The organism is Burkholderia diffusa, from assembly GCF_001718315.1.
In the GTDB taxonomy this organism is placed as follows: Bacteria; Pseudomonadota; Gammaproteobacteria; order Burkholderiales; family Burkholderiaceae; genus Burkholderia; species Burkholderia diffusa_B.
Map to the genome: position 1 here is coordinate 1 of NZ_CP013363.1, position 110,978 is coordinate 110,978.

General features: G+C 65.6%; 112 protein-coding genes and 3 pseudogenes (1 of these 115 running past the window's edge). 41 read left to right on the plus strand and 74 right to left on the minus strand.

Going from position 1 to position 110,978, the window contains the following annotated elements:
• Positions 1 to 1,365 (minus strand): replication initiation protein, encoded by a 1,365-nt coding sequence (locus tag WI26_RS15370; RefSeq protein WP_069226433.1) that lies wholly within the window; start codon positions 1,363 to 1,365, stop codon positions 1 to 3.
• Positions 1,366 to 3,185: 1,820 nt separating this feature from the next.
• Between WI26_RS15370 and WI26_RS15375 the strand changes: the two genes are divergently transcribed.
• A complete protein-coding gene (locus WI26_RS15375; protein ID WP_069226434.1) occupies positions 3,186 to 4,367 on the plus strand; it encodes a DNA-binding protein in 1,182 nt (393 codons plus the stop codon).
• 139 nt (positions 4,368 to 4,506) lie between these two features.
• Here WI26_RS15375 and WI26_RS15380 read toward each other — a convergent pair whose 3' ends face one another.
• The 3 genes from WI26_RS15380 to WI26_RS15390 all read right to left on the minus strand — a co-directional run bounded on the left by WI26_RS15380 (position 4,507) and on the right by WI26_RS15390 (position 6,742).
• Entirely contained in the window at positions 4,507 to 5,520 is a 1,014-nt protein-coding gene (locus WI26_RS15380; RefSeq protein WP_069226435.1) for a tyrosine-type recombinase/integrase, read from the minus strand.
• Positions 5,521 to 5,622: 102 nt separating this feature from the next.
• Positions 5,623 to 6,000, minus strand: a complete 378-nt coding sequence (locus tag WI26_RS15385) for a DUF2471 family protein (RefSeq protein ID WP_069227732.1) — start codon at positions 5,998 to 6,000, stop codon at positions 5,623 to 5,625.
• Positions 6,001 to 6,130: 130 nt separating this feature from the next.
• Entirely contained in the window at positions 6,131 to 6,742 is a 612-nt protein-coding gene (locus tag WI26_RS15390) for a helix-turn-helix domain-containing protein (RefSeq protein ID WP_069226436.1), read from the minus strand.
• 161 nt (positions 6,743 to 6,903) lie between these two features.
• Here WI26_RS15390 and WI26_RS15395 point away from each other — a divergent pair, with 161 nt between their 5' ends.
• A complete protein-coding gene (locus tag WI26_RS15395) occupies positions 6,904 to 8,103 on the plus strand; it encodes a glycine C-acetyltransferase (RefSeq protein WP_059467398.1) in 1,200 nt (399 codons plus the stop codon).
• 13 nt (positions 8,104 to 8,116) lie between these two features.
• Positions 8,117 to 9,145, plus strand: coding sequence for an L-threonine 3-dehydrogenase (gene tdh / locus WI26_RS15400; protein WP_059467399.1), 1,029 nt, complete (start codon positions 8,117 to 8,119; stop codon positions 9,143 to 9,145).
• 522 nt (positions 9,146 to 9,667) lie between these two features.
• Here tdh and WI26_RS15405 read toward each other — a convergent pair.
• The gene (locus WI26_RS15405) at positions 9,668 to 9,985 is read right to left on the minus strand and encodes a hypothetical protein (RefSeq protein WP_236849338.1); all 318 of its coding nucleotides are present in this window, start codon (positions 9,983 to 9,985) and stop codon (positions 9,668 to 9,670) included.
• Positions 9,986 to 10,118: 133 nt separating this feature from the next.
• Between WI26_RS15405 and WI26_RS15410 the strand changes: the two genes are divergently transcribed.
• From WI26_RS15410 to WI26_RS32225, 3 genes are all read left to right on the plus strand, one after another.
• Positions 10,119 to 10,733 (plus strand): TetR/AcrR family transcriptional regulator, encoded by a 615-nt coding sequence (locus WI26_RS15410; protein ID WP_069226438.1) that lies wholly within the window; start codon positions 10,119 to 10,121, stop codon positions 10,731 to 10,733.
• Between the two features lie 55 nt (positions 10,734 to 10,788).
• Positions 10,789 to 11,268 (plus strand): DUF1348 family protein, encoded by a 480-nt coding sequence (locus WI26_RS15415; protein WP_012365039.1) that lies wholly within the window; start codon positions 10,789 to 10,791, stop codon positions 11,266 to 11,268.
• A 326-nt stretch (positions 11,269 to 11,594) separates the two neighbouring features.
• The gene (locus WI26_RS32225) at positions 11,595 to 11,825 is read left to right on the plus strand and encodes a hypothetical protein (RefSeq protein ID WP_155768778.1); all 231 of its coding nucleotides are present in this window, start codon (positions 11,595 to 11,597) and stop codon (positions 11,823 to 11,825) included.
• Positions 11,826 to 11,875: 50 nt separating this feature from the next.
• Here the strand turns inward: WI26_RS32225 and WI26_RS15420 are convergent, their stop codons facing one another.
• Complete coding sequence (locus tag WI26_RS15420) at positions 11,876 to 12,961, minus strand: tartrate dehydrogenase (protein ID WP_069226439.1); 1,086 nt, start codon at positions 12,959 to 12,961, stop codon at positions 11,876 to 11,878.
• A gap of 117 nt (positions 12,962 to 13,078) precedes the next feature.
• On the opposite strand from WI26_RS15420, the gene WI26_RS15425 reads away from it, so the two are divergent.
• A complete protein-coding gene (locus WI26_RS15425; protein ID WP_059467403.1) occupies positions 13,079 to 14,002 on the plus strand; it encodes a LysR substrate-binding domain-containing protein in 924 nt (307 codons plus the stop codon).
• A gap of 152 nt (positions 14,003 to 14,154) precedes the next feature.
• Here WI26_RS15425 and argC read toward each other — a convergent pair whose 3' ends face one another.
• The gene (argC, locus tag WI26_RS15430) at positions 14,155 to 15,156 is read right to left on the minus strand and encodes an N-acetyl-gamma-glutamyl-phosphate reductase (RefSeq protein ID WP_069226440.1); all 1,002 of its coding nucleotides are present in this window, start codon (positions 15,154 to 15,156) and stop codon (positions 14,155 to 14,157) included.
• Positions 15,157 to 15,274: 118 nt separating this feature from the next.
• Here argC and WI26_RS15435 point away from each other — a divergent pair, with 118 nt between their 5' ends.
• Entirely contained in the window at positions 15,275 to 16,159 is an 885-nt protein-coding gene (locus WI26_RS15435) for a LysR family transcriptional regulator (protein ID WP_059467404.1), read from the plus strand.
• 75 nt (positions 16,160 to 16,234) lie between these two features.
• On the opposite strand, the gene WI26_RS15440 is transcribed toward WI26_RS15435, so the two are convergent.
• The 4 genes from WI26_RS15440 to WI26_RS15455 form a co-directional block, all read right to left on the minus strand.
• Positions 16,235 to 16,699: a hypothetical protein gene (locus WI26_RS15440; RefSeq protein ID WP_059536341.1), complete on the minus strand. Its 465-nt coding sequence runs from the start codon at positions 16,697 to 16,699 to the stop codon at positions 16,235 to 16,237.
• A 60-nt stretch (positions 16,700 to 16,759) separates the two neighbouring features.
• Positions 16,760 to 17,977: a patatin-like phospholipase family protein gene (locus WI26_RS15445; RefSeq protein ID WP_059467406.1), complete on the minus strand. Its 1,218-nt coding sequence runs from the start codon at positions 17,975 to 17,977 to the stop codon at positions 16,760 to 16,762.
• Between the two features lie 129 nt (positions 17,978 to 18,106).
• Positions 18,107 to 18,892 (minus strand): 3-hydroxybutyrate dehydrogenase, encoded by a 786-nt coding sequence (locus tag WI26_RS15450; protein ID WP_063550917.1) that lies wholly within the window; start codon positions 18,890 to 18,892, stop codon positions 18,107 to 18,109.
• A gap of 52 nt (positions 18,893 to 18,944) precedes the next feature.
• Positions 18,945 to 19,685 (minus strand): acetoacetate decarboxylase, encoded by a 741-nt coding sequence (locus WI26_RS15455; RefSeq protein WP_069226441.1) that lies wholly within the window; start codon positions 19,683 to 19,685, stop codon positions 18,945 to 18,947.
• Between the two features lie 455 nt (positions 19,686 to 20,140).
• Between WI26_RS15455 and WI26_RS15460 the strand changes: the two genes are divergently transcribed.
• The gene (locus WI26_RS15460) at positions 20,141 to 20,722 is read left to right on the plus strand and encodes an undecaprenyl-diphosphatase (RefSeq protein WP_069226442.1); all 582 of its coding nucleotides are present in this window, start codon (positions 20,141 to 20,143) and stop codon (positions 20,720 to 20,722) included.
• Between the two features lie 38 nt (positions 20,723 to 20,760).
• On the opposite strand, the gene WI26_RS15465 is transcribed toward WI26_RS15460, so the two are convergent.
• The 3 genes from WI26_RS15465 to WI26_RS15475 form a co-directional block, all read right to left on the minus strand.
• Complete coding sequence (locus tag WI26_RS15465; protein WP_069227733.1) at positions 20,761 to 20,985, minus strand: hypothetical protein; 225 nt, start codon at positions 20,983 to 20,985, stop codon at positions 20,761 to 20,763.
• A 119-nt stretch (positions 20,986 to 21,104) separates the two neighbouring features.
• Positions 21,105 to 21,926, minus strand: a complete 822-nt coding sequence (locus WI26_RS15470; protein ID WP_069226443.1) for a siderophore-interacting protein — start codon at positions 21,924 to 21,926, stop codon at positions 21,105 to 21,107.
• Between the two features lie 37 nt (positions 21,927 to 21,963).
• Positions 21,964 to 22,674 (minus strand): PadR family transcriptional regulator, encoded by a 711-nt coding sequence (locus WI26_RS15475; protein ID WP_069226444.1) that lies wholly within the window; start codon positions 22,672 to 22,674, stop codon positions 21,964 to 21,966.
• A gap of 442 nt (positions 22,675 to 23,116) precedes the next feature.
• Here WI26_RS15475 and WI26_RS32990 point away from each other — a divergent pair.
• Positions 23,117 to 23,188 (plus strand): annotated as a pseudogene (locus tag WI26_RS32990) (hypothetical protein); the annotation flags it as partial.
• A gap of 132 nt (positions 23,189 to 23,320) precedes the next feature.
• On the opposite strand, the gene WI26_RS15480 reads toward WI26_RS32990, so the two are convergent.
• From WI26_RS15480 to WI26_RS15500, 5 genes are all read right to left on the minus strand, one after another.
• Complete coding sequence (locus WI26_RS15480; RefSeq protein WP_069226445.1) at positions 23,321 to 24,412, minus strand: porin; 1,092 nt, start codon at positions 24,410 to 24,412, stop codon at positions 23,321 to 23,323.
• A gap of 112 nt (positions 24,413 to 24,524) precedes the next feature.
• The gene (locus WI26_RS15485; protein ID WP_069226446.1) at positions 24,525 to 25,247 is read right to left on the minus strand and encodes an SDR family NAD(P)-dependent oxidoreductase; all 723 of its coding nucleotides are present in this window, start codon (positions 25,245 to 25,247) and stop codon (positions 24,525 to 24,527) included.
• Positions 25,225 to 26,346, minus strand: a complete 1,122-nt coding sequence (locus WI26_RS15490) for a 2,3-butanediol dehydrogenase (RefSeq protein ID WP_069226447.1) — start codon at positions 26,344 to 26,346, stop codon at positions 25,225 to 25,227. Before WI26_RS15490 ends, WI26_RS15485 begins: the two co-directional genes overlap by 23 nt.
• 1 nt (position 26,347) lies before the next feature.
• On the minus strand, positions 26,348 to 27,640 hold the full coding sequence (locus WI26_RS15495; RefSeq protein WP_069226448.1) for an MFS transporter: 1,293 nt from the start codon (positions 27,638 to 27,640) through the stop codon (positions 26,348 to 26,350).
• An 18-nt stretch (positions 27,641 to 27,658) separates the two neighbouring features.
• Positions 27,659 to 28,192: a 2,4'-dihydroxyacetophenone dioxygenase family protein gene (locus WI26_RS15500; RefSeq protein ID WP_069226449.1), complete on the minus strand. Its 534-nt coding sequence runs from the start codon at positions 28,190 to 28,192 to the stop codon at positions 27,659 to 27,661.
• A 191-nt stretch (positions 28,193 to 28,383) separates the two neighbouring features.
• Between WI26_RS15500 and WI26_RS15505 the strand changes: the two genes are divergently transcribed.
• Complete coding sequence (locus WI26_RS15505) at positions 28,384 to 29,337, plus strand: helix-turn-helix domain-containing protein (protein WP_069226450.1); 954 nt, start codon at positions 28,384 to 28,386, stop codon at positions 29,335 to 29,337.
• An 87-nt stretch (positions 29,338 to 29,424) separates the two neighbouring features.
• Here the strand turns inward: WI26_RS15505 and WI26_RS15510 are convergent, their stop codons facing one another.
• The 3 genes from WI26_RS15510 to WI26_RS15520 all read right to left on the minus strand — a co-directional run bounded on the left by WI26_RS15510 (position 29,425) and on the right by WI26_RS15520 (position 33,224).
• Positions 29,425 to 30,990 (minus strand): GMC family oxidoreductase, encoded by a 1,566-nt coding sequence (locus WI26_RS15510; RefSeq protein WP_069226451.1) that lies wholly within the window; start codon positions 30,988 to 30,990, stop codon positions 29,425 to 29,427.
• A 170-nt stretch (positions 30,991 to 31,160) separates the two neighbouring features.
• Positions 31,161 to 32,129 (minus strand): helix-turn-helix domain-containing protein, encoded by a 969-nt coding sequence (locus tag WI26_RS15515; protein ID WP_069226452.1) that lies wholly within the window; start codon positions 32,127 to 32,129, stop codon positions 31,161 to 31,163.
• Between the two features lie 474 nt (positions 32,130 to 32,603).
• Positions 32,604 to 33,224, minus strand: coding sequence for a LysE/ArgO family amino acid transporter (locus tag WI26_RS15520; protein WP_059536325.1), 621 nt, complete (start codon positions 33,222 to 33,224; stop codon positions 32,604 to 32,606).
• A 106-nt stretch (positions 33,225 to 33,330) separates the two neighbouring features.
• On the opposite strand from WI26_RS15520, the gene WI26_RS15525 reads away from it, so the two are divergent.
• Entirely contained in the window at positions 33,331 to 34,224 is an 894-nt protein-coding gene (locus tag WI26_RS15525) for a LysR family transcriptional regulator ArgP (RefSeq protein WP_069226453.1), read from the plus strand.
• Between the two features lie 60 nt (positions 34,225 to 34,284).
• Here the strand turns inward: WI26_RS15525 and fnr are convergent, their stop codons facing one another.
• From fnr to WI26_RS15540, 3 genes are all read right to left on the minus strand, one after another.
• Entirely contained in the window at positions 34,285 to 35,031 is a 747-nt protein-coding gene (fnr, locus tag WI26_RS15530; protein ID WP_059464835.1) for a fumarate/nitrate reduction transcriptional regulator Fnr, read from the minus strand.
• A 187-nt stretch (positions 35,032 to 35,218) separates the two neighbouring features.
• Entirely contained in the window at positions 35,219 to 35,686 is a 468-nt protein-coding gene (locus tag WI26_RS15535) for a universal stress protein (protein WP_059464837.1), read from the minus strand.
• A 340-nt stretch (positions 35,687 to 36,026) separates the two neighbouring features.
• Positions 36,027 to 36,437 (minus strand): DUF3005 domain-containing protein, encoded by a 411-nt coding sequence (locus WI26_RS15540; RefSeq protein ID WP_059464838.1) that lies wholly within the window; start codon positions 36,435 to 36,437, stop codon positions 36,027 to 36,029.
• A 278-nt stretch (positions 36,438 to 36,715) separates the two neighbouring features.
• Between WI26_RS15540 and WI26_RS15545 the strand changes: the two genes are divergently transcribed.
• Together WI26_RS15545 and epsC are read left to right on the plus strand one after the other, a co-directional pair.
• A complete protein-coding gene (locus WI26_RS15545; RefSeq protein WP_011659947.1) occupies positions 36,716 to 36,949 on the plus strand; it encodes a hypothetical protein in 234 nt (77 codons plus the stop codon).
• A gap of 134 nt (positions 36,950 to 37,083) precedes the next feature.
• A complete protein-coding gene (gene epsC / locus WI26_RS15550) occupies positions 37,084 to 38,004 on the plus strand; it encodes a serine O-acetyltransferase EpsC (RefSeq protein ID WP_059464839.1) in 921 nt (306 codons plus the stop codon).
• 114 nt (positions 38,005 to 38,118) lie between these two features.
• Here epsC and WI26_RS15555 read toward each other — a convergent pair whose 3' ends face one another.
• The 3 genes from WI26_RS15555 to WI26_RS15565 all read right to left on the minus strand — a co-directional run bounded on the left by WI26_RS15555 (position 38,119) and on the right by WI26_RS15565 (position 40,579).
• Positions 38,119 to 38,922, minus strand: coding sequence for an SDR family oxidoreductase (locus tag WI26_RS15555; protein WP_069226454.1), 804 nt, complete (start codon positions 38,920 to 38,922; stop codon positions 38,119 to 38,121).
• A complete protein-coding gene (gene folE, locus WI26_RS15560; protein ID WP_048250599.1) occupies positions 38,922 to 39,551 on the minus strand; it encodes a GTP cyclohydrolase I FolE in 630 nt (209 codons plus the stop codon). The genes WI26_RS15555 and folE overlap by 1 nt, the downstream gene beginning before the upstream one ends.
• A 101-nt stretch (positions 39,552 to 39,652) precedes the next feature.
• On the minus strand, positions 39,653 to 40,579 hold the full coding sequence (locus WI26_RS15565) for a LysR family transcriptional regulator (RefSeq protein WP_060321103.1): 927 nt from the start codon (positions 40,577 to 40,579) through the stop codon (positions 39,653 to 39,655).
• Between the two features lie 116 nt (positions 40,580 to 40,695).
• Between WI26_RS15565 and pobA the strand changes: the two genes are divergently transcribed.
• From pobA to WI26_RS15600, 7 genes are all read left to right on the plus strand, one after another.
• Positions 40,696 to 41,928, plus strand: a complete 1,233-nt coding sequence (pobA, locus tag WI26_RS15570) for a 4-hydroxybenzoate 3-monooxygenase (protein WP_069226455.1) — start codon at positions 40,696 to 40,698, stop codon at positions 41,926 to 41,928.
• A 144-nt stretch (positions 41,929 to 42,072) separates the two neighbouring features.
• Positions 42,073 to 42,786, plus strand: a complete 714-nt coding sequence (locus tag WI26_RS15575; protein ID WP_014900666.1) for a 3-oxoacid CoA-transferase subunit A — start codon at positions 42,073 to 42,075, stop codon at positions 42,784 to 42,786.
• Positions 42,787 to 42,854: 68 nt separating this feature from the next.
• The gene (locus WI26_RS15580) at positions 42,855 to 43,511 is read left to right on the plus strand and encodes a CoA transferase subunit B (protein ID WP_012365076.1); all 657 of its coding nucleotides are present in this window, start codon (positions 42,855 to 42,857) and stop codon (positions 43,509 to 43,511) included.
• 88 nt (positions 43,512 to 43,599) lie between these two features.
• Positions 43,600 to 44,973 carry a 3-carboxy-cis,cis-muconate cycloisomerase gene (locus WI26_RS15585; RefSeq protein ID WP_069226456.1) on the plus strand — a complete coding sequence of 458 codons (1,374 nt, stop codon included), beginning with the start codon at positions 43,600 to 43,602 and terminating at the stop codon, positions 44,971 to 44,973.
• A complete protein-coding gene (pcaD, locus tag WI26_RS15590; RefSeq protein WP_069226457.1) occupies positions 44,973 to 45,758 on the plus strand; it encodes a 3-oxoadipate enol-lactonase in 786 nt (261 codons plus the stop codon). Before WI26_RS15585 ends, pcaD begins: the two co-directional genes overlap by 1 nt.
• Before the next feature lie 10 nt (positions 45,759 to 45,768).
• Positions 45,769 to 46,155: a 4-carboxymuconolactone decarboxylase gene (gene pcaC, locus WI26_RS15595; protein ID WP_059464845.1), complete on the plus strand. Its 387-nt coding sequence runs from the start codon at positions 45,769 to 45,771 to the stop codon at positions 46,153 to 46,155.
• Positions 46,156 to 46,318: 163 nt separating this feature from the next.
• Positions 46,319 to 47,677 (plus strand): MFS transporter, encoded by a 1,359-nt coding sequence (locus WI26_RS15600; protein WP_069226458.1) that lies wholly within the window; start codon positions 46,319 to 46,321, stop codon positions 47,675 to 47,677.
• 117 nt (positions 47,678 to 47,794) lie between these two features.
• Here WI26_RS15600 and WI26_RS15605 read toward each other — a convergent pair whose 3' ends face one another.
• Together WI26_RS15605 and WI26_RS15610 are read right to left on the minus strand one after the other, a co-directional pair.
• Entirely contained in the window at positions 47,795 to 48,043 is a 249-nt protein-coding gene (locus tag WI26_RS15605; protein ID WP_059464847.1) for a hypothetical protein, read from the minus strand.
• Positions 48,044 to 48,153: 110 nt separating this feature from the next.
• Complete coding sequence (locus tag WI26_RS15610) at positions 48,154 to 48,771, minus strand: LysE family translocator (protein WP_059536307.1); 618 nt, start codon at positions 48,769 to 48,771, stop codon at positions 48,154 to 48,156.
• 464 nt (positions 48,772 to 49,235) lie between these two features.
• Here WI26_RS15610 and WI26_RS32995 point away from each other — a divergent pair, with 464 nt between their 5' ends.
• Both WI26_RS32995 and WI26_RS33000 read left to right on the plus strand, forming a co-directional pair.
• Complete coding sequence (locus tag WI26_RS32995; protein WP_236849339.1) at positions 49,236 to 50,015, plus strand: MFS transporter; 780 nt, start codon at positions 49,236 to 49,238, stop codon at positions 50,013 to 50,015.
• Entirely contained in the window at positions 50,012 to 50,437 is a 426-nt protein-coding gene (locus WI26_RS33000) for a hypothetical protein (RefSeq protein ID WP_236849340.1), read from the plus strand. Before WI26_RS32995 ends, WI26_RS33000 begins: the two co-directional genes overlap by 4 nt.
• Positions 50,438 to 50,473: 36 nt before the next feature.
• Here WI26_RS33000 and WI26_RS15620 read toward each other — a convergent pair whose 3' ends face one another.
• The 9 genes from WI26_RS15620 to WI26_RS15655 all read right to left on the minus strand — a co-directional run bounded on the left by WI26_RS15620 (position 50,474) and on the right by WI26_RS15655 (position 57,253).
• The gene (locus tag WI26_RS15620; protein ID WP_069226459.1) at positions 50,474 to 51,349 is read right to left on the minus strand and encodes a LysR family transcriptional regulator; all 876 of its coding nucleotides are present in this window, start codon (positions 51,347 to 51,349) and stop codon (positions 50,474 to 50,476) included.
• Positions 51,350 to 51,592: 243 nt separating this feature from the next.
• Positions 51,593 to 52,102, minus strand: coding sequence for a DUF2059 domain-containing protein (locus WI26_RS15625; RefSeq protein ID WP_069226460.1), 510 nt, complete (start codon positions 52,100 to 52,102; stop codon positions 51,593 to 51,595).
• 178 nt (positions 52,103 to 52,280) lie between these two features.
• A complete protein-coding gene (locus WI26_RS32720; RefSeq protein ID WP_167359248.1) occupies positions 52,281 to 52,442 on the minus strand; it encodes a DUF6726 family protein in 162 nt (53 codons plus the stop codon).
• Between the two features lie 90 nt (positions 52,443 to 52,532).
• Positions 52,533 to 53,147, minus strand: a complete 615-nt coding sequence (locus WI26_RS15630; protein WP_069226461.1) for a PqiC family protein — start codon at positions 53,145 to 53,147, stop codon at positions 52,533 to 52,535.
• Positions 53,144 to 54,769: an intermembrane transport protein PqiB gene (locus WI26_RS15635; protein ID WP_069226462.1), complete on the minus strand. Its 1,626-nt coding sequence runs from the start codon at positions 54,767 to 54,769 to the stop codon at positions 53,144 to 53,146. The genes WI26_RS15630 and WI26_RS15635 overlap by 4 nt, the downstream gene beginning before the upstream one ends.
• Positions 54,762 to 55,481 (minus strand): paraquat-inducible protein A, encoded by a 720-nt coding sequence (locus WI26_RS15640; protein ID WP_081334286.1) that lies wholly within the window; start codon positions 55,479 to 55,481, stop codon positions 54,762 to 54,764. Before WI26_RS15640 ends, WI26_RS15635 begins: the two co-directional genes overlap by 8 nt.
• The gene (locus tag WI26_RS15645) at positions 55,478 to 56,134 is read right to left on the minus strand and encodes a paraquat-inducible protein A (RefSeq protein ID WP_069226463.1); all 657 of its coding nucleotides are present in this window, start codon (positions 56,132 to 56,134) and stop codon (positions 55,478 to 55,480) included. The genes WI26_RS15640 and WI26_RS15645 overlap by 4 nt, the downstream gene beginning before the upstream one ends.
• A gap of 123 nt (positions 56,135 to 56,257) precedes the next feature.
• A complete protein-coding gene (locus WI26_RS15650) occupies positions 56,258 to 56,464 on the minus strand; it encodes a hypothetical protein (RefSeq protein WP_059464861.1) in 207 nt (68 codons plus the stop codon).
• Between the two features lie 126 nt (positions 56,465 to 56,590).
• A complete protein-coding gene (locus tag WI26_RS15655; protein ID WP_069226464.1) occupies positions 56,591 to 57,253 on the minus strand; it encodes a DUF3313 domain-containing protein in 663 nt (220 codons plus the stop codon).
• Positions 57,254 to 57,525: 272 nt separating this feature from the next.
• On the opposite strand from WI26_RS15655, the gene WI26_RS15660 reads away from it, so the two are divergent.
• Positions 57,526 to 58,122: a TetR/AcrR family transcriptional regulator gene (locus tag WI26_RS15660; protein WP_059464863.1), complete on the plus strand. Its 597-nt coding sequence runs from the start codon at positions 57,526 to 57,528 to the stop codon at positions 58,120 to 58,122.
• A gap of 150 nt (positions 58,123 to 58,272) precedes the next feature.
• Here the strand turns inward: WI26_RS15660 and WI26_RS33415 are convergent.
• The 8 genes and pseudogenes from WI26_RS33415 to WI26_RS15685 all read right to left on the minus strand — a co-directional run.
• A pseudogene (locus WI26_RS33415) lies at positions 58,273 to 58,480 on the minus strand (transposase); the annotation flags it as partial.
• 19 nt (positions 58,481 to 58,499) lie between these two features.
• Positions 58,500 to 58,661 (minus strand): annotated as a pseudogene (locus WI26_RS33005) (DoxX family protein); the annotation flags it as partial.
• A 401-nt stretch (positions 58,662 to 59,062) separates the two neighbouring features.
• Positions 59,063 to 60,118 carry a YncE family protein gene (locus WI26_RS15665; protein WP_069226465.1) on the minus strand — a complete coding sequence of 352 codons (1,056 nt, stop codon included), beginning with the start codon at positions 60,116 to 60,118 and terminating at the stop codon, positions 59,063 to 59,065.
• Positions 60,119 to 60,182: 64 nt separating this feature from the next.
• Positions 60,183 to 61,106 (minus strand): DUF1259 domain-containing protein, encoded by a 924-nt coding sequence (locus tag WI26_RS15670; RefSeq protein ID WP_069227735.1) that lies wholly within the window; start codon positions 61,104 to 61,106, stop codon positions 60,183 to 60,185.
• Positions 61,107 to 61,212: 106 nt separating this feature from the next.
• Positions 61,213 to 62,373: an MFS transporter gene (locus WI26_RS15675; protein WP_236849367.1), complete on the minus strand. Its 1,161-nt coding sequence runs from the start codon at positions 62,371 to 62,373 to the stop codon at positions 61,213 to 61,215.
• Between the two features lie 85 nt (positions 62,374 to 62,458).
• Positions 62,459 to 62,575 (minus strand): chromate resistance protein ChrB domain-containing protein, encoded by a 117-nt coding sequence (locus WI26_RS33420; protein WP_155768779.1) that lies wholly within the window; start codon positions 62,573 to 62,575, stop codon positions 62,459 to 62,461.
• Between the two features lie 66 nt (positions 62,576 to 62,641).
• Entirely contained in the window at positions 62,642 to 63,820 is a 1,179-nt protein-coding gene (locus tag WI26_RS15680) for a chromate transporter (RefSeq protein WP_069226466.1), read from the minus strand.
• On the minus strand, positions 63,817 to 64,794 hold the full coding sequence (locus WI26_RS15685; RefSeq protein ID WP_069226467.1) for a chromate resistance protein ChrB domain-containing protein: 978 nt from the start codon (positions 64,792 to 64,794) through the stop codon (positions 63,817 to 63,819). Before WI26_RS15685 ends, WI26_RS15680 begins: the two co-directional genes overlap by 4 nt.
• A gap of 162 nt (positions 64,795 to 64,956) precedes the next feature.
• Here WI26_RS15685 and WI26_RS15690 point away from each other — a divergent pair, with 162 nt between their 5' ends.
• From WI26_RS15690 to WI26_RS15715, 6 genes are all read left to right on the plus strand, one after another.
• Positions 64,957 to 65,229 (plus strand): metal/formaldehyde-sensitive transcriptional repressor, encoded by a 273-nt coding sequence (locus WI26_RS15690; RefSeq protein ID WP_059447469.1) that lies wholly within the window; start codon positions 64,957 to 64,959, stop codon positions 65,227 to 65,229.
• Between the two features lie 11 nt (positions 65,230 to 65,240).
• Positions 65,241 to 66,542, plus strand: coding sequence for a CDF family Co(II)/Ni(II) efflux transporter DmeF (dmeF, locus tag WI26_RS15695; protein WP_069226468.1), 1,302 nt, complete (start codon positions 65,241 to 65,243; stop codon positions 66,540 to 66,542).
• 2 nt (positions 66,543 to 66,544) lie between these two features.
• Complete coding sequence (locus WI26_RS15700; RefSeq protein ID WP_059508013.1) at positions 66,545 to 66,730, plus strand: DUF1289 domain-containing protein; 186 nt, start codon at positions 66,545 to 66,547, stop codon at positions 66,728 to 66,730.
• Positions 66,731 to 66,737: 7 nt separating this feature from the next.
• Entirely contained in the window at positions 66,738 to 67,943 is a 1,206-nt protein-coding gene (locus WI26_RS15705; protein ID WP_069226469.1) for an MFS transporter, read from the plus strand.
• 392 nt (positions 67,944 to 68,335) lie between these two features.
• Entirely contained in the window at positions 68,336 to 70,270 is a 1,935-nt protein-coding gene (locus tag WI26_RS15710) for an SMP-30/gluconolactonase/LRE family protein (RefSeq protein ID WP_069226470.1), read from the plus strand.
• 268 nt (positions 70,271 to 70,538) lie between these two features.
• On the plus strand, positions 70,539 to 73,424 hold the full coding sequence (locus WI26_RS15715; protein WP_081334287.1) for a bifunctional YncE family protein/alkaline phosphatase family protein: 2,886 nt from the start codon (positions 70,539 to 70,541) through the stop codon (positions 73,422 to 73,424).
• A gap of 127 nt (positions 73,425 to 73,551) precedes the next feature.
• On the opposite strand, the gene WI26_RS15720 is transcribed toward WI26_RS15715, so the two are convergent.
• The 7 genes from WI26_RS15720 to WI26_RS15750 all read right to left on the minus strand — a co-directional run bounded on the left by WI26_RS15720 (position 73,552) and on the right by WI26_RS15750 (position 80,578).
• A complete protein-coding gene (locus WI26_RS15720; RefSeq protein WP_069226471.1) occupies positions 73,552 to 73,995 on the minus strand; it encodes a GNAT family N-acetyltransferase in 444 nt (147 codons plus the stop codon).
• A 59-nt stretch (positions 73,996 to 74,054) separates the two neighbouring features.
• Positions 74,055 to 75,011 (minus strand): amidohydrolase family protein, encoded by a 957-nt coding sequence (locus tag WI26_RS15725; RefSeq protein ID WP_059541166.1) that lies wholly within the window; start codon positions 75,009 to 75,011, stop codon positions 74,055 to 74,057.
• Entirely contained in the window at positions 74,989 to 75,936 is a 948-nt protein-coding gene (locus tag WI26_RS15730) for a hypothetical protein (protein ID WP_069226472.1), read from the minus strand. The genes WI26_RS15725 and WI26_RS15730 overlap by 23 nt, the downstream gene beginning before the upstream one ends.
• A gap of 52 nt (positions 75,937 to 75,988) precedes the next feature.
• On the minus strand, positions 75,989 to 77,281 hold the full coding sequence (locus tag WI26_RS15735; protein WP_059464884.1) for an MFS transporter: 1,293 nt from the start codon (positions 77,279 to 77,281) through the stop codon (positions 75,989 to 75,991).
• A gap of 101 nt (positions 77,282 to 77,382) precedes the next feature.
• Positions 77,383 to 78,300 carry a dihydrodipicolinate synthase family protein gene (locus WI26_RS15740; RefSeq protein WP_069226473.1) on the minus strand — a complete coding sequence of 306 codons (918 nt, stop codon included), beginning with the start codon at positions 78,298 to 78,300 and terminating at the stop codon, positions 77,383 to 77,385.
• Positions 78,301 to 78,308: 8 nt separating this feature from the next.
• Complete coding sequence (locus tag WI26_RS15745) at positions 78,309 to 79,481, minus strand: L-rhamnonate dehydratase (protein WP_059509871.1); 1,173 nt, start codon at positions 79,479 to 79,481, stop codon at positions 78,309 to 78,311.
• Between the two features lie 50 nt (positions 79,482 to 79,531).
• A complete protein-coding gene (locus WI26_RS15750) occupies positions 79,532 to 80,578 on the minus strand; it encodes a 4-hydroxythreonine-4-phosphate dehydrogenase PdxA (RefSeq protein WP_069226474.1) in 1,047 nt (348 codons plus the stop codon).
• Between the two features lie 155 nt (positions 80,579 to 80,733).
• Between WI26_RS15750 and WI26_RS15755 the strand changes: the two genes are divergently transcribed.
• Complete coding sequence (locus tag WI26_RS15755) at positions 80,734 to 81,678, plus strand: LysR family transcriptional regulator (RefSeq protein WP_059464888.1); 945 nt, start codon at positions 80,734 to 80,736, stop codon at positions 81,676 to 81,678.
• A gap of 183 nt (positions 81,679 to 81,861) precedes the next feature.
• Here the strand turns inward: WI26_RS15755 and WI26_RS15760 are convergent, their stop codons facing one another.
• Both WI26_RS15760 and WI26_RS15765 read right to left on the minus strand, forming a co-directional pair.
• A complete protein-coding gene (locus WI26_RS15760) occupies positions 81,862 to 83,157 on the minus strand; it encodes an MFS transporter (protein ID WP_059464889.1) in 1,296 nt (431 codons plus the stop codon).
• A gap of 397 nt (positions 83,158 to 83,554) precedes the next feature.
• Positions 83,555 to 83,710: a DUF3309 family protein gene (locus WI26_RS15765; RefSeq protein WP_069226475.1), complete on the minus strand. Its 156-nt coding sequence runs from the start codon at positions 83,708 to 83,710 to the stop codon at positions 83,555 to 83,557.
• A 206-nt stretch (positions 83,711 to 83,916) separates the two neighbouring features.
• Between WI26_RS15765 and WI26_RS15770 the strand changes: the two genes are divergently transcribed.
• The 6 genes from WI26_RS15770 (at position 83,917) to WI26_RS15795 (ending at position 89,491) form a co-directional block, all read left to right on the plus strand.
• Positions 83,917 to 84,591, plus strand: coding sequence for a histidine phosphatase family protein (locus WI26_RS15770; protein ID WP_069226476.1), 675 nt, complete (start codon positions 83,917 to 83,919; stop codon positions 84,589 to 84,591).
• A gap of 20 nt (positions 84,592 to 84,611) precedes the next feature.
• Positions 84,612 to 85,643 (plus strand): phosphotransferase, encoded by a 1,032-nt coding sequence (locus WI26_RS15775; RefSeq protein WP_069226477.1) that lies wholly within the window; start codon positions 84,612 to 84,614, stop codon positions 85,641 to 85,643.
• A gap of 49 nt (positions 85,644 to 85,692) precedes the next feature.
• Positions 85,693 to 86,457 (plus strand): SDR family oxidoreductase, encoded by a 765-nt coding sequence (locus WI26_RS15780; protein WP_059593675.1) that lies wholly within the window; start codon positions 85,693 to 85,695, stop codon positions 86,455 to 86,457.
• 7 nt (positions 86,458 to 86,464) lie between these two features.
• Positions 86,465 to 87,223, plus strand: a complete 759-nt coding sequence (locus WI26_RS15785; protein ID WP_059509875.1) for an SDR family NAD(P)-dependent oxidoreductase — start codon at positions 86,465 to 86,467, stop codon at positions 87,221 to 87,223.
• 38 nt (positions 87,224 to 87,261) lie between these two features.
• A complete protein-coding gene (locus tag WI26_RS15790) occupies positions 87,262 to 88,506 on the plus strand; it encodes an acyl-CoA dehydrogenase family protein (protein WP_069226478.1) in 1,245 nt (414 codons plus the stop codon).
• Between the two features lie 79 nt (positions 88,507 to 88,585).
• On the plus strand, positions 88,586 to 89,491 hold the full coding sequence (locus tag WI26_RS15795; protein ID WP_059464894.1) for a LysR family transcriptional regulator: 906 nt from the start codon (positions 88,586 to 88,588) through the stop codon (positions 89,489 to 89,491).
• A 43-nt stretch (positions 89,492 to 89,534) separates the two neighbouring features.
• Here WI26_RS15795 and WI26_RS15800 read toward each other — a convergent pair whose 3' ends face one another.
• The 14 genes from WI26_RS15800 to WI26_RS15870 all read right to left on the minus strand — a co-directional run bounded on the left by WI26_RS15800 (position 89,535) and on the right by WI26_RS15870 (position 104,450).
• Positions 89,535 to 90,644, minus strand: a complete 1,110-nt coding sequence (locus WI26_RS15800; protein WP_069226479.1) for a molecular chaperone DnaJ — start codon at positions 90,642 to 90,644, stop codon at positions 89,535 to 89,537.
• Between the two features lie 95 nt (positions 90,645 to 90,739).
• On the minus strand, positions 90,740 to 91,009 hold the full coding sequence (locus WI26_RS33010) for a hypothetical protein (RefSeq protein WP_069226480.1): 270 nt from the start codon (positions 91,007 to 91,009) through the stop codon (positions 90,740 to 90,742).
• A 1-nt stretch (position 91,010) separates the two neighbouring features.
• Positions 91,011 to 91,328 carry a DUF4148 domain-containing protein gene (locus WI26_RS15810; RefSeq protein ID WP_069227738.1) on the minus strand — a complete coding sequence of 106 codons (318 nt, stop codon included), beginning with the start codon at positions 91,326 to 91,328 and terminating at the stop codon, positions 91,011 to 91,013.
• A 153-nt stretch (positions 91,329 to 91,481) separates the two neighbouring features.
• Positions 91,482 to 92,471 (minus strand): LysR family transcriptional regulator, encoded by a 990-nt coding sequence (locus WI26_RS15815; RefSeq protein ID WP_081334364.1) that lies wholly within the window; start codon positions 92,469 to 92,471, stop codon positions 91,482 to 91,484.
• A 58-nt stretch (positions 92,472 to 92,529) separates the two neighbouring features.
• Positions 92,530 to 92,835: a hypothetical protein gene (locus WI26_RS15820; RefSeq protein ID WP_069226482.1), complete on the minus strand. Its 306-nt coding sequence runs from the start codon at positions 92,833 to 92,835 to the stop codon at positions 92,530 to 92,532.
• Positions 92,836 to 93,289: 454 nt separating this feature from the next.
• Positions 93,290 to 94,237 (minus strand): transcriptional regulator CynR, encoded by a 948-nt coding sequence (gene cynR, locus WI26_RS15830; protein ID WP_208604142.1) that lies wholly within the window; start codon positions 94,235 to 94,237, stop codon positions 93,290 to 93,292.
• A 230-nt stretch (positions 94,238 to 94,467) separates the two neighbouring features.
• The gene (locus WI26_RS15835; RefSeq protein ID WP_069226484.1) at positions 94,468 to 95,880 is read right to left on the minus strand and encodes an efflux transporter outer membrane subunit; all 1,413 of its coding nucleotides are present in this window, start codon (positions 95,878 to 95,880) and stop codon (positions 94,468 to 94,470) included.
• Positions 95,874 to 96,773: an efflux RND transporter periplasmic adaptor subunit gene (locus WI26_RS15840; protein WP_069226485.1), complete on the minus strand. Its 900-nt coding sequence runs from the start codon at positions 96,771 to 96,773 to the stop codon at positions 95,874 to 95,876. The genes WI26_RS15835 and WI26_RS15840 overlap by 7 nt, the downstream gene beginning before the upstream one ends.
• 2 nt (positions 96,774 to 96,775) lie before the next feature.
• Positions 96,776 to 97,000 carry a DUF1656 domain-containing protein gene (locus WI26_RS15845; protein WP_059593634.1) on the minus strand — a complete coding sequence of 75 codons (225 nt, stop codon included), beginning with the start codon at positions 96,998 to 97,000 and terminating at the stop codon, positions 96,776 to 96,778.
• Positions 96,997 to 99,063: an FUSC family protein gene (locus tag WI26_RS15850; protein ID WP_069227740.1), complete on the minus strand. Its 2,067-nt coding sequence runs from the start codon at positions 99,061 to 99,063 to the stop codon at positions 96,997 to 96,999. The genes WI26_RS15845 and WI26_RS15850 overlap by 4 nt, the downstream gene beginning before the upstream one ends.
• A gap of 493 nt (positions 99,064 to 99,556) precedes the next feature.
• On the minus strand, positions 99,557 to 101,929 hold the full coding sequence (locus WI26_RS15855) for a DNA polymerase II (protein WP_069226486.1): 2,373 nt from the start codon (positions 101,927 to 101,929) through the stop codon (positions 99,557 to 99,559).
• Complete coding sequence (locus tag WI26_RS15860; protein ID WP_069226487.1) at positions 101,926 to 102,174, minus strand: hypothetical protein; 249 nt, start codon at positions 102,172 to 102,174, stop codon at positions 101,926 to 101,928. Before WI26_RS15860 ends, WI26_RS15855 begins: the two co-directional genes overlap by 4 nt.
• Complete coding sequence (locus WI26_RS15865; RefSeq protein WP_059509878.1) at positions 102,147 to 103,793, minus strand: EAL domain-containing protein; 1,647 nt, start codon at positions 103,791 to 103,793, stop codon at positions 102,147 to 102,149. Before WI26_RS15865 ends, WI26_RS15860 begins: the two co-directional genes overlap by 28 nt.
• 345 nt (positions 103,794 to 104,138) lie before the next feature.
• Positions 104,139 to 104,450 carry a hypothetical protein gene (locus WI26_RS15870; protein WP_059465015.1) on the minus strand — a complete coding sequence of 104 codons (312 nt, stop codon included), beginning with the start codon at positions 104,448 to 104,450 and terminating at the stop codon, positions 104,139 to 104,141.
• Positions 104,451 to 104,559: 109 nt separating this feature from the next.
• On the opposite strand from WI26_RS15870, the gene WI26_RS33015 reads away from it, so the two are divergent.
• Both WI26_RS33015 and WI26_RS15880 read left to right on the plus strand, forming a co-directional pair.
• On the plus strand, positions 104,560 to 105,102 hold the full coding sequence (locus WI26_RS33015; protein ID WP_236849342.1) for a transcriptional regulator: 543 nt from the start codon (positions 104,560 to 104,562) through the stop codon (positions 105,100 to 105,102).
• A gap of 81 nt (positions 105,103 to 105,183) precedes the next feature.
• Positions 105,184 to 105,435 carry an energy transducer TonB family protein gene (locus WI26_RS15880; RefSeq protein WP_059593637.1) on the plus strand — a complete coding sequence of 84 codons (252 nt, stop codon included), beginning with the start codon at positions 105,184 to 105,186 and terminating at the stop codon, positions 105,433 to 105,435.
• Positions 105,436 to 105,442: 7 nt separating this feature from the next.
• Here WI26_RS15880 and WI26_RS15885 read toward each other — a convergent pair whose 3' ends face one another.
• The 3 genes from WI26_RS15885 to WI26_RS15895 all read right to left on the minus strand — a co-directional run bounded on the left by WI26_RS15885 (position 105,443) and on the right by WI26_RS15895 (position 109,359).
• Positions 105,443 to 107,053 (minus strand): histidine-type phosphatase, encoded by a 1,611-nt coding sequence (locus WI26_RS15885; protein ID WP_069227741.1) that lies wholly within the window; start codon positions 107,051 to 107,053, stop codon positions 105,443 to 105,445.
• A gap of 185 nt (positions 107,054 to 107,238) precedes the next feature.
• The gene (locus WI26_RS15890) at positions 107,239 to 107,673 is read right to left on the minus strand and encodes a hypothetical protein (protein WP_059447488.1); all 435 of its coding nucleotides are present in this window, start codon (positions 107,671 to 107,673) and stop codon (positions 107,239 to 107,241) included.
• 327 nt (positions 107,674 to 108,000) lie between these two features.
• Positions 108,001 to 109,359: an NAD(P)/FAD-dependent oxidoreductase gene (locus WI26_RS15895; protein ID WP_059509881.1), complete on the minus strand. Its 1,359-nt coding sequence runs from the start codon at positions 109,357 to 109,359 to the stop codon at positions 108,001 to 108,003.
• 100 nt (positions 109,360 to 109,459) lie between these two features.
• Between WI26_RS15895 and WI26_RS15900 the strand changes: the two genes are divergently transcribed.
• Complete coding sequence (locus tag WI26_RS15900) at positions 109,460 to 110,413, plus strand: LysR family transcriptional regulator (protein ID WP_059464909.1); 954 nt, start codon at positions 109,460 to 109,462, stop codon at positions 110,411 to 110,413.
• A gap of 51 nt (positions 110,414 to 110,464) precedes the next feature.
• Here WI26_RS15900 and WI26_RS15905 read toward each other — a convergent pair whose 3' ends face one another.
• Positions 110,465 to 110,662 (minus strand): hypothetical protein, encoded by a 198-nt coding sequence (locus WI26_RS15905; protein WP_069226489.1) that lies wholly within the window; start codon positions 110,660 to 110,662, stop codon positions 110,465 to 110,467.
• A gap of 191 nt (positions 110,663 to 110,853) precedes the next feature.
• On the opposite strand from WI26_RS15905, the gene WI26_RS15910 reads away from it, so the two are divergent.
• On the plus strand, positions 110,854 to 110,978 hold the 5' end (the start) of the coding sequence (locus WI26_RS15910) for an AraC family transcriptional regulator (RefSeq protein ID WP_069226490.1). Its footprint extends 799 nt past the window's final position; the window shows 125 of its 924 coding nt (coding positions 1–125); it begins with the start codon at positions 110,854 to 110,856; the stop codon falls past the right edge of the window.

Below are 110,978 nucleotides of genomic sequence, written 5' to 3' on the forward strand. Positions count from 1 at the left end.
TCAGGCGGCCCGAGACTGGTTCAGGGTAAATGACAGCAGGTCGCCGTCGGTCGGCTCGCCCCAGGTCTTCTGGGCGAGCCAGTCGAAAAACGCCGTCTCGGCCAGCTTCGAATCGAGACCGCGCTTGCGCCAGTCGTCGCGCAGGTGCGAGCCCATCGTCGGCAACACCTCCGACTCGAACGACTCACGCGCCACTTCGCGTTCCGCGTCGCCCTGCTCCTCGTACAACACCTTCGCTTCCTTGCGGCGGAACGCCGCGAATTCGCTCAACAGACGCGCCTTCAAATCGTCCGGCTGCGCCGAGACGGCCTTCGCGGCAGGCGTGCCGGAAGGCAGCGTGTCGACGGACTCGACCGGCGGCGCATAACCCTTCTTCAGCGCATCCTTGAACAACGCGGGCGCACTGCGCACCGGTGGCAGCGTCGTGCTGCGCATCCGCTGCTCGGTCATCTGCAGCGCGGCGCGAATCCGGTTTTCCTCGCTGTCCGCGTAGAGCGTCTGCGCTTCCTTGAGCGGAATCCCGAGCTTCACCATCCGGTCGACCAGCGTGCTGTCGAACACGTTCGGATGCTCGTCGAGCGCGAGCATCGGCTGTTTGCGCTCGGTCACGCGGAACTGGATCTCCGCGACCCGCCGCCCTTCGCGATGCTCGATCAGCTCGACGAAGATGTTGGTGACCGCATTGACCTCGGCGATCGCCGGACGCAGGTAGTCGCGCTTGAAGTACTTGTACTCGCGCTTCGCCTCGTCGCCGGCCTCCGTATCCGGCGTGCCCGACAGGATCGGCCGCCACCATTCCCACGGCTCGCGCATCGTCAGGTGGCTCGGGTTCGTCAGATAACGCACGCAGATTTCGTAGAGCGCAAGACCAGCGCTGCTGCGCAGCTGGCTTTGGAACTGAAGGCTCAGACGCGCGTACTGGACCGGGTCGAGCAGCTTCTTCTTGATCTTCGGTGCAAATGAGAATTCGACCCACACGCGGCGGGTGGCCGGATCCTCGAGAATTTCGGCATCGGCGATCAGTGTCGAGATCCCCCACTTGCGGCCCGGCTTCTGGCTCGACGTCCCCGTACTCCATTCGACCTGGACCGACACCATACGGCGCAGGTGTTCCTTCACCAGAGCAGTGTCGTTCGAATCGAAGGCGGAGTTGGCGACGATGTCCGACAGCAGCGCGCGATAGGTATCGCCCGAGTCGTCGGCCTGCTGCGCGACGGCGAGCAGAACGTTGAACAGCTTGCGGGTCAGGAGCGTGATCTTGCCGCTCTTCGGCTGAATTGCGATCGCCTCGACGGCCTTACGCAATTCGGCTGAACTGGCACTCACCACATCCACATCGGTTTTCTTGGCGCGCTTCGTGGCCATGCGTCAGGTCGGAGGAGAAGTTTCACGGAAGGATAGCGCCTGTGGTGATGTGCGTCCAGAACGACATGCTCACCATAGCCGGTGAAGTGCACACGCAAAACGGCACTCACCCCAACGCTCTCCCGAAAACCCTCACCGGTCCGGATTTAAAGCGTTTCGGACTCATCCAGACGTGTCGCGGGATGCGCGGATTCACAGATTTTTGCCTGTGCTCGATACGTGCGACACTTGCTCCCGTATCGGCTCACCTTTCCTTTTGTCGTAATTTTACGACTGCGCTCCCGCGTCCTCGTCACAGGCCCGCCACTGGCTGTCGCGGCATCGGGCGGTAGGCCCGAAACGCCCTGTATGCATGTACAGGCGCGACTGACGGGGCAATCTCGACCGCCTCCGGTATCGAAAACCGGCATCGAAGAGAGATCCCGTGACGTCAATCGAAGCCGTTTCACAAGCCCGGGCGCGCATTGTACAGCGCACAGAAACCGGTCGGTCCCGAAAATTCTCACCTTATCCGCTCGAAATTCTGTGACCCGGATATCGACAAATCCCCGACACACGCGGGATCGGCAAGCAGGGCCTCCCGAAAAACCTCACCTTAGTGATAAAACCGGCGTTCTGGCAGATGTGGAAGTTGCTCCCGAAAAATCTCACCGTAACCGGCGCAGTATCAAAAATGTCAATGACATCCGATACTTATGTGCACCGGATGTTCCGCTGTGCCTGATGGCCATCCCCCGAAAAACCTCACCTTTACGGCACTCGGGTAGATGTGGCAGCCGTATGCCGACTCCCGAAAAATCTCACCTGTGCCAAAAAATGGCACAGCGAAAATCAGATTTCCGCCAGTCCTGGTGGGCTTTCCAGCGAATTCGCCCCTCATGGGATCCCGAAAAGCCTCACCTTTGAGCAATTTTCGAGCAAATGCTGCTCCTGAAAAAACTCACCTATGAGGCATCCGAAGGCCTGTGATCGATGCCCCGAAAAAGCTCACCTTATCGGGATCCTGGCAGGAAAACCCGGATTTCGCTCCCGAAAAGCCTCACCTTTCGGTTCCCACAGTCTTCCCCGGGCACTTTTGCGGTGCAAAATGGCCGTCGTTTCCCGTAAATCCTCACAGCAAACTCCTGTGAACTCCCGTGAAACCTCACCTTTCCCGAAAACTGCCCAAAAGATAGGCAGAATAGGGGCAGGAAGAGGGTCCCGCAAATTCTCACCTATATCTGCACAGGCAGAAAACTGTGCGTGTAGGCGCAGCATGGGTTCTGTGGCTGTGTGGCCCCGAAAAATCTCACCTTTGACGAATCTGGTGTTTCACTGTGATCCCGAATCCGCTCACGATCCTTCCTGCATCGGCTCACGCAGATCCCCGAACCCCATCACTTCAGCTCCCGCAGAAGATCACCTTGGCTCCCGTAAAACTTCACCTTGTCGGCCGGAGAGCCTTGATACATAAGGCTGAGCCGTGGCGTTAACGTTTTTAACTAAGGGTTCAAGGGTGTTTACTTCTAATACTCTCAAGACATCGGTACCCGAGTTTTCCACAGAGACCCAACCCCGGAACACCAACTTGCTGCGATGAAGTCCGTCATGTGAAACAAATGCACTTTTTCGGGGCCTTCTCAAAAACACTTGTAGAACAAGGAGTTGTCTTCTTTTCTTCGCTTTGTTTCACGGAATTGAAGTGCTGGCTCGTCCGGATCGGCTCACAGACCCGATTTCTGCGCAGAGCGACGTAAATTCACCACGCTCCACAAAAACAAGTATCAAAAAACACGTATTTCGTTATGATCGCAACATATCAATGCCTGTGAGTCCTCCCCATGACGCTGGATGAAATGCGTGAAGTCATCCGTGAAGAACTGGAATCGCTCCGCGCGAGCGGCGCCCGCCGCCAGGAGCTGTCGCTGCATGCGTGCAAGCGGTTGTTCTTCGATCTCGGTATCCGACCGTCGGCTGCCAACGTTCGCGACCTGACCCAGACCGGCAGCGCCAGCGACATTCCAAAGGACATCGACCATTTCTGGGAACGGATCCGTTCCGCATCGAAAATTCGGCTCGACGGTGCGGCGATCCCGAAAGTGGTCGAAGAAAAGGCAGGCGCATTGCTCGGCGCGCTATATGAAGAGGCGTTGAAAGCAGCCAGGGAAAGCCTCGACGTCGATCGCGAACAGGTTCGCGCAGGTCTGACCGACGCGGAACAGCGGCTGCGCGACGCCATGGTTCGCCAGGAAACCCTCGAGGCCGCACTAACGCGCAGCGAAACCCGCAACGAGCAGCTGCAGGCGCGCGTGACCGAACTCGAAGTGCTGCTGGCGTCGCAATCGACACACGGTTCGGCAAACGAGGCGACGCTGCTCACCACGGTGGCCCGACTTGAAAAGGAACTGGCCGCCATGGCCGGCCGCGTCGACACCGAGCAAGCGCAGAACGCTACGCTGCGCGACCGCATCGACGCGCTGCAAGCCGAATTGCAGCAGCGCACCGAACACTATGCGCAGCAGATCAAGGATGCGGTAGCCGAAGCCGAACGCCGCGTCAAACCGATGCTGGTCGAGCTGGACTCGCTGCGCAGCATGGCGTCGACCTACCAGAGCGGTTTGCGCGACGTACAGCGCAAGGAATTTGATTTTCTTCAACAACTGAGTTCGGCCAAGGCCCGCGCGGACCGGCTCGAAGAACAGCTACGCACCCAGAGCGACGAACTGGACCGTGCGACGCGCGATGTGAATACGCTGCGCGCGAGCCGCGGGATGCACCCGGAGATTTCCGCGCTGATTCGGCGCCTGGCCGATGCGGGTCAGCTCGATGCGGAAGCGTTTTCCGCGATCGGGACGTCACTGGACCATGAGATTCCGGTGCCGACTCAGTGTCCGCGTTGCGACGGCGAACCGGAGTTGTCGCACGGTGACGACGGGTTCGAAGTGTCGTGCCCCGAATGCGAACATGCGTCGGGGCCCTGGCCGTCCCGATTCGAAGCGATCGCGCGCTTTGCGCGCGACTGACGTGTCGCCTGGCACAGTGATTCCACAGGTGAGGCGATTCGGGATGCGTAAGGTGAGGTTCTTCGGGAGCTGCGAAACGGTGAGGCTACGCCGCAGAAGGCTGCTCACGGATCATGTCGCGTGAGCAGCCGGCTCGGCATCAGTGAGTTTCGTCCTGCTCGAACGCGTCACCATTCGCGAGATCATCGCGCCAGTTTTTCCATGCGCGGTGAAGACGGTTCGACGAGATCGGCCGCATGAAACCGAGCCATTTGCCGACCCGCTCGGGTGGCACGTCGTGTTCGAACAGTTCGGCTGCGTAAGTGTTGCGCAGCGTTTGCGGGCTCGCGCGCGCGGTGCGTGACGACGTGAGCCCCGCAGATTCGACGATCGCATCGATCGCGCGCAGCATCGTCGCCTTGTGCATTGGCCGCCCGGCGTGCGATGCCGGGAACACGAGCTCGCCTGGAATCTCCTGGCGCTTGCGCTCTAGAAGCCATGCTTCGAGCAACGCGATTGCGAATGAGGCCAGATGGGTTTCGCGCGCGAAATCGGGATGCGTCGACGGGATCTGCAGCGATGTACCGCTCGCATTGATGCAACTAATCGTGAGCACGCGTGCTTCGCCGGTTTTCACGCCGGCACCGAGAAATGCGGCGACGAGCGCGCGGTCGCGTCGCTCCTTCCAGTATGCGGAGCCGGATACGCCAATCGGTGAAAACAGGTAGGCCAGCAACTTCGCACGTTCGTTTGGTGTCAGGAAGCCGGTCGGCTCGTTGTCGCGGGCCTGGCGCCAGTTCGCTTCGCCATCCTGAGCAATGAAGCGCGCCGGGTTGGTGGACGCGAGCTCGGTGCGCCGGATGTGGTCGAGAACGCGTTCGATCAGCCGCAAATAACGCATTCGCTGCGTCTTCCGGATGGGAAGCTCGCTGACGAAATTCGCGATCGTTGCGGTATCGACCGTGGCCAGGTTTTTCTGATGTATGCGCAGCCATGCGAGAAAGGCGCCCCATTGTGCACGGTAGACGTCGGCCGACGAACGGCGGTAGTCCTGCATGGCAAGCCAGGCGTCGAACGCGGCTTCGGGCGCGACGATCCAGTCGGCTGCACCGCGGTCGAACAAATCCTTTTCTTCCGGGCGAACGGGCGTGTCGGGGGACGGTGGAAGGGACATGTTATTTATTCCGTTAGTTGCGTATATGGTAACCCTATCCGCAACGTCGCGACCGGCAGGATGCGCGAGCCGGCCGCCGTGTCGATCAGCCGGGGCCTGTCGTCAGTCGCCCCACGCCTTGGAAGGGCGATGGGCACGCTCGCGGGCGGCTGTCTCCTGCGACCTGGCCGCAGCTTCATACGCGAGGACCGCGAACGAGAAGACAGCGGGCAGCGCATTCGATCGTCCGAAGTCGATCGGATCGTCCGTTTCCGGAAAGGTCATGTCAGGTGGCCGTTCGAACAACTGGCGCATGCCGGCTTCGTGCCGGCTGGCAAAGCCGAGATCGGCGAGCGCCTCGGCTTCGATGGCGTGCAGCAGGCGCCACGACAGCGGGACGCGCTGATGAATGTAGCGTCCGGCTATGTGGCGAACAATCAACTCCAGGTCGTGCGCGGCAGCCTTGAAGCTGAGCGCGGCCAAATCTTGTTCTTCTGTCATCGCAGGCTCCTGTCGACCGGAGCCCGCGCCTCGGTGCGCCGACCCCGGCCAATGCATGGCGGAATGTCCGTATACTGTACAAACATACAGTATTTTCCGCAACTGGCCTTTCGGCCAGCTATCCGCATCGTCAGCGATGGATCACGATCAGTAGTGCGCGCGCTTCGGCCTTGCCAGGATTGCGGATCGCGTGCGGCGCGTCGGCCGGGTAGCGTGCGGTGTCGCCCGCTTTCAGGCGTCGGCTCGCCGCCGCAGCTTCGATTTCCATCGCGCCCTGCAGTACGGTGAGGTGCTCGCGCGTTCCGGGTTCGTGCGCGTTCGACACGAGCGCGCCGCCCCCCGGCAGCGTCAGTTCGTACCACTCGAACTTGCCGGCCAGGTCGATCGGGCCCCATACGCGCAATTGATAGCGGCCGTCGTGGCCGGCGAGCGTCGGGATGTCGTGCGGGCCGTCCACGCGAATCGTCTCCGGCGCCTTCGGCTGAGAGAACAGCTCGTCGAGCGTGATCCCGAGCGCATTCGTGAGCCGCCATGCAACCGCGATCGTCGGATTGGCCTTGTCGCGCTCGATCTCGGAGAGCATCGACTTCGATACGCCGGCTGCGCGCGACAGGTCGTCGAGGGTCAGCCGGCGCTCGTTGCGCAGGCGCTGGATTTGCTCGCCGACGCGCGGCGGCGTCACGCCCGGCGGCTGCGGTGCGGCGCCGGAAGGCGTGCGCCGCGACGCGGAGGAACTTGCCATTTGGTTTCCGTTCGCTTAGAGTTGTTCGGTATTTCGAATACTAGTTCGGAATATCGGATAAATGCGGTCAACCGAACGACCGACTATAACAGTAGCAGGCCGTTGGGCTGCCGCCACGAGCGGCGCGCGGCGGATTGCGAATCCCTGTCAGGAGCTTTGCGATGCGTGATGCCTTTCTCGCCCAGGTGCGCGGGACGCTCGACCAGATCCGCGCGGACGGTTTTTACAAGACCGAGCGCGAGATCGCGAGTCCCCAGGCGGCGGCCGTGCGGCTCGCCAGCGGTGCCGGCGTGCTGAATTTCTGCGCGAACAACTATCTGGGTCTGGCGAATGACCCGCGCCTGATCGCCGCGGCGCAGGCCGGTCTCGACCAGGACGGCTTCGGCATGGCGTCGGTGCGCTTCATCTGCGGCACGCAAACCGTGCACAAGCAGCTCGAAAGCGCGCTGGCGTCGTTTCTCGGCACGGAAGACAGCATCCTCTATTCGAGCTGCTTCGATGCGAATGGCGGCCTGTTCGAGACGCTGCTCGACGAGAACGACGCGGTGATCAGCGACGAGCTGAACCACGCGAGCATCATCGACGGCATCCGCCTCTGCAAGGCGAAGCGCTTCCGCTACAAGAACAACGACCTGTCCGACCTCGAGGCGAAGCTGAAGGAGGCCGACGCAGCGGGCGCGCGCCACAAGTTGATCGCGACCGACGGCGTGTTTTCGATGGACGGCATCATCGCCGACCTGAAAGGCATCTGTGACCTCGCCGATCGTTACGGCGCACTCGTCATGGTGGACGATTCGCACGCGGTCGGCTTCATCGGCGCGCATGGTCGCGGTACGCCCGAGCACTGCGGTGTCGACGGTCGCGTCGATATCATCACCGGCACGCTCGGCAAGGCGCTGGGCGGTGCATCGGGCGGCTATGTCGCGGCCCGCCGCGAGATCGTCGAATTGCTGCGCCAGCGTTCGCGCCCGTACCTGTTCTCGAACACGCTGACGCCGAGCATCGCCGCGGCGTCACTGAAGGTGCTGGAACTGCTCGGCAGCGACGAAGGCGCGAAGTTGCGCGAACGCGTGCGCGAGAACGGTGCACGTTTCCGCGAGCAGATGACTGCCGCGGGTTTCACGCTCGTGCCGGGTGCGCATCCGATCATCCCGGTGATGCTCGGTGACGCGCAGCTTGCAACCAGGATGGCTGACAAGTTGCTCGAAGAAGGTGTCTACGTGATCGGCTTCTCGTTCCCGGTCGTGCCGCGCGGTCGCGCACGCATCCGCACGCAGATGAGCGCCGCGCATACGCCCGAACAGATCGATCGGACGGTCGCCGCGTTCGTGCGCGTCGGCAAGTCTCTCGGCATCGTCTGACGGAGGCGCGAACATGAAAGCACTGGCAAAGCTCGAGCGCGGCCCGGGTCTCACGCTCACGCGCGTGAAGCGCCCCGAAGTCGGACACAACGACGTGCTGATCAAGATTCGCCGCACGGCGATCTGCGGCACCGACATCCATATCTGGAAGTGGGACGACTGGGCGCAGAAGACGATTCCCGTACCGATGCACGTCGGCCATGAATACGTCGGCGAGATCGTCGAGATGGGGCAGGAAGTGCGCGGTTTCGCGATCGGCGACCGCGTGTCCGGCGAAGGCCACATCACGTGTGGCTTCTGTCGCAACTGTCGTGCTGGCCGCCGGCATCTGTGCCGCAACACCGTAGGCGTCGGTGTGAATCGTGAGGGCGCGTTCGCCGAGTATCTGGCGATTCCCGCGTTCAACGCGTTCAAGATTCCGCCCGAGATCTCCGACGATCTCGCGTCGATCTTCGATCCGTTCGGCAACGCGACGCACACTGCGCTGTCGTTCAATCTCGTCGGCGAAGACGTGCTGATCACGGGCGCGGGCCCGATCGGCATCATGGCCGTCGCGATCGCGAAGCACGTCGGCGCGCGCAACGTCGTGATCACCGACATCAACGATTACCGGCTCGAACTCGCGCGCAAGATGGGGGCGACGCGCGCGGTCAACGTCGCACGCGAGTCGCTGCGCGACGTGATGACCGACCTGCACATGACGGAAGGTTTCGACGTCGGCCTCGAGATGTCTGGCGTGCCGAGCGCGTTCACCAGCATGCTCGAGGCGATGAATCACGGCGGCAAGGTCGCGCTGCTCGGCATTCCGCCCGCGCAGACGGCGATCGACTGGAACCAGGTGATCTTCAAGGGGCTCGAGATCAAGGGGATCTACGGTCGCGAGATGTTCGAGACCTGGTACAAGATGGTCGCGATGCTGCAAAGCGGTCTCGATCTGTCGCCGATCATCACGCATCGTTTTGCGGCCGACGATTACGAAAAAGGCTTTGCTGCGATGCTGTCCGGTGAAAGCGGCAAGGTGATTCTCGACTGGACTGTCTGAATGCCGGCGGGGCGGCTCGGCACGTGTGCCGACTGCCCCGCTCGTGTCGGCATGAGCGTTTGTCGAAGCCGGGCGCTTCGACGAACGCGTGAGGTGAGATTATTCGGGAGCTGTGTTTGCGTGCCGAATGATGGCTCGATCGTGCTTCCGTGTGGCGCGCAGCCGAGGAATTCAACGACGGCACGTCGTTTCTCCTTGTCGATATGACGGCGATCGCGCGTCGGTTCCGCAGCTCGAATCGGTGACATGCAAACGCGCATGCACCTTACCCGCCAGCGTCGCCGTCCCGCCGCACTATCGCGTCGCTCGGCGCGCGTCTTTCTTCCTGCCCTTCCGTTTCCTTTACCGCGCCCGAATAGCGAGGCCTTGTCGCATCGCCCGCTTGCGACGGTCTCGCCGTGCCTTCGCGGCAGCACGTCACCATCCAACGCCGTGACGGTGCCTCCTTGATGCGTGAGCCGATCAACGACGTGCGAACTCACCTTTCATCCTGCCAGGCTGCATCGATCGGTGCACTGCCCGCTATTTGATCCGCTCACCGTTCAACCATCGCGGTTCGAGTTGCAGACTCGACACGGCGAGCCAGCGTTTCGGGCATTGCGGTGCGGTGTCGATCAGCTCGCCATGCGCACCGGACGTCGTCACGAGCCCGCGCTGCGCCGCATGCCGATACGCGCGGGATACGTCTGCCTGACGCCCAAAGCTGACGAGTGCGCAGGTGACGAAACGGAACATCGGCAACGTCGCGGTTTCCGGCGCGTAGTCGACCGCGACGAGCAGGGCGTCGAACACGAGCGTCAGAATTGGCGTTACGGCAATCGTGATGCCCGTCAGCTTCACCCGCCCGCGCATACTCAATGCCGTCCTCAATGTGCTGCCCGCCATCGAAACCATGCGGCGTTCGGCCCTTCCGGCGACAGGGCCTTTTCACGTGCGTGTTGACGACGGAGAACGATCGTTCTACCGTAAACCCATGAACACACATGATGACTTCTCCGGCGAACCGGTCGTTCGGGACAGGCTTCTCGACGCAGCCGAAGCGCTGATCTATTCGGGCGGCATCCACGCCACGGGTGTCGATGCGATCGTGAAGCGAGCGGGCGCCGCACGAAAGAGCTTTTATTCGCACTTCGAATCGAAGGAGGCGCTGGTCGTCGCCGCACTCGAGCGTCGCGACGAGCGCTGGATGCGCTGGTTCGTCGATGCCACGCTGGCGCGCGGCAAGTCGCCGCGTGCGCACTTGCTCGGCATGTTCGACGTGCTGCGCGACTGGTTCTCGCAACCGGAATTTCACGGCTGCGCGTTCCTGAACGCGTCCGGCGAGATTGCGGATGCCGACGATCCGGTACGCGTCGTCGCGCGTATGCACAAGGCGCGCTTGCTCGCGTTCGTGCGCGGGCGGTTCGACGCGTATGCCGATGACGTCGGCATCGAGCGCCGCCGACTGGCCCGCGTCGCGCGCCAATGGCTGGTGCTGATCGATGGCGCGATCGGCGTCGCGCTCGTCAGCGGCGATGCGACGGTGGCGCGCGATGCGCGTGCAACCGCCGAACTCGTTCTCGATACGGTTTCTCGGGCGTCGACGTAGCGCGTCCCAACCGGCTGCGTTCGTGCGCAGCCTCAACCTTGAACAGGAGCATCTCATGTCCGCTTCCCCGGAAGTTCGTCCGCCCGTTCCGCCCTTCACGCTCGATACGGCGCGCCAGAAAGTGCGTGCCGCGGAGGATGCGTGGAACACGCGCGACCCGCAGCGCGTCTCGCTCGCCTATACGCCGCAGAGCCGATGGCGCAATCGCGCGGAGTTCGTGACGGGCCGCGACGAGATCGTCGGACTGCTGCAGCGGAAATGGACGCGCGAGCTCGACTACCGGCTGATCAAGGAGCTGTGGGCGTTCGGCGGCAATCGCATCGCGGTGCGATTCGCATACGAATGGCATGACGACGCCGGCAACTGGTTCCGCTCATACGGAAACGAAAACTGGGAGTTCGACGAAAACGGCTTGATGGCGCATCGCCACGCGAGCATCAACGACCTGCCGATTCGCGAGGCGGATCGCCTGTACCACTGGCCGCTCGGTCGCCGTCCGGACGATCATCCCGGCCTGTCCGATCTCGGCCTCTGACGCATCGCGATGACGGCGCGTGCACGCGCTCGATCGTGCATCGAGTGCGACGCCTGTGCTCAACGGTGAGGAAATACGGGAGCCGCGGGTTGAGGTGAGCGTTTTCGGGAGAAGAGGCAGTTCGTGCGTGACGGTGTGATTTTTCACGCGCTGCATCTCACCGATCAATCGTCGCAGGAAACGATGCGGTTGCACGGACCGAAGCACCGCATGCGTGACCGTGCACGCGCTTTCGTTGCTCGCATGCGGATCGCATGCAACATCGCTCGCGCACGTGCGGCATACATGCACGGGGGGGAGTTGCCATCGGTGTGTATCGATGCGCGATGTTATTCACCGCTCGACTTCGATGTAATGCAGGTCGCTGCGATGGATCGACACGTAACGTGCGTGCTGCCGAATCGCGTCGCTCACCGTTCGACATCGAAATCGAAATCGAAATCGACATCGAAATCGACATCGAAATCGACATCGACACGCACGCACGCATGGGTCCAGGCATGCGTGTCGGAATCGGCGAAGGCGTTGCAACGCTCAGCCGTGCTGCGCCATCGTGACCGCGACGCCGATCGACCGCTTCCTGGCCGCGCCCCTTCGGATCTTTCTGTCAGCCGGCGATCCGCGACGCGATCGCCTCACCCACTTCCTGCGTCCCCGCCTGACCGCCGAGATCGCGCGTGCGAGGCCCGGTGCGCAGCACGTCTTCGATCGCCGCAACGATCGCATCGTGCGCTTCTCGTTCGCGACCCGCGCCGTTACCGAGAAAGTCGAGCATCATCGCCGCGGACCAGATCATCGCGATCGGGTTCGCGATGTACTGGCCCGCGATGTCCGGCGCGGAGCCGTGCACCGGTTCGAACAGCGACGGAAACTTGCGATCGGGGTTCAGGTTCGCCGACGGCGCGATGCCGATCGTGCCCGTGCAGGCCGGCCCGAGGTCGGACAGGATGTCGCCGAACAGGTTCGACGCGACGACCACGTCGAAGCGGTCGGGCTGCAGCACGAAGCGCGCGCACAGGATGTCGATGTGCTGCTTGTCGACGGCGATCTCGGGATAGCGTTCGCCCATCTCGGCCGCACGCGCGTCCCACCACGGCATGCTGATCGCGATGCCGTTGCTCTTGGTCGCGACGGTCAGGCGCTTCGCACGGCGCTGCGCGAGCTCGAACGCGAACTTCAGCACGCGCTCCGTGCCGTGACGCGTGAAGATCGACTGCTGCATTACCACTTCGCGCTCGGTGCCTTCGAACATCGTGCCGCCGACCGACGAATATTCGCCTTCGGTGTTCTCGCGCACGATCATGAAGTCGATGTCGCCTGCCTTGCGGCCGGCGAGCGGCGACGGCACGCCGTCGAACAGGCGCGCGGGCCGCAGATTGATGTACTGGTCGAATTCGCGGCGGAATTTCAGCAGCGAACCCCACAGCGAAATGTGATCGGGCACCGTCGCGGGCCAGCCGACCGCACCGAACAGGATCGCGTCCATGCCGGAGAGCCGGACCTTCCAGTCGTCCGGCATCATCTTGCCGTGCCGGGCGTAGTAGTCGCAGCTCGCCCAGTCGATCTGCTCGAACTGGAAACGGATGCCGAAGCGCGCCGTCACCGCGTCGAGCGCGCGCAGGCCTTCGGGCATCACTTCACGGCCGATGCCGTCACCGGGGATGACGGCAATCTTGTACGTCTTGTCGCTCATGCAAGCCTCCTTGGCTGATCGGGCCGCCGGCAGCGTGCGCAGCGGAACACGACGCCATTTTATTTATTTCCATTCAGATTAAAATCGTGCGAAAGGTTAATCGACTTTCCACGAATCGTGAACAAATCGCCGAATCTCGACGACCTGCGCGTCTTCAGCCTGGTCGTCCGCCTGACGAGTTTCAGCATGGCCGCCGAACAGCTCGCGGTATCGCCTGCCTATGTGAGCAAGCGCATCGCGCTGCTCGAGGCGCAGCTCGGCACGCGGCTGCTGCATCGCTCGACGCGCCGCGTAACGGTCACGGAGGCCGGCGAACGGGTATTCGCGCGTGCCGAGAAGATTCTCGACGACGTCGATCATCTCGTCGAGGACGTGTCGACCACGCGCACGGTGCCGCGCGGCACGCTGCGCATCTCGAGCAGCTTCGGCTTCGGCCGTCATGTCGTTGCGCCGGCGTTGCTCGACTTCTCCGCGCGCTATCCGCAGCTCAACGTCCGGCTCGATCTGTTCGACCGGATCGTCGACGTCGCGGGCGAAGGCTACGACCTCGACGTGCGCATCGGCGACGAGATCGCAGATCACCTGATCGCACGTCGTCTTGCCGCAAACTATCGTGTGTTGTGCGCGTCGCCCGACTATCTCGCACGGCGCGGCACGCCGCGCACGCTCGCGGATCTCGCATCGCACGACTGTCTCGCGATCAAGGAGCGTGACCATCCGTTCGGCGTCTGGCGGCTGAACCTGCGCGGAGAAACGGCGACGGTGAAGGTCGGCGGCGCCCTGTCGACCAACCACGGCGAGGTGGCCGTGCAATGGGCGCTGGCCGGGCGCGGGATCGTGCTGCGCTCGGTCTGGGAAGCGGGACCGCTGATCGAACGCGGCGCCCTGCGTCGCGTGCTGCCGGACGTGATTCAGCCGGCGAACATCTGGGCGGTGTATCCGGAACGCGTCGCGGCTTCGGCGAAAGTGCGCGTGTGCGTCGATTTTCTCGCGGAGGCGCTCGCCGGATTGAATGCCGCCGCGGGTGACGATGCGACCTGAAATCGCCAAAGGTGAGCTTTTACGGGGGCATGTGAGAAGCGCCGGCAGACGTCCGTGACGGCTTGCAACGGCGTCGCGAGCCGGCAGCGTGCACGGGCCCGCGGCTGCGATGCGCCGGGCCGGGTCGGCCAAGGGTGACGCCCGCCGGCGGCTTACACTGCTGTCGCCGCACTCGCCGCACTCGCCGCACTCGCCGCACTCGCCGCACTCGCCGCACTCGCCGCACTCGCCGCACCGAGCATCAGGTCGAGATTCTGCACGGCCGCGCCGGATGCCCCTTTGCCGAGATTGTCGAACACGGCGGACAACAGCACCTGACCATGATCCGCATTCACGAACACGCCGAGCCGCAGGTCGTTCGTACCGTTCAGCGCTTGCGGATCGAGGTGCGTGATCGTGCGCGTATCCGCGAGCGGCATGACCTCGACATGGCGCGCGCCGGCGTAATGGTGCGCGAGACATGCATGCAGCAACTCACCGGTCACGCCGGCAGAGAGAAGACGCAGTTCGATCGGCACGGTCAGCACGATGCCCTGCCGGTAAGCGCCATACGCGGGCACGAACAGCGGACGGTGTGCGAGCCCGGCGTGCAGCTGGATCTCGGCCACGTGCTTGTGCGCGAGCGCGAGGCCGTAGACCTGCAGCGGTTTCGTGCGTGCAGCCCCGTCCGATTCGAATTCGTCGACCGCGGCCCGCCCGCCGCCCGAGTAACCGGACACGGCATGGATGCTCACCGGGTAGTCGCGCGGCAGCAGGCCGGCTCGTTGCAGCGGCCGGAGCAAGCCGATCGCGCCTGTCGGATAGCAGCCCGGATTGGTCACGCGCCGTGCGCGCGCGATCGTCTGCGCGTGTCCGTCGATCATCTCCGGAAAGCCGTAGACCCATTCCGGATCGGTGCGATGGGCCGAGCTCGCGTCGATCACGCGTACCGCCGGATTGCGGATGAAGCCGACCGCTTCGCGCGCGGCGGCGTCGGGCAGGCACAGAATCGCGATATCGGCTGCGTTGATCGCTTCGGCGCGGCGCGCGGGGTCCTTGCGCTCGGCATCCGGCAGCGTGACGATCCGCAGGTCGGTGCGATCCCGCAGGCGCTCGTGAATCTGCAGTCCGGTCGTACCTTGGTCGCCGTCGATGTAGACAGTGGAGAGGCTCATGATGGTCGCATTCCTCGTTTCAGACGTCGGGAAAGCCGTATCGTCCATCGAACGCCTAGAATAGGAAAAGTTGAATTTCCTGATTGCGAGATTCAGATTTCATGAACGAGAGGCGGGAATGCGCGAGATCAGTCTGGATCGACTGCGTACGCTGGTCGCGATCGCCGACCAGGGGTCCTTCGTGGGCGCGGCGCAACTGCTTCATCTCGCGCCGCCGACGGTCAGCCTTCATGTCGCCGAACTTGAAAGCCGCATCGGTGCGCCGTTGCTGTCGCGCACGCGCGGCAACGTGCAGCCGTCGACCATCGGTGCCGTGCTGGTGGAGCGGGCGCGTCGTCTGCTGGCCGAGGTCGAGTCGACCCTCGATGACCTGGAGCGACAAGTGCAGGGGCTGACCGGACGGGTGCGTCTCGGTGCATCGACCGGGGCGATTGCCCATCTGTTGCCGCAGGCGGTGGCTCGATTGCGCGAGCAGCATCCGGACATCGATGTTCAGATCGCCGTGCTCACGTCGCACGACACACTGGCGCGCATTGCACAGGGCACGCTCGACGTCGGACTGGTGGCGCTGCCGCAGCCGGCGGTCGCGGGACTGTCGATCCGCGCGTGGCGGCGCGATCCGGTGCTGGCCTTTCTGCCCGCGGACTGGCGGCTTCCCGCGCGGGTGACGCCGGCCTATCTGGCCGCGCGTCCGCTGATTCTCAACGATGCGACCACCCGCCTGTCGCGGCTCACGACCGAATGGTTTGCGCTCGGTGGCCACCGCCCGGAGCCGCGTATCGAACTCAACTACAACGACGCGATCAAGAGTCTGGTCGCCGCGGGCTACGGCGCGACGCTGCTGCCGCACGAGGCGGGCGCTCCGTTGCCCGACGCACGCATCGTGATGCGGCCGCTGCGTCCGGCGTTATGGCGCGAACTGGGCATCGCCCATCGGGCCGGCCCGGTCGAGCGGTCGACCCAGCACGTGCTCGATGCGTTATGGGCGCTTGGCGCGCGCTAGAACGCAGCGGGCGGCATTCCGGTTCGCCGGGCGTCACGCGTCGCGCACGATCGCGCCGGCACGCGGGCGAGCCCATTACAGCCGGTGGTCCTTCGCGAGCATCAGCACACGCGCCCAGCGCTGCGCATCGCGCTTGTCCATCATCGGCAGCTTCCATTCGCCGTGCATGGCGTCGCGCACACGCACGACCAGATGCCAGCGGCCGCCGATCGGCGCGGCTTCGCAGCCGTCGAGCTGCGATAACGTATAGCGGCCGTCTGCGCCATCGTGCGACAGCCAGAGCAGCCCCTGCGTCGCGGATACGCGTACCTCGCCCCACGCACGATGCACGATGTGGGTCCAGCCTTGTTCCTTCGTGTTCGGTGCGATGTCGCGGCGGCGCTTGATCCACCACGCGATCAGCGAGATCAGGATCGCGGCGGCGAGCACGGCGGCCGCGATCGCGACCGGCTGGCCGAACTGCGCGGCAATGACGTGGAACAGGTGAACCGCGCCCCATCCCAGGGCGATGAGCGCGAATAGCGCAATGAAAATCGGCATGTCGGATCTGAAAGAAGATCGGACCGGCGCAGGCAACGCGCCGGTCCGTCGCAGGCGGCATTACCGGCGGCGGTGAATGTCGTGCGTGACGAAGCCCGCGTCGTTGGTGGGCAGCGCGAGGCCGTCCTTGACCGCGAGCGTCTTGCGGATGTCGTCGAGACCCGCGCTCCAATGGTCGCGCATCGTCGACAGACCGAACTGATAGTCCTTGTAGTGGTGCTCGTACGCCTTCTGCTGATAGATCAGGTGCTGGATGTTGTACTTCTTCCCGCTCGACATCGCTTCAGCCTCGACGCACCACGGGTCGTTCTTGCGCTGCTCTTCCGGCACCTGCTCGAGCACGTGGCGCAGCACGTTGCGGTAGCGCTGTTCGCGCTGCAGCGTGTCGGTGACGAAACGCGTGCGGCTCGAATACTGCACGTCCTTCGTGCGCTCCGCGACGTCGGCCATCGTGCGCGGCAGCGGCCCGCGTGCGCTCCACAGGTCGACCTGGAACGCGAGCGTGTCGCGACGTGGCCTTGCGCGCAGCACTTCCATCAGCGGCGTGTTAGATACGACGCCGCCGTCCCAGTAGTACTCGCCGTCGATCTCGACCGGCGGAAACGCGGGCGGCAGCGCGCCGGACGCCATGAAGTGCTCGGGCGCGAGGCGGATGCGCGAGTTGTCGAAGTACACGAAGTTGCCGGTGCCGACGTTGACCGCGCCGACTGACACGCGCGTCTCGCCCGAGTTGATCCGGTCGAAATCGCACAGCTTGAGCAACGTCGCACGCAGCTGCGACGTGTCGTACCAGCTGATCTTTTCCGGATGATCGGACACGCCGGGCAGCGGCGGCGGGAAGCGCGGCACGAAGAACCCCTGCTGGCCCTGCATCATCGCGCTCGCGGCCTGCGACGCGGTGAAGAACGTGCGGATCTGATCGATGCTGTTGAACAGCGCGAACTCGAACGCGGCCGGAATCGCGGGAAAGAACGCCGGCTGGCAGATCGTTTCCCAGAATTCGCGCAGCCGCTCGACGCGATGTTCGGGCGCGTTGCCGGCGATCAGCGCAGTGTTGAGCGCACCGATCGAGATGCCGGCGATCCAGTCGAGCGGAACGCCCGCTTCGTGCAGCCCTTCGAACACGCCGGCCTGATACGCGCCGAGCGCGCCGCCGCCCTGCAGGACGAGCGCGATCGTTTCGTACGGCAGCGACCGCGCAGCGGCTGGCGCGCCGGCTTCGTGATGCAGGTCCGCCGCATCGACGGCCTGCTTTTCTGTACGCGCGTGCGGTTTCATCAGTTGCTCCGAGGAAATCCCGCCGTGGATGGCGGAGACGGATGGCGTACCGTCGGGCGACGGCACGCCATCGTGAGTCGTGGGAATGGACGTGATGCGGAAATCGCCCCCGTCAGGGAGGCGGGGACGTTACTGCATGAACCAGCCGTGGCTGACGATGAACGACTGGCCCGTGAGCGCGGCGCTCGGGAATGCCGACAGGAACAGCACCGTCTGCGCGACGTCCTGCACCGTCGTGAACACGCCGTCGACCGTGTTGCCGAGCATCACCTTCTTCACCACTTCCTCTTCGCTGATCCCGAGCTCCTTCGCCTGCTCCGGAATCTGCTTGTCGACCAGCGGCGTGCGCACGAAGCCCGGACACACGACGTGCGAGCGCACGTTGTGCTTTGCGCCCTCCTTCGCCAGCACGCGCGCGAGGCCGAGCAGCCCGTGCTTGGCCGTCACGTACGCCGACTTCAGCGGGGACGCTTCGTGCGAGTGCACCGAACCCATGTAGATCACGACGCCGCCGCGATCGTCCTTGTACATGTGCTTGAGCGCGGCCTTCGTCGTCAAGAACGCGCCGTCGACGTGGATCGCCTGCATCTTCTTCCAGTCGGAAAACGAATAGTTCTCGATCGGGTTGACGATCTGGATGCCCGCGTTCGACACGAGGATGTCGACCGAGCCGAACGTTTCGGCCACCTTGTCGATGCCGCTGTTGACCGCTTCCTCGCTGGTCACGTCCATCGCGACGCCGATCGCCTTGCCGCCCGCCTTGTTGATCTCGTCGGCAACCGCATTTGCGCCGTCCTGGTTCAGGTCGGCGATCGCCACGGCGGCGCCCGCCTTCGCGAGCTCCAGTGCGATTTCCTTGCCGATGCCGCTCGCGGCGCCCGTGACGACTGCGGTCTTGCCATTCAGGTTGCTCATTTCGAATTCCCGTGGTGAAAGGATTGACAGGGGAGAAAGGACTGCGGACGTGTTACTGAGCCAGGTAATCGTAGACGACTTCGCCGAGGCCGAGCGTCAAATCCGCGACGAGATGGCGTGCTTCGACGATCTCGAGCACCGGCAGGTCGGCCACCGGCGCAAGCGCATGCGGTGCCAGTTCGAGCGACGCGGGACCCGTCCACGCACCCTTCATCTTGATGTCCTGCATGTAGTAGCGCACCAGTTCGCACACGCGTGCGGTGCCGTCGACGTGCGGGATGATCTTCAGCAGGAAGTTCGGGCCGGCGAGGCGCTTGGTCTGCTCGTCGATGTCGAGTTCCTTGTGCTTGTAGCCCATCGTGCCGGTCGCGACGCGCACCTTGCCGTAGTCGAGCGTTCCCAGGATGTGATCGGTGTTCACGTGCAGCGTGGGCGATGCGAGTTTCTTCGGGAAACCCCACAGCTCGCGGCCGCCGGCGATCGGCGGGTGATCGTCGAGATACATCGCGAGCGTGTAGCCGCCGGCCTGGCCGTTGTACTCCACGGGGATCACCTGACCGCTTTCCGTGTAGTCGCCGAAGCCGGTCGAATCGGCCATGCGAATGAATTCGTAATGGACGAGCGGTTCGATGACCTGCAGCGGCTCGGGCACGATTTCACGCAGACGGTCGGGATCGGTGCGATACGTGATGATCAGAAACTCACGATCGTCGAAACGGTACGGACCCATCGGAAAGGCGGGGCTGGTCAACGGCATCGCAAACGCTTTCGATCTGACATCGCTGGGTTTCATGCGGACTCCTTGTTGTTGATCGCTTCGTGGATGAGTGCTCGTAAGCTCGTAATCCTATGCCTGTGCGTTGCCGTTGTGCGATGCCGCATTTGGAATTAATTGTTGCCGATTTCGAATTATTTGCGACGCAAATATTGAGGCGAATGATGCAAACGGCACGGAGCACGCGCGGGGGCCCGATATTCGCACGTGTCGATGACGTCGCGATGTGAAAAAGGTGAGCCTTTACGGGATGGTTGGTGAGCTTTTACGGGAGACATTCGCGTGAGAATGTGACAATTGTGTGAACTTGTGTTGCAGTGCAGGCTCTAAGTGCGTTCGCGCGCGACGCGCGGGCCGTCCCGATCACGGCCCGCGTCCGACGCGTTAAGCATTGCTTAAGCGAGTGAGCACTAGCATCGTTCCATCCGACCGGCACGTCCGGTCCAATCGTTACGCCCCACGCAACCGCATTCATGCAGAACCTCAATCTCACCCTGTTTTCCGCCGTCAATGCTGGCACCGTGCCGCACCCCGGTGTGGCTCGCGTCGCCATCTTCGCCGCCGACTGGCTCGTCTATGCGCTGCCGGCAATGCTGCTGCTGACCTGGATCTTCGGCGAACGCCCGACGCGCCGCCAGGCGATCGAAGCCGGCGTCGGCACGTGCGTGGCGCTGGCGCTCGCGCAAGTGATTGGGCATTTCTGGTTTTCGCCGCGGCCGTTCATGGCCGGCGTCGGCACGCAACTGATTCCGCATGCGCCGGACAGCTCGTTTCCGAGTGATCACATGACGTTCGCGTGGAGTCTCGCGGTCGGCATGATGCTCGCCGGCAGCACGCGGCTGACCGGGTTCGTGATGGCCGCGATGGCCGTCGCGATTGCGTGGGGGCGTGTGTATGCGGGCGTGCACTGGCCGTTCGACATGGCCGGCGGCGTGCTGGTCGGCACCGCCGGCGCGCTGGCCGCGCACCTGTACGGGCAACGCGTGGTCGAGCTGCTCGAACGGATCGGCGACGCGGTGCATGCGGTGATGATGGGGCGCGAACGCGCGCCCTAAGGCGAGAATTACGCGGGAGTGCTACGGGCCGGACGCCGTCAACCGGGCGTCTTGGCCGCTTCAGCCGAAGCGGACGGTCCGCCTCCCGCTTCGTGCAGTTCGGGCGTCTCGCCCGGAGGCCGTGTGGCGTCACGTTCGAGCGCGCTTTCCTTCAGGATCGCGCACATTGCAACGAACAGCGCCAGCACGACGGCCGCGAGGCCGCAATAGCCGGCGATCTTCAGGTTGCGAAGAAAAGGCGAAGCGTGGCTTTCTTTTGTCATGACCGGGCGCTCCTGGGCGGGCTGCGGCGGCTGTCGCCTGACAGCGGCGTCGCAGACATACATATATACCAGCTGCCCCGCCGATGCCAAGCCCGCCGATGCGCGGGTGCCCGTTCGCGTCAGTCTTCCAGCGTTTCATGCACGGCCGTCGCGCCGCGCTTCCAGTATGCCGCCGCGCGGATGCGCGATTTGTCGACGCCGCGTTCGGCCGTGAGGTGCTGCCGCACCGCACGCATCGACTGCGCTTCGCCTGCCGCCCACACGTAACCGTCGCCGGAGGACGGCAGCGGCAGCTCGCGTACCGCATTGAGCAGCACGTCGCCGTCCGCCGCGTCGGCTTCGGCGCGAAAGCGCCAGACTTCATGCACGTCGGCACGCGTGTCGAACGCGATCTGCGCGGTGCGATCCGCGACTTCCAGCACGACTGCGGCACGCGCGCCGGCCGGCAATTGCTCGAGACGCCGCGCGACCGCGGGCAGCGCCGTATCGTCGCCAATCAGCAGATGCCAGTCGAAATCGATCGGGACCACGAACGAACCGCGCGGGCCGCCGATGCCGAGCCATTGGCCGACGCGTGCCTGCGCCGCCCACCGCGACGCGGGGCCGGGATGGTTCAACACGAATTCCAGATCGAGTTCGCGGGCGGCACGATCGAAGCGGCGCGGCGTGAAATCGCGCGCGACCGGCTTCGGTTGACCTTCGGGAAACTCGGGGCCATTCGCTCCGAGCGTCGGCATCGCGGGACGCTCGGCGCCTGGCGGCGGGAAGAATACCTTCACGTGATCGTCGAACGACGACGATTCGAAATCCGCGAGGTCGGGGCCGCCGAGTGTGACGCGCAGCAAGTGCGGCGTTACCGCGTGCACGCGCACGACCTGCAGCAGGCGGAACTTGAGGGTGTGCCGCACGCGGGTGACGGTGCGTTCGGATGTGTTCTGCATCGATCCGTTCTCCTAGGGTTTGACGGGGCGGCGCGGGTCACGCGCCGGTGCCGCCTTCGATTTCGGCCGTCGCGCGGCGCATGATTGCCGCGATGCGCCGCTGTTCGTCGGCATTGGCGGCGCTCTTGTGAAGCAGCGCCCGCTTCAAGGCGAGGCGGGCCTCGACGAACTCCGGCAACCAGCCGGGCTGCGTTTCGTCCTGTGCTTCACTGCCGGCCGATTCGCCGGCGAACGCGCGACGCATGAATTCCATCTTGCGTGCGAGGTGCGTGAGGCGCGCGAACAACGTATCGACGCGCTCGCGCTGCGCATCGAGATGCGCGCGCCCGGCGTCGGTCAGCGCATAACGCTTGCGGTTGCCTTCCGCCTGCGACGCGACGAAACCGACTTCCTCGAGATACGTGAGCGCCGGGTACACCATGCCGGGGCTCGGGCTGTAGAAACCGTTCGAGCGCGTGTCGAGCGCCTTGATCAGCTCGTAACCGTGGCTCGGCTGCTCTGCGACCAGCGCGAGCAGCAGCAACTGGAGATCGTCGGAGCTGAACTGGCGGCCGCGCGGCATGCCATCGTCGCCGAAGTCGCCAAAGCCGCCGCGTCCGCCACGGCCGCCAAACGGGCCGCCGCCGAACGGATCGTGGCCGCGCCGATGGCGGCCGATCGCTTGCCAGACTCTGGCGTACCAGTCAGGGCCGGCATGCGCACCATGACCGTCGCATCGGGCATGGCCGCGGGAGGAGTTGTGTCGCATGATCGTGTCCTATATGTCGAAAAACATATCTAAAGATATATATCGAAAGATATAGAGTCAAGGGGAATTATTGGGGTGGTATCGCAGCTTGCCGGGCGTGGTCGGAGTCGATGCAGCGAAAGTCAGGTTGCGACGAGAATGGCTGCATGTTCGGGCAGATTGCGGGCTGGGCTCCAGCAGTCACGCGACCGTGCAGGGTGCTGGAACGATCGCCAACGAGAGTGGCAGTGCACCGATCCGAGTGGCATCGAGTCTGGCCGGCCGAATTTCCGCGAGACATTGTTGGCTGGGCGCCGAAGTGCTGCTCGGTAGCCTCGGCACGGATCCGGACCCGCTCGTCATTATCGACATGCTGGCGAACGGATCGCGACGATGAACGACACAGCCGTTCGGGTTGGTCGTGAACCTCTGGACGAACGATCTCGCGAAAGCGTTGCGCTACGTGCAGCGCATCGAAGCGGGCACCGTGCGGGTGAACATGCACACGCTGGTCGGTCCGGCCGTGCCGTCCGGCGGCGCGAAACGAACCGGCGTCGGCCGGGAGTACGGCCCGGTGTTCATCGACGCTCATACCGACGGCGCAGCAGCAACGCGAAACCCGCCCGGCGCAAACCGGGCGGGCATCGCTGCCCCGAGCCCACGCGCATCAGAACCGCGTACTGAACCCGATCCGCGCGACCGACTGCAGCGCGCTGCTCGACGCGCCATTGACGTCCATCACGCCGTTGATCTGCGCGTTGCTGCCGTGGCCCGCGCGCTGATGCGCGCCCGCGACATAGACCATCGTGCGTTTCGACAGCCAATACTGGACGGCGGCCAGGAACTGGTGCGCGTGCGCGTTATCGAGCGTGTCGTTGCCCTTCATGTACGTGTAGCTTGCTCCGATCACCCAGACCGGCGATGGATGCCACGCGGCGCCAGCTTCCGCCGACCACGCCCTCGCGCCGTTCCACGCGTTGTGCACGGTCGTGAAAAGCGCCTTCGCCGTGACCGTGCCGAGCGTGTAGTGCGCGCCGGCGCCCCAGTTGAGCACGGTGGTGGCCGGCAGCCCTCCCGCCGCGCCGTACTTCTGGTTCGTGTAGGCCGCGCCCGCGCCGAACGGGCCGTTGTCGTAGCTCGCGCCGACGCTGACCGTGTTGTGCGCGCCAATCGATCCGGCGACGTTCCCGAAGCCGTACAGTGCGCCGAAGGTCACGCCCGAGACCGACGCGCTCGTGTACTTCACGGAATTCGCGACGCGATTGCTGCCCGCGACGCGGTCCCAGTCGAACGCGCCGGTCGGATTGTTCGGCAGCGCGAGCTTGTCGAACGGCCCGTTGCGAAAGCCGTACAGCCCGACGAGATCCTGCGCGATTTCATTGCCGCTCGCCGCGAGCGCGTCGACCATGAATTCGTACTGGTTACCGAGTGTCAGCGTGCCGTAGCGGTCGTTCTGCAGTCCGACATAGACCGTGCGTGCGAACAACCCGCCGCCGATCATCGAGCCGTTCGCGAGCGAGAACTGATTGACGAGCCGGAAGATCGCGCGCGAGCCGGCGCCGAGATCTTCCTTGCCCTCGAAACCGAGCAGGTTCGGAAAGAATATGTTGTCGTCGAACTTCGCATTGCCTTGACCGCCTTCGTTGCTGACATAGCTGATGCCGGCATCCAGCAGCCCGAACATCGTCACGCTGCTCTGCGCGAACGAAGCTGCCGGAATCGTGCAGGCCGCAAGGGCCAGCAGGGTCTTTTTCGCCATCTCCAATGTGCTCCTCACATGTTTCCGGTCATGCCGGAATACTTTTTGATTGGACTACTGATTGATGCGAAGATAATGAATCGTGGAACTGCCGGTTCGATCGCGCCCGGCGCTAGACCGTCGAATACCCGCCGTCTACCGGCACGATCGCGCCGGTGACGAAGGATGCGCCGGGCGAGCACAGGAACAGGATCACTTCCGCGACCTCGTCGGCCGTGCCCCAGCGCGCGAGCGGCGTGCGGTCGAGAATCCGCCGCGACGCCTGCGTGTCGGCCATCAACCCGCTGCTGAGCGGCGTGTCGATCCAGCCGGGCGCGACCGCATTCACGCGGATGCCGCGCTCGGCCCACGCTTGCGCGAGCGAGCGCGTCAACTGCGCGATGCCGCCCTTGCTTGCGCTGTATGCAGGACGGTCCTTGCTGCCGAAGTAGGTGTACATCGACGCGACGTTGACGATGCTGCCACCGTTTGCCGACAGTGCCGGCAGCGCGGCGTCGGATGCCCGCATCACCGACGTCAGGTTCACGTTCAGTACCCGCTCGAACTGGTCCATCCGGTATTCGTCCGCGTGCCGGCTGATGCCGACGCCGTTGACGAGCATGTCGACGTGCGGCAGCGCGCGGATCCGGCCCGTCAATGCATCGCCGTCGGTCACGTCGAGTTCGACGCAGCGGATGGCGGGATGCACCGGCGCATTCGGGCCGGCGGTGTCGAGCCCGAACGCGACGACCGATGCACCCGCTTGCGCGAAACGCCATGCGGTGCGCGCGCCGATGCCGGACGTGCCGCCCGTCACGACGACGGTCTTGCCTTCAAACGACCAGGGGCGGTTCATGTTCGATACTCCCGACGGTGTGAAGCGGGCGCGCGTGCCGGCGCGGCGGCGCGACCAGGATTTTGATCTGCGCGCGATCGGCAAGCAGCGCGTCGAAGCCGTCGGCGACGGCATCCTCGAGCGATACCGTGCGCGTGACGATCGACGTGAGATCGAGTGCGCCCGATCCGATCAGCCGCAACAGGTCTTCGTATACGTGCCGGTAGCCGACGCTGGTCGCGAGGGTCAGCTCGTCGTTCACCGCGCGGAATGCATCGAAGCTCGCATGCGGCATCAGGCCGACCATCACGAGGCGACCGCCCTTGCGCAGCCCCTGCATCGCCGCTTCGAAGGTGGCCGGCAGGCCGGCCGCCTCGAAGCTCACGTCGACACCGAGCCCGCCCGCCGCCTCGCGGATCGCATCGCGCAGCACCGGCGCGTCGAGCGAGCGCGGATCGAACGTGTGTGTCGCGCCGAAGCGCGCGGCCGCGGCAAGCCGCTCGGGCGACACGTCGACCGCGACGATCGCCGTCGCGCCCTGCCGCTTCGCGAGCATGATCAGCAGCAGGCCGATCGGCCCGAGCCCGAACACCGCGCAGGTGTCGCCTAGCCGCAGCTCGCCGCGCCGCAGCGCGTGCAGCGCGACGGCGGCCGGCTCCATCACCGCGGCCTGCTCGAGACTGACGTCGTCGGGCAGCCGGTGCAGCATGTAGGCCGGCACGACCGCGAAGTCGGCCATCCCGCCGTCGCCCATCAGGCCGGCGAAGCCCATCGACACGCAGAGGTTGTACGACCCAGAGCGGCAGTACGCGCACTGGTGGCAGTGATACTCGGGCTCGACCGCGACGCGGTCGCCGGGGACGAACGTCGTGACGCCCGGGCCGACTTCGACGACGGTGCCGCAGAACTCATGGCCGAGCGTCAGCGGCGCGATGCGGCCGGACAGCGGATGCGGCGCGTCGACGGGAATCGCATGGGGGCCGTCCGCGTATTCGTGCAGGTCGCTGCCGCAGATGCCGCAATACGCGACCGCGATGCGAACTTCACCGGACCCCGCGCGCGGCGTGTCGAGCTCGACCAGGCGGATGTCGTGCGGGCCGTGCCATTGAAGTGCACGCATGTCAGCGTCCTCCGAGGTTTTGGGTATCGAGTCGGGCGGCGGTGCCGTCGAGCGTGCGTTTGCGCAGCACGGCGGGCGCGGTTTCGACGAGGCCGAACGACAGCACGCACGCGAGGATCGCGCCGGCGGCCGACGTCCACATCGCGAACTGCAGGCCGTACTTGTCGGCCGCGAAACCGGCGATGGTCGGCGCGACGAAGCCGCCGATCAGCTCGCCGGCGCCCATGATCAGGCCGAGCGCGCTGGCGATCGCGCGGGGCGGCACCGTTTCGGCCGGGATCGTCGCCATGAACAGCGTGAAGCAGCCGAGGCCCGTGTACGTCATGAACACGAGCGCGCCGAGCGCCCACAGCGAGCCGACATGGATCAGCACGATCGGGCAGACGGCGGCAACCAGCGCGAACATGATCATCGTCGGCTTGCGCCCGATCCGGTCGGAAATCGCCGGCACCGCGAAGCCCCAAAATACCCACGCGGCGCCGAGGCAGGTCATCACGACGCCCATGTCGGCCGGCGACAGGTGGCGGCTCTCGACGAGAAAGACCGGCGCGAACGAGATGATCACGATGAACCACGTAAGGAAGAAGCAACTGATCAGCATGCATAGCAGGATGTTGCGTTCCTTCAGCAGTGCCCAGCGATTGATCACCGCGCCGTGCGGGGGCGTGCTGTCGGCCTGCGTGTGTCGCGCACCGCCGGGCGGCGCTTCGCGCACCCAGCGCCAGATGCAGAACGCGATCAGGAAGCCGGGAATGCACGACACGTAGAACGCCTCGCGCCAGCCGTAGGCGGTCGCGATGCCGATCACGACCGGCGGGCCGATCATCGCGCCGAGCAGGCCGGCAGCGGAGCCTTGCAGCAGGCCCATGTTCAACCCGCGGCGGCTCGGCGTCGAACTCTCGACCATCAGCGATTGCGACAGCGGCAGCACGGGCCCTTCGGCGATGCCCATCAGCGCGCGGAACGCGATCAGGCTCGCGAAGCCGCCGACCAGCCCCGACAGCGCCGAGCATGCGGAGAAACCGAGCACCGCGGCGATCAGCAGCGGCTTGCGCGTGCCGCGCGCATCGGACCACGCGCTGGTCGCGGCGCCCGACAGCGCCCACGTGAGTGCGAGCGCGGACGACACCATGCCGAGTTGCGTATTCGACAGGTGCAGTTCGGCCGACATGAACGGGAACAGGAACGACAGCGCGAGGCGGTCGAAGAACACGAAACCGAACGTCATGAACAGGATCACGAGTAGCCTGTTCTCGTACGTCCACGCCAGTTTGGGGGAAGGTTGGGATGTCATGGGCGGCCTCGTCGCGCGTCAGCGGAACAGCTTCTCGATCGCTTGCGCGCCGAGGCCGACCTTCTCGTAATGCGCCTTGCACATCGCAATGTACGAATGCACGTCGAAGTAGCCGTCGGGATTGCCTTCGTCGTCGAGCCAGATCAGCGGGCCCTTGACGATGAAGAACGCCCGCATCGGTTCCGGGTGGTCGAACGCGACGAGCGTGTGGCCTTCGCCGGGTGTTTCATACACGAAGTCGCCGCGCGTCGCGGTCCACTCGTGCTCCAGATATCCCCATTTTCCTGACAGCGTGTAAGCGAAGACTTCGTGCGGGTGGTAATGCCGGTTCACGAGCCCCGCCTGCTTCGCCATCAGGATGTCGCACCATTTGTTCTGCGACGGCGAGATCCACAGCGGTCGCGATGAAACCGTTTCGGTGAACGGAACGTAATAGCGCGCGTCCTCGGTGGCCGCGTTCGGAATGTACGCTTCCGGCAGCGCATCGGGCTTGAACGGATTGGCAATCGGCGCGATGTTTTGCCAGAATTCGGATACGGCTTTGTCGACCACGGCTTGTCTCCTTGTGGTTAGGTGTCGTGGGGTCGACTTTAGCCAGCCGGTGCGCGCCGCTCTTGACTGGGCTGGACGAAATGCTTGATCGGGCCGGACATCGCGGGCCGGGCATCGCACCGCAACAACAACCCGACGCACCATCCCCCAATCCGTGCCGCTCCGCACGACAGGCGCCCTCAGGAGGCGACGTGACGAATTCGACCGTTCTTTCATGCACGCGCGGTTCGACGGCCGACGTGCCGGTGCGCGACCGGGTGGCGTACTGGGAAGCGTTCAACGCCGCCACGCTGGTCGGCCTGCGCTGCTCGTCACTGTCGCCGGCGGGGCTCGAGGTCGAGAAGACCGATCTTGCGTTGCCGGGGCTCGGCGTGACCGACATCAGCGGCTGCGATCACGTGATCGAGCGCGGCCCCGCGCTGGTGCGCCAATTGCCGAAGGAGTCGCTGTTCGCGTGTCAGATCCTGAGCGGGCGCGCGTATTTCATCCAGCGCGACCGCTGCCTGCTCGCGGAAGCCGGCGACGTCGCCGTGTACGACACACGCGTGCCCTACCTGTTCGGATTCCTGACGCCAATGCGGCAACTGCTGATCGACATTCCCGTCACGACGTTCGACGGCCGCTTCAACGCGCAGCTGGCGGCGTTGCCGTTGCGGATCGCACCGAAACCGGGCGCGGGCGCGATGCTCGGCGCGGCGCTGCGCGCGAGCGTGGAGCGGTTCATGAAGGCGCCGGCCGAAGACGGTGCCGCGCGCTTTGTCGAACACACGCGCACGCTGGTTGCCGAACTGATCGACGCGGAAGTGAACGGTGCTGGCGCATCGCTGTCGTACCTGCTGACCGCGAAGCAATACATCGCGACGCATCTTGGCGATTCGGAACTTGGGCCGCAGGCGGTCGCCGATGCGGTCGGACTGTCGTTGCGGCACCTGAGCCGGCTCTTTGCCGCCGAAGGCGAGTCGATCACGCAGCACATCTGGTCCGAGCGGCTGTCGCATGCGCATCGCGAGTTGATCGATGCGCGCCTGCGCAAGACGAGCATCGGCGAAATCGCGTTTCGCTGGGGGTTCTCGAGCCAGGCGCACTTCAGCCGCGCGATTCGCGAGCGTTACGGTGCATCGCCGATGGCGCTACGCAGCGCTTGATGCTGAAGCAGCAATGCCGAGGGCGGCGCGTGGTTCACGTGCCGCTTTCGTTTTCATCGCGTTTTCATCGCTTCGCGAGCCGCCGCGTCACTTCGCGAGCATGAATTCCGCACAGCGCTCCGCGATCATGATCGTCGGCGCGTTCGTGTTGCCCGACACGATGCGCGGCATCACCGACGCGTCGCAGATCCGCAGTCCGTCGATTCCCTGTAGCACGAGACGCGGCGTCACGACCGCGCGATCGTCGCGGCCCATCCGACAGGTGCCGGCGGGGTGGTAGACGGTTTTCGCGCGACGCCGCACGTAGTCGGCCAGGGTGTCGTCGGTCAGCGTTTCGGCTTCGCGAACGAGGCGCGCGAGCGACGGCGCGCGGAGGATCTTCCGCGCGAGCGCGACACCGCGCACGAGGCCGTCGACGTCGGCCGGATCCGACAGCGCGCCGCTGTCGAATCGGAGGGGTGCGGCCGGATCGTTGCCGCGCAGCTGCACCGAGCCGCGCGACCGCGGCCGCAGCAGGCATGGATTGATCGACAGGCCATGGCCCGGCAGCGGTTCGCGATCGACGTCGCCGACGAGCGTCGGCAGTACATGGAACTGGATGTCGGGGCGGCCGCTTCCGGTCGTGTCGACGAACGCGCCCGATTCGACGACGTTCGACGTCAGCAGGCCCGTGCGGGTCAGCATCCATTGCAGCCCGTGCCGCAGCGCCTTGATTCCGCGATCCTCGCCGAACAGGCTGATCGGCGTGTGGCTGTAGCCGTAGATCGAGACTTCGAGATGGTCCTGGTAATTCGCGCCGACTTCCGGGCTGTCGTGCAGCACGTCGATGCCATGCGCGCGCAAATGCGCGCACGGCCCGATGCCGGACAGCATCAGGAGCTTCGGCGTGCCGAGCGCGCCGGCGGCCAGCACGATGTCGGCGCGTGCGGTTGCCGAGCCGGTCGCACCGTTCTCCATCCACCATTCGACGCCGGTCGCGCGCCGGCCATCGAAGCGCACGCGCGTCACGCGGCTGCCGGTCAGCACACGCAGATTCGGGTGGCCGATCGCGTCGGCGAGATAGGTCGCGGCGGTGCTGCCGCGCTGCCCGTCGAAAATCGTCGTGTGATAGAAGCCGGCGCCATGCTGCGCGGCACCGTTGAAATCGTCGTTGTACGCGATGCCGGCTTCCTGCGCAGCCTTCACGAACGCGAGGCTCAGCGGATGCCGGAAGCGCGTGTCGCCAACCTTCAGCGGCCCGTCGGTGCCGTGGAACGGCTCGGACAGCCGCAGATGCGACTCGGCGCGCTTGAACACAGGCAGCACCTCGTCCCAGCCCCAGTCCGTGCAGCCGAGCGCGGCCCATTCGTCGTAGTCGGCGCGCGTGCCACGCACGTACAGCATCGCGTTGACCGAACTGCCGCCACCGAGCGTGCGGCCCTGTGGCACGTAGGTCCTGCGTCCCGCCGCGCCTGCCTGCGGCTCGCTTTCGAACGTGACTGTGCGCTGCGTGCCGAGCACACGGATGAACGTGGCCGGAATCCGGATGAACAGGCTGTCGTCCTTCGGGCCATCCTCGAGCAGCAGCACGCGCCTGCCGGCCTTCACCAGTCGATGGGCAACCGTGCAGCCTGCCGAGCCGCCGCCGACGACGATGTGGTCGTATGTCTCCATCCTGCTTTGTCTCCTTGCTGTCGGGCGGCGGAAAGAGCACCACCGCGCTGGAAGCCAGCTTAGCGACGGCTACGCGGCCCCATTTGCCCGGGACGGACGCCGGGCTTGCCTCGCATGGACAATGGATACGGCGACGAGCGGCGGTGTGATGCGGTGACGCGGCGTCGCGGCTAGCGTGCGGCGGACGGCGCGCGCGTGTCGCTCGGCGTCTCGCCGAAGCGCGCGCGATAGCTGCGGCTGAAGTGCGCGCTGTTGTTGAAGCCCCAACGGTACGCGATTTCGCTGACCGTCAGGTGCTTCAGCGACCGGTCGCACAGGTCGGCGCGGCAGCGTTCGAGGCGCCGCGCGAGGATGTAGCGCGTGAGCGGCACCCCTTCGATTTCGAACACGCGCGCGAGCTGGCGCGGCGACAGGTTGAGCGCGCAGCTGATCGACCGGGTGTCGAGATCGTCGTCGGCGAGATGGCTGTCGATGAATGCCTTCGCACGCGACAGCGTGTGGACGGTCGACTTGGTCGGCGATGCGCCGCCGTCGCGCAGTCGCAGCATCGATTGCAAGAGGTCGAGCATCGCGGCGGCGCGCCGTTCGCGCGCATCGGGCATCGATTCGTGCGGTTCGCCGAGCAGCGCGTAAAGCTGCCGCACGGCCCAGGACGTGACACCGTCTCGACGGTCGATCTTGATGACGCTGCGATAGCGCCACGGGCCGACGCGTGCCTCGAATACGTCGCGCGGCACGTCAAGCACGGTCATCGCCATGTTGGCGGGAAAGCCGTGGCCGTACGGCATCGACGTGTCGTAGAGCACGATGTCGCCGGGCGCATGCTGGATGCACTCGACGTCCTGGAACGTATAGCCCTGCCCTTCGTGCATCAGGCAGACGAACACGGCATCACGATGGTCCGCATGGATGTTGTGCGGCGTGCGCACCACCGCGTGCCGGTTCGCGACGATGTCGCACGCGCCGAGCAGCCCGAGGTCGCGCTTGCGCAGCGAGGCGTCGATGGCTTCGGACGATTTGCCGCTGCATTCGATACGCACGAGCGAGCGGGCGACATGGTCGACCCAGAAGTCGACGCGTTCGTCGCCGCGTACGGCGCGCGTCGAGAACGACACGATTCCCGTGCTGATGTCCAGCATGACGTTCTCCCAATGACCGCCCGAGCGGCGCAGTCTCGGGTACGTCGGCAGGCGCGGTCAATCGGTGAAAGACCGGGGCGGCCCCGAGACCCGCGTGCGGCGGGCGGTTGCGGCGGGATGTCCGTATCAGTCAATGGAAATGGCCGTGGCAGGCAAAACGCGGGCGCGTATTCGGGCTATGCGACAGGCAGGCGAACGGGAGAAGCGCTTCGCCGTTGTCGCAGACGCCGGAACATTCTCGCCCATCGACCGAATTCGTGCAGCGCGCGCATGGCCGTGACAGCGGAGGAATTGCAGCGTGTGGCGGATGTACCGTCCGCCATGTGATGATCGGTGCCGCTGCGTTCGATCAGGAACCGAATTTGCGGCGGCTGGGAGAGACAGGCGGAGTTCGGCGTATCGCACACTTCGCCGGAGCGGAACGAAAAACGGGCGGCACAGTTGCCGCCCGCGATCGATCGGCGCCCCAATCCGTCATCGCAACTGCACGGCCGCCAGAAACAGCACCATGCTGCCGATCGCGCCATCCAGCACGCGCCACGCGACGGCCTTGCGGAACCACGGCGCAAGCAGCCGCGCGCCGTATCCGAGCCCGAGGAACCACACGACGCTGACCGACATCGCGCCGATCGCGAACGCAAGCCGTGAGCCTTCCGGCTCGCGCGCGCCGGCCGTGCCGATCAACAGGAACGTATCGAGATACACGTGCGGGTTGAGCCACGTGAACGCGAGCGTCATCAGCACGATCGCGACCGCGCCCTGCGGCGGCGGCGCGACGGCGTCGCCGCGGACGTCGAGCGTTTCGTGTCCCGGCTTGAACGCGCGGCGCAGCGCGTTGATGCCGAACCACGCGAGATACGCGAGGCCGACGTACAGCACGACGTGGACGAAGGTCGGGTAGCGTTCGACGAGGACCGACGCGCCGCCGACGCCCGCGCCGATCAGGATCATGTCGGACAGCGCGCACAGCAGCACGATCTTGCCGACATGCGAGCGCATGATGCCTTGCCGGAGCACGAACGCATTCTGCGCGCCGATGGTGACGATGAGCGACCCGCACAGGGCCGCGCCGTGGGAAAAAGCGATCCAGTTCATGATAGGGAATGGTGGAGCAGTAGACGGGTGAATCGGTTGGCGCTAGTCTGCGGTCAGCTGGAACATAAGAAAAGCTAATTCACCTAATGCTGATTAAGGAAATCTAATGCTCGACTACGCATTGCTCGACGCGCTCGCGGCAGTGATCCGGCACGGCTCGTTCGAACGGGCGGCCAAGGAGCTGAACGTCACGCCGTCGGCGGTATCGCAGCGGGTGAAGCTGCTGGAGGAGCGCGTCGGCAGCGTGCTCGTCAAGCGCGGACAGCCGTGCGTCGCGACGACGTCCGGCGCGTTGCTGTGCCGGCATACGGAGCGCGTGCAGTTGCTCGAAGCCGAACTGGGCAGCCGGATGCCGGCATTGCCGGGCCAGATCGCGAGCGCATGGCCGATGTTGCGCGTCGCCGTCAACGACGACAGCGTCGCGACCTGGTTCATCGATGCGGTCGGGCCATTCTGCACCGAGCGCGAGACCTTGCTCGACCTCGTGATCGACGACCAGGACTACACGGCCGCACGCATTCGCGACGGCAGCGTGCAGGGCGCGGTGACCGCACAGGCCGAGCCGATCCAGGGATGCCGGTCGACGCGGCTGGGGCGCATCCGCTATCGCGCGGTGTGTTCGCCGGCATTTTATGACCGCTATTTCGGTGCGGGCATTACGCGCGACGCGCTGCGCCGAGCGCCGTGCGTGATGTTCAATCCGAAGGACGGTTTGCAGGCACGCTTCATCCGGCGCGTGACACGCGCGGATCTCGATCCGCCGCAACACTGGATCCCGCACGTCGCGGGTTACCTGCGTGCTTGCGAAACGGGGCTGGGATGGGGGATGTGCCCGGACCGGATGGTCGATCGCCAGCTGGCGGCGGGCGAACTGGTCGACATGTCGCGCGGGCGGACCGTCGATATCGACCTGTACTGGCAGAGCTGGCGCCTGTCGATCGGCTGGCTCGACGATTTCAGCGCGGCGCTGAAGGCGCGCGCCGCGCTGTTTCTCGACTGATCGAAGCGGGCGCGGCGGGCGGTACCGGGCGGCGGCGCGCGGGTTGCGCGCCGAGCGGGGTCAGACGTGGTGGAGGCCGTCGAAGTCGACGATCTGTACCAGGCGGCCGTGCATTTCGATCAGGCCGCGCTTCTGGAACTTCGACAGTGTGCGGCTGACCGTTTCGAGCGTCATGCCGAGGTAGCTGCCGATGTCTTCGCGCGTCATCCGCAGGTTGAATTCCGACGGCGAGTAGCCGCGCTTCAGATAGCGCGACGACACGTCGAGCAGGAACGCGGCGACGCGCTCTTCCGCATTCAACGAGCCGAGCAGCATGGTTTGCGACGTTTCGCGCACGATCTGCTCGCTCATCAGCTTGTGCATGCGCAGCTGCATCGTGCCGGCTTCCGAGCACAGCGACTTGAGCGCGCTGTACGGAATCACGCAGACCGAGCTGTCTTCCAGCGCAACGGCGGTGCGCGGGTGCGTATCGTCGCAGATGCCGTCGAGGCCAAGCGCTTCGCCCGCGAGGTGCAGGCCGGTGACCTGCTCGCGGCCGTCGTGGCGCGTGGCGACGGTTTTCAGCGAACCCGAGCGCACGGCGTACAGGTTGTCGAAGGTGTCGCCTTCGCGGAACAGCGCTTCGCCGCGCTTGACCGGGCGCGCCACGCAGATGACCGATTCGAGGCGGCTGAGCGCTTCGGGGGCGAGGCCCTGTGGCATGCACAGGTGCCGCATTGCGCACGACGAGCAGTGCGGGGCCTGACGGGGAGCCCAGTTGCCTGCATGGGACGAGGCGGCGGGACGTGTGGCGACGGGCGTCAACATGATCGTTTACTCCGGCATTGAATCGACCGAATCATTGTCCCACCGCAAGTTGCCGCTGTCGGGTGACAAAACGTCGCGACCGCGCGCGCATGTCGCGGGTATCGCAGCGGCTGCACGCATTCACGCATTCATGCACGCATGCCGTTGTGCGTGCGCGCCGCGACGCGCACGCCGATGCCGGCGCCGCTCAGCCTTCCTGATCGTCCGTATGCGCGGCGGCCGGGATCAGCAGCACGGGCAGCGTCGCATGGCGCACGCACTGTTCGGCGATGCTGCCGAGCACGAGGCGACGGAACCCGCGGCGGCCGTGCGTGCCGAGCACGAGGAGGTCGGCGCCGAACGCTTTCGCACCGTCGAGGATCAGCGTCGACACGTCGTTGAGCGACGATGCCTCGCTCGTCAGCGTCTCGCCCTTCACGCCCGCCGCCTGCATCAGCGTCTTGAACTCCGCCGCGAGCGCATTGCCTTGCGCGATGAGCTGGTCGCGCAGCACGGACGGATCGTAACCCGGCACGTTGTAGTAGATCGCGGCATTTTCGACGACGTAGAACGGTTGCAGTTCGGCACCGTGCTCCTTCGCGAGCGCGAGGGCGGCATCGAACGCGTGGCGGGCGGTGTCGCTGCCGTCGATGGCAACCAGAATGCGCTTGTACATAGTGTCTCCAGATGGCGGGTTGAACGGAAGTCGGCCAAACAGCCGAGCAGGCCGTGCGGCGCTGCGAGGCAGGGTAAACGAACGGCACGGGCTTTGCAGCGACGCGCCGTTCGTCGCGAGTGAGCATTGAATATCATCCATACCGCGCCGGCGTGACTTCGATCAACGCCGATGCATCGACGTCGCGAAACCCGATTGTCGAGCCTGGACCCGGCGCCGATATCGATTCCGGCGCCGATGGCGCGGAGCGGCGCGCGAACGCGCACGCCGCTCCATCGACCATCGGCCGTCGGGCTCGCTTCATCCGCCAAACGAACGATCGATTCAAACGCCGCGCGCGTCACCGTGGCACCGCCGTGATTTCGATCACCCGTTCCGGCCGGCGTCCATGACCGGGCCAGTACGCGCTGCCGTACATCCGGTGGACCGGGCCGTACAGCGCGTCGGCCGCGGGCGGCGGCGCGTCGAACCCCTTCTCGATCATCATGTAGCCGGCCCGCAGCGCTAACGCCGGATGATTGCCGCCCGGCCGGCTGTCGAAGCCGGCGAAGCCGTCGCCGGCTTCGGGCATCGCGTTGACGAGCGATGCGTTGCTGCGCGTGATCTGGTCGGGCGAGAATGCGCCGCCGCTCGCGAGACGCGCGGCCTCGCGATTCTTGCCGTCGGTGTCGACGGTGCTGTCGTGCGTATCGTCGTTGTCGAGTTCGATGCTGCGCGAATGCGCGGCGTGCGCTTGAGCTGACGTTTCCATCGCGGCTCTCCTCGCGGCGAAGCGCTCCGGATCCAAGCAAATCCCGTTCCGGGCAAGACAGGAAAACGGCGCGCGGGCGATCGCCGCGGTCGCATGGCGCGCACTGATTTGTCATGATTTATTTCAGCTAGAACACCCGTTTTCTACAGAGTATGATTCTTTTCCTGCGAAGCGGCGACAGGGGATGCGGTCTTGCCGCCTCTGCCCGCACCGGGGCGCCGCAGCACCCTTAAGACGGGTAGTGAACAACAAAGCAAGGGACTAGAGGTGGCGGATTCATGCAAGCGACTACTGCCTTCACGCACCGCGGTTATCTGTTGAATTGTGCGCCCGCGCGCGCCAGCGACGGTTCGTTCAAACCCTACGTCGTGATCTCGCGATCGAGCGACGGAGAACTCGTCGCGAACCGCTTTTTCCCGACCGAGCTCCAGTTCAACGACGAAGGCGACGCGATCGCGCACGCGCGCGACTGGGCCGTGCGCTGGATCGACGCGAGCAGCATTACGATCTGACGCCGTCGCGCGGCGGCGTCGGCCGTCCGGCCGATCCCCCGGCGTGCCGCTGCCGCACGAAAACGCGGTAATCTTGTGGAACCCGTCACTTTATTTGCGGCCGTGCGATCGAGCGCGACCGCCTGCATTGGCATATGTCGACATCACCCGCCCGTCAGTGGGGCCTCGAAGAAATCGTTGCCGGCTTGCGCGAATCGCGCGAGGAACTTCATCGCACGCGTCATCCGCGCGGCATCCGTGAGCTGCCGTCGCGCGACGCGATCTGCAAGATCGTCACCGGCCTGCGCGCGTCGATGTTTCCGACGCACTACGGCGCGCCGGATCTGACCGACGAAAGCGTCGACTACTACGTCGGCCATACGCTCGAAAGCACGCTGCGGATCCTGTCCGAACAGATCCGCCGTGCGCTGCCGTTCCTGCCCGAGCATGCGGACACGCCGTTCGCCGAGCTCGACGAACGCGCGTTCGAGATCGCGCGCGAGTTCGGCCGGCAGTTGCCGGCGGTTCGCGCGCTGCTCGTCAGCGACATCCAGGCTGCGTACGCGGGCGATCCGGCCGCGCAGCACATCACCGAGATCCTGCTGTGCTACCCCGGCGTGCTCGCGATGATGCACCATCGGCTCGCGCATGCGCTGCACCAACTCGGTGTGCCGCTGCTCGCGCGTTTCATCAATGAAATCGCGCACTCGGCCACCGGCATCGACATTCACCCGGGCGCGCAGATCGGGCCGAGCTTCTTCATCGACCACGGCACCGGTGTCGTGATCGGCGAAACCGCGATCATCGGCGAGCGCGTGCGCGTGTACCAGGCCGTCACGCTCGGTGCGAAGAGCTTCCCGGCCGATGGCGACGGCGCGCTGGTCAAGGGCAACGCGCGGCACCCGATCGTCGAGGACGACGTGGTGATCTACGCGGGCGCGACAATTCTCGGCCGCGTGACGATCGGGCGCGGTTCGGTGATCGGCGGCAACGTGTGGCTCACGCACAGCGTGCCGCCCGGCACGAGCGTCGCGCAGGGCAAGGTCCGCGAGGGCGGCAGCGGCGAGAAGCCATAACGCGGCGCGCGAACGGTGCAACCGTCGTTCGCGCAGCGCGGGTGAAGGCGTGCGTCGATTCCCGCGCACCGGTGTGCGAGGGGCGCACACCGGTGCTGCGGGACATGCCGTTCGTCAGTGCTTGCCGGCCGGCGAGCGATGCTTGTACAGCACGTCCTGGTCGACGCGGATCAGGTTCTGCCCCGCATCGACGACGAAATCCACGCCGTTGTACGCGCTGCCCGTCAGCAACAGGATCGCACCCGCGACGTCGTCGGGGCCGGCGATGCGCGCGAGCGGCGTCGATGCGCGGCTCGCGTGTTCGAAGTCGGCCTGCGTCTGGTCGTCGCTCGGCAGCATCAGCCCGGGGAACACCGCGTTCACGCGCAGCACCGGCGACGACGACAGCGCGAGCATCTGCGTGAGATTGCCGAGCGCGGCCTTCGCGACCGTGTAGCTGAAATGGTCGCGGTGGAAGTTTTCCTTGATCTTCTGGTCGACCACGTTGACGACGACACCCTGCATGCCGGCCGCGCGGGCCCGTTCGTAGAATGCGCGCGTGAGCAGGATCGGCGCGCGGCAGTTGACGGCCCATGCCTGGTCGAATGCCGCGAGCTCGAAGCTCGGGAAATGGTCCTGCCAGAACACCGACGCGTTGTTGACCAGCACGTCGAGGCGGCCGAAGCGCGCATACACCTGGTCGATCAGCGCGGTGATCTGCCCGGCATCCGACAGGTCGGCTTGCAGCGCGACCGAATCGTGTCCGCGTTCGGCGATCGCGCGGGCCGCCGCCTGCGCGGCATCGACGGAGCGGTCGTAATGGACGGCGGTGCGATAACCGTGCGCGGCGAAATAATCGGCGAATGCGCGCCCGGCCCGGCGCGCGGCGCCGGTCACGAGCACGACCGGCGCGTTAGCCGCTTGCTTCGTGGACTGCATTACGTATTCGTCAGGTTGACTGAAGAAGGATTCGCGACAATCGACAGGAATTCGCGCCGCGTCGACGGATCGGTGCGGAACGTGCCGAGCATGCGCGACGTGACCATCTCGACGCCCGGCTTGTGCACGCCGCGTGTCGAGATGCACTGATGCGCGGCTTCGAGGATCACGCCGACGCCCTTCGGCTGCAGCACGTCGAACAGCGTGTCGGCGATCTGCACCGTCATCTTTTCCTGGATCTGCAGGCGCTTCGCGAACGCGTCGACGAGGCGCGCGAGCTTCGAGATGCCGACGACGCGATGGTTCGGCAGATACGCGACGTGCGCGCGGCCGATGATCGGCACCATGTGGTGCTCGCAATAGCTCTCGAAGCGGATGTCCTTCAGCACGATCATTTCGTCGTAGCCGTCGACTTCGCTGAACGTTCGCGCGAGGATGTCGCGCGGCTCGAGCGCATAGCCGGCGAAGAACTGTTCATATGCGCGCACGACGCGTGCCGGCGTGTCGAGCAGCCCTTCGCGGGCGGGATCGTCGCCGGCCCAACGCAGCAGCACGCGAACGGCATCCTCGGCTTCTTCCCGGCTCGGGCGGGATGCGGCCGGCTCGGGCCGCGCGGATTTTTTACCCATCTGGTCGCTCCATCGAATGCGGCCGCCTGCGGCGGCGCGGATATCCGGGCATTGTTTCATGCTTTCACGGGTCGTGCGTGCGGCCTGCTGCACACCGCGCGTCACTTCGGCCATTCGTCCTGCTCGTCGTTGAACAGCGACGCGACGACGCCGCGCAGCCACGCGGTGCGCGGATCGTTGTGGAACTTGCGATGCCAGTGCTGCTTCAGGTCGAAGCGCGGCAGCGGCAACGGCGGCTCGACCGGCACGATGAACGCATGCTCGGCCGCATACGCATAGCCGATCGCATGCGGCACGGTCGCAATCAGGTCGGTGCGGCTCAGGATGAACGGCAGGCTCATGAAGTGCGGCGTCTCGAGCACCGCACGGCGCTGCATGCGCTGCTTCGCAAGGTATTTCTCGAGCACCTCCTGGCTGCGCCCCTCGGCGCGCACCACCGCATGCCCGCACGCGAGGAACTGCTCGGCCGTGAACGGCCGTGCCTGTTCAAGCGGATGGCCGCGCCGCATCAGGCAGACGAACCGGTGCGTGAACAGACGCTGCTGGAAGAAGTTGTTGCCGTCGAGATCGGGGAAGTAGCCGACCGCGAGATCGATCGAGCCGGCTTCGAGGCCGCGGCCGACTTCGTCGTGTGAGAGCGAGACCGAGCGCAGGTTCGCATGCGGCGCGCACGTCGCGAATGCCTGCAGCAGCTTCGGCAGGAACACGATCTCGCCGACGTCCGACAGCGCGATCGAAAACGTATGCGTGCTCGCCGCCGGATCGAAGTCGTGCGGCGCGACGAGGCCGCGCTCGATCTGCGCGAGCGCATCGCGCGCGGCCGGCAGCAGCGCGAGCGCGCGCGGCGTCGGCTCCATTCCGCGCGACGTACGCACGAACAATGGATCGCCGAAATACTCGCGCAGGCGGCCGAGCGCGGTGCTCACGCGCGGCTGGCTCACGCCGAGCAGGTCGCCGGCGCGGCTGACGTTGCGCGTGTCGTCGAGCGCGACGAGGTAGGGAATCAGGTTCAGGTCGAGCGCTTCCATCGTGGGACCGGTATCCGGAAAACGTATACAACTTATCTCCAAAATCGCGTTGCCGCATAGTCGGGAAAGCGCTCAAATGGGTTCCATTATTCGAACCAATGTTCAGGAGACGAACAATGCGCACCCAGGTCGCCATCATCGGCGCCGGTCCGTCCGGCCTTTTGCTTTCCCATCTGCTGCGCCTGCAAGGCGTCGATTCCATCCTCGTCGAAGCGCGTTCGCGCGAATACTGCGAGAACCGCATCCGCGCCGGCGTGCTGGAGCAAGGCACCGTCGACACGCTGAACGAAGCCGGCCTCGGCGAGCGGATGCGCCGCGAAGGGCTCGAACATCACGGCATCGAGCTGCTGTTCTCCGGCCAGCGGCATCGCATCGACCTGAGCGCGCTCACCGGCGGGCGCGCGATCACCGTCTATAGCCAGCATGAAGTCGTGCGCGACCTGATCGCGGCCGGCGACGCGCACGGACACGCGATGCACTTCGAGGTCAGCGATGTCGCGTTGCACGATATCGAAAGCGAGCACCCGTTCGTCACGTTCAAGCACGCCGACGGCCGCGCGGATCGCATCGACTGCGACTACATCGCCGGCTGCGACGGCTTCCACGGCATCGCGCGGCAGACGATTCCCGCCGAGCGGCTGAACACGTTCGAGCGCGTCTACCCGTTCGCATGGCTCGGCATCCTCGCCGACGCGGCGCCGTCGCTGGACGAGCTCGTCTACGCGCATCACGACAACGGCTTCGCACTGTTCTCGATGCGCTCGCCGACGGTCACGCGCCTCTACCTCCAGTGCAAGCCAGACGAAAACCTCGCGGAGTGGTCCGACGCGCGGATCTGGGACGAACTGCACACGCGGTTTTCGAACGACACCGGCTGGATGCCGACCGAGGGCCGGATCACGCAGAAGAGCGTGACGCCGATGCGCAGCTTCGTGTCGGAGACGATGCAGCACGGCCGCCTGTTCCTCGCCGGCGACGCCGCGCACATCGTGCCGCCGACCGGCGCGAAGGGGATGAACCTTGCGGTGGCCGACGTCCGCGCGCTGTCCCGCGCGCTCGGCGCGCGCTATCGCAACGGAGACGCCACGCCGCTCGAGCGGTATTCGGCGACCTGTCTCGAACGTGTGTGGCGGGCCGAACATTTCTCGTACTTCATGACGAACATGCTGCACTCGTCGCCGGAGGACTCGGCGTTCGTCAATCGCCTGAAGTTTGCCGAGCTCAAGTACGTGACCCGCTCGCGGGCCGCCGCGCAGTCGCTCGCCGAAAACTACGTCGGCCTGCCGTTCGACGACCAGACGCCCCCCGAAGGATCCCGCCTTGACAACGCGCTGTGCGCGACTCTATGATCGGCCATCGTTCGCTAATCGAATCAAGGTTCGAATAGCGAACAAATGCCGAAGGTCGACGACGGCCTTCGACGCGGCACGCGACACGCGCGTGCCCCCTCGACAGGCCGCGCATCGTGCCGCGGGTTCGTATCAGGAAGAGACATGGTCAACAAGATTTTCGAATCGCTTCAATCGGCGGTCGCGGACGTCCACGACGGCGCGACCATCATGATCGGCGGTTTCGGCACGGCGGGCATGCCGTCCGAGCTGATCGACGCGCTGATCGAGCAGGGCGCGCGCGGCCTGACGATCGTGAACAACAACGCGGGCAACGGCGAGACGGGTCTTGCGGCGCTGCTCAAGGCGAAGCGGGTGCGCAAGATCATCTGCTCGTTCCCGCGCCAGAGCGACTCACAGGTGTTCGACGCGCTGTACCGCGCGGGCGAGATCGAACTGGAGCTCGTTCCGCAGGGCAACCTCGCGGAGCGGATCCGCGCGGCGGGCGCCGGCATCGGCGGCTTCTTCACGCCGACCGGCTTCGGCACGAAGCTCGCGGAAGGCAAGGAAACGCGGGTGATCGACGGCAAATCGTATGTGTTCGAGACGCCGATCCACGCCGATTTCGCGCTGGTGAAGGCGTACAAGGGCGATCGCTGGGGCAATCTCGTGTATCGCAAGACGGCGCGCAACTTCGGCCCCATCATGGCCAGCGCCGCGAAGGTCGCGATCGTGCAGGTGTCGGAAGTCGTGCCGCTCGGTGGGCTGAACCCGGAACACATCGTGACGCCGGGCATTTTCGTGCAGCGCGTCGTCGAGGTGCCGCAGGCCGCGCATGCGGCCGAGCTGGCCGCGGAACGGGCATCGCAAGCCGCCTGACAGCCTGAACTTTGTATGGGACCGGAGTAAGCGCTGAAGCGCCAACTCCGGTCGACAGGAGACCCGAAATGAAACGACTGACCCGCGATGAAATGGCCAAGCGCGTCGCCCAGGACATTCCCGAAGGCGCGTACGTGAACCTCGGCATCGGCGTGCCGACGCTGGTGGCGAACCACCTCGACCCGAGCAAGGAGATCTTCCTGCACAGCGAGAACGGCCTGCTCGGCATGGGCCCGGCACCGGCGCCCGGCGAGGAGGACGACGAGCTGATCAACGCCGGCAAGCAGCATGTGACGCTGCTCACCGGCGGCGCGTATTTCCACCACTCGGATTCGTTCGCGATGATGCGCGGCGGCCACCTCGACTACTGCGTGCTCGGTGCGTTCCAGGTGTCGGCGAACGGCGACCTCGCGAACTGGCATACGGGCGCGCCCGATGCGATCCCGGCCGTCGGCGGCGCGATGGACCTCGCGATCGGCGCGAAGCAGGTGTTCGTGATGATGGAACACCTGACGAAGCAGGGCGAGAGCAAGATCGTCGCGCAGTGCTCGTATCCGGTCACCGGCGTGCAGTGCGTGAGCCGCATCTACACCGATCTCGCGGTGCTCGACGTGACGGCGGACGGCCTCGCGGTGAGCGAGATCTTCACCGACCTGTCGTTCGACGAATTGCAGAAGCTGACCGGCGTGCCGCTGATCGACGCGACGCGCAAGGCCGCGGCCTGAACGGCAAGTGAGCCGGCGGGCGCGATGGAACGCACGCCGGCTCGCTTGGGTAGACAATAGGCGCACGCCGTTTCCCCAATCTGATGCCATGCTCGAAGACAGCGCCCGCCTGACCTCCCTCATCTGCGGCACCGAGCCGCTCAACCGGATCTGGTCGCCCCGCGCGACGATCCAGCGGATGCTCGACGTCGAAGCCGCGCTCGCACGTGCGCTCGCCGCGCGGCAGGTGATTCCCGCCGCCGCGGTCGCGCCGATCGAACGCGCGTGTGACGCCGCCCGGCTCGACGCCGATGCGCTCGCGCACGGCGCGGCGCTCGGCGGCAATCTCGCGATTCCGCTCGTCAAGCAGCTCACCGCCCAGGTGAAGGCCGACGACCCCGAGGCCGCGAAGTTCGTGCACTGGGGCGCGACGAGCCAGGACATCATCGATACCGCGACCGTGCTGCAGTTGCGCGACACGCTCGACGTGCTCGAGCCGCTGCTCGACGAAGCGTGCACGTCGCTCGCGGCGCTCGCGCGCACGCATCGCGCGACGCCGATGATCGGCCGCACGTGGCTGCAGCAGGCGCTGCCGATCACGCTCGGCCTGAAATTCGCGCAATGGCTCGATGCGCTGCTGCGCCATCGCGCGCGCTTCGCCGAATTGCGCGCGCGCGTGCTGGTGCTGCAGTTCGGCGGCGCCGCCGGCACGCTGGCGAGCCTGCGCGACCAGGCGGCCGGCGTGAGCGCCGCGCTCGCGGCCGACCTGAAGCTCGCCCTGCCGGCCGTGCCGTGGCATACGCAGCGCGACCGCATCGCGGAAGCCGCGTCGTGCTTCGGAATGCTGACCGGCACGCTCGGCAAGATCGCGCGCGACGTGTCGCTGCAGATGCAGACCGAAGTCGGCGAGCTCGGCGAACCGGCGGCTGCCGGCAAGGGCGGCTCGTCGACGATGCCGCACAAGCGCAACCCCGTCGGCTGCGCGGCCGTGCTGACCGCCGCGGTGCGCGCGCCGAACCTTGTCGCGACCGTGTTTGCCGGGATGGTCCAGGAGCACGAGCGCGCGCTCGGCGGCTGGCAGGCCGAATGGGATGCGCTGCCCGACCTCGCGCGCCTGACCGGCGGCGCGCTCGCGCAGATCGCGCAGATCGTCGCCGGCCTCGACGTGAACACCGAACGCCTTGCCGCGAACCTCGATGTGACGCACGGGCTGATCCTCGGCGAAGCCGTGATGCTCGCGCTGGGCGACCGGATCGGGCGCCTCGATGCGCATCATGTCGTCGAGCAGGCGTCGAAGGAAGCCGTGCGCACCGGCGCGACGTTGTTCGACGTGCTCGCCGCCGATGCGAACGTATCCGCCCACCTGTCGCGCGACGCGCTCGCGCGGCTGCTCGATCCCGCACATTATGTCGGCGAGGCGCAGGCCTACGTCGACGCGGTGCTCGCGCTGCACGCGGGCACGACACAACCAGGAGAACACTGATGCCTTTCGCCACTGTCAACGGCGTGAAACTGCATTACCGGATCGACCGTGCCGCACGCGACGACGCGCCGTGGCTCGTCTTCTCGAACTCGCTCGGCGCCGACCTGCAGATGTGGGCGCCGCAGATTCGTCCGCTCGCGCAGCATTTCAACATCCTGCGCTACGACACGCGCGGCCATGGCCATTCCGAAGCGCCGGCCGGTTCGTACACGATCGACCAGCTCGCGGGCGACGTGATCGGCCTGCTCGACCACGTCGGCATCGACCGCGCGCACTTCTGCGGGATTTCGATGGGTGGACTGACCGGTGCCGCGCTCGCCGCGCGCTACCCGTCGCGCATCGTGCGTGCCGTGCTGTCGAACACCGCCGCTAAGATCGGCTCGCCGGAAGTGTGGGCGCCGCGGGCGCAGAAGGCTCGTGCGGAAGGGATGGCCGCGCTGGCCGACGCCGTGCTGCCGCGCTGGTTCACGGACACGTTCGTCGATCGCGAGCCGCGTTTGTTCGACGCGATCCGCGACACCTTCGTGCATACCGACAAGGACGGCTACGCGGCGAACTGCGACGCGCTGAACGCGGCCGACCTGCGCGAGGAAGTGAAGGGCATCGCGCTGCCGGTGCTCGTCGTGACCGGCGCGAAGGACATGTCGACGCCGGCCGACCAGGGCCGTGCGCTGGCCGCCGCGATTCCCGGCGCGCGTCACGTCGAATTCGACGCCGCGCACATTTCGAACATCGAGTGCACCGACGGCTTCAACCGCGCGCTGCTCGACTTCCTGACCGCATGAGGCACCGACGATGGACGACCAGCAACGTTACGAAGCGGGGATGAAGGTGCGCCGCGCGGTGCTCGGCGACGCGCACGTCGACCGTTCGATCCAGAATCGCACCGAAGTGACCGACGAATTCCAGAACCTGATCACGCGCTACGCGTGGGGCGAGATCTGGACGCGCGACGGGCTGCCGCGCCATACGCGCAGCCTGCTGACCATCGCGATGATGGTCGCGCTGAACCGCGGCGAGGAACTCGCGCTGCATCTGCGCGCCGCGCGCAACAACGGCGTGACGCGCGACGAGATCAAGGAAGTGCTGCTGCAGACCGCGATCTACTGCGGCGTGCCGGCTGCGAACTCCGCGTTCCATCTCGCGGACAAGATCTTCAAGGAACAGGATGGGGCCGCCTAGGTGCTGCTGAACAGCACGGCCGGCTTGCGCCGGACGTGACCCGATCGCGACGTCTGCCACTGCCGGCGGATGTCGACGACGCATGACGCGCCGGCGGCGAATCGGCGCGCAAACAAGGAAAGGCGCGGCCATCAGGCCGCGTTGTTTAAATAGGAGACTCGCGATGAATCGCGCACCCGTGGTCGATGTCCAGACCTTCATCAACGAGCAGCCGTTCGGCGGCTTCCAGTGGCTCGTATTCCTGATGTGTTTCGTGATCGTGCTGCTCGACGGCTTCGATACCGCCGCGATCGGCTTCATCGCGCCGTCGCTGCTCGGCGAATGGAACCTCACCAAACCCGATCTCGCACCCGTGCTGAGTGCCGCGCTGTTCGGCCTTGCATGCGGTGCGCTCGTGTCGGGCCCGCTGTCCGATCGCCTGGGGCGCCGCTCGCTGCTGCTCGGTTCGGTGTTCCTGTTCGGCGTCGCATGTTTCGTTTCCGCATTCTCGACGACCATCGGGCATCTGACGGTGCTGCGCTTCGTCACCGGTGTCGGCCTCGGCGCGGCGATGCCGAACGCGGTCACGATGATGGGCGAGTTCTGCCCGGACAAGCGCCGCGCGACCGTGATTAATCTGATGTTCTGCGGTTTCCCGCTCGGCGCTGCGTTCGGCGGCTTTCTCGCCGCGTGGATGATCCCGCATTTCGGCTGGCGCAGCGTGCTGATGCTCGGCGGTGTGACGCCGTTGCTGCTCGGCGTGCTGCTGCTGATGAAGATGCCCGAATCGGTGCGTTTCATGGTCGCGCAAGGCCAGAGCATCGACCGGATCCGCGCGACGCTTTCGCGGATCTCTCGCGATGCGCTGAACGCCGGCTCGTTCGCGATGACCGAATCGGCGCCGCACACGGGCAGCAAGGGGATCGGCGTCGTGGTGTCGCGCTCGTACATCGTCGGCTCGGTGATGCTGTGGCTCGCGTACTTCATGGGCCTCGTGATCTTCTACGCGTCGATCAACTGGATGCCGATCCTGCTGAAGGACGCGGGCCTCACGCCGAAGAGCGCGACGCTGATTTCCGCGCTGTTCCCGCTCGGCGGCGTCGGCGCGGTGCTGTGCGGCGTGCTGATGGACCGCTTCAACGCGAACCGCGTGATCGCCGTGTGCTATGCGCTGACCGCGTTCAGCGTGTATGCGATCGGCCAGGCGGCCGGGAACGTCGGGTTGCTCGTGCTGGTCGTGTTCATCGCCGGCGTGCTGATGAACACCGCGCAATCGTCGATGCCGGCGCTTGCCGCCGCGTTCTATCCGACCGAAGGGCGTGGCACGGGCGTGGCGTGGATGCTCGGTGTCGGCCGCTTCGGCGGGATCGCCGGGTCGTTCCTCGTTGCCGAACTGACGCGCCGCCACTTCTCGTTCGCGGGCGTGTTCGCGACGATCGCCGTCGCGGGCTTGCTTGCGTGTCTTGCGTTGCTGATCAAGCAGATGGCGCGGCCGCACGGTGCCGCGCAGCCGGGCGGCAAGATCCAGTCGCTCGGGCATTGAGCGGGACCGGGGCCATGCCCCGGCCTTTTGCTTGTTGCGAACGGTCGTGAGGCCGGCGATACGCAACGGCAGACCGGGCCGCGTCAGCGGCCCATTGATTTTACGGCCGCCGCGCCGCTACTCCTCCGCGTCGTGTTCCTTCACGAAGTTGCGCAGATACGCGCGCAGCGCGGCTTCCTGGCTGCGATGATCGGCGAGGTTCGCGGCGCCCATCGCTTCCTCGTCGCCGAACAGCGTGGGCGGCGCGCAGTATGTACCCACTTCGACGTTTTCGCGCAGCACGCGGATGTCGTGCGTGAGCGGGCGGTACTCGGCTATCCAGTGCATGCCCTCGATGTGCTCGCCAGCTTTCAGCATTGGCTTCATCGGCAATCTCCATGCAGAGCAGCGGTGCAGCCGGCAAAGCGGCTGAACACGCCCGTACCACAAGCGTACGCCTGCATGGCGCGAAGCTCAACGGGTGCACTTGTGAGCGCTTACTGCGGGAGCAGATGCACGACGAGCGGGTATAGCGACAGGATCAGCAGCACGGCCATCGTCACGTTGAAGATGCGCAGCGCGCGGCGGTTCGACAGGAAGCGGCGCAGACCTTGGCCGCACGCGGCCCACAGGCTGATGCACGGAAAGCCGATCAGGATGAACACGACGGCCATCCACGCGGCGTTCATTCCGTAGTCGGCGGACAGGCGGATCGTCGTCGCGGCGGTCAGCACCATCATCCATGCCTTCGGATTGACCCACTGGAACGCGGCGGCTTCGAGGAACGTCATCGGCCGCGGCTTGGCGCCTTGCGCCTTCACTTCGCCGGACGTGCCGATGCGCCATGCGAGGTACAGCAGATACGCGACGCTCGCGACTTCGAGGATCGTATACAGGACCGGCACGCGCCGGAACGCCTCGCCGAGGCCGAAGCCGACACACAGCATCAGGACCGCGACGCCGATGCTGATGCCGAACAGGTGCGGCATCGTGCGGCGGAACCCGAAATTGACGCCGGAAGCGAGCAGCATCGTGTTGTTCGGGCCAGGGGTGATCGACGTGACGAGCGCGAACAGCATGCCGGCGGGCAATGCGCTGAGGGTGAGGAAGTCCATCGCGGATTCTCCATTCGTGTTCGAGACTGGGATGGAGCCAGTGTAGCGACGGTTTTCTGTACAGTACCGGTACAGTTTGATGGATGGGTGCCGGTACGGGGGGGCGGAAGTTGCGGAGCGGGAGGTAATTTCGAACCAGACCACGTCTCAACTATGGTGCGACCGGGCGGTAAGCGGTTCGCTCCACCGTCCTCAATCAGGTGAAATCATGCCGTCTCCGCAGGGGATACGGCCACCAGTTCTTCGACTCGTGCAGCACCAGCACGCGTTCAACCACAGCCTGCTGCCCCGGCGGTTTCGCGTGCGGTCACCACGACCGCAAAAACGCATCCCAGCGATGCGATTCCGTCTGAGCGCGAACCGCGTCGCACGCCGTATGATCGCCCCGGTCTTTTCTCGAGGCCACCCAATGCGCGTCGTCATCTCCATTCGTTCGCGCGCTTCGCCACAACAACCCAGCGAATATGTCCAACTTCTCACTCATACTCGTCGTATCAATGTTGAGCGCCTTTGGCCTGATCGCGTCCGACGTCTATCTGCCCGCCATGCCGTCGATGGCCCATGAGTTCTCAATCGGCGCATGGCAGATGCCGCAGACGGTATCGGCCTACCTGATCGCGCTCGCCTGCGCCCAACTGTTCTATGGCCCCCTCTCCGATCGATGGGGCCGCAAACCCGTGCTGACGGTCGGAATCCTTCTGTACATTTTTGGCTCGATCGGCTGCGCAAGTGCCGGCGGCTTCGCAAGCTTTCTCGGCTGGCGCATGCTTGAGGCGCTCGGTGCAGCTTCCGGTCTCGTCATCGGCCGCGCAATCATCGCCGACACCTGCGATAAGAAGGAATCCGCAAAGGTCTACAGCATCGTATATCCGCTCGTCTCGCTGTCTCCAGCGATCGCCCCCGCGATCGGCGGATATCTGGCCGCCTGGTTCGGGCGGCGAAGCGATTTCATTTTCGTCGCCGGGTTTGGCGCAGTCGCGCTCGCGCTGGTACAGCTTCTTCTGAAAGAAACGCGGCCGCCCGTCGCGCCGGGGCAGCATCGCACAGTTGCGCTGGCCGGTTTTTCCGACGTGCTCGGAGATCGCGTGTTCATCCGATATACGCTCGTCGTGTGCGCAATCTATTGCGCGTGGTTCGTGTACCTGACGCAATCGCCCTTCATCTTTTCGGGCCTCGCCCTTCGGAACAGCAAAGCGGCTGGCTTTATCTGCCGCTTACTGCCGGCATCATTTCCGCCAACATGATCTCGCGCCGCATGCTCGACCGGATGTCCTACGACTCGATCGTCGTGGCCGGTGTGGGCTGTTTCGTCGCCGGCGGCATTGCATTCGCCTTGTGCGAATCGTGGCATTTCAAAAGCCTCATCGCAGTCGTAATGCCAATGTTTCTCGTCAGCCTGTCAAACGGATCGTCGTTGTCGCTCGCCGTCTCGGGCGCCATCGCGAGCGAACATGGGCGCGCCGCCACGGCGTCTGGGCTGGTCGGATTCCTCCAGATCGGAAGTGCGTCGCTGGCGGCCACCGTGTCCAGCGGATTGCTCGGTACCGGAAGCCACGTGCTGGCGACGGCAATTCCGTTCTTCGCAATCGTCGCCGCAGTCGCGATCGTCCCCCGGTGGTATGCCGCGCGGCGCACGCTCTCGATGCGCAACACGCTGCCACGTTAAACCCCCCCGGGCTTTCCGCCGACGAGATCCGGGCCGCTATCGATAGCGGTCGAACGAAGCCGCTATCTCGTCGGTGACCGCCCGAACGCGCGCCGTCCGGTTCAGGTCAGTATGCGAAACAAGCCAGACCTGATACGGCGCGGTTCGAGTCCTGTCAGGCCAGATTCGCACGAGCGAATCGTCCTCCTGCGCCATATATGCCGGGAGCTCGCCGATTCCGATACCGGACCGGATCGCCGTCGCCAGCATCAGGCTCGAACTCACTTGCGCTACCACGCGCCCTCGTTCCATCGACTCGCCGCACAGTGAGTGCCCCTGGTTCGACGTGATGGAAGGTTGGTAGACAACGAGATCATGACCTTCGAAAGCGGATCCAATCGCGGGGGCGCCACGCGCATCCAGGTACTCGCGACTCGCGAACAAGCCGACTTCCCATTCGGCCAGCTTCCGGCGTACGAGATCGGGATTTTCCGGCATCACGGTTCGAATCGCGAGATCCGCGGCACGTCGCGTCAGGTTGAGCACCTGCACGGAAGTTGTCAGGACCACGTGTATGCCGGGGTATTTCCGGCGTAACGCGCGGATCGCGGGAACGACAAAATCCATCGCCAGGGAATCGGTTGTCGTCACCCGAACCTCGCCTTCGAGGCGATCGTCCGAGCCATGTGCGCGACGCTCGAACTCGCACGCCGCTCGCTCCATCGCTTCTGCAGCCAGCAACGAATGCTCGCCGATCTGCGTTACGACATAGCCGGACGGCGTCTTGAGAAACAGCTTCGCACCCAGCGCCTTCTCCAGTGCCGTCAGTCGCCGCCCCACGGTTGCCTGATCGACATCGAGAACGACTGCAGCCTCGCGCAGCGTCCCGACACGATGAACTGCCAAAAAGACGCGTGCATCGTCCCAATTCATGAATAACGTTCTCTCTCAGTAAAGCACTTTTGCATTCTCTGAATGCGATTATACAAGTTGAGTGTCTCCACCCAGCAGATATAATCAGGTTTCCATATCAAATGGCATGTCGAGATGTTCAGGAAATCGATGATTCTCTCGTCATATGGACGGTTTTAAAGTGCGGTGCCGGCGTATTTGACTCGCTTGGACTGTATTCAAATTGATCGTCTTCGGCACCGTTTCACACCGGTAACGACCGTGTCAGTTCATGATGCGTTCTCGGTACCGAAGTTCAACGATCTCGTTGATACGAGGTTGAATGTTGGAAATGGCTCGTTCCATCTCCGGCATGATCGAACCGCGACCTTTTCGGAGCCATGCTTGTCCCGCCGGGCTCATGTAGAAATCGTTGATGCCGCGTAGCTCGCTGATGGTGAAGTTCCTTGCGCAACTCTCCAGAAGCTGTCTGAGTATGGGATATTTAGCATTATTGAGCGTTTCGTCGAGCACTTCGCTGTAGACATTGGCATCCGTCGAACTTCTCATTCCTGGTCTGCGCTGGATGGCATCATACGAGTTTCTGACAATTTCTCGGATACGTTGGTCCATATCATCTTCTACACCTGCCAATTTGATTGATTGGCGGCACAAGGCACGCCTGTCGCCGGATCGATTCCAGTCGTCGAACCCGCGAAACTGGGCGTAGGCCGGAGAGCCAAAAAAGAAAGACGCGATGAACGCTGTCATCATAAGGACGACGATATTTTTCATTTGAGATGGGAAAATCGAGGGAAAACGTTGATCGAACGCGACGCAGTGAAGTGAGGTTCCCTTGCGCGGAAGCAGTTTTGCAAGGCCGGGCCTGATATGCGCCAGTCTTGCAACCGGTGCCCGGCGGTTTCGCGCGGTTCGAAGGAAGTTGCCGTGGGACGCCTTTCTCGAGGGCTCGTCAATCGATTACGTCGGCGCAGGTATCCGTCGGCGCCGCTGCGAAGTGTCCAACCACCGGAATGACCTTGAGGCCCGCAGACGCGACACGACACGGTGCGGCGACCGCCCCGCATCCGGAAAGGACCGCGATCAGCGGAATAAGGGTAAGCAGTTTCTTCATGTCGTCACCTGTCGACGAAAGTTGCGTTGCTTTACGGTTTCGCGCGGCTCGCCCGACGTAGAGCCGCATCCGAACCATGCCGGATGGAATTCATGACTTCAGCGCACACACGGCCATCGCGATATCGGCGGCGGCCTGGGTGACGATCTGCTGGTAGGCGAGTACCAGGCTTCCCAGTTCGCCGGGAGCTGGCCACTCCGCCTGCGTACGGCCGGCCGTCAACTGACCGTCGGATACGCGTTGCACGGTCCAGTTGATGACCGCGCCGGCGCGTATACCGAGTTCGGCATCCATGCTGACCACCGCGGCCGTCACGCGGTATTGCGGTTTCACTCCGGAGGGGTTTCGCTGGTAGATATCGACGGCGCCGAGACTCGACTGCAGCCGTTGCGACAACGCATCGCGCAACTCGTCGGGCAGCGGCGCCAGCCAGCGATCCTGTTCCAGCAGCTTGAAGGTGCCGTTGCGCTGATTCAGAATCAGATTGGTCCGATTGAGGCGTTCGGGAACGGCTACGGGGGCTACCTCGATCCATCGCGAGCCGATGCCGGTGGCCGGCGCGGCGCACTGCTCGACTGCCGCACGGCCCGCCGATACCTGCTCCAACGTGTAATAGCGCGGCTCAGGGGACGCGCAGCCGGTCAATATGGACGCGCCGAGCGTCCAGCCGAGGGCTGTCGACGCGAGGTTCGAGTGTCCGATCATGGTTGCTCCGAGTTCGTTTTGCCGCGCACGATTGCTTCCGGGTGGCGTTCCAGATAGTCGGTCAACGCGCGCAGCGAGGTGGCCGTGCGCGTCAGCTCCTGCATCATGCGGCGCGCGTCCTGCTGCGTCGGGGAATCCGTCGCGAGCGTGGCGTCGGCCGACTGGAGCGTCTTCCGCGCGTCCCGCAGCGCGGCGTCGACCTGGGGCATGACGTCGCCGTTGAGTTGCGTCACCAGCTTGTCCGCGTTGTTCATCACTTTGTTCAACGACGACATTGAATTGCGCAAATCCCCCGCGATCTGATCGAACGGCACCTTGTCGACCTTGCTGACGATGTTGCCAAGCTTCGCCTGAAGCTCGTCGATGGTGCTGGGCGTGGTGGCCAGTTCGGGCAGCGGGCTGTCTATGTCGACTTTTACGGGCGGCGCATGCGGAAAGAAGTCGAACGCCACGTACAGTTGGCCCGTGAGCAGGCTCGCGGTACGCAATTGAGCGCGCAGACCGCGTTTGGCCATGGTCTCGGCGATGCTCCGCGCGTTCTGCTTGTTGGCGAGATCGGCCCGGCTGAAACCCATGCGCGACGGGTAGAGTTCAATGACCACCGGCATGCGGAAGGTTTTGGCGTCGCGCTGGTATTCGATACCGATCGAGCGCACCTGGCCAACCACGATGCCGCGAAAATCGACCGGCGCGCCCGGGGTCAATCCGCGCAGCGACTGGTCGAAATTGAGCACCACCAGCGCGGGACTCGATTCGTCGGCGGGTTTCAGCGCCTCGGCCTGATCGCTGGCGAGCGCGAACTGGGTGTCTTCGGCGGCGGCTTCTCGACTCGCGGGATTGTCCGGCGTCTGGAAGGCGATGCCGCCTGACAGGATGGTGGCGAGCGACTGCGTGTTCACCTTGAGGCCGCCGCCGTCGAGCTTGACGTCGACGCCGCTGGCGTGCCAGAACAGCGTGTCGGCGGTGACCAGCTTGTCGTACGGTTTGTTGATGAACACCCGGAGAGACAGATCGCGTCCGTCGGGGGACAACTGGTAGGCCACCACCTGGCCGACGCGGACGCGCCGATAGTAGACCGGCGAGCCGATGTCGAGCGAGCCGAGGTCGGCGGCGTGCAACACGAACTGCTTGCCGGAGGTGTCGGAGGTCACCGCCGGCGGCACTTCCAGTCCGGTGAAGGAGCGGGTGCGCGCCTGCGACTTGCCCGCGTCGACGCCGATGTATGCGCCGGAAAGCAGGGTATCCAGGCCTGAAACGCCAGAGATGGCAAACCGGGGGCGCACGACCCAGAAGCGGGTGCCCATGGTCGCGAAATTCCCGGCATCGCCTGTCAGGGCGATGGTGGCGACGACATGAGAGTGATCCGGCGCAAGGTGCACGGCCGTGACCAGGCCAATGTCGACGGATTTGTAGCGCACCGGGGTTTTGCCTGGAACGAGGCCTTCGGCGGAACGGAAGGTCACGGTTACCTCGGGGCCGCGCTCGACGAGGACATGGATCAGCAATGACAGCCCGATCACGGCGGCGACGATTGGAACCAGCCAGACAAGCGAGGGCAGCCAGCGTATTCGCCGGCGAATGTCGGGTAGCGTCGGGGAATGCGGCAAAGCGGGTTCAGTCATTATTTGTGTCCAGCGAATCCCACAGCAGGCGGGGATCGAAGCTGTGAGAGGCCAGCATGGTTAGTACGACTACACATGAAAAAGCCATGAGGCCCGCTCCGGGCGTAACGGTGGCTAGTGCGCCGGCGCGGATCAGCGAACTGAGCAAGGCGACGACAAAGACGTCGAGCATCGACCATCGACCGATTGTTTCGATGAGGCGGTACAGCCGGGTTTGTTGCCGGATGCGCCAAGTGGTGCGGAAACGCACCGAGAGCAGCAGCAATGTCAAGGCCATCATCTTGAGCAGCGGCACCACCATGCTGGGAATCAGCACCAGGATGGCGAGCCCTTTCGAGCCGGAGACCCAGAAATAAACGACGCCGGAGAAAATGGTGGCGTTCGATGTGCCGTCGATGGATTGGGTGACCATGATGGGCAGCAGGTTGGCTGGGACATGGAGAATCATGGCGGCGATCAGGAAAGCCCACGCGCGCGCCTGGCTGTCCTGTTTGCGGCTGTGCAGCGCAGCGCCGCAACGCGGACAACTTAGGCCTTCGAACGACTGTGGACTGAGCACGCCACAGGCGTGGCAACACACCAGACGCATCGATGTGGTGGTGGGCACGACGGGCAACGGTGCATTCTCGTCGTCGAGCGATTGGCGCGTCACGTTGTCCGACAGCTGCGAGGGGCCGCCCCCGTCGGATGAGGCGGGCATGAGCATGCTCATTGCTGTGGCGCCTCGTCCACATACAGCCACAGACTGCGCGGATCGAATGCAAGAATGGTCGTCAGTACGCACACGAGCGCGCCGAATGACCAAAGCGCAAGGCCTGGCAGTAGATGGGCCGTACTGGAGATCTTGGCCAGCGTCACCAGCACGCCGAGCATAAAGACTTCGATCATGCCCCACAGTCGTGCCTGTCTGATACCGCGCACCACGTGCGCGAAACCCGGCGGCACACAGCGTAGAGACATCGGAAGCAACAGGTAGAGCATCATCAGCATCTCGGCCAGGGGAAACAGGACCGTTGTTGCGAACATCACAACGGACATCATCGGCATGTCATCCAAGAAGAGCGCCTCTACCGTGCCCCAAAGCGTCGCCTGCATGCGCATGCCTCTGATATCCAGTTCGACGATCGGAAAGGCAACGGAGACCACGAACAAGATCAGCGCGGTCAGCACGAGGGGCAATAGCCGGAGATAGGCGAGCGTGCTCTCTCGGTACAGCAAACCGCCGCAACGCAGGCAGCGAGCACAAGCACCTTCCACAAGCTGCACACGCAGATAGACAGCCGAGCAGTATTCGCAGGCAATCAGGCTCGAAAGACAAGCGGACGCGTGGCCGGCAGCGTGGTATTTCGGGTCGTGCTTCGTCATGGTGTCAATCTCGAAGACAATTCAATACGGCTCCAGGACACCCCGCATTCGCAAGTTGCCGCTGACGATGTCGCGCATGCCGTTCGAATCCGGAAAATTGGCCCGAAGCGACAGCCAAGGGCCTCAAGCATGCCGGGTGACGCTCAACACAAGCGTGATGTATGCAAGTGCGGCAAACACGCCGGCCAGCGTTCCGAGCACGTCCCTGGACACAGCACCGCGCCAGCAGTGGACCGGAATTCCCACCAGCAGGTACGCAAGCGCAAAGACAAGGGTGACGATCAAAGGGGGCGGGCCGAGCGTGGCAACCATGTGTAAAAATTGGTCCATACGTACTCCCCAATGCGTTCTCGAGCATCGTCGTTACATGCGCGTATCCTCCGTTGCCCATGATTTATCGATATGGACAACTGAAAATAGACGACCCGATGGAAAAATCATCCGAGCATCGGATCGTCAGCGCAGCCGCTCCACCAGGGCGTCCGCTCCCTTGTCGAGACCGGTCTTCGCGGCACTCAACGAACCGAAGGCCGCGGGCAAGTTCATCGCATTCGGATATTGCTTCGAAACGTATGCTTCCAGCAGGCGGCCGGTGCTGCCGTCATGGATTTCCACCGCATAAGAGACCGAGCCGCTGAATGCGCCCTGGCCTCCACGCACCGCCTGCACGCCGTTATAGAGGTTGCCAGCGATGTCGAAGTGCATGAACTGTCCGACGACCGGCTTGGTCTTTTCGGCGCCGGTGAGCGTCAGGTTGATACGCAGGGTGTTGGGGCCTGCCTGTCGCGTAACGTTGAATCGCTTCGACAGTTTTTCCGAGAACGTCTTGCTCATGTAGTCGGCGAGCGCCGCCTTGTCTGCGTCCTTCATGTCGCCAAACTGGTTGTCGCTGCCCCGATAAACGGTGACCGGGTCCAGTACGACCTTGGAGTATTGGGACCAGGCCACCGGTGTGTCATACCGGTAGGGCACCTTGGCCGCGTCGTCATTCCGGTTCTCTTTCAATTGCGACGAGGACGCAAGGCCCGAGTACGGAAGGGGCTGCACACTCGTGCATGCCGCCATCGCGAGCATGGCGGCGCCGGCCAGGAGAAGCGAGGCGCTGTTGCGAACTGACATTTCGTATTCCTTAAAAGATGGGTTTATTTGGGGGCGGAGCGACTTACTCGCAGTGCCATGAGCCGACGGACCGGATGGTAGCGCAGCAGGAAATAAATGTAAACCGTCTATCCGGTCTGTAAAAATTCGGGAGGGGGCAGTACAATGTCGGCTCCGTTTGTCGATGCCATGGTTCCCGGTCATGTAGGTTGCTGCACCGCTCGGCAGGCGGTGCGCGATCGGCGCCCCGGCCATGGCGCCGGCCCGGCGTCACAACGTCATCAGCATCGAAAATGGATAACCGGACTCGTTCAGAGATTTCCCGCCGGAAGGCGATTGAGGCAGCGCTTGTCATCCTCGAGAGGGATGGCATTGGCGGACTTACGTTCGATTCGTTGTCGCGTGAAAGCGGTATCAGCAAGGGCGGGTTGCTGCATCAATTCCGCAACAGGCATGGCGTGCTCCAGGCCCTGCTGGAACATCAGGAGCGGCAGTTCGAGCAGATAGCGGCCGACTACTTGGCGAAAGAGGGCCAATCGAAGAAGGAACCCAATCTGGCCGCCGAGATTGCCATCTATCGGGAAGCCATCGATCAGCCGAATTCCGTGGCGAGGGCCGCTCTTGCGGCGCTTGTCGATAGTCCGAGCCTGCTTGAAAACCGGACGTCGACTGCCTCGGCAAGAATGCAGGCACTGAGCGACGAGGCGGCCGACCTCGATTTATCTCTGTTGCGATATTTTGCTGCCAGCGGTATCGCGTTCCACTCTCTGCTGGGGCTTACACCGTTGGATGAAAAGATGCGGAACAGACTCTTCGATCGTCTTCAAGACGAGCAAAGCTGGCGAGGTGTTCAGTCAGAGCCGGCATCGAAGCGGAGCTATCGAAAGTGAGCGGTTTGCGGAGCGGCCGTAGTGACTTTCCCCCGTTCTCCAGGACGGGTTTACCAGCCGGTAATACGCTGCTCGATTGAACCGGGCTAACGAAGTTCAGCGTTGAGAGCCGACGATTCGGATGGTTGAGGCGCTCGATTGCGGCGTTGTCTCGACTTTCGGCAGTGCCTCCGCGCGCAGCGGTTGCTGACGTCCATTCCTTCGTGTCGTCACGCGCCAGCCCGACTCAGCGGCGCAACACGTTATCGCCGATGTCCAGGTCGAGCGCTACCTGTGTGACAGTTGCACCACGCTGATTACACAGCCGCCCGGCTTCGCGCTTGAATTCATTGGTGAAGTGCTTTCTTGCTCCGCTTATTTTGTCCTCTTCGGATAACAGCGAGCTTGGCCATCGCCGAGTTCCGGAATATCGTCGCCACCGCGAGCCGCAACGGAATCGCAGGCGGCCAGTACGGCATGCGATCAAGCCATTGAGCGACGTGTTGCAGGCGGGACCGGATGGACGACGCATCGAGGTCCGTTCGAGTCAGGTGGCGCATGAGCGTCCTCCATGGTGCCGATGGTCGTTCGATGCCGATATGGCTGCGACAAAGCGTCCGCTTGCGAGCAGCATCGCGACAAGCGCATAGCCGTCGTCATGTGCCGCGTGAAACAGTGCGCTGCGGACCGGTTCACCGGCAAAGAGTGCATTCACGATTCGGTACTCGCCGTTGCGGAGGCGGCATCATGTCGATGTCTTCTGAGAACTTCCCGTCGCCACGGGCACTTTTTCTGAGACGAGCGTCAGGCTGTCGTCAACAGGGCGGTCCAACTCCTTGATTTCTCCAGCGGACCCAAGACACTTATTCCAAGAGCCCACAATCGCCGGCTCGCGCCTGGAGTGCTGGCGTGAATCGGCTCGCGTTGACGTTCGATGGCCGATCCGCCAGCCGACAGGCGATCACGGGTTACCCACGTGCTCAGTTTCCATCACACGGAGCACCGGACGGCCGCCGATATCCTTCAGCGGAAAGTACGAGCGGTGCGTAGCCGGATCGACGGCGACGACATGCGCGTTCGGCCCCAGCTGTCCCTCGCCGAGTTCGATGACATTGGAACCTTTGACGGCGAACATCGAAACGTTGCCGGCTTCACCCGCGACGTAGAGCACGTTCGACGCCGAATCGAACGCCAGCACGTCCGGTCCCCCACCGATGTCGAACGTTCGAACCACATGCCGCGCGCGCATATCGAAGACGAGAAGCGCGTCATTGTCCTCGCAAGCGATGAAGGCGAGGCGGCTGCGCGGCTCGATCAGCAAACCGTGATTGCCTTTCGCACCCGGCAAGTCGAAACGGCCGACTACACGGTCAGTCGCCGGATCGATGTCGATGAGCTGACGACGCGTCTGGACATTCACGAAGATGTGCCGGGAGACGGGATCGTATTGCGTGTTGCCGGCCTCGCCGTCGAGCGGAATCGTCGCGACGCGCCGGCTGCTCCGGACGTCGATGACCGTTTCCGTTTTTCCGTATTCGTCGGATACGTAGAGCTTGTGCACGTCGGGTGCATAGGCCATCCCGTCGGGATAATGCCCGCCCGGCATGCGCGCGGCGATCTTCAGCGTCGCGGCGTCGATCGCGACGATTTCGTCGGACCCGGTCGCGGATGCGTAGACGCGCGACAGCTCCGGCACGGCAAGCACGCCATGTACCGACGATACGCCGGTGATCAGCCCGGTCACGCGCGATGCATGCGTATCGAAAGCAATCACCTCGCCGTCGCCGAGGTGCGCGATAAAGAGCCGGTTGCGGGCCGAATCAAGGCTCGCGTAGTCGAGCCGGGTCGCGCGGCCCGGCAACGCGATGTCCGCGACGTGCTTCAGAGGCAAGGTGCCGATTGATGTTTCGTCGCCCGCAGCGCAAGCGCGGTGAGCCAGGATGCCCGATGTCGCGAACAGGGCGAAGAGTGCGACGAACAGGGGAACCCCATAGCGCCGGTGTGTCGGGTATTTCATGATTTCCTCCCGCGGCGGCCGCCGCCGCTACCGAGAGCCGGCGGCGGCACCACGTTGCCCTGCATCAGCGCGGGACGGCCGCCTGTGCGTCGAGCGCCGCCTTGACAGCCCTCGCCAGATCAATCGCCTTGCCCTTGCCCCAGTAATGCAGGAACAGGATGCGTGGCGTTTCTCCGCTCATGTGCTGGTGGATGGCGACGATATTGATGCCGGCGGCGCGCATGCGCTTGAGTACGGTCTGCAGCTCGTTCTCGTGCATCGCGAAGTCGCCGTCGACCACCGCGTCGTCGTCGGAGCCGGCAAAGGCCGCCCACGTGTTGACGCCCATCTCGTTGCCCACCTTGATGCCATGCATGCTCGTCGTCATGCCGACGACCATCTTGTACATGCCGTTGCGGGTCTGGCCTTTCCCGCCGAGGATCGCATCCAGCGGTTCGGCCGTAATGGTGCTGGGTTCGGCGATGTGTCCGGGGAACGTGCTTTCCGGTGCCGGATGAGCGGAACGGATCTCGGCCACCGTGTCGTAAACCTTCTTCACGCCTTCGGCGAGTCTGATCGTATCGCCGTCGCCGCCGATGTGCATGAAGTACACCCTCGGCCGATCGAAGAAGAAGTGGTTGTGCAGGGCAGTGACTTGCAGGCCGGCATCGAAGGCGGCGCTCATCGCGGGATTCACCTCGTCCTCGAGCAGTACGGTGTCACCCATCATCATCGACTGACCGTGGTGCCCAGGCGTGAATGCTGCCCATGAAGTCAATCCCATGAACGGCGGCATGGCCCGGTCGTCGATCTGGATCTTCACGTCGTCGCGCGGTTTCGATACCTTGAAGACTTTCTCCTTTTCCGAATAGGAACCTTTCAGGCCGGTGATTCGCTCAATGCCGGCGCTATCGAACGCAGGGTGCTGTTGCGCCGCCGCCGGGTTCGCAGCGGCACACAAGATCGCGCCGGCAGCGATCGCGGGGAAAAATCTGTCGAGAATCAGCATCGGTGAGCCTTCCATGGACATGGGGTGACAAGAAGCGCGCATGTTTCACGTCGATGCGTCGCTTTGTGTGGCTCCTCGCTTCCTTGTTGTTCGGCCGCTGCCGCATTTACCGGGCCCGGCCGTCATCCGGTCTGACGTGTCGAAAAGCAAGCAACATGGAAAGGTCGTACGCGATCTTCAGTGCGCCGCATGCGACCAGCGGCGCGCCGAGCCAGCCGAGACCGAAGAGGCCGCCGGCCAATGTCGGCGCGAGCGCAGCCGCGAGGCTGCGCGGGACGGATGTGAAGCTGGCCGCTGCCGGCCGCTCCGCCGGCGTGACGACCGCCATCACGTACGCGGTTCGTGTCGGCACATCCATTTGCGAAAGCGCGCTGCGCATCAGCAGCAACGTCAACGTCAGCGGCAACGACGGTGCGAGAGCGGCACCGATCAGGCAGATGCTCGACGGGATATGCGTGAACACCATCGTGTTCAGCAGGCCGATCCTGCGCGCCAGCGGCGCGGCCGCGAGCTGCGAGCCAGCCGAAAGCAGGCCCGCCCAGAAGAAGAACCGGCCGGCGGCGGCAATCGAGAGTCCGAAACGCTGAATCAGCCACAGCGACAACAACGAGTTGACGACGAGACCGCCCGCGAACGCGTCGACGCTGAACAGCATCGTCAGCCTGATGACGATCGGGCGCGACGGGCCGAGCGGCAACGTTGCGTTCTTTGTCGCGTGCGTCTCCGGGCGCGGCAGTCGCCGATACAGCATGCAGACGACGATACCCGCCGCCGCATAGACCAGAAACATGCCGCGCATCGCCCCCAGCGTCGTGATTCGGGTATGTGATGCGACGACGATCGGCAGGCCTGCCGCAAGAGACCCGACCGCCCCGGATACGGCCCCGACGAGGCTGTATCGTGCAAACAGCGCCGTGCGAGCGTCGCCGTCGGCTGCTTGCGCCAGGCGCGACTGTTCGAGTGGCAGAAACAGGCTGACATCGCCGGAACTCGGATTGAGCGTTCCGGCGAAGGCGACGACGACCAGCGGCCACAATGTGGAGAAGCTCGCGAAGCCGATGCCCGTCGCTGCCATCAGTGCCGCAGCGAGCGTCAGCATGCGCCGCTGCGTGAAGCGGCTCGCGAGCATGCCGATCGCGATCGTCGCGATTGCGGAACCCGCCAGCGTCGTGGTGCCGATCAAGCCGACTTCCAGTTGCGAAAGCCCGAGCGACAGCAGATACGCGGGCAGCAGCACTGCAATGAATCCGTCGCAGAAACCGCGCAGGCCACGGCTCGCGAGGATGAGCCATGCCGTCGTATCCGTGCCCGCCGGCAGTATCCGGCTGGCGAGCGTCGACGCGCACCGGTTTTCAGGTATGAGCATCATGCCGGCACCACGCGTGATGCGAATCGTCGATGAGTCGCGCAATGGTCCACGGGCATGCGACGCGGTCGACCTTCGGCCGTTCGCGCATAGTCGACTTCATGGCACGCCTCCTGTATGCCTGACGAACCTCGTCCGATGCGTCACGGCCCTCTCCCCGCGGTGCCGCTCAATGATGGAGCAACGGGTAGGCCACCAGTCCGACGAGCGCGGCGGCCGTGACGATAACCGGCTCCTGCAGCTTCTTGAAACGCCACAGCAGCAGCACGGTACCGACGGCGAGCAGTGCGGTCGGCAGGTCGACGATCGAGCGTTTCGCGATAACGAGGACGGAGCCCGTGATCGCCCCGACGGCTGCGGCGGTGATTCCATTCACGAACGCCTTGACGCCCGGAAGGTGCCCGTACTTCTTCACGTATGGCGCGGGAATGACAGTGAACAGATAGCAGGGCAGGAACGTGCCGAGCGCCGCGACGCATGCGCCCGGAAAGCCGGCCACGAGGTACCCGATGAAGCCGACGGTGATCACGACCGGGCCGGGGGTGATCATCGCGACCGCGACTGCGTCGACGAACTGCTTGTCGTTCAGCCAGTGATGTTCCGTGACGACGCCGCCGTAGAGGAACGGCACGATCGCGAGCCCGGAGCCGAACACGAATGTGCCTGCCTTCGTGAAGAACGCGCCGATCTGCACGAGCTGCGGCAGATCGATGCCGCTCGCGATTGCGCCGATTGCCGGCAGGTTGGCGGCGGCAGCGGCATTCAGCCCGCCCCTGTGCAGCCACTTGGGTGGGGCGCGCCACAGCCAGCCGACCAGGCCCGCGACGAGGAACAGCCATGCGATCTCCGATTCCGTGACGAAGGTCACGGCGGCGAGTGTCACGAAGATCGCCCAGAGCAGCTTGTCGCGGCCGACGGTTTTCGTCGTGAGCTTGTACGCGCTCATCGCGATGATGCCGACCACCGCGGCGCCGACGCCGTAGAAGACGGCCTGCATCCAGGACAGTCCGCCGAAATGCGCGTATGCGAACCCGAGGGCGAGCACCATCAGGAACGACGGCAGCACGAACGCGAAGCCGACGAGTGTCGCACCGAGAATGCGGTAGTGAACGAAGCCGAGATAAATCGCGAGCTGGGCCGCCATCGGCCCCGGTGCGAGCTGGGCGAGCGTGAGCCCTTCCTTGTAGTCGGCTTCAGTGATCCAGCCACGGCGCTCGACCAGGTCGCGACGCATGTAGCCGGCGAGCGCAACCGGCCCGCCGAAGCCGAACGTGCCGAGGCGCAACATGTAGGCGACCAGCGCGCCGAGCGAGTAGGTCGGTTCGGTCGCGGCGATGGCAGTGGTCATGATCTGGCTCCGGTCTCGTTCTTGCCGCACGACGAGAAATGCGCGTGCAGGGAGTCGAGCACGGCGCTCATCTGCTCGAGCAATTGATCGTCGTTCTCCGTGCGCTGGCGCGTGCCGGCCATCACGGCCTCGAAGCCGGTCGCCTCGGGTGCCATGGGGCCGCCCACGTCGAGCGCGTGCACGATCCCCGCGAGCCGCACGAGCGCAGGATCGTTGTCCAGTCCGAAACTGGCCAACAGCACCTCGAACGTGACGCGTTCGCCGACGTGCGTAAACGTCGCGCCGTCGAAATCGAAACCCAGTGCGTCAGCCGGACAATCTTCCGGCGATGCGAGCCAGATGAAGCGGGCGCGTGCGTCGATGAAGCGGCGGATCAGCCATGCGCTCGCGACACGATCGACCCAGAGGCGCCGACGCGTGGCCCAGGTGCGTCCCTGGTACTCGCCCATGACGAGCGGCCGGACAGGGCGATCCGCGGCATGCGGTTCGCCCGGCGACAGCACGGTATCGACCAACGCGACGAAATCCTGCAGCCCGGCTTCGGCGCGCGTCGCCGCGTCGTCCGGGAAGTAGTCGATTGCTCGGATGCTGTCGAAGTCCTTGCGCACGCGTCGCAGCAAGCGCGTGAGTTCCGTGGCGGACTGTCCGGCGAGCGTCTTGCGGGCGCTCGCGAGTGTCTGGAGGAAGACGGTGTAGTCGTCTCCTCGATCGAAAAGCGTTCGGAATTCCAGCTCCTGTGACGCGTCGAGACTCGGCGCGCGCAGCAGATGCGCGCTGCCGCCGCTTTCGGCAATCGCGTCCGCAAGTTCGCGCAGCGCCCGTTCGTGCTCTTCCGAGTGCGGCAGCAGATAGACGCCGTCGCGCAACACCGCGCAACCCCTGGCCTTGAGCGCGCGCCAGAACCGCATGCGCGCCGTCGCGTTCTGCGTGGGAAGGGTCAGTACGAGGAACGACCATGTCGTGAGCATATTCATGTAGAGAATGCTACTCAATAGTCACAAACTCTACAAGAAAACCCCGGCGACGGCTGGCATGGCTTGGCGGCAGGCGATCCGGTGTGTCGAAAACATACCCCTCCCCCCTATCCGGAGATGCAATTTGAGATATAGTCCCCCCCGGTATATGAAAGGACCACCATGAGCCACACCATCAAGGACAAGCAGAAGCTGCTGAACCGTGTCCGCCGCATCAAGGGACAGGTCGAAGCGATCGAACGCGCGCTGGAGGACGAGCGCGGTTGCAACGAAATCCTCCGTCTCATCACGAGCGGCCGCGGCGCGATGAACGGCCTGCTCGCGGTCGTGCTCGAGGATCACATCCGCAGCCATCTGGTCGATGCCGAGGGGCACGACGACGAAGGCAGCGCGACCGAGCAACTGATCGAAGTCGTTCACAGTTACTTCAAGTAAGCGGAGGCGAAATGAGCAATTTCAGCGATGAGGCCTTCGGCGCGGGGCACGACCACATCTTTCTCGGCGCGGCGCACGAGCAGAACGAACGCAGGACCTGGATGGTCATCGCGCTGTGCGCGGCGATGATGGTGGCCGAGATCGTCGGCGGGTCGCTTTTCGGCTCGCTGGCGCTGATCGCGGACGGCCTGCACATGTCGACGCATGCGGGCGCGATGCTGATCGCCGCGTTTGCCTACACCTATGCGCGCAAGCATGCGAACGATCCGCGCTTCGTGTTCGGCACGGGCAAGCTGGGCGATCTCGCGGGTTTCACGAGCGCGATCGTGCTCGCGATGATTGCGCTGCTGATCGGGTACGAGGCGATCGCGCGCTTGCTCGCGCCGGTCCCGATCCATTTCGGCGAGGCGATTCCGATCGCGGTTGCCGGCTTGCTCGTCAACATCGCGAGCGTCTGGCTGCTGAGCGGCGACCATCATGGCCATAGTCACGGCCATGGCCATCATCACGGGCACGGTCATGGGGATCACGACGATCACGCGCACGACCACGCGCACGACCACGCAGAGGAAGCGCACCGGATCTTCGACCAGCAGGGCGTATTCGCCGTGTCGGTGTTCGAAGAGGGCGTCCCGCCGGTTTTCCGCGTTGCGCCCGCGACCCACGAGACGGAGCGCGTCGATGCGAGCGCCGTGTCGGTGACGACGATCCGCCCGGACGGCACGCGTCAGGTGTTCGCGATGCAAAGCCGCGATGGCTGTCTGGAGTCGACCGAAGCCATTCCCGAACCGCATGAATTCAAGGCGATCGTCCGCCTGAACGGCCGTGCACATGAACTGGCGTTCGAGGAGCACGATCATGGCGCATCCGCGGCGGCGGCGCGCGATCACAACATCCGCTCCGCTTACATCCACGTGATCGCCGATGCGGCGGTCTCCGTCCTGACGATCGTCGGGCTGCTGCTCGCGCGTGCGTTCGGCTGGGTCTGGATGGATCCGCTTGCCGGCATCATTGGCGCGCTGGTGATCGCGAACTGGTCGTACGGCCTGATGCGCGACACGGGCGCCATCCTGCTCGACATGAGCTCGGATCGCCGTCTGACGGACAACGTGCGCGGCGCGATCGAAGGCATTGGCGACCGGGTCGGCGACCTGCATGTGTGGCGGCTCGGGCCGGGGCATATGAGTGCGGTGGTGTCGGTGACGACGACCGATCCGGACCGGGATGCGCGCTTCTATCACGGCGTGCTGCGGCGATTCAGGAACCTGTCGCATGTCACCGTCGAAGTCGTGCCCGCGACGCGAGGGCGATGAGCATGGCGGTCAAGTCCCCTTGCGTCGACGTGTGCTCGTTCGACGGCCGCACCGGCTACTGTGTCGCATGCCTGCGAACGCGCGACGAAGCGCGCGGCTGGAAGAAGATGACGGATCACCGGCGTCATCAGATCGTGAACGACCGCGCACGGCGGCATGCGAAACTGACGCGGGAAACAACCGACTGAACCGACCATGAGCGCGCCGTCACCGATTGCCCGAAAGCCTGCGATTCCACGGACCGTGTGGGCCCTGGGGCTCGTGAGCCTCTTCATGGACCTGTCGTCCGAGTTGATCCATGCGCTGTTGCCGATCTATCTGGTGTCGACGATGGGCATGAGCGTCGCCGCGCTCGGCGTTCTCGAGGGGGCGGCCGAAGCGACGGCGATGATCGTCAAGGTGTTCTCCGGTGCGATCAGCGACTGGCTCGGGCGCCGCAAGGGGCTGCTGCTGGTCGGCTATGGGCTCGCGGCGTTGACCAAACCATTGTTTCCGCTGGCGTCGACGCCGGCCGTCGTCGTGACGGCCCGTCTGCTCGACCGTGTCGGCAAGGGGATTCGCGGCGCGCCGCGCGACGCGCTGGTGGCCGACGTCGCGCCGCCCGAAATCCGCGGCGCGTGCTTCGGCCTGCGTCAGTCGATGGATACCGTGGGCGCCATTCTCGGCCCGATGCTCGCGATCGTGCTGATGCTGTGGTTCGGCGATCGCATTCGCACCGTGCTGTGGTTTGCCGTGGTGCCGGCCTTCGTCGCGATCGCATTGATCGTGTTCGGCGTACGGGAGCCCGAGCAGTCGAAACCGGACCGGCATTTTCGCTCGCCGCTGCGCTGGAGCGCCCTGCGCGAGTTTCCCCGCAGCTACTGGTTCGTCGTCGCGGCCGGCGCGACGTTTACGCTCGCGCGTTTCAGCGAGGCGTTCCTGGTGCTGCGTGCGCAGCAGACGGGGCTCGACGCGGCATGGATTCCTGCCGTGATGGTCGCGATGAGCGTCACCTATTCGCTGTCGGCGTGGCCGGTCGGCATCCTGTCGGACCGGCTCGATCGCCGCGTCCTGCTCGCGGCCGGCATGGTGTTGCTGATCGCGGCCGACCTGCTGCTCGGCATGGGCACGTCAACGATCTCGATGTTCGCCGGCGTGGCCGTGTGGGGCCTGCACATGGGTTTCACGCAGGGCATCCTCGCCGCGATGGTATCGGAAACGGCGCCGGCCGCGCTGCGCGGCACCGCGTTCGGCATGTTCAACCTGGTGAGCGGCATCTGCATGCTGCTCGCGAGCAGCATCGCCGGCGCGCTGTGGACGCGTTTCGGCGCGTCGACTACCTTTCTCGCCGGCGCGGCGCTGGTCGTGGTGCCGCTGTGCCTGTGTCGGTTCATGCCGCGACCCGGCACGTCGCACGCGTGACGCGCCGCTTCCGGATTTGAAAACGGGGCCGGCGTTTGCGATAGAACGCGCCGCCCTGTTCGCCTCGTCATCGCGTCATTCACATCGTCATTCTCAATACGCCGCATTCGAACCCTGGCGATATTTTCCCCATCGAAAACCGTGCTTGCCGCGCGAGCGCGTAAGTGGTCGTTCACTCTCGCGCAGTCACACGCCCCGCGTGCGCGAGCAGCTCGCAATTTCTTTCGATTTATATGACGTTATTCTCGGCATTGCCGATTATCGAATGCATGCGCGATGTAATACCGACTGCACCGGGGTGAGTGAGCGGAAGTATTTACGCATTGTCGATTTTTCAAATCATCCGGTTGCCCCTCATGTGAATGACTCCACCATTCAGGAGAGCATCAGCCATGGTCGCCAGAAAACCGATTCAGGCCGTGCTGCTCGCCGGCGCGATCGCTGTGACCGCGCCGGCCGGAAACGCGGGTAATACCACCGACTGGATCGCGAATACCTACGGCACGCTCGCCGCGCACGTCGGCAGCGTCGCGCGCTCGATGTGGGTCGCGCCCGAAGGCGTGATCTACACCGCGTCGATGTGGGACGAGGATGAGGGCGGCGTCGCGATCTACCAGAACGGCAAGAGCGCCGGCTCGATCGGCGCGCATTCCGAGTTTCAGGGCAGTGCGATCACGGGCAACGCGACGTCGTTGTTCGTCGCACTGCAGCCCGGCAACGGATACGGTAGCGGCGCGGTCGGGCGCTACAACCGCGCCACGCGGTTCCGCGACAAGCTCATTCAGGTCACCGCGGCGACCAACCAGCCGCGCATCGACGTCGTCACCGGGCTCGCGACGGCCGGCTCGCTGCTCTATGCGAGCGATTTTCAGGGCAATCGCGTGCGGGTTTTCACGACCGACGGCGTGTGGCAGCGCGACATCGGCGTGTCGGCACCCGGCGCGCTCGCGCTCGACGGTGCGGGAAACATCTGGGTCGCGCAGAAGAGCGCGGGTTCGGTCGTCGAATTCAGTGCGGCCGGCGCGCTGCTGAACAGGATCCGGCTGGCTGCCGGGTCGCGGCCGTCGGCGCTCTATTTCGATGCGGCGGCGGGGCAGCTGATGGTCGGCGACGAAGGCCCGGACATGAACATCAAGCGCTATTCCGTCTCGGGCCGGCCCGCGCTGGCCGGTACGTTCGGCGTGTCCGGCGGCTATCTCGACACCATGACGGGCATCAAGGGGCAGGTCGGCGCGAAGCGCTTCACGCGCATCGTCGGCATCGGCAAGGACACGGCCGGCAACCTGTATGTGCTCAACAACCCATGGGGCGGCAGTTGGGATCTCGGCCGCAACGGCGCGACCGACATTCACGCGTACAGCAGCACCGGCAGCCTGCGGTGGACGCTGCAGTCGCTCAACTTCGAAGGCATCGCCGCGCCGGATCCGGTCACCGACGGCGCGATGTTCTACAGCGGCACGCATGTCTACAGCGGCACCGCGGGCGGCACGTTCGTCGCGAATACCGTCGATCCGTTCACGTATCCGTCGGACCCGCGCATCAACATGAGCGACACCCAGCGCGACGAGCACTTCGGGCTGCTGACATCCGTTGGTGCGAATCGGATTCTCGTTGCTGCGGGACAGAATCCGCCGGTCTACTACTTCTTCCATTTCAACGCGGCCAACGGCTACGTCGCGATTCCCGACGGATCGATCCCCGGCCCCGCGTTCAACACGACCCGGCGCGTGTCGGCCGGCTTCAGCCTCGACGGCAAGGGCGGCGTCTGGGCCGGCCTCGACAAGACCGGCGCCATTTACCACTACCCGCTGACCGGGTTCGACGCGAGCGGCAAGCCGTCGTGGGGGCCGGGTGTGCCGACGCCGGTGCCGGCCAGCATCCAGCCGCTGACGCGCATCGTCTATCTCGCCGACAGCGACACGATGGTGCTCGCGCAGGGTGTGGTCGGGAGTACCGACTGGACGTCGATCGGCACGCGCATCGAGGTGTATCACGGCTGGAGCGCCGGCAACACGACGAAGCCGAACCCGGTGATCACGTTGCCGCATGGCGGCGCGAAGTCGATCGACGCGGCCGGCAATCACCTGTTCGTCGGCTACTGGTTCAGCAGCAGCGGGCCGCTGTGGCCGAACATCGACGCGTTCAACCTCGACACCGGCAATCTCGACACGACGCTCGTCAACGCGAGCCCCGCGACCGTGGATACCAGCAGCGCGATCGATGCGATGTACAGCGTACGCGCGTATCGCCGCTCGAACGGCGAATACGTGGTGACGAAGAACAACGTGAAGGGAAACAGCATCACGGTTTATCGGTGGACGCCGTGACGGCGACGCGTCGAATGTGACGATGACACCACGATGGCTGTCATCGAAACGCCTTTGCTGTAACGATGTGTAATAGACCGGCGCGCAACGCAGCCGGTCATCCGCTTGACATTGGGCGGAGATGTAATGCCGGCACGTCGGCGATCGCCGACGCAACGCACTCGATCGATTGGCACAGGCCCTCGCCACCGCGCGATACGGGCAGACGAGGCCAGGATCATGCCGGACACGTCAGACGGTAATCGCCCCACAGGTACAGAGGATTCCTATGAGAAATAGCCAGGTCAAGCGCGCGCTCCGACTCGGAGCCGTCATGTCGGCTGTGCTGCTTGCGTCGCATGCGCATGCGGACGGCTTCAACGCCGCCGACGCCGCCCGTGTGCCGAGCGGTCAGTTCGTCACGCCGCTCGCCGTGCGAGGCGCGGTCCAGCAGTTCCTGAATCCCGGGCTGCCGGCCTATCCGCATTTCGTCGCCGGGGAAGCCGTGCGGTCGCAGCTGAGCCCGGACGGCAAGACGCTGGCGATCATCACCGCCGGCCAGAACTCGCTGTACAAGCCGGACGGTTCGGTCGACACCGCCGCCTCGACGCAATTCATCTTCCTGTACGACGTCGCGGGCGCGAACAAGACGCGCCCTCTGCTCAGGCAGGTGCTTCAGCAGACCAATGCGTTCGTCGGCCTGGCGTTTTCGCATGACGGCAGCAAGCTCTATGCGACCGGCGGCAGCGACGATGTGGTCTACGTCTATGCGCAGCAGGGCGGCACGTGGGCGCTGTCGACGACGATCGCGCTCGGCCACGCCGGCAAGGGCGTCGGCATCCGCGTGCAGCCGAACGCGGCCGGCCTCGCGTTGTCAGCCGACGGCAAGACGCTCGTCGTCGCGAACAACTACAACGATTCGGTCAGCGTGATCGATACCGCGACCAACAACGTGCGTTACGAGCACGACCTGCGTCCGTTCTTCTCCGGCAACGAAGGCCGCAGCGGCGATGCCGGCGGCACGTTCCCGTTCGCGGTCGTGATGAAGGGCAACGGCATCGCATACGTGTCGTCGGATCGCGATCGGGAGATCGTCGCGATCGACGTGTCGTCGCCGTCTCGCGGCCGTCTGATCAAGCGCATCAAGCTGGACGGCAACGCGCTCGGCATGACGCTCGACGCGTCGCAATCGCGGCTGTTCGTCGCGCAGGACAACGCCGACCAGGTCGCGGTGATCGACACGAACGCCAATGCGGTCGTGGCCCGGATCGACGCACGCGCGCCGGCCGGCGTGCTCGCGCATGGCCAGGCGCACACGGGCGCGGCGACATACGCGGTCACGCTGTCGCGCGACGGCCGCACGCTTTATGCGACCAACGCGGGCGCGAACGAAATCGCCGTCATTCCGCTCGTCGGCGAGCGCGCGTATCGTGTCACCGGCCTGATTCCGACCGCGTTCGAGCCGCACGACGTGACGTTCAGCGCCGACGGCACGTGGATGTACGTGGTGAACGGCAAGAGCACGAGCGGCCCGAACCCCGACCACCTGTTCGGCGCGACCCCCGCGCAGGCCGCCGCGTCGCGCGCGTCGAACGAATACCAGTTCCAGCTCGAGCGCGCGTCGCTCGTGAGCGCGCCGGTGCCGGCGGCCAGCGAGCTGCCAACGCTCACGCAGCAGGCTGCGCGCAACAACTTCTATCGTCCGGAAGACAACGACAGGGACAACGAGGTGATGGGCTTCCTGCGCCGTCACATCAAGCACGTGATCTACGTCGTCAAGGAAAACCGCACGTTCGACCAGGTGCTCGGCGACATCGGCAACGGCGCCAACGGGGATCCGAGGCTGGCCCAGTTCGGTCGGAACATCACGCCGAATTTCCATCGTCTGGCGAGCCAGTTCGTGACGCTCGACAACTTCATGAACCCGGGCGACGGCAGCATGGACGGCTGGTCGTGGGCGCTGCAGGGCCGCGTCACCAACACGGAGACGATCACGCAGCAGATCAACTACGCGGCGGTGAATCGCGGGCTGTCGTACGAGAGCGAAGGGACGAACCGCAACGTGCCGGTCAACTGGGAGTCGGTGCAGCAACGCGATGCGGCGGCCGGTCCGGCCGGCACCACGAACTACAGCAACGCGGCCGCCAGCCTGCCGGGCGGCGCGGCGAACCTGCTGCCGGGCACCGGCAACCATGCGTCGTCCGATGCGCCGTTCGGCCGCCAGCGCGGCTACATCTTCGACGCGGTGCTGGCCGGCGGCGGCACCGTCCGAAACTATGGCTTTCTCGTGAACAACATCGGCAGCATCGGCACGGCGGCGAACCCGATCGTCGATCCGCGTGCGGCCGGCGTCGTCCAGGCCGCCGCGCTCGACCCGCGGCTGGCGTCGATGACGGACGTGTATTTCCGCGGTTTCGACCAGACGTATCCGGACCAGTGGCGTCTCAACGAGTGGAAACACGAGTTCGACCAGTACGTCGCGAGCGGCAACCTGCCGACGCTGTCGCTGGTACGCCTGTCGCACGATCACATGGGAGCGTTCGGCACGGCGTTCGCCGGCGTGAATACGCCGGAGACGCAGCAGGCGGACAACGATCTGGCGGTCGGCCGGCTGGTCGAGGCCGTCGCGAAGAGCCCGTATGCGAACGACACGCTGATCGTCGTGACCGAGGACGACGTGCAGGACGGCCCCGACCACGTGGATTCGCATCGCGGGCCTGCGTACATCGTCGGGCCGTACGTGAAGCAGGGCGCGGTGATCCGGACGCGCTACAGCCAGGTCAATGCGTTGCGCACCATCGAGGACGTGCTCGGCACGCAGCACATGAACCTGAACACCGCGTACCAGCGGCCGATGACCGACGTGTTCGACGTGCACGGCCCGGCGTCGTGGACCTACACGGCCGTCGCGTCGACGGCGCTGAAGGGCACCGGATTGCGGCTGGCCGAAGGGGCGGGCGAGAGCCCGCTGCAATATGCGGCCGGGCCGGATGTCACGCCGAAGCATGACGCGGCGTACTGGGCGAAGGTGACGGCGAAGTTCGACTTCGACGATGCCGACGAGGTGCCGGCGGATCAGTTCAACCGCGTGCTGTGGAAAGGAATGATGGGTGCGCAGCCGTATCCGAAGCTCAGGGGCGTGACGCAGAAGGTCGCGAGCCGCGACGACGATTGATCGGCCGTCTGCTTTGAAAGCGGGCCCTCGCGACGGGGGGGCTCGTGTCTTTCGCAAGGCGTGCGGCGACCGTCGACATTGGCGGGATTCGGCACGCCCCGGGAACCGCAGGCCGGCACGCGCAACGTCACGCGCGCCACATCAGCGTCGCACTGGTTTCCGTGTCCTCCACGAGCCGGAACCCGAGCCGCTCGTAGAGGCGCCGCGCCGGGTTGCCGTGCAGCACGCTGAGCGAAACGGGCACGTGCTCGCGTGCGGCTTCGATCAGCAGCTCGCGCAGCACGGCCTCGCCGATGCCCTGGCGTTGCCGCGACGGGAGGATCTGGATCTGGTGAACGTGCCATTCGTCGGTGGAGCGCGTGACCTTCAGCAAGCCGATTGGATCGGCGCCGGCGCCTTCGGAGACGATCATCGCGTCCTCGAAGTTCGCGCGAATGCGCCGGTCATGCGCTTCGTCGTCGGTGGGTTCACCGACGCGTCGCAGATGCTCGGTCATCGTGAGTCGGCGCAGCGTCAGCAGGAACGGCAGGTCGGCGGTGCACGCCGGGCGCAGGGAAATGGCAGCGGGCATGGTCGAGGAGTGTTCGCGGGCCAGCATAAAGGCGACCCCAGGGGCCGAGTCAAGCACGTTCACGAAATCCGGTACACGCGCAGCGCATTATCATGCCAGATCGCCTGACGCGCCGCGTCGTCGAGATCCGCCATCGCACGGGCGAACGTGCGCAGCAGCGCGGAATACGACACCCGCAACCCCGCCACCGGAAAATTGCTCGCGAACATGCAGCGCTGCCAGCCGAAGATCGCGATCGTGTCGCGAATGATCCGCGCGTTGTCCACGTCGCTCCACATCGCGTCGCGCAAGCCGAGTTCGGAGATCTTCACGGTCACGCGCGGCGAGGCGGCGAGCGCTTCCATGCCGCGGCGCCACCGTGCGAGCCCGGCCGCCGAACGATCCCACGGCAGCCCCGCATGTTCGAGCACCACGTCGACACCCGGCGCATCGGCCAGCAGTGCGGCGGCGTCGCCGAGATGCCAGAACGGCACGCGCAGATCCCAGCCGAGGCGTTGCGCGGCCAGGCGTTCCAGCGCGGCCGGCCAGCGCGGATCGCGCAGTGTGCCCGGCCCGTCGACGACGGCATCCGGCGCGGCAGCGGTGCGCGGCTTGAACCGCACGCCGCGCACGCGCGGCCATGCGGCCTGTTCGGCGAGCCGCTCGTGCGCATCGTCGGCGAGCAGGTCGACCCACGCGACGACTGCCGACGGCAGCCCGTGCTCGGCCGCGACCGCGTGCAGCCAGCGCGTTTCCGCGAGCGCTTCGTCGCGCGCCCGTTCGGCCTCGACGTGCACGCTCGCGACGATCGGCGCGCCTTGCGTGGCATGCCGGTAGTCGTCCACGTCGAAATCGCGGCACAGCGCCGCGTAGTCGCCGAACATGAAGCGCGCCGGATCGTACTGCTCCTGCAGCCACGGGTAGCGCGCACCCGCGCCGAGTCGCCACAGGTGGTGATGCGCGTCGACGAGCGCCGCCGGCATCGCGTCCGGCGACGGTGCGTCGCGGTGCGGTTCAGCGCGTGCCTGCGAGCACATACGACGCATCCGGTTCGCGCAGCGTCGGCAACGCGCCGACGAACCGCCATGCATCGAGATCGAGCTCGCGCACGTAATCGTCCTGGAACGACACGTACGCGACGCGCCGCGACGGATGGAACGACAGCGCGGTCGGGTTCGCGGGCAGCGCGACACGTTCGATCTCTTCCAGCTGTCGCGCATCGAACACCGAGATCGACCGTTCGCCGGAATTGGTCAGCAGCAGCAGGTCGCGGCCGTCCGGCGCGGTGGCGCGATAGATGCGATTCGGATCGCTGCGCGTCTTCACGCGGCGGCCGCAGGTCATCGTGTCGGTGTCGATCTCGACGAGCGTGTCGTCGCCGCGATTCGCGACGAACAGCGTGCGCTCGTCGCTCGACAACGCATTGCCTTCGGGGCGCGGGCCGGGCATCACCGCGCGCGGCGCGACGGTCGCGTCGCGCGGATGAAACTGCGTGACCGTGTTCGACAGCAGGTGCACGCCGTATGCGCGGCTCGCATCGCGCGTGAGCGTGACGAGGTGCGTCTTCACGCCGCCGGACGGCACGGCCATGTTCGGCACGGTCTGGCGGGTCGGTTCGTCGAACACGAGCAGCATGTCGTGTGCCTCGCTCATCGCGTACAGCCGGCCGTCGCGATCGGTCGCCATTCCGTGCGGCCGGTAATACGGCCACAGGTCGAGCATCCGCGTATGCGTACGCTCGACGAGGTCGATCTCGGCGACCCGATGATCGCCTTCATGGCCGCGCGACCACGCGGTTTCGATCCCGAAGATGCCCACGTACGCGAAGCGATCGTTCACGTCGACGGTGAACTCGTGCGGGAAGTTCGGCAGCACGACGTGCTTGAGCGCGGCTTTCGTTTGAAGGTCGTAGAAGCTGAAGGTATGGGCGCATTTCTGCACCAGCAACAGGATGTCGTTCATGGTGTGTCTCCGTTGTTTCGTTCGCGTGTGCGCGCGTCGCTGTCGCGGCGCGTCAGTCCTCGCAGCGCCTGGGCAGCGTCAGCGCGAGCAGGCCGGCCACCGCGAGCGTGACGGCCAGGCTGTACACGCCGGCCGCCGCGCTCACGTGCTGGGTCAGCACGCCGACCGCGTACGGGCCGCAGAAGCCGCCGAGATTGCCGAGCGCGTTGATCAGGCCGCGCGCGCTACCGGCGGTCTCGACGCTGCACAGCTTCGGCGGAATGGCCCAGAACACGCCCGCCGCCGCCTGCAGGAAGAAGCCGCAACCGATCAGGAACGCGAACGACACGACCATCGACGCATGCGTGAGCACCGACAGCGCGAGGCACGCGGCGAAGCCGACGAGCGGCAGCAGCACGAACAGGCGGCGCTTGCCGGTTCGGTCGGACAAATACGACGTGGCGAACATCCCGATCATCATCGCGACGTAAGGCAGCATCGCGAGCAGGCCGACCTTGCCCATCCCGCCATGCGTGAGGTTTTTCAGCAGCGTCGGCAACCACATCGTATAGCCGTAGATGCCGACCTGATAGCAGAAGTTGATCGCGATCAGCAACCAGATCGTCGGGTTGCGCAGCATCGCGCCGAACGACGCGGCAGCCGGCGCGCCGGCTGCCTGCTTGCGCGCCTGTTCGTCGCGCAGCGCGTCGAGAATGTACGCCTTCTCGCGCGGCGACACCCAGCGCGCGGTTTCCGGGCTGTCGTCGGCAAACATCATCCACGCGAACAGGCACAGCAGCGACAGCGCGCCGGCGCTGAAGAACAGGTGACGCCAGTCGTATGCGGCGAGGATGAAGCCGGACAACGGCGCGGTGATCATGCCGGCGAGCGGCACGAACATGATGACCATCGCGTTCGCGCGGCCGCGTTCGCGATCGGGAAACCAGTGGCTGACCATCGTCAGCACGACGGGCAGCATTCCGCCTTCGGCCACGCCGAGCAGGAAGCGCAACGTCAGCAGTTGCCACGTATGGGTAACGAGCCCGGTCAGCGCCGACAGCACGGCCCAGCTCACGAGCGACCATGCGATGAAGGTCTTGCCACTGCCGAGCGCCGCGCGCCGGCCGCCGGGAATCTGCAGGAACAGGTAGCCGAAAAAGAAGATGCCGCCGGCGAGGCCAGCCATCGTCGCGTCCATGCCGAGATCGGCGTTCATCCCGCCCGGCATCGCGAACGCGATGTTCACACGGTCCATGTACGAAACGATGCAGGCGAGCAGCAGCGGCGGAATCACGCGCAGCCAGCGGCGGCGCGGAATGGCTTCGCCGGCTTCATAGGCCGGGGTGGCCGGGTTCAGCAGGGTCATGACGTCTCCAATCCATGTGGTGAGCGGCGGCGGCCTTCTGTCGGACCGCCGTCACGCCGATGCGCAACGCATGCGCGTTGCAGGGGCAAACCGGTGCGGGACTAGCGTCCCCAGCGCAGCACGAGCGGATCGAGCCGCCGAGCCGCATCGAGCAGCCCCGCGCGTACCTGCGGGTGCAGTTCGGGCCATGGCGCGCGCGGCCGGTCGCATGCGATCACGCCGCCTTCCTTCATCAACGCCTTCGCGGTCAGGAATCCAGACTGACGGTTCTCATAGTTGATCAGCGGCAGCCAGCGCGCGTACTGCTCGCACGCTTCGTCGCGGCGTCCGGCGAAATACGCGTCGGTGATTCGGCGAATGCCGTCCGGATAGCCGCCGCCCGTCATCGCGCCGGTCGCGCCGGCATCGAGGTCGGCGAGCAGCGTGATGCCTTCCTCGCCGTCCCAAGGCCCTTCGATCGCGTCGCCGCCGAGCACGATCAGCTCGCGCAGCTTCGACGCGGCGCCGGGCGTCTCGATCTTGAAGTACGACACGGCATCGATCTCGCGCGCGAGCGCCGCGAGCAACGCCGCAGGCAGCGCGACGCCGCTCGCGGGCGCGTCCTGGATCATCAGCGGAATACCCAGGCCGTCGGCGACGTCGCGGAAGAACGCGCGCACCTGCGCTTCAGGCACGCGGAACGTCGCGCCGTGGTACGGCGGCATCACCATCACCATCGCGGCGCCGAGCGCCTGCGCGTGGCGGTTGCGCTCCGCGCAGATGCGCGCGCTGAAGTGCGACGTCGTGACGATCACCGGCACGCGGCCGGCGACGTGCTCCAGCGTCGTGCGCGTGATCAGTTCGCGTTCGTCGTCGGCGAGCGCGAACTGCTCCGAGTAGTTCGCGTGGATGCAGATGCCCTGCGAACCGGCGTCGATCATGAAGTCGAGGCAGCGGCGCTGGCCGTCGAGGTCGAGCGCGCCGTGTTCGTCGAAGATCGTCGGCGCGACCGGAAAGACGCCCTGGTAGCGTGCGTTCATGGCCGCCCTCACTCGACGATGTCGAACTGGTCGAGGAACTCGGTCTTCAGCGTGAGACCGAGGCCCGGCACGTCGTCGCGCAGTTGCAGGAAGCCGTTCTCGGCCACCGGTTCGCCGTCGAAGATGTAATAGAACAGCTCGTTGCCGACTTCCACGTCGAACATCGGGAAGTATTCGCTCATCGGCGATGCGAGCGTGCTCATCGTCAGGTGATAGTTGTGCATCTGGCCGGCGTGCGGAATTACCGGCACGCTGTATGCCTCGCACAGCGCGTTGATCTTGTGCGCCATCGTGATCCCGCCGACGCGGTTCGTGTCGTACTGCACGACCGACACCGCCTTGCGGTCCAGCAGCTGCTTGAATCCGTACAGCGAGAATTCGTGCTCGCCGCCGGAGATCGGAATGCGCGTGAGCCGGTTCAGTTCCGCGTAGCCGTCGATGTCGTCGGCGATCACCGGCTCCTCGAGCCAGCGCGGCTGGTATTTCTCGAGCTTCGGCAGGATGCGCTTCGCGTACTCGAGATTCCAGCCCATGTAGCACTCGAGCATCAGGTCGTTGTCGTAGCCGATCACCTCGCGAATCGCCGCGACCGATTTCAGGTTCTCCACCACGCCCTGCTGCCCATGCGCGGGCCCGTAGCCGAAGCGCATCTTGAACGCGCGGAAGCCTTCCTTGAGGTATTGCTGCGCTTCCTCCTGCATTGCCTTCAGGTCGGTGCGGTAGAGCTTCGAGTAGTAGCAGGGAATCTTTTCCTTGGTGCGGCCGCCGAGCAGCTTGAACACGGGCTTGCCGACGCTCTTGCCGAGGATGTCCCAGATCGCGATGTCGACCGCCGAGATCGCCGCCATGCCGATGCCCTTGCGGCCCCATGCGTGGGTCGCGCGATACATCCGCTGGTTCAGGTATTCGTAGTCCCACGGGTCCTGGCCGACCACGAGCGGCGCCAGGTACTGGTCGATGATCACCTTCGCGACGTGCGGCGCGAGCGCGACGTTGCCGAGGCCGACGATGCCGTCGTCGGTCTCGACTTCGACGACCGTCCACGAATGGAAACGGAACGTGCTCATGGTTTCCTGCGGCGCGTACAGCAGGTCCATCGCGTTCGAGCAGAAGTTGCCCTGTGGCGGGACGGTCTTGCCTTTCCATTGGAATACGCGGGCGCGCACGGAACGAATCTTCATGATGGTGTCTCCGGGAATCGATGTTGTCGTGTATGGATGGCGTGCGAGCATCACGCCGAAACGGTGGACGTGCGGCGCGCGGCGCCCATCCGGCATGCGATCTGCAGCGCCTGCCAGGTCGCGCCGACGTCGGCCGTGCCGCGGCCCGCGATGTCATACGCGGTGCCGTGCGCGGGCGTCGTGATCGGCACGGGCAGCCCGCCCTGCACGGTCACGCCGCGCGAGAAGCCGAGCAGCTTGATCGCGATCTGCCCCTGGTCGTGGTACATCGTGACGATCGCCTGATAGTCGCCGGCCTGCGCCTTCAGGAAGATCGTGTCTGCCGGGAACGGGCCGTGGAACGGTGCATCGGTCGGCCAGTCGCGCGACTGCAGCTTGCGCACCGCCGGCTCGATGATGTCGACTTCCTCGCGGCCGCAGCTGCCGCCGTCGCCGCCGTGCGGGTTGAACGCGGCGATCGCGACCTTCGGCGCCGCGACGCCGTTCGCGAGCAGCGACCGGTAGATCAGTTCGGATGCCTGTTCGATCCGCTCGACGCTCAGCTGGGCCGCCGCATCCTTCAGCGGAATATGCGACGAGATCCGCGCGGTCCACAGCTCGCCGAGCGTGTTGAATTCGCAGAAGTAGCCGGTCACGCCGAGCGCGGCGGCGAAGTGGTGCAGCTCGTCGTCGTGCTCGAGCCCGCCGAGCTTCATCGCGTACTTGTTCAGCGGTGCGAAGCAGATCGCGTCGATATCGCCGGCGCGCGCGGCGTCGAGGCACAGGTCGAGCACGGTCAGCGTCGAGCGGCCGCCGGCCGCGCCGGGCTGGCCGACGGTGACCTGCGCCGGATCGATCGTGTCGAGCGCGACGAACGCGGCGCGCGCCGTGGACGGCCGGCCGCGCACGGCGGCGAGCGACGCGACGGGCTCGACGTCGACTGCCACGCCGGCGACGCGCTGGCCGGATTCCCACAGCCAGCGGTCGCCGATCAGCACGAGGTTCGCGCGGGATGTCGCGTCGGGCTGCGCGAGCAGCTTCGCGATCAGTTCGGCGCCGATGCCGGCGGGGTCGCCGAGGGTCAGCGCGACGACGGGCAGGGCGGCGGCGGTCGTCATGCGGCTTCTCCGTGGCGGGCGGCGGGCGATTGCGTGTTCATGCGGTGTCTCCGGTGGCGGCGCGCGGCCGTTGGTGTATGGGGTTCATGCTAGGTAGACGGAATGAGTCGGTAAATTGAAAACTCTTGATGAACCGATAACCTGGAGTAATCGAAATGGGCTCGATCGATCGACGAGACTCGACTCCCCAGTTGCTGAACCGGCTGCGGATGCGGCAGATCGCGCTGCTGCTCGCGGTGGATGAATGCTCGACGCTGCGCGCGGCGGCCGCGCAGCTCGGCCTCACGCAGCCGGCCGCGACGAAGATGCTGGCCGAACTGGAAAGCGCGCTCGGCCAGCGGCTGTTCGATCGCGTCGGGCGCGGGCTCGTGCTGAACCCGGCCGGCGAGCGCGTGCTCGGCTATTTCCGCGGAATCCGGGGCAGCATGGAGGCGCTCAATCGCGAGCTCGGCGAGCTGCAGCTGGGCAGTGCGGGACGGCTGGCGATCGGCAGCATCATGGCGGCGTCGCCAGGGCGGCTGACCGAGGCGCTGGTCCAGCTGAAGGCGCGTTATCCGCTGTTGGCGATCGACATCGCGGTCGATACCAGCGACCGGCTGATGCCGCAACTGCGCGAAGGCGTGCTCGAAGTGGTGATCGGCCGCAACGCCGGCACCGATTGCGACTTCCGCGTGGTGGACGACGAGGCGCTCGCGATCATCGCGGGCCGTGACCATCCGCTCGCGGGCGCCGGGCCGGTCGAATTCGATGCGCTGCTCGACTACACGTGGATCCTGCAGCCGGCCGGGAGCCCGGCGCGCGAGGTCGTCGAGCGCGAGTTCCGCGCGCGTCACCAGCCGATGCCGCGCGGGCTCGTCGAAACGGGCTCGATCCTGACGACGATGAACCTCGTCGACCGTTCGCGAATGCTCGGCGTGATTCCGCTGACGGTCGCACAGCGCAACGCGGCGCACGGGCTCGTCGCGATCCTCGACTACACGCTCGACCAGAAGCTGCCGTCGTACGGGAGCCTCGTGCGGCGTGACCGGCCGCTCAGCATTCCGGCGCAGCAGTTTCTCGCGCTGTTTCATCGGGAAGATGGGCAGCGCGATGACGATTGAAGTGACGCAGGGCGGGCTACGCGTCGCTGTTCACCGACCGCTGAACGGCGCGCGTGGTGCGCGCGACGACGGCGACGCGGCCCGCAGCGGCGTGCCGGATGCGGCGCGTGAACCCGCAGAGAAAGCTTCAGCGTGCAGCTGGCACGACCGGCGCTCGATCGTGGCGACGGCGCGGAGCGCGCTTCAGCGTGCCGACGGCGCGGCCGGCGCTTCGGCGAGTGACGCCATCGATTCCGACAGCGCACGATCCGGCCGAATCCGCAGCGCGGCGACGATGCCGATCAGCAGCATCGCGACGGACCCGACGAACGGCACCGTCCAGCTGCCTGTGTGGTCGACGAGATAGCCGAACAGGATCGGCGACAGAATCCCCGCGATCGCCGAGCCGGCGTTCATCATCCCGCTCGCGATGCCCGCATGCGTCGGCGCGATGTCGCTCGGCACGGCCCAGATCGGCCCGATCGTCAGTTCGAGGCACAGGAACGACCCGGACAGGCACAGCGCGATGCCGGCCGTCGAATGCACGAACGCGAGCGGCAGCATGCAGGCGAGTGCGCCGGTGAAGCTCGCGACGATCACGCTCTGGCGCGACAGCGCGAGATTGCCGGTCTTGCGATAGATGCGGTCGCACAGCCAGCCGCCGAGCGTGTCGCCGACGACGCCCGCGAAAAACACGCCGGACGCGAACAGCGCAGTCGACTTCAGGTCGAGGCCCTTGCCGTTCAGGAAGAACGTCGGCAGCCACGTGAAGAACAGCCACGCGGTCCAGCCGTAGCAGAAGTACACGAAGATCGTCGGCGCCATCCGGCGGAACAGCGGCCCCCACGGCGTCGGGCCCGACGCCGTGGCCGGCCGGGCGGCGGCAGCGGTGCGCGCGCGGCCATTGCCGTCGTCGCGGTCGCCGCCGCCGCGCGGGTACTCGCGGAAGCCGACGATCCACCACACGAGCCACACCAGCGTCACCGCGCCGATCACGAAGAACGCCGCGCGCCACGACAGCCATGTCATCAGCGCGGCGACGATCGGCGGCGTGACCGCGTTGCCGAGTCGTGAGAACGAATGCGTGAAGCCTTGCACGACGCCGCGCCGCTCGCGCGAGAACCAGTGCGTGATCGCGCGGGCCTGCGCGGGCAGCGTCGCGCCTTCGCCGATTCCGAGCAGCAGGCGGGCGGCGAACAGCAGCGCGAGGCTGTGTACGAGCCCCGTCATGAACGTCGATGCGACCCAGATGAGCCCGCAGCCGATCAGCGTGATGCGGGCGCCGACGCGATCGGCGATCCAGCCGCCGAAGATCTGGCAGATCGCGTACGAATACGCGAACGCCGAGAAGGCGATGCCGAGCTCGGTGTTCGACAGGCCAAGTTCGGCCTTGATCGCGCCGGCCGCGGTCGCGAGGTTTACGCGGTCGACGTAGAGGATGAACGAAAGCGCGCACAGCAGCCACAGCGTGTGGCGCCGTTGACGGTGATCGGCAGGCATGTGTCTCACTCCATGTTCGTGCGCGGCGTTGCAATGACGTCGCGTTCACTGGTCGGCCCAGCATCGCGCGCCGGAGGAGACACCGTCTAATGAATCTTTTGGATCAGTTGATAACCGGAGGCGTTCGGTTTGGCCGCGATCGGGCCTCGGGACGGGCACGGCGGAGGGCTCGAGGGCTCGCGGCGTGACGCGCGGATAGCCGCGCGCACCGGCGTCGCCGCGACGCGAATTTTCGACGGACACCGACATGCCGCGCGCCGAGAAGAGAGCCGGCGAAACCAGTGCGATCTACGAGCCCGCCGTTGCCGGGTTGGCACTCATCGCCAGCTTTTGTAAAGAAGCCACGGCAGCGCGATCGAATGACGCGCGCCTGTCGCACAGGCACGCGTCGCCACACTCAAATGCGCCCCATCAGCACCAGTATCACGACGATGACGACGATCAGCCCGACCGAGCCCGACGGCCAGTAGCCCCAGCTTCGGCTGTGCGGCCATGCCGGAAATGCGCCGATGAGCAGCAGAATCAGAACGATGATAAGGATCGTACCGAGCATCGCACCCTCCTGAACGTGGTGACATGACGGTGGCTCCTGCCGCAATCCCCGTGCCGCGGCGAGAAGCCGGACGAAGGCCGGCACAAGCGCGCTGTATGAATCCGCGGAATTCATGCGATGAATGCCGGACGATTCAGAAAATAAATTTCAAAAATGCATCCCCGCTCGCTATGCTGGGCCTTCGGTTTCCCTCAGGCGGGCATGCAATGGCTGAACTTTTTCTGGTGCGGCACGGGCAGGCGTCGTTCGGCACGGACGACTACGATCGGCTGTCCGCGGCTGGCGACCAGCAGGGCGTCTGGCTCGGTGAATATTTCGCGCGGCAGGGCCTGACGTTCGACCGTGTGATTTGCGGCACGATGAACCGGCATGCGCAGACGGTCGATGCGATCCTGCGCGGGATGGGCGGCGAAGGCGCGCGGGTCGACCGCCATCCCGGCCTGAACGAATACGACTTCCACGGGCTGTTCGCGGCCGCCGCGAGCGACTATCCGGAGATCGCGCGGCTCGCGGCGGGCTCGATGAAGGAACACTTTCGCGCGCTGCGGCAGGTGCTGCACCTTTGGGCCGACGACAAGCTGGGCGACACCGCACCCGAGACCTGGGCGCATTTCCAGCAACGCGTCGCCGACGCCCGCGCCGCGATCCGCCAGGCCGGCAACCAGCGCGTGCTCGCGGTGAGCTCCGGCGGCCCGATTGCGGTGACCGTGCAGCAGGTGCTCGGCGCGCCGCCGTCGAGCGCGATCGCGCTGAACCTGCAGATCCGCAACAGCAGTCTTTCGCAGTTTTTCTTCAACGCCGAAGCGTTCCACTTGGCGTCGTTCAACGGCATCCCGCATCTCGAGGATCCGGAACGCCACACGTGGCGCACCTACGGCTGACCCTACGAACGATCGCGACGATGACGAACCCTTCCCAGCCCCTGGACGTAGCCCGCCTCACGCGCTATCTGGAAGCGCACGTGCCGGGTTTCGAAGGCCCGCTCGACATGGAGAAGTTTGCCGGCGGCCAGTCGAATCCGACCTTCCTGCTGCACGCGAAGAGCGGCCGCTACGTGCTGCGCCGCCAGCCGCCCGGCGAATTGCTGAAATCCGCGCACGCGGTCGATCGCGAATTCCGCGTGCTGAGCGCGCTGTCCGGCACGGCGGTGCCGGTCGCGCATCCGTATCACCTGTGCGAAGACCGCGACGTGATCGGCAGCCTCTTCTACGTGATGAGCTTCGACGACGGGCGGATCTTCTGGGATCCGGCACTGCCGGAGTTGCCGAAGGCCGATCGCGCGCGCTGCTACGACGCGCTGCTGCGCACGATGGCCGCGCTGCATGACGTGGACGTCGACGCAGTGGGCCTTGCCGACTACGGGCGCCCCGGCAATTACTTCGAGCGTCAGATCGGCGTATGGACGAAGCAGTATCGCGCGGCGGAAACGGAGCGCCTCGACGCGATGGAGACGCTGATCGACTGGCTGCCGAAGGCGTGCCCGGAGGACACGGGCCGACCCGCGCTCGTGCACGGCGACTTCCGCATCGACAACCTGATGTTCGCGCGCGACGACTATCGCGTGCAGGCCGTGCTCGACTGGGAGCTGTCGACGCTCGGCAACCCGCTCGCCGATCTCGCGTATTTCTGCATGTGCCTCCGGTTGCCGTCGGGCGGCCAGGTGCGCGGGCTCGCCGGCCAGGATCGCGATGCACTCGGTATTCCCGACGAAGCGGCGATCGTCGCGCGCTATTGCGAACTGCGCGGGATCGAGCCGATCCGCGACTGGCACTTCTATCTCGCGTTCAGTTTCTTCCGGCTCGCGGCGATCGCGCAGGGCGTGAAGGCGCGCGCGCTGCAGGGCAACGCGTCGAGCGAGCAGGCGCTGCGCGTGGGCGCGATGGCCGGCCGGCTGGCCGAGATGGCCGTCGATGTGATCGGCGCGCATCGCTGACATCGCCGCGCGGCGGCACGACAAGACATCAATGGAGGAGCACAGCAACATGGCAACGAATCTGTTCGACCTGACGGGCAAGATCGCGCTGGTGACGGGCGCGAGCCGCGGCATCGGCGAGGAAATCGCGAAGCTGCTCGCGCAGCAGGGCGCGCACGTGATCGTGTCGAGCCGCAAGCTCGACGACTGCCAGGCGGTCGCGGACGCGATCGTCGCGGCGGGCGGCCGCGCCGAAGCGCTGGCATGCCATGTCGGGCGACTGGAGGACATCGCCGCGACGTTCGAGACGATCCGCGGCAAGCATGGCCGGCTCGACATCCTCGTGAACAACGCGGCCGCGAATCCGTATTTCGGGCACATCCTCGATACCGATCTCGCCGCGTATGAAAAGACCGTCGACGTGAACATTCGCGGCTACTTCTTCATGTCGGTCGAGGCCGGCAGGATGATGAAGGCGCAGGGTGGCGGCGCGATCGTCAATACCGCGTCGGTGAATGCGCTGCAGCCGGGCGACCGCCAGGGCATCTACTCGATCACGAAGGCCGCGGTCGTCAACATGACGAAGGCGTTCGCGAAGGAATGCGGGCCGTTCGGCATCCGCGTGAACGCGCTGCTGCCGGGCCTCACGAAGACGAAATTCGCGGGCGCGCTGTTCGCCGATCAGGACATCTACGAAACCTGGATGGCCAAGATTCCGCTGCGCCGCCACGCGGAGCCGCGCGAGATGGCCGGCACCGTGTTGTATCTCGTGTCGGACGCGGCGAGCTACACGAATGGCGAATGCATCGTCGTCGACGGCGGTCTGACGATCTGAGCGCGCGATGAAACTCGACAGCTACGCCGGCCAAGCCGTGATGATCACCGGCGCCGCGAGCGGCTTCGGCGCGCTGCTCGCGAGCGAGCTGGCCGCGATGGGCGCGCGGCTCGCGCTCGGCGACCTGAACGAGGCGGCGCTCGAACATGTGGCCGCGCCGCTGCGCGCGGCCGGCGCCGACGTGATCGCGCAGCGCTGCGACGTGCGCATCGAAGCCGAGGTCGCGGCGCTGGTGCAGGCGGCGGTCGCGCGCTTCGGGCGGCTCGACGTCGGCATCAACAACGCGGGCGTCGCGCCGCCGCTGAAGGCGCTGATCGATACCGAGGAAGCCGATCTCGACCTGAGCTTCGCGGTCAACGCGAAAGGCGTGTTCTTCGGGATGAAGCACCAGATTCGCCAGATGCTCGCGCAGCGCGAAGGCGTGATCCTCAACGTCGCGTCGATGGCCGGGCTCGGCGGCGCGCCGAAGCTCGCCGCCTACGCGGCGTCGAAACATGCGGTGGTCGGGCTCACGAAGACGGCTGCGCTCGAATATGCGCGGCATGGCATTCGCGTGAACGCGGTGTGCCCGTTCTACAGCACGACGCCGATGGTGACCGACAGCGACATCGGCGATCGCCAGGATTTTCTCGCGCAGGGCTCGCCGATGAAACGGCTCGGCCGCCCCGAGGAAATCGTCGCGACGATGCTGACGCTGTGCGCGAAGGAAAACACCTATCTGACCGGGCAGGCCGTCGCCGTCGACGGCGGGGTCTCGGCCTTCTGAACCGAACGAACGGAAAACGGAATCTCGAGGAGTCGATCATGGACTTTGGCTACACCCCGAAAGTGGAAGAACTGCGCGAGCGCGTGCGTGCGTTCATGGACGCGCATATCGTGCCGCGCATCCGTCAGTGGAACGAGGAAGTGCACGCGGGGCAGTATCCCGTGTCGTTCATGGAGGAGCTGAAGGAGCGCGCGAAGGCCGAAGGGCTGTGGAACCTGTTCCTGCCGCACCTGAAGGACGACGAGCCGGGCACGGCCCTGACGAACCTCGAATACGCGCCGCTCGCCGAGATCATGGGGCGCGTGGGCTGGGCGTCGGAGGTGTTCAACTGCAACGCGCCGGATACCGGCAACATGGAGCTGCTGCACATGTTCGCGACGCCCGAGCAGCGCGAACAGTGGCTGCTGCCGCTCTTGCGCGGCGAGATCCGTTCGGCGTTCGCGATGACGGAGCCTGACGTCGCGTCGTCGGACGCGACCAACATCACGACGCGCATCGAGCGCGTGGGCGACGAATACGTGATCAATGGCCGCAAGTGGTTCATCACGAACGCCGCGCATCCGAACTGCCGGATCTTCATCGTGATGGGCAAGACCGACCCGCAAGCGGAATCGCACCAGCAGCAGAGCATGATCCTCGTGCCGCGCGACACGCCGGGCGTGACGGTCATGCGCAACATCACGGTGGTCAATCACTACGCGCCCGAAGGACACTGCGAGATCACGTTCGACAACGTGCGCGTGCCGGCGCGCAACCTGCTCGGCGAGGAAGGCAGCGGCTTCGCGCTCGCACAGGCGCGCCTCGGGCCGGGCCGGATTCATCACTGCATGCGTTCGATCGGCGCGGCCGAGCTCGCGCTGGAACTGATGATCGACCGCGCGCAGTCGCGCGAAGCATTCGGCAAGCCGCTGAATCGGCACGGCACGATCGGCGAATGGATCGCGCGCTCGCGCATCGAGATCGACCAGGCGCGCCTGCTGGTGCTGAAGGCCGCATGGATGATCGACAAGGTCGGCGCGAAGGCGGCGCGCAAGGAAATCTCGATGATCAAGGCGCTCGTGCCGGCCGTGTACACGGATGTGTGCGATCGCGCGATGCAGGTGTTCGGCGCGATGGGCCTGAGCCCCGACACGCCGCTCGCCGATCTGTGGACCTGGGGTCGCGCGCTGCGCTTCGCCGACGGCCCGGACGAGGTGCACCTGCAGGCGATCGCACGCATGGAGATCAAGGACGCGGTGCGCGGCTCGACCGAACCGTACCTGACGCGGCCGCTGCGCGGCTGAGCGGCGCACCGCGCGGGAAGGCGACGTGGGCGAACGGGAGGCGCACGGCGTATTAAGATGCCGGCAAGGAGATCCGGCGATGCGTCTTTCGAAGATTGATCTGAACCTGTTCGTCGTATTCGAGGCGATCTACAACAAGCGCAACCTGACGCGCGCGGCCGAGGTGCTGAACCTCACGCAGCCGGCCGTCAGCAATGCGCTGGCGCGGCTGCGCAAGACGCTGAACGACCCGCTGTTCGTCAGCACGCCGGCCGGAATGATGCCGACGCCGATGGCCGAGAACATCGTCGGCCGCGTGCGCGAAGCGCTGCAACTGCTCGATTCGAGCGCGCACGAAGGCGATGTGTTCGATCCCGCTTCGTCCGAGCGCGTGTTCCGGCTCAGCATGAGCGACCTGACCGAGGCGCTGTTGCTGCCAGCGCTCGGCGAACTGCTGCAGACGCATGCGCCCGGCATGCACGTGCGCAGCTACACGATGGACCGCCGCGAAGTGGCGACCGCGCTCGCGAACGGCTCCGTCGACATCGCGATCGACGCGCCGCTGATCGGCGATCCGCACCTGCACCAGGCGCTGCTCGTGCGGGACCGCTACGCGTGCATGATCCGCGACGATCACCCGTTCAAGGGCGACACGCTGACCATGGACGACTACCTGTCGATGGGGCACATCCACGTGTCGAGCCGCCGCAAGGGCAGCGGGCACGTCGATGCGGAGCTGACGCGGCTCGGGCTGCGCCGAAACATCCAGATGCGCGTACAGCACTACATGGTCGCGCCGCTGATCGCGATGCGCGGCGATCTCGCGCTGACGGCGCCACTGCGCCTGCTGCAGCGTTACCCGGCGCGGATTCTCGAACTGCCGTTCGAGATGCCGGGGCTCGAATACTTCTGCTACTGGCATCGCAGCGCCGATCAGGATCAGGGCAGTCGCTGGCTGCGTGAACAATTGATGACGCTGATGGGCGGGATGGGCGGGCCGCAGTGAAGGGTGCGGCGTGCGTATCGCGCGTTCGCTCGCGCTTGCCGGCTCAATACGAATCGTCGTCGAAGCGCGACGAGGCCGGCCGGCGCTTCATGTCCTTCAGCCAGTCCCTGACCTGATCAGGATCCTCGAACTCGCGCAGCGCGACGGTCAGGTCCTGGTTGCCGCGCTGCATGCCGGCGATGTCGCGCGCGAGCATGCGCAGGACCGTATCGGGCGCGACCTTGGTGGACGACGCGATGCCGTAGGTCCGCCGGAAATCGTTCTCAACGTGCTGGATCTCCTGATCGAGTTCGCGCAGCTGTTCCTCGAGGATGCCGTTGTAGCGCGTGAGCCGCGCCTCGCTCAGGCCGTCGATCGCGCGTCTGTCGATCTGTTCGATCTCCAGCTGCAGTTCCAGCAACTGCAGCAGGTTGCCCTTCTCGTAAGCGCGGTTGACCCGCTGCATCAGCGCGGTCTTGCGTTGCTGTTCGCCGGGATCGGTTTCCCGATCGGGGTGCAGCGCGCTCGCGAGCTTGCGATAGATCTCGCGGATCGACTTGCTCGATTCGGCTTGCTCGGCCTCGATCCTGGCCTGCGCGGCCGACTGCTTCGGCGATTTCTTCCGCTTCGCGCGCTGGGCCTCGCGCGCCGCGTGAGCGGCCATGTCGCGCTCGAACTGCGCGTCGAGCTCGGCTTGCATCCGTTCGGCAAGTTCGTCGGGCGACAGCGAGTCGAGATCCGCCGGTGGTTCCGGTGCGGGCTGCTTCGGTTGGGGCTCGGCCGCTGCGCTGCCGACGTGCGCGGATTCGGCGTGCCGGTTGTAAATGACCGTTAACGCCGCGTCGTCGCTGACGTGCAGCACGTCGCGCGCCATGTCGGCGATCAGGTCGGACAGCGTGCGCTGTTCGGCCTTGCTCAAGCCTTTCCGCAGGAACGTGTCGTCGAGCAGATGAATCAGCCGGATCCGCAGCGCCGTCGCTTCCTGTTCGAGCGGCAACAGCCCGTCGACGAACTTCTTCTGGAACGCCGGCATCACGGCTTCCCACGCGCGCAGCCGTTCGCGCCGCTTTTCGATGTGCTCGACGAGCGTATTGAACGTCTTCTGGGCTTTCGACAGGCTGGCTGCCTCGTGACCGGGCGCGATGGCGACCGCGGCACCGCGACGTGCGGTCATGGTGAATTCCTCCGGCCGCGGCGGGAGGCGCGGCAGGCCGGTATTTTAGCCGGACGCGCGTGCGCTCCGGCCGGCGGTGCTCCGATGCCGACGCGCTACAGCATCGCCATCGATTCCGTCACCTTCTGCTTCATGTAGTCGAGGAAGCGCTTCCGGGACAGCATCGTCTGTTCGTGCGCGGCGCGCCCGGCGGCGTCCGCATTGCGTCGCGCGATCGCGTCGATCAGTTCGCCGTGATCGCGGCCGTCGGCGAATTTGCGGTGAAGATGTACGCCGCCGTCGCGCCGGGCGCCGACGACATCGCGGTGTCGGTCGGTGAGCGGGCCGGCTTGGACAGTCGAGCCAGCTGCACCGATCGGCGACACGCTAGCGCTTTACCGCCGCAACCGCCGGCGCGCCCGAGAATGTGCCCGGCGCGCCGGTCGAGCCGTAAGCGGCCTCGCTGTTCTTGTGTTCGGCGAGTCGCTTCGCGGCCAGACGCTCCTGTGCGGCGACGATGCCGTCTGGATAGTTGTCGGCGTCACCGGCCGACGGATCGTAGCCGACCGATTCGAGGTCGAGCAATTCCTGGCGCACTTGTGCACGCGTGAGCGTCGAATGCGACGACTGCGCGTATGACGCGGCCGGTGCGGCGAGCAGAACGGTGGCGGTAGCGGTGACGATGTTGATGATGATGGATTTCACGATTTCCTCAGGAGGTTTCATTGTGGTTCGGCATGCATGCGATGACCTGAACCGACGTGACAAATTCAGGGACTCGAATCACGCGGATATGCGGCGAATCCTGCGCGCCGTGTTTCCGTGCGAGCGAGCGTGAGCGGCGCACGAGCACGTGGTTCATGCGTTGGCGACCGCCGCGACGGCGATCCGCGAACCGACAGCACCGACAGCACCGACAGCACCGACAGCACCGACAGCACCGACAGCACCGACAGCACGTGGCGCTGCGATCGACGGCAACCTGAAGCGTTCCGCGGCGAGATCGACGAACGCGCGTACCTTGCCTGGCAGGAACTCCCGGCCCGGGTACACGAGCGCCACGGCCACACCGTCGTTCACGATCCGGTAGTCGCCGAGCACGCGCGTCAGCGTGCCGGCGCGCAGTTCGTTCGCGACCGCGAATTCCGGCAGCAGTGCGATGCCGCTGCCGGCCAGCGCGAGCTGCCGCTGCATCAGTGCGCTGTTCACGGTGACCGGCGCATCGAGCTGGATCGCATCGAGCGTGCCGTTGGGGCCGGCCCACCGATAGGTTCTCGCACCGGCCGCGAGGCCGACGATCCGATAGCCGTCGAGGTCGGACGGCCGCTGCGGAGGCGTCGCTTCCAGCAGGTAGCCGGGCGAGGCGACCGCGACGAGCGGCGCATGCACCAGCGTGCGCGAGACGACGGAAACCGACGTGATCATCGTGTCGGCGACGATCCCGACATCGAACTCGCCGCCCAACAGGTCGACCTCTGTTTCGGTCAGCGTGATGTGAAGCGACACGCCCGGATGGCGCGACTGGTATTCGGCGAACAGCCCCGCCAGTTCCGTCGACATCAGGCTGTGCAGTACGACGACGTTCAGGTCGCCGCAAATACGGCTCGATTCCTGCGTGGCGCGCGACTCGATTGCGGAGAGATCCAGCAGCAACGCGCGGCACCCTTCCGCATAACGGACGCCGACCTCGGTGAGCACTGTCTTGCGCGTCGAGCGTTGCAGCAGCTTCACGCCCAGATGCGATTCGAGATCGCCGACGTAGCGCGTCACAAGCGACGGTGAAAGATTCAGCTGGTGGGCGGCATGGGAGAAATGATGCGTGTCGGCAACCTTGAGAAAGACCCGCATCGCACTGAACAGATGATTCACGACGGTTCCTGTAGCACGGACGTTGGAGACGGCGGAATCAGCTGCCGAAGTAGACGTTGCAGAAGCTCACGGGGCCGACGCAGTCCGAATCGGGCGTTGCCGGGGTGCTGGCCGGCGCTGTGCGAAGCGGTACGACGGCCTTCGTTGCGGCGTCGGAACGAACGTTGCCGCCGCCGTTTGAACGCGCGACGAGTTGCGCCGTGTCGGCCGCAACGATTGCATTCGATTGGTGCTGGACGGCGGGGGCCGCAGGCTGCTGTTGCGCGAATGCGCCGGCGGTGAAGGTGACGCATGAGAGTGCGACAAGGGTTGATGCGAGCGGGGTAAGGACAGGCTTGAGCATTTAGGATTCCGATTTTAAGAACGTTGTCTATTGCCAATTCGATTCGGGATGTCGGCGTGGTCGAGTCGTCCTGTCGATGGCCCCGGGGCGTGTCGGATTCTTCTTGTCGAGTGTGTCGGCGTGGTGCGGAAGGATCGTGCGACATGGGCGCCGGGGCCCTCGATGCAGGGATTCGGCGCGACCGATTCATCAGGAATCGATGACGAAAGAATGAAGGAAAACCCTGATCGTGTCCAAGGCGAATTTCCGATCCAGTCGATAAGGCAAATCGATCATGCATCGATGAATTGCCTGTTCGCGCGTGGATTCGATGAATACGGAATCCGAAATAAAGTGGAGGTTGTGCGCGTGCGGGCCAACGCATGCAGGCGCGACATCCGTCATGCGGATGCCGCGCCGAACCGAAGCGATGATTCGAGCTGGACGCATCGCCCGGCGGGCGACGCGGCGAAGATCAGGACGGGCCGTGTAGCGTCAACGTGCGCAGCGACGACAGGCTGCCGTGTTCGAGCATCTCGCGCACCATCTCCGCAAATGCCGTCGATGCGACGGTGCGATAGGCGCCCTTGCGCCGCAGCAGCGCGACCGTGCGCACCGGAAACGGCGGATCCAGCGGCACGTACTGCAAGTCCCGATGCTCGAACTCGATCGTGCCAGGCAGGATCGTCGCGATCTTTCCGCGGCTCACGATCTTCAGCACCGCGCTGATCGAATTGGCCTGCAATGCGACGTCGGGCTGCATGTCGTACGACTGGAAATAGCTGTCGACGTAGAAGCGCGACACGAAGCTCGTCGTCAGCAGCGCGAGCGGTGTGTGGGCGAGCTGCGTCGGCGTGACCGGTTCGCGCTGCGCGGTCAGCGGATGCGTGCGGCCGACCACCAGCATCAGTTGCTCGGGAAACAGCGCTTCGGCCTCGATTTCGTCGGATCGAACGTCGACGAAGCCGAACGCGAGATCGACCTGATCGTCGCCGAGCGCAGTCTCGACCGCATCGAGCGACATCTCGGTGATCTCGATGACGATGCCCGGATAGCGTTCGTGGAACTGCTCGATCACGGGCGCCACGAGATATTCGGTGAAGGTCGGCGTGAAGCCGATCCGCAGTTGCCCGCGCGACAGGTCGTGCACGTCGTGCAGCGCACGCTGCGCGGTGAGCAGGTCATTGTGCGCGCGCCGCGCATATTCGAGGTAGACGCTGCCGAAATCGGTGAGCTGGACCATTCGCCCGCTGCGATCGAACAGTTGTGCGCCGAGCTCGTCCTCCAGCTGGCGCACTTTCTGCGACAACGCCGACTGCGACACGCTGAGCGCTTCGGCGGCCCGCGTGAAATTGCGGTGTTCGTCAATCGCGAGCAGATAGCTGATGTTGCGAAGCAGGGGGCTGCGTTGGGTGAACTTCATCTTCCGCGGAGTAAGTCGCTGGTCACGTGGATCGGGTATCGCGCCATTATGCGCCGGTTGCCGGGCGGTGGATCGGGATGGCATGCGACGGTGCGGAGTACCGCTGCGTACGCTGATGCCGGCGACGGGCGCGTATGCCGGCCCGCCGCGCGGGAGGCCGGTTGCGGCGCCGGCGTGCCCGCCGGCATCACGTGGCGCAGGGCGTTCGATCGTCGGATCGTCCGGGATGCTCATTGCCAGCCGCCTCCGAGTGCCAGGAACGTTGCGATCTGGGCATCGTTCACCGCCTGCTGCGCGGCCGCGATGGCCGACTCGGCAACCAGCCAGGTGCGCTGCGCGTCAAGCACCGCAAGCCCGCCGATCCGGCCGCCCCGACGCAATTCCCCGGTCCGTTCCATCACGTCGCGTGCCGCATCGCGCGACGCCTCGAGACGCTGCAGGCGATCGAGCGCGGCTCCGTAGCTATCGAGCGACATCTCGGTTTCGCGCAGTGCGGTAAGCACGGTCGAATCGAAATGCGCGAGACTCGCGCGGCTGTCGGCCTGCGCGGCCTCGATACGGTCGCGGATCGCGCTGCGATGCAGATCCCAGGTGACCATCGGGCCGACCGCGAAGCGGTTCGTCAGCGGCGTGAAGAACGCGGCGGCGCCGCCGGTCGAACCGATGCTCGCACCGAGCTTGATGTCCGGATACAGCGCCGCCGTTTCGACGCCGATGCGCGCGGTCGACGCGGCGAGCCGGCGCTCGGCCGCGCGGACGTCCGGGCGGCGCTTGAGCAGCGCGCGCCCGTCCCCGGACGGCAGCGGCTTCGACAGTTCGAGCGGTGCGCTGCACGACAGCAGCGCGCGATCGTAGTTTTCCGGCGGCTGCCCGGTGAGCGTCGCGAGACGGAACGCCGCATTCAGCCGGCGCGCCCGCAGCGGTGCGAGCTGGGCGCGGCTGCTTTCGATGCCGCCCTGGTCGCGCTGCTGCTCGAAGATCGGCGCACGGCCATTCGCGATCAGCTGACGCGTCAGCGACAGGCGCTGCTGCTGGACCGCGATCGAGCGCTGCAACACGTCGATCTGGTTGCCCGCATTGCACAGGTCCGAATAGGCGCGCGTGACTTCGGCGGCGACGTTCACGCGCACGAGATCGCGCGCCGCGGCGACCGCCGCATTGTCCGCGGACGCTGCCTCTATCCCGCGCCGGATCCCGCCGAACAGGTCGAGGTCGTAGCTCATCGTGAAACCGATGTTGTAGATCTCGTGTCGCGGCGGCTCGACATGCGACAGAACCGATGCCGCCGACTGCTGCGTATAGTTCGTCGACGCGTCGAAACCCACGCTCGGCTCGCGCGCGGTTCGCGTTGCCGCGAGCAGCGCGTTGCTGCGTTCGAGATTCGCCTGCGCGGCGCGCAGGTCGACGTTCCCGGCCAGCGCTTTTTCGACGAGACCGTCGAGCACCGGATCGTTGTAGAGGCGCCACCAGTGATCGGGCAGCGGGTCGTTCGACGTGACCGATGCGCCCGCAACGAACGCGCCGTTGGCCGCCGGTGCGTTCACGAGTGCGTTCGACGGCACGCGATAGTCGGGCCCGACCGTCGTGCATGCGGCGAGCGCGACCACCAGCGCGGCGATGGGGGCCGTGCGCAGGCTCACCATGGCAGGCTCCGGCGCACCGTGACGTCGCCGGCACGGGCATGAATCTCGACCGACGCGGTCTGCCCCGGCACGAGCCGCACGCCGGGCGGCACCGAGTCGATCGCGACGCGCACCGGGATGCGCTGCGCGAGTCGTACCCAAGTGAACGCGGGGTTCACGTTCGCGAGCTGCGCATCGCCGCCTGCGCGCTCGCGGTCTTCGACGCCGCCGGCGATGCTTTGTACGTGACCGCGGATTTCGCTCGCGACGCCCATCAGATAGATGCTGGCCGGATCGCCGACGTGAATCGCCGGCAACTTGGTTTCCTCGAAGTAGCCTTCGACGCGCAGCGACGTGTCGTTTACGAGCGCCATCGCGCCCTTGCCGGCGTTCAGGTACACGCCGGGCAGCAGCCCGACGTTGGTCACCGTGCCGTCGACCGGCGCGCGCACGAGCGTGCGTTCGAGGTTCAGCGCGGCGAGGTCGCGCGCGGAGCGTGCCTGCGCGAGCGCGGCGCGCAATTTCTGGACGCGCGTCGTGCCTTGCTGTGTCGATTCCTCGGCGACGACGTCCGGCATCGCGCGATTGCGGCGATCCTCGCGGATCGCTTCGTCGAGTTCGGCCTGATCGCTCGCGAGGTTCGCGTCGGCCTGTGCGAGTGCGATCCGGTAGCGTGACGGGTCGATCACGAGCAGCACCTGGCCCTTCGACACTTTCTGGTTGTCGCGCACGCGCACGTCGATGACGAGTCCGCTGACGTCGGGCGCGATCGGCACCACGTCCGCGCGCACCTTGCCGTCGCGGGTGAGCGGTTCGATCTGGTAGCGCACCCACAGCGCGTAGATCGCGCCGAGGATGCCGAGGATGATCGCGACCGTCAGTACGGTGCGTAACAGGGGGATGATTCGCTTCATGTTCAGGAGAGAAGGCGATGCGGGAAACAGGCGTCGGCGAGGCGGGCGAAGCCCCACCACAGCAGGAAGAAGGTGGCCAGTTCGAGTAGCGCGGGTTGCCAGAGCAACACGCGCAGCGGCAGGCGCTGCAGCACGCCGCGCAGCAGGAACGTGACGGCGAGCGCAACGACGGCCCATGCGAGCGCGGACGGCATGTAGATGCCGAAGATGTGGATCTCCTCGATCATCGTGACGTTCCTCCGACGAGTTGGACATGCGGGAACAGGTTGCAGCGCATGCCGACCAGCGCGAGCAGCGTGGCGTCGTCGCGGCCGGTGGTATTGCGCGCGGCCGCGCCGATCGCGCGGTTCAGCGCGCGCATCAGCGACGCAGTGGCCGGAATCGGATGGTGCGCGTCGGCGCGGGCGCGATACAGGTTCGATACTTCCTCGAGCGCGGCTTCGATCGCGACGCGCGTCTGCGCATCGCCCCTGTCGAGACCCTCGCGCACCTGAATGATGTTGCGGCCGATGCGCAAGTCGCTCAGCCCGTCGACCGCATGCAGCGCATCGCCTTCGTTCGCGAACGCCATGCGGGCGGCAACCTGGCCAAGCCGGTCGACCGCGCGCGCGGTCCACGTCGGCGCATCGAGCGGTCGGCGCGGATCGGCCATCTGCGCGAGGTCGGCCCAGTTCTGACGCACGATTCGATATGCGGTCCAGCGCGTGCTGGCCGAGCGGAAGAGTTTGGTCACGACCAGCGTCGTGACGATGCCGCCGACCTGCGCGAGCCCTGTATTGAGGAACAGCGCGAAATCGGCCTGGAAGCGATCGAGAAAACCCATGGCGACGATGAAGCAGGAGAACATCGGAAGCGCGCGAGCGGTGCGCGCGGGATCGGCCTGGATGTAGCCCATCCAGATGAAGGCCGGTGCGAGCGTCAGGATCAGCATCCCGGCGCCGTCGACACGCGGCAGGATCACGAACAGGTACAGCGCGGCGAGCGGAAAGGTGACGAGCGTCGACACCAGATAGCGGCCGATCACCGGTGCGGGGTCGTCCTGCGCGGCGAACGAGCAGGTGACGAGCGCGGCGAATGCCGCGGTTGCGGATCCATTCGGCCAGGCAAGCAGGATCCACACCGCGCAATAAATGACGATCGCGGTGGTCGTCGCGGCGCCGGCGAGCAGCGCGAGCCCGTGGTCGCGCGCGAGCCTGAAGCGGCGCGTGCTGTCGACGGGCGGCAGGTGACGCTCGAGTTCGGCGTCGCTTTCCGAGAAGGTGCGCACGAGTCCGCGGGCGGCATGCAGCGTGTCGAGGAAATCGGCGGTGCGGTCGAACAGGTTCGCGGTGAGCAGCGACGTCCAGGTCGGATCGAGCAGGCGTTCGGTCGCCAGCTTGCGGCAGCGCGCGGCGAGGCCGACGTCGAGCGCTTCGCCGACTTCCTGCGACGCTTTCAGGTCATCCATCACCGCCTCGACGAGTGCGGCGGTCTCCGCATCGACCGCATTCAGCGAGCGCAATTGATCGAGCCGGTTCGCGGCAGCCGACGCGATCGACAACAGCGCGGCGAGGCGGTGCTGCAGCGCCGTGACCGTGTCGCGCGTCGCGAGCGCGAAGCGCTGGTCGAACGGCAGCGTTGTCGCGATCATCCCGAGCTCGGTCACGTCCGCCGCGAGCTTGCGGCGATGCTCGTGCTCGAGCCGCGCGTGATGCGTGCCGAATGCGTCGACGGTCCAGCGGCAGGCATCGCCGAGGAACGACAGCGCGCGCTCGTGAATCACCGGCCGGTTGTTCGCGGGCTTCAGCAGCATGTGCGCGATCGTCACGCACAGGATTGCCACCGTCATCTCCTCGACGCGCGACACGGCCGTGATGAAGATGTTGGTCGGGTCGTCGAGATACGGAAAACAGATCACGGCCGAACTGAACGCGGCCATCTGGAACAGGAATGCGCGCGGCGTGCGGTCGAGCACCGCGAGATAGATGCAGAAGCCGATCCATAGCGCGAGGCACAGCACCAGCAGCACGGGCGAGTTCTGCAGGTTGGGTGCGACCACAACCGTCACGACCGCGCCCGCGGCGATGCCCGCGAGCCGGTAGATCGTCTTCGGCCGGAACGCACCGGCCATGGGCTGCGCGGTCACGTAGACCGTCAGCAGCGCCCACCAGGGGCGCGGGAAGCTGACGGCAAACGAGATCAGCAGCACAAGCGCGGCGGCGATAAAAGTGCTGACCGAGAAAAGGAGTTTTCTCGGATCGATGGAGAATGGGTCGCGCGGCCGTAGCGGCGCGACGGTGGCTTGCGACACGTCGATTTCCTTGAGCGAGACAGGCGGAAAGGGTTGCTGCGATTGCGCTACGGCGTCGGAGGCGGCGTGCCGCACGTCATGTCGTGCAGCGCGGGTTTGCGGCATGCGCCGCGGCAGAGGGAGGCGGGGTATGCGGGAACGTGAGACCGCACGGAAAGGGGGATCGTTGCAGGTTGTTCAAGCACGGCTTGCGCGCCTTTTCCTTTTTATTCAAGCGCATGGCGACACACGTCGGCGACCGCGAGTGCCACGAAAACTCGGTTGCGAAGGATCAGGGTTTCATTCGATTGCGATGGACGAAATTGTGCGATGCGGCGCGCACGGCGTCCAAGTCGGATTTCCGACCGGGTCGATCGGTTTTACTTATCGCTCGACGAGCGGGCCGGCCAGAATGCCGATCATGGAATGCGCAACCCGAGGCGCAACAGGGGCGTGAAGCGGTTGCCAGCGCAACTGCATGACGACACGGTGGCGAGCGCGCTACCGCGTGTCGTCAGTCACCGAACAATTGCCCCTGCCCCGAAATCACGCGTTCGAAATCGTCGCGCAGGAACGGCAGGATCGCATCGGCGACCGGCTGCAGCTGACGGCTCACGTAAAACGCGTAATCGATCGGCGAGCGCATCGTCTCGAGCGGCTCCGGGCCGGCCGTCGTCATCACGTAGCTGATCCAGCCGCCGCGCTGGTACTGCAGCGGCCGGCCGCGCGCCAGGTTGAATTCGTCGGCGATCCGCGCGGCGCGCACGTGCGGCGGCACGTTGCGCTGGTATTCGCTCAACGGCCGGCGCACGCGCTTGCGATAGATGAGTTGCCCGTCGTATTCGCCGGCGAGCGTGCGGCGCACGTAGTCGCGAACGAAGTCCTGATACGGTTCTCGCTTGAACACGCGCCGGTACAGTTCGCGCTGGAATGCCTGCGCGAGCGGCGTCCAGTCGGTGCGCACGGTTTCGAGCCCCTTGAACACGAGGTCCTCGCTGCCGTTCGCCGCGAGCGCCAGGCCCGCATAGCGCTTCTTGCTGCCTTCCTCCGCGCCGCGTATGGTCGGCATCAGGAAGCGCCGGTAATGCCGCTCGTACTGTAGTTCGAGTGCGCTTTCCAGCCCGAAGCGGTCGCGCAGGTGCGCCTGCCACCAGCGGTTCACGTGATCGACCAGCGCGCGGCCCTTGGCTGCTGCTGCTTCGTCGTCGTGCTCGCGCCCGAGCCAGACGAAGGTCGAATCGGTATCGCCATAGATGACTTCGTAGCCTTGCGCCTCGATCAGCTCGCGTGTGCGATGCATGATCTCGTGGCCGCGCATCGTGATCGACGACGCGAGGCGCGGATCGAAGAACCGGCAGCCGGTCGAGCCGAGCACGCCGTAGAACGAATTCATGATGATCTTCAGCGCCTGCGACAGCGGCGCATTGCGCTGGCGTTTCGCTTCGTCGCGGCCTTCCGACACGCGCCGCACGATGTCGGGCAGGCAATGCGCGGTGCGCGAGAAGCGCGCGCCGAGAAAGCCGGGCACCGACGTGTCGTCGCCCGGATGCGCGAGCCCCTCGATCAACCCGGCCGGATCGATCAGGAACGTGCGGATGATCGACGGATAAAGGCTCTTGTAGTCGAACACGAGCACCGAATCGTACAGGCCGGGCCGCGAATCCATCACGAAGCCGCCGGGGCTGTTCTGGCCCGTCACGTCGCCGAGGTTCGGCGCGACGTAGCCGAGCCGGTGCATGCGCGGCAGGTACAGGTGCGTGAACGCGGCGACCGAGCCGCCGGTGCGATCGGCCGCGAGGCCCGTGACGGTCGCGCGTTCGAGCGCGAAGGACAGCAGGTCGGCCTTGTCGAAGATGCGCGTGACGAGTTCGCAGTCCTTGAGGTTGTAGTGCGCGAGCGCCGGCTTGTCGTGATCGAAGCGGCGCTGGATCTCGTCCATCCGCTGATACGGATTGTCGATCGATTTGCCTTCGCCGAGCAGCGACTGCGATACGTATTCGAGGCTGAACGACGGGAACGTCCACGTCGCCGATTTCAGCATGTCGATGCCGTCGAGGATCAGGCGGCCGGCCGCGCCCGCGAAGAAATGATCGGGCTGTTGCCCGTGTGCGCGCCACTCGAGCAAGCTGCCGCCGCGGCCCAGCTTCAGCGGCACGCCGTATTGTTCCGCGTGCGCGTGCAGGATGCGCAGGTCGAACTGCACGAGATTCCAGCCGATCACCGCATCGGGATCGTGTTCGTCGAACCAGTCGTTGACGCGCGTGAGGATCTCGGCCGGGCTGTCGCAGTAGTCGAGGCGGAAGTCGACGGGCGGCGCGTCGCCGTTCGGCGGGCCGAGCATGTAGACCTGCCGCTGTCCGCAGCCTTCGAGCGCGATCGAATACAACTCGCCGTGAACGCTCGTTTCGATGTCGAGCGACACGCAGCGCAGTGTCGGCCGATAGCCGGTCGCGGGTTTGAGTTCGGTGTCGGTCAGCGTGCCGTCGCGGCCGGCCGTGCCGCGAAACAGCACCGGTGCGGTAATGAAGCGCTCCATCGCGTAGCGGTCGGGCGGCTGCACGTCGGCTTCGTAGACGTCGACGCCGGCCGCGGCGAGGCGTTTCTGGAGTCCGGACAGATGGCGGTAGCGGCGGCAGTAGAGGCCGGCGACCGCACGCTGGCGGAAGTCGCGCAGCGCGAGCGGACGCAGTTCCACATCGCGTTCGCCGGCGAGCGCGCGTTCGGCGAGCGCCTGCTGCTCGACCGGCACGAACGCGACGGCCTCCTGCGGGCGCAGCCGCACGCGGCGCGGACCGTGTTCGGTTGCCAGCCAGAACTCGATCTCGATGCCGGACGCGGTGTCCCGCCAGTGGCGGGTGAGGATGAAACCCTGCTCGAACTCCGTCAAAACGCTTGCTCGTCGTGGATGCCCAGGCCGCGGATTTTAGCGCCTCTCGCGCGGTTCCCGCCGAAGGGCGAATCGATGACATCAGGTGGCGGGAAGCCGCCGCACGGTCCGTCACGCGGCGCATCGGCCGCGTGACGCAGCCAGAATCGCGCGCAGACCGGGTGACGCGTGTGCGTCGCGTATTCGTCTACCCCGGCGTTCGGTGCCGATGCGGCATTCAGGCCGGCATCGGCGCGAAATTCCACTTCAGGTGTTCCGCTCGCCGTGGCCGCTGATACAGATAGCCCTGTGCGTACTGAATCCCGACCGCATGCAGCGCGCGGTGCTGCTCTTCCGTCTCCACGCCCTCGGCAATGATCTTCAGGCCGTAGTGGTGGGCGACCGCCGCGATCCCTTCGATCAGTTTCGCGTTGCCGGTCGTGAGCGGCGAGATGAACTGGCGATCGATCTTCACGTAGTCGAACGGAAAGCGCGACAGCATGTCGAGGTTGCTGTGATGCGTGCCGAAGTCGTCGATCGCGAACTTCGCGCCTTTCGCGCGCAGTGTGGCGAACATCTCGGTGGTGCGCGAATTCTTCTCGAGCAGGATGCGCTCGGTCACTTCGAGCACCAGCGTGCAGCCCGGTGGAAGCCGGGCGATCGTGTCTTCGACGACGGACACGAAGCGCGCGCGCTCAAGATCCTTCGGCGCGACGTTGATCGCGATGCGCAGCGGCACCGACGGCGCGAGTGCGGTCAGATCCGATACGGCTGTCCGAAGCACGAACTCGGTCACCTTCGGCAGGACCGCACTTGACTCGACCTGCGGCACGAACACGGCCGGACTGATGGCCCCCCATTTCGGATGGTGCCAGCGCAGCAGCGCCTCGACGCCGACGGTCCTGCGCGTTTCGATGTCGATGATCGGCTGGTAGACGACATGAAATTCGTTGCGCTTCAGCGCATTGCGCACGGCCTTCAGCAACAGCCGGCGCGGCGCCATCGCGAGCAGGTACGCGGCAGCGACGAGGCCGTTGACCAGCAGCGCGATCGTCAGGCAGATGAGTCGGTAGCGCCGCTGCACCTGCCAGACGTAGGGTTCCGCCGAGGTAACGGAGACCGTGAACGGCCAGGCGTTCGACGCGATCCTGCTGCCCGTTGCCGGTGCCGCGCCGGTTGGCGACACGAACTCGCCGTGCTGATCGATGCTTCCCGCGCCTTCGATCGACAGCGTGGCCGTTTCCGCCCCGAAGCGGGTCCCGTGCGCGAGCATGTCCGCCACATAGTCGCCTTCGACCAGATAAAGGACGCCGGAGTCGGGCGCGGTCGCGCGAAACGCCGCCAGCACCGGAACGTGACGCTGAAACGGCGTTTGCCGAAGCAGCGTGATGGCCGTCGTCCCCGGCGCTGGCGCATGAATGTACGCGTCGAGCGGAACATCAATCGCACCCAGCGCTGAAGAGCATGTGACGCGACCGCCGTTCGCCAGCGCGACGGCTCGAAGATAACGCAGGTGAGTGCCTACTTCGGCGAGCGTCCTGAAGATCGTCGTGCAGGGCTGCCCGACCAGCGCGTTCAACTCATTCGGGTGCCGCGAGCGAATCCCGTCGAGGATGCGGTCGACCGATATCACGATGTCGTTCGCTACGTCCCTTTCGTGCCGTGCAATCGAGTCGCGCGCCAGGCGCCCTGCGACGACGAGCGCCAGCACGAACACGAGGATGCAGACAATCAGGGCGACCGGGAAGACGATGTGCGGCCACGCGCCGCTGCGCTGGAACGCGGGCTTCGGGCGCGGTGCGGGCGCGGATGGTCCTCGGGTCGTACTTGTTGTTGTGCGCATGTGAATGCAGGTCGAACCGTTCGATGAATTGGCGCGAGGCATTCGCCGTGCCTGGCCGGGGCACCGCGGCTCGCGCCCATATCGGGACGCAAATCGATTCTACGCTCGCAAAGCCCGCGAAGCGGCATCGCGCCGGATTCGACGCGATTCTTCATAACATACATCGGTAATGCATGTATATCGGTATCGCAACCTAAAAAAAACCCGGCCGCATCGATGTGCGGCCGGGACAGAAGACACCGTCTCTTGGCACGAGGATGGTGCGCGGCAAGTATAAGGTCTGTCGAACCGGATTACGAAATAATGCTAATCAAAAAATCGCGAAATATCGAGATTGATGCTTGATGGGAAATATTTGCGTCGCGCGTCAGTTCCGGCCGCCGTGCTTCAGAAGTCGTTGCGCATCTTGTGGAGCAGGTCGCGGGGCGATTGATGCGTGTCAACGGCGGTGAGGACGTCGGTCAGGAACCACGGCAGGTTCAGTTGCGTATCGGAATCGCCGACGCAGATGCGGATCGGCGGCGCCTTCGACGCCGCGCGGGAGCTGGGCGCCGTACCGGCGGACGTGGACGACGGCACGCAGTTCCGCGCTTGCTGCGCAACGGGCGCGGCGGCAATGTTCGTGGCAGTGCCGGCAATCGCCGGCGAGCTGACGGCGGCAAGCAGGATCAGGATGGCGAAAGGGGCGGCGCGTTTCATGTGATTCTCCGGCGATGCACGTTCGACACCGTCGGCGGGCCCGAGTTCGGTGAGCCGCCGAGGCGTCGCATGCGCGACGACATGGGCATCTCCGGCGCGGTCGAACGCGATGCTGAATGGCCTCGCGCGCCGGATCGATCGATCAAACGTCAAGAATCGTTTGGATCACCCTTCCGACGCTTGCGATGCCGGATACGCTCATTTATCGTGCCGCCACGACGGCGCCGACACGGGGCGCCAAGCCAGTTCGCAAGGAGCATTCGTCATTACCGCATTCAATCGTCGCACGCGTATTCGTGCCTTTCTCGTCGCGTCGATCGCGTCTCTCAACCTGGCGCAGCCCGCGGCGGCAGCCTATACGGAATCGTGGATGAGCGACCACGACGTCAAGGAGTACGCACACCAGGTCAAGCATTCGCCCGTGGCGGCGAGTGGTGCGACGGCCGTGAAGCCGGGGCGGCAAACCGGTTCTTCGCGATCGAATGCGCCGGCGGCGGCGCATGCCGACGCGAAACCCGCGTCGAACGCGCACGCGGCGCCCGCGAAGAACCGCAAGGTCGAGCACGCGGTCGGCATCGATCCGAAGGCGCCCGTCATCGCGAAACCGAAGGTCGTCCAGACGGCGCACAAAAGGGCAGCCATCCAGCATTGACGCAGCACGCAGGCCGGCACGCATCGATTCGTCGATGCGCGCCGCAATAACCGAAGCGTTCAACCATCACGGAGAACCATCATGTCGCTGATGGACCGCCTGCTGTCACGCGGCGTGCGGAACGCCACGTCGAGAAGGCGCGTGATCGTGCGTGTATGGCTCGACGAGCACGGGCGAGTCCGCGATCTCAAGGTCAGGCGCAGTTGCGGCGACGTCGCGCTCGACGAGAAGGCGCTTCACGCAATTGCGGTGATGCGCTTCCCCGGCGGCCACCTCGGCTCCGGCGGGAAATCGGCGAAGCGCTGGCACGATCTCGATTACCCGGTGGACTGACAGTGCGTCACGAATACCCGTAGCAGCGCTTCAATCCCGTGTAATCGTAGAAGTGGCTCCCCGCGGCGATCTTCGCGCCGTCGCACGCCGCCTGGAAATCCGTCTCGCGCTCGTTGTACAGCATCTTCACGATGATCCGCGAGCCGTTCCGATACACGTCCCATTGCATGTTCGCGGCCATCGGCGACACCTGATCGCCGCGCCACGGATTGTTCGCATACGTGTAGGTCTGCGCCTGCGGCGTCGGCACGAACACGTTCTTCAGGTTCATGATCGACGCGAACGGAATCACGATTTCCGCATGCGTGAAGCGCAGCTTTGCGGCACGCGTGAGGTCGCCGCGCGCGATCGCGTCGACCTCGCTGAAGAAGTCGTCCTGCAGCACCTTCGCCATTCGGTACGTGACCGGATTGGCCTCATGGATACCGGGCCCTTTCTGGTAATAGTCCTCCGCGTCCTGCAGATAGGCGAGCGTTTGCGCCTGCTCCGCGCCGATGTATTTCTCCATCGTGACGCCGCCCGTTTCGGCCGTCATCGCGGGCGCGACCTGCAGCAGGTTGTACAGCACGTTTACCGCATCGACGGCCGATGCGATCTTCGTCTTGCCGTCGCCCTTCAGCGTGTTGGTGAACTTGCCGTCCGGCGACGTGAACGCGTAGGTTCCCGTGTTCGCGAACGTATAGCCGTCCGTGCCGAGCTTCGCGATGAAGGCTTGCGACACCAGCGCGGCCAGCACTGTTTGCGCGACTTCCGCGACTTGCGGCGCGGCCTTGATCGTCTTCAGCTTGTCCGCGACGGACGCATCGCTCGAATAGGCCTGGTAGGTTTGACTGGCCTGGTAGGTCGCGTAATACGGATCGGACGTATCGGTCACGAGATCGGTGGCCGGCTTCAGCGCATGGAAATACAGCAGGAACCGGTTGGTGCCGGCGGGCTGCGCGACCGGCGCGCTCGCCGGATAGCCGGACGGCGCGGCCGGCAACGTGATCGCGGCGGCGAGTGCCGGCTGCGCGGCGACGAGCGCGGCCGAGAAGTAGGTCGAACTGTCGACCGCGCGGTCCTGCCCCGAGTTGACGACGACGATCTGCCGGCCACCCGACGCGAACAGCGCCGGCAGCCGCTGCGCGAGCCGCGCGGCGAGCTGCTGGTGTTCGCGGATGCCGGTTTGCGTGAGATTGCCGTAGCCGGGCGTCGAAATCCCCTGCACGCCGTAGCCGAGCAGCGCGTTGGCCTTCATCATCGAGTATGTGTCGGCCTTCAGCTGCGCGCCGAGCGCGGTCAGTGCGCCGTCGGCCTCGGCCTTGAGCAGCATCGCGTAAATCGCGCCGTCGTATTTGAAGCCGGACAGTCCGCGCGAGCCGTGCCGCGCGACGAGCTCCGTATACACCGGCGTATAGCCGGCGGGCGGCGCTTCGTAGGTCGCCGCGTCCTGCTGCGGACGATAGGGCGTCTTCGTCTGGTAATACGTCGCGGGCGTCGGTGCCGGCGCGGGTGCCGGTTGCGTGCTGCCGTTGTCTGCCGACGCGGCAGGCGCAGTCGACGTTTCTTCTCCGCCGCATGCGGCGAGCAGCAGGCAGGCGAAGGCGACGGCGGTAGCGGTACGGGTAGGGCGTGTCATCGTGGCTTGAAACGGATGGAACGACGCGGCAAGCGCGTCGTTCCCCTTCCGGGCGGAATCGGTCGAATCCGGAAGTGTTGCAAGCGACTTTGACAGCAGAATGTCAGGGTTCGGTCGGGCAATCGTCGGCATGACGCCGGATCGCGACCGGCCGGCGCGAGCCGGCCCGTATGCAGGTGCTCAGGTCAATGCAGGCCTGCCGATGCAATCGAACGCATCGTGTCGGTGATGCGCACGCAACGCGACAAACCGAACGTCTCGGCTTCGCGGCGCTCCGGTTCGCTGCTGGCGACGGCCACCGCGCGCTCGGGCGGCACGCCCAGCGCTTGCAGTGCGACGTCGAACGGATGCTGATTTCCTACGGAGTCCTGCTGATGCGCGTCGGTCACGACGACCGAGAAGCGGTCGAGGTTCGCGCGGCCGAACTGGCCTTCGAACATGTCGCTGAGCCGGGCGGCAGGCAGCGTCGTGACGAGACCGAGTCGATATCCTTGCTCCGACGCGCTGTCGAGCCACTGGATGATTGCATCGCGCTGGTTGCGCGATTCGTGCGAATCCGGTGTCGCTTCGATCTGCGCGAATGCGGCGTCGAGACGGGTGACGATGGCTTCGATGACCACGGTGATTCCTTTCCTGAGACGTGACGATCCGTTCGCGGACGGGAATGCCGCCCACCTTAGCGTCGTTCGGCAATATGCGACCAATTAATATTTATATTCGACTCATACGATTCGACTAATGAATGGGGCGGCGAGCCAATGCTGGCGCGGGATGCACGTGAGACCGCATTTTCCGGATGATTTGCATCGTATCGACACGCTTCGATGTGATGCACCAAACGCGCGCACGATTTGAATGCACCGGATGTGTGCAGATGAGAAAAACGGCGTATCGGGCGAGATGGGCCCGATACGCCGTCGCTTGCGACGCCGCGTAGCACTCGGCGATCAATGCAGCTTGATCGACGGCTGGTTGCGGCTTTGCAGCCAGTGGCTCAGCGACTGGAACAGCGCGCGCTTCAGTCCGTACACGCTGAACAGATGCTTGCGGTACAGGAACTTGTACAGCCCGATCGCGGCGAGCCCGTCGACGATCAGCGAGCGCGAACGCACGCCGAGGTCGGTCTGGTACACGGCGCCCGCCCGGCCGAGCGACACGACGGTCCCCGCGTCGCGGAACGTGAAGCCAGGCACCGGCTTGCCGGCGAGACGCCGCGCGAGCGCATCGCCGAGATACACGGCCTGCTGGTGCGCGACCTGTGCGCGCGGCGGCAGGAAACCGCTCGCATCGGCCGACGGGCATGCGGCACAGTCGCCGAACGCATACACGTGCGGATCGTCGGGCGTCTGCAGCGTATCGGTCACGAGCACCTGATTCGACCGATTGAGCGCGATGTCACCGAGCTCGCGCAGGATCGCGGGGCCCGCGACGCCGGCCGCCCAGATCGTGATGTCGCTCGCGAGCCGCTCGCCGGTTGCGGTCGTGACCGCGTCCGCGCCCACTTCCGCGACGCGCGTATCCGTCAGCACGTCGACGTTCAGCGTGCGCAGTTGCGCGTGCATCCTGGCCGACAGCCTTTCGTCGAGCGCCGGCAGGATGCGCGGGCCGCCTTCGATCAGCCGGATGTGCACGTCGCGCGCGGACACCAGCGCCTTGAAGCGATAGGTCGTCAGTTGCTGGATCGCATGGCGCAGCGCCGCGGCCAGCTCGACACCCGTCGCGCCCGCGCCGATCACGTTGATGCAGATCGGTGCCGCGCGGCGCGCCGGCTGCTGCTCGGCCAGGTGGTTGGCCTTCGTGCAGGCGGCCAGGAACTTGCGGCGGAAATCCTCGGCCTGATCGAGATTTTCGAGCGGCAGCGCGTGCCGTGCGGCGCCCGGCACGTTGAAGAAGTTCGTCACGCTGCCGACGGCCAGCACGAGATCGTCGTAGCCGAGCTCGCGCTGCGGCAGGATCTCCGTGCCGTCCGCGTCCTGCACCGGCGCGATCGTCGCCGTGCGTGCCGCGCGATCGACCCGCTGCAGCGCGCCCTGCACGAAGCGGAAGCCGTGGCGCTTCGCCTGCGCCGCGTATTCGATCGTGTGCGAGGCCGGATCGCGATGGCCGGATGCGGCTTCGTGCAGCAGCGGCTTCCAGAAGTGCGTCGGGTAGCGGTCGACGAGCACGACGTCGGCTTGGCCGCGGCGGCCGACCGTGTCGCCGAGGCGCGTGGCGAGCTGCAGGCCGCCGGCGCCGCCGCCGACGATCACGATGCGCGGCACGCGCGGTGCGCGGTCCGTTGCAAGGGTAGGCGTGATGTGGTCCATGTTGTGGCTCCCGCTGATGACGATTCGGATGACATTGCTCAAGAACCGACGATATAGTTTTGAACCTACGCGAACAATTTAATGTTTATAAGCGACTCATATGTATTCACTTATAGGAAAGACCGCGACGTTCCGGCAACTGAAGGCGCTGGACATGATTGCGCGGCTGGGCAGCGTGTCACGCGCGGCCGAGGAGCTGAACCTCACGCAGCCGGCCGTGTCGCTACAGGTTCGCCTGCTCGAGGAAGCGGTGGGCGCCGCGCTGCTGCAGCGGGTGGGGCGCGGCGTGCAGCTGACCGCCGCCGGTGAAATCGTGGCGCGCTATGCGCGCGAGATCCTGCATTTGTGGAGCGAGGCCGGCGACGAAGTGGCCGCGCTGACTGGCGACCTCGGCGGCACGCTGCGGATCGGCGCGATCACGACGGCCGAGTATCTGATTCCGCCGCTGCTGGTGAAATTCACCGCGACGCGACCGCACGTGAAGACCTATTTCAAGGTCGGCAATCGTGACGACATCATCCGCATGCTCGCAACGCATGAAATCGATCTCGCGGTGATGGGCAGCGCGCCGAAGGAGCTGCGCACGCATGCGGTGGAGTTCGCGAAGCATCCGATGGTGTTTGTCGCGGCGCCAGGCCATCCGCTGATGCAGCGCAAGCGCGTCGCGCTCAAGGATCTCGAATCCGCGCACCTGCTCGTGCGCGAACGCGGCGCGGGCACGCGCTCGACCGTCGAGAGCCTGTTCAAGACATCCGGCTACCGTTTCCATGTGGGCTCCGAACTGTCGAGCAACGAGGCGATCAAGCAGATGGCCGAAGCGGGGCTCGGCGTCGCGTTCCTGTCGTTACACGCGTGTGCGCTCGAGTTGCGCACGGGGCTGCTCGGGCAACTGCCGTTTCCGGGCAATCCGATCGTGCGCGAGTGGTACGTGATCACGCTCGCCGACCGGCGGATCTCGCAGGTCACGGGGTTGTTTCGAGACTTCCTGATCAAGCAGGGCGCGCCGGTGATCGACGGCGCGACGGTGGCGCCGCACGAGCGACGGCGCAAGTAGGCGCACACCCGTAGGACGCGGTCGGCGTGTGCGAGCGGTGCGTTCCGCCGGTCAGACGATCCCGAAGTCGTCGTTGCTGTCGGGAATCGACGCGAGCAACCGTTCGAGCCGGTACCAGCCGATCATGCGCAGGCATCGCGCGGCGAAGGTGGTCCGGCCGTTGCGGAAAAGGGGGCCGGCAGGCCGGCGGGCGGCGCGGGACGGCGAAGCGGGGATGAACGCCGCGCGTTGTGGGCAGCAATGGGGCATGACGGTCTCCGTAGGTGTCGGATGAGGCCATCGTAAGCGCGACTGCGGCCGTCGGCGCGCAAGCAAGGATGGAGCGGAGCAGGAATGGATGATCTTTTTCTGCCCGGCGGGGAATGGCAGTGCGCGCCCGGCAAGCGGCCGGAAAAAGCGTCACAATGCGCGTTCGACCCACGATCTGGTGGAGAAGAAGCATGAGCGATCCGATTCCCGCCGCGCCGACCGACAACGGCGTGCCGGTCAGCCTGCGTTCCAGCCGCGGGCTCGGCTGGCGCGGCTTCGGCGCGGCGCTGCTGGAGATTCGCGCGGGTACATACCG

What these genes read in the sequence shown, in the direction of transcription:
- WI26_RS15540 (WP_059464838.1), bottom strand. Translation starts at nt 36,437, where the DNA reads ATGGAAACGTCAGCTCAAGCGCACGCCGCGCATTCGCGCAGCATCGAA.
- WI26_RS15390 (WP_069226436.1), bottom strand. Translation starts at nt 6,742, where the DNA reads ATGGCAAGTTCCTCCGCGTCGCGGCGCACGCCTTCCGGCGCCGCACCG.
- WI26_RS15720 (WP_069226471.1), bottom strand. Translation starts at nt 73,995, where the DNA reads ATGCCCGCTGCCATTTCCCTGCGCCCGGCGTGCACCGCCGACCTGCCG.
- WI26_RS15470 (WP_069226443.1), bottom strand. Translation starts at nt 21,926, where the DNA reads ATGCAGAACACATCCGAACGCACCGTCACCCGCGTGCGGCACACCCTC.
- WI26_RS15815 (WP_081334364.1), bottom strand. Translation starts at nt 92,471, where the DNA reads ATGCGGGTCTTTCTCAAGGTTGCCGACACGCATCATTTCTCCCATGCC.
- WI26_RS15795 (WP_059464894.1), top strand. Translation starts at nt 88,586, where the DNA reads ATGCGTCTTTCGAAGATTGATCTGAACCTGTTCGTCGTATTCGAGGCG.
- WI26_RS15905 (WP_069226489.1), bottom strand. Translation starts at nt 110,662, where the DNA reads ATGCCCCATTGCTGCCCACAACGCGCGGCGTTCATCCCCGCTTCGCCG.
- WI26_RS15660 (WP_059464863.1), top strand. Translation starts at nt 57,526, where the DNA reads ATGGATAACCGGACTCGTTCAGAGATTTCCCGCCGGAAGGCGATTGAG.
- WI26_RS15450 (WP_063550917.1), bottom strand. Translation starts at nt 18,892, where the DNA reads ATGAGCAACCTGAATGGCAAGACCGCAGTCGTCACGGGCGCCGCGAGC.
- WI26_RS15585 (WP_069226456.1), top strand. Translation starts at nt 43,600, where the DNA reads ATGCTCGAAGACAGCGCCCGCCTGACCTCCCTCATCTGCGGCACCGAG.
- WI26_RS15840 (WP_069226485.1), bottom strand. Translation starts at nt 96,773, where the DNA reads ATGAAGCGAATCATCCCCCTGTTACGCACCGTACTGACGGTCGCGATC.
- WI26_RS15580 (WP_012365076.1), top strand. Translation starts at nt 42,855, where the DNA reads ATGAAACGACTGACCCGCGATGAAATGGCCAAGCGCGTCGCCCAGGAC.
- WI26_RS32225 (WP_155768778.1), top strand. Translation starts at nt 11,595, where the DNA reads ATGTTATTCACCGCTCGACTTCGATGTAATGCAGGTCGCTGCGATGGA.
- WI26_RS15680 (WP_069226466.1), bottom strand. Translation starts at nt 63,820, where the DNA reads ATGACCACTGCCATCGCCGCGACCGAACCGACCTACTCGCTCGGCGCG.
- WI26_RS15575 (WP_014900666.1), top strand. Translation starts at nt 42,073, where the DNA reads ATGGTCAACAAGATTTTCGAATCGCTTCAATCGGCGGTCGCGGACGTC.
- WI26_RS15735 (WP_059464884.1), bottom strand. Translation starts at nt 77,281, where the DNA reads ATGACCCTGCTGAACCCGGCCACCCCGGCCTATGAAGCCGGCGAAGCC.
- WI26_RS15775 (WP_069226477.1), top strand. Translation starts at nt 84,612, where the DNA reads ATGACGAACCCTTCCCAGCCCCTGGACGTAGCCCGCCTCACGCGCTAT.
- WI26_RS32720 (WP_167359248.1), bottom strand. Translation starts at nt 52,442, where the DNA reads ATGAAGAAACTGCTTACCCTTATTCCGCTGATCGCGGTCCTTTCCGGA.
- WI26_RS15845 (WP_059593634.1), bottom strand. Translation starts at nt 97,000, where the DNA reads ATGATCGAGGAGATCCACATCTTCGGCATCTACATGCCGTCCGCGCTC.
- WI26_RS15835 (WP_069226484.1), bottom strand. Translation starts at nt 95,880, where the DNA reads ATGGTGAGCCTGCGCACGGCCCCCATCGCCGCGCTGGTGGTCGCGCTC.
- WI26_RS15655 (WP_069226464.1), bottom strand. Translation starts at nt 57,253, where the DNA reads ATGTCAGTTCGCAACAGCGCCTCGCTTCTCCTGGCCGGCGCCGCCATG.
- WI26_RS15880 (WP_059593637.1), top strand. Translation starts at nt 105,184, where the DNA reads ATGTCGCTGATGGACCGCCTGCTGTCACGCGGCGTGCGGAACGCCACG.
- WI26_RS15745 (WP_059509871.1), bottom strand. Translation starts at nt 79,481, where the DNA reads ATGAAGATTCGTTCCGTGCGCGCCCGCGTATTCCAATGGAAAGGCAAG.
- WI26_RS15730 (WP_069226472.1), bottom strand. Translation starts at nt 75,936, where the DNA reads ATGAACGACATCCTGTTGCTGGTGCAGAAATGCGCCCATACCTTCAGC.
- WI26_RS15510 (WP_069226451.1), bottom strand. Translation starts at nt 30,990, where the DNA reads ATGGAGACATACGACCACATCGTCGTCGGCGGCGGCTCGGCAGGCTGC.
- WI26_RS15645 (WP_069226463.1), bottom strand. Translation starts at nt 56,134, where the DNA reads ATGACGAAGCACGACCCGAAATACCACGCTGCCGGCCACGCGTCCGCT.
- WI26_RS15395 (WP_059467398.1), top strand. Translation starts at nt 6,904, where the DNA reads ATGCGTGATGCCTTTCTCGCCCAGGTGCGCGGGACGCTCGACCAGATC.
- WI26_RS15770 (WP_069226476.1), top strand. Translation starts at nt 83,917, where the DNA reads ATGGCTGAACTTTTTCTGGTGCGGCACGGGCAGGCGTCGTTCGGCACG.
- WI26_RS15565 (WP_060321103.1), bottom strand. Translation starts at nt 40,579, where the DNA reads ATGGAAGCGCTCGACCTGAACCTGATTCCCTACCTCGTCGCGCTCGAC.
- fnr (WP_059464835.1), bottom strand. Translation starts at nt 35,031, where the DNA reads ATGTTGACGCCCGTCGCCACACGTCCCGCCGCCTCGTCCCATGCAGGC.
- WI26_RS15865 (WP_059509878.1), bottom strand. Translation starts at nt 103,793, where the DNA reads ATGCCTCGCGCCAATTCATCGAACGGTTCGACCTGCATTCACATGCGC.
- WI26_RS15630 (WP_069226461.1), bottom strand. Translation starts at nt 53,147, where the DNA reads ATGATCGGACACTCGAACCTCGCGTCGACAGCCCTCGGCTGGACGCTC.
- cynR (WP_208604142.1), bottom strand. Translation starts at nt 94,237, where the DNA reads ATGAAGTTCACCCAACGCAGCCCCCTGCTTCGCAACATCAGCTATCTG.
- WI26_RS15750 (WP_069226474.1), bottom strand. Translation starts at nt 80,578, where the DNA reads ATGACGACCGCCGCCGCCCTGCCCGTCGTCGCGCTGACCCTCGGCGAC.
- WI26_RS15480 (WP_069226445.1), bottom strand. Translation starts at nt 24,412, where the DNA reads ATGGCGAAAAAGACCCTGCTGGCCCTTGCGGCCTGCACGATTCCGGCA.
- WI26_RS15690 (WP_059447469.1), top strand. Translation starts at nt 64,957, where the DNA reads ATGAGCCACACCATCAAGGACAAGCAGAAGCTGCTGAACCGTGTCCGC.
- WI26_RS15600 (WP_069226458.1), top strand. Translation starts at nt 46,319, where the DNA reads ATGAATCGCGCACCCGTGGTCGATGTCCAGACCTTCATCAACGAGCAG.
- tdh (WP_059467399.1), top strand. Translation starts at nt 8,117, where the DNA reads ATGAAAGCACTGGCAAAGCTCGAGCGCGGCCCGGGTCTCACGCTCACG.
- WI26_RS15375 (WP_069226434.1), top strand. Translation starts at nt 3,186, where the DNA reads ATGACGCTGGATGAAATGCGTGAAGTCATCCGTGAAGAACTGGAATCG.
- WI26_RS15410 (WP_069226438.1), top strand. Translation starts at nt 10,119, where the DNA reads ATGAACACACATGATGACTTCTCCGGCGAACCGGTCGTTCGGGACAGG.
- WI26_RS15870 (WP_059465015.1), bottom strand. Translation starts at nt 104,450, where the DNA reads ATGAAACGCGCCGCCCCTTTCGCCATCCTGATCCTGCTTGCCGCCGTC.
- epsC (WP_059464839.1), top strand. Translation starts at nt 37,084, where the DNA reads ATGTCGACATCACCCGCCCGTCAGTGGGGCCTCGAAGAAATCGTTGCC.
- WI26_RS15710 (WP_069226470.1), top strand. Translation starts at nt 68,336, where the DNA reads ATGGTCGCCAGAAAACCGATTCAGGCCGTGCTGCTCGCCGGCGCGATC.
- dmeF (WP_069226468.1), top strand. Translation starts at nt 65,241, where the DNA reads ATGAGCAATTTCAGCGATGAGGCCTTCGGCGCGGGGCACGACCACATC.
- WI26_RS15420 (WP_069226439.1), bottom strand. Translation starts at nt 12,961, where the DNA reads ATGAGCGACAAGACGTACAAGATTGCCGTCATCCCCGGTGACGGCATC.
- WI26_RS15895 (WP_059509881.1), bottom strand. Translation starts at nt 109,359, where the DNA reads ATGGACCACATCACGCCTACCCTTGCAACGGACCGCGCACCGCGCGTG.
- folE (WP_048250599.1), bottom strand. Translation starts at nt 39,551, where the DNA reads ATGGGTAAAAAATCCGCGCGGCCCGAGCCGGCCGCATCCCGCCCGAGC.
- WI26_RS15605 (WP_059464847.1), bottom strand. Translation starts at nt 48,043, where the DNA reads ATGAAGCCAATGCTGAAAGCTGGCGAGCACATCGAGGGCATGCACTGG.
- WI26_RS15620 (WP_069226459.1), bottom strand. Translation starts at nt 51,349, where the DNA reads ATGAATTGGGACGATGCACGCGTCTTTTTGGCAGTTCATCGTGTCGGG.
- WI26_RS15765 (WP_069226475.1), bottom strand. Translation starts at nt 83,710, where the DNA reads ATGCTCGGTACGATCCTTATCATCGTTCTGATTCTGCTGCTCATCGGC.
- WI26_RS15740 (WP_069226473.1), bottom strand. Translation starts at nt 78,300, where the DNA reads ATGAACGCACGCTACCAGGGCGTCTTTCCGGTCGCGCCGACGATCTTC.
- pcaC (WP_059464845.1), top strand. Translation starts at nt 45,769, where the DNA reads ATGGACGACCAGCAACGTTACGAAGCGGGGATGAAGGTGCGCCGCGCG.
- WI26_RS15800 (WP_069226479.1), bottom strand. Translation starts at nt 90,644, where the DNA reads ATGACCGCACGTCGCGGTGCCGCGGTCGCCATCGCGCCCGGTCACGAG.
- argC (WP_069226440.1), bottom strand. Translation starts at nt 15,156, where the DNA reads ATGAGCCTCTCCACTGTCTACATCGACGGCGACCAAGGTACGACCGGA.
- WI26_RS15415 (WP_012365039.1), top strand. Translation starts at nt 10,789, where the DNA reads ATGTCCGCTTCCCCGGAAGTTCGTCCGCCCGTTCCGCCCTTCACGCTC.
- WI26_RS33015 (WP_236849342.1), top strand. Translation starts at nt 104,560, where the DNA reads ATGCTGAATGGCCTCGCGCGCCGGATCGATCGATCAAACGTCAAGAAT.
- WI26_RS15535 (WP_059464837.1), bottom strand. Translation starts at nt 35,686, where the DNA reads ATGTACAAGCGCATTCTGGTTGCCATCGACGGCAGCGACACCGCCCGC.
- WI26_RS15640 (WP_081334286.1), bottom strand. Translation starts at nt 55,481, where the DNA reads ATGAGCATGCTCATGCCCGCCTCATCCGACGGGGGCGGCCCCTCGCAG.
- WI26_RS15385 (WP_069227732.1), bottom strand. Translation starts at nt 6,000, where the DNA reads ATGACAGAAGAACAAGATTTGGCCGCGCTCAGCTTCAAGGCTGCCGCG.
- WI26_RS15760 (WP_059464889.1), bottom strand. Translation starts at nt 83,157, where the DNA reads ATGCCTGCCGATCACCGTCAACGGCGCCACACGCTGTGGCTGCTGTGC.
- WI26_RS15650 (WP_059464861.1), bottom strand. Translation starts at nt 56,464, where the DNA reads ATGGACCAATTTTTACACATGGTTGCCACGCTCGGCCCGCCCCCTTTG.
- WI26_RS15625 (WP_069226460.1), bottom strand. Translation starts at nt 52,102, where the DNA reads ATGAAAAATATCGTCGTCCTTATGATGACAGCGTTCATCGCGTCTTTC.
- WI26_RS15520 (WP_059536325.1), bottom strand. Translation starts at nt 33,224, where the DNA reads ATGAACTGGATCGCTTTTTCCCACGGCGCGGCCCTGTGCGGGTCGCTC.
- WI26_RS15705 (WP_069226469.1), top strand. Translation starts at nt 66,738, where the DNA reads ATGAGCGCGCCGTCACCGATTGCCCGAAAGCCTGCGATTCCACGGACC.
- WI26_RS15380 (WP_069226435.1), bottom strand. Translation starts at nt 5,520, where the DNA reads ATGTCCCTTCCACCGTCCCCCGACACGCCCGTTCGCCCGGAAGAAAAG.
- WI26_RS15665 (WP_069226465.1), bottom strand. Translation starts at nt 60,118, where the DNA reads ATGAAATACCCGACACACCGGCGCTATGGGGTTCCCCTGTTCGTCGCA.
- WI26_RS15475 (WP_069226444.1), bottom strand. Translation starts at nt 22,674, where the DNA reads ATGCGACACAACTCCTCCCGCGGCCATGCCCGATGCGACGGTCATGGT.
- WI26_RS15490 (WP_069226447.1), bottom strand. Translation starts at nt 26,346, where the DNA reads ATGCGTGCACTTCAATGGCACGGCCCGCACGACATCCGCCTGGTCGAG.
- WI26_RS15435 (WP_059467404.1), top strand. Translation starts at nt 15,275, where the DNA reads ATGCGCGAGATCAGTCTGGATCGACTGCGTACGCTGGTCGCGATCGCC.
- WI26_RS15445 (WP_059467406.1), bottom strand. Translation starts at nt 17,977, where the DNA reads ATGAAACCGCACGCGCGTACAGAAAAGCAGGCCGTCGATGCGGCGGAC.
- WI26_RS15455 (WP_069226441.1), bottom strand. Translation starts at nt 19,685, where the DNA reads ATGAAACCCAGCGATGTCAGATCGAAAGCGTTTGCGATGCCGTTGACC.
- WI26_RS15515 (WP_069226452.1), bottom strand. Translation starts at nt 32,129, where the DNA reads ATGCTGGACATCAGCACGGGAATCGTGTCGTTCTCGACGCGCGCCGTA.
- WI26_RS15780 (WP_059593675.1), top strand. Translation starts at nt 85,693, where the DNA reads ATGGCAACGAATCTGTTCGACCTGACGGGCAAGATCGCGCTGGTGACG.
- WI26_RS15460 (WP_069226442.1), top strand. Translation starts at nt 20,141, where the DNA reads ATGCAGAACCTCAATCTCACCCTGTTTTCCGCCGTCAATGCTGGCACC.
- WI26_RS15715 (WP_081334287.1), top strand. Translation starts at nt 70,539, where the DNA reads ATGAGAAATAGCCAGGTCAAGCGCGCGCTCCGACTCGGAGCCGTCATG.
- WI26_RS15755 (WP_059464888.1), top strand. Translation starts at nt 80,734, where the DNA reads ATGGGCTCGATCGATCGACGAGACTCGACTCCCCAGTTGCTGAACCGG.
- pcaD (WP_069226457.1), top strand. Translation starts at nt 44,973, where the DNA reads ATGCCTTTCGCCACTGTCAACGGCGTGAAACTGCATTACCGGATCGAC.
- WI26_RS33000 (WP_236849340.1), top strand. Translation starts at nt 50,012, where the DNA reads ATGATCTCGCGCCGCATGCTCGACCGGATGTCCTACGACTCGATCGTC.
- WI26_RS15525 (WP_069226453.1), top strand. Translation starts at nt 33,331, where the DNA reads ATGCTCGACTACGCATTGCTCGACGCGCTCGCGGCAGTGATCCGGCAC.
- WI26_RS15635 (WP_069226462.1), bottom strand. Translation starts at nt 54,769, where the DNA reads ATGACTGAACCCGCTTTGCCGCATTCCCCGACGCTACCCGACATTCGC.
- WI26_RS15495 (WP_069226448.1), bottom strand. Translation starts at nt 27,640, where the DNA reads ATGACATCCCAACCTTCCCCCAAACTGGCGTGGACGTACGAGAACAGG.
- pobA (WP_069226455.1), top strand. Translation starts at nt 40,696, where the DNA reads ATGCGCACCCAGGTCGCCATCATCGGCGCCGGTCCGTCCGGCCTTTTG.
- WI26_RS15685 (WP_069226467.1), bottom strand. Translation starts at nt 64,794, where the DNA reads ATGAATATGCTCACGACATGGTCGTTCCTCGTACTGACCCTTCCCACG.
- WI26_RS15670 (WP_069227735.1), bottom strand. Translation starts at nt 61,106, where the DNA reads ATGCTGATTCTCGACAGATTTTTCCCCGCGATCGCTGCCGGCGCGATC.
- WI26_RS15370 (WP_069226433.1), bottom strand. Translation starts at nt 1,365, where the DNA reads ATGGCCACGAAGCGCGCCAAGAAAACCGATGTGGATGTGGTGAGTGCC.
- WI26_RS15785 (WP_059509875.1), top strand. Translation starts at nt 86,465, where the DNA reads ATGAAACTCGACAGCTACGCCGGCCAAGCCGTGATGATCACCGGCGCC.
- WI26_RS32995 (WP_236849339.1), top strand. Translation starts at nt 49,236, where the DNA reads ATGTCCAACTTCTCACTCATACTCGTCGTATCAATGTTGAGCGCCTTT.
- WI26_RS15700 (WP_059508013.1), top strand. Translation starts at nt 66,545, where the DNA reads ATGGCGGTCAAGTCCCCTTGCGTCGACGTGTGCTCGTTCGACGGCCGC.
- WI26_RS15820 (WP_069226482.1), bottom strand. Translation starts at nt 92,835, where the DNA reads ATGCTCAAGCCTGTCCTTACCCCGCTCGCATCAACCCTTGTCGCACTC.
- WI26_RS15440 (WP_059536341.1), bottom strand. Translation starts at nt 16,699, where the DNA reads ATGCCGATTTTCATTGCGCTATTCGCGCTCATCGCCCTGGGATGGGGC.
- WI26_RS15790 (WP_069226478.1), top strand. Translation starts at nt 87,262, where the DNA reads ATGGACTTTGGCTACACCCCGAAAGTGGAAGAACTGCGCGAGCGCGTG.
- WI26_RS15465 (WP_069227733.1), bottom strand. Translation starts at nt 20,985, where the DNA reads ATGACAAAAGAAAGCCACGCTTCGCCTTTTCTTCGCAACCTGAAGATC.
- WI26_RS15610 (WP_059536307.1), bottom strand. Translation starts at nt 48,771, where the DNA reads ATGGACTTCCTCACCCTCAGCGCATTGCCCGCCGGCATGCTGTTCGCG.
- WI26_RS15900 (WP_059464909.1), top strand. Translation starts at nt 109,460, where the DNA reads ATGTATTCACTTATAGGAAAGACCGCGACGTTCCGGCAACTGAAGGCG.
- WI26_RS15485 (WP_069226446.1), bottom strand. Translation starts at nt 25,247, where the DNA reads ATGAACCGCCCCTGGTCGTTTGAAGGCAAGACCGTCGTCGTGACGGGC.
- WI26_RS15555 (WP_069226454.1), bottom strand. Translation starts at nt 38,922, where the DNA reads ATGCAGTCCACGAAGCAAGCGGCTAACGCGCCGGTCGTGCTCGTGACC.
- WI26_RS33420 (WP_155768779.1), bottom strand. Translation starts at nt 62,575, where the DNA reads ATGAAGTCGACTATGCGCGAACGGCCGAAGGTCGACCGCGTCGCATGC.
- WI26_RS15725 (WP_059541166.1), bottom strand. Translation starts at nt 75,011, where the DNA reads ATGTGCTCGCAGGCACGCGCTGAACCGCACCGCGACGCACCGTCGCCG.
- WI26_RS15545 (WP_011659947.1), top strand. Translation starts at nt 36,716, where the DNA reads ATGCAAGCGACTACTGCCTTCACGCACCGCGGTTATCTGTTGAATTGT.
- WI26_RS15885 (WP_069227741.1), bottom strand. Translation starts at nt 107,053, where the DNA reads ATGACACGCCCTACCCGTACCGCTACCGCCGTCGCCTTCGCCTGCCTG.